This is a genomic window from Pantoea sp. Lij88, assembly GCF_030062155.1.
GTDB lineage: Bacteria > Pseudomonadota > Gammaproteobacteria > Enterobacterales > Enterobacteriaceae > Pantoea.
This window is the reverse complement of record NZ_CP118267.1, coordinates 223671-338001: the sequence shown is the minus strand read 5'-3', so window position 1 is coordinate 338001 and position 114331 is coordinate 223671. Positions and strand designations below refer to the sequence as shown.

Genomic DNA, 114331 nt, shown 5'->3' with positions numbered 1-114331 from the left:
CATCGCCCCGAGCAGCCAGGCGCAGAGCGACACGCTGACGGTGACAGCGGCGGCGTTAAGCAACACGCCACCCCAGCCCTCATCCCCGAAACCCAGTATCTGCAAGTCAATGTTCATCAGCATCAGCGGTTACGCTTTTGGCGCAACATCTTCGCCAAACCATTTCATCGACAGTTTGCTCAGCGTGCCGTCTTTGATCATGGAGTCCAGCGCCTGGTTCAGCACCTGCTGCAGTTCGCTATTACCTTTGCGCAGACCAATCGCCGATCCTGCGCCCAGCACGCCACCCGAGAAGCCGTAGCCGCTGCTGCTGATCGCATCGCTATGTTTTTTCACAAAAGCGTTGAGGTTGGTGCGTGACGCCATGACGGCATCAACGCGGCCATTCATCAGGTCAGCGAAGGTTTCAGGACCGGCCTGATAGGTACGGATGGTGGCGACATCGCCCAGGTATTTCTGCAGGAAGTCAGCCTGGATAGTGGCGACCTGCACCGCAATGGTTTTGCCTTTGAAGGTGGTTTTCAGATCGTCGATCGCTTTTTTCATGCCGGCGTCGTCATCCGCTGTCACCACCGTGCCGCTGCCTGGCAGCGTGGCCAGCGGGCTTTTCTTGGCGGTCACGAAGCTGGAGACGCTGACGGTGTACTGACGGGTAAAGTCGATCGCTTCCGCACGTTTTGGCGTCACGGTCACCGCATCAACCACCGCATCATATTTCCCGTCGATCAGCCCTGGGATCATGCCTGACCATTTCTGCGCGATGATTTCATATTTAAAACCTGCACGTTTTGCCAGTTCCGCCACCATATCCGGTTCATAGCCGACGATTTTGCCGCTCGGCGTGGTCTGGTTAAACGGAGGATAAGCGGCTTCGGTGGCAAACTTCAGGGTGCCGAAATCTTTCGCCTGGCTGAATGCGGAAGTGGCGAGCAGCGCCACGGTCAGAGAAGCCGTGAACAGGCGGTTGCGCATCATCATATAAACCTCATTTATTTATTATTAAGAGAGTAAGTCAATTGCAAGGCGGGTCAGCGCCTGCGTCCCGGCGGCAATGCTGCGTTCATCCGGCTGATAGTCGGAGTTATGCAGATGATCGTCACGGCCCGGCGTCCCCGATCCAATATGGATCTGGCAGCCCGGTACCCGTTCCGTAAACAGTGAAAAATCTTCGGCACCAAAGCTGGCGCTGGGCTGCGCGATGATGGGCTGATCAAACTGGTGCGACAGAATCTCTTCCAGCGAATCAATCAGGCGATCGTCATTCATTAAAGGCGGCACACCACGCTGGAAGTTAACCTCCACGCGTACGTTCTGCGCCAGCGCCACGCCGTCACACATCCGTTTGAACGATGCTTCCATGGCGGCGCGTACTTCCGGCGATTTCGTCCGGATGGTGCCCTGAAACAGGCAGCTGTCGGGAATAATATTGTGTGTGGTGCCGCCCTGAATGTGACCGATGGTCAACACGGCAGAATGCGCGGGATCGCGTTCACGCGAGATGATGGTCTGCAGCTGGCTGATGAGATGGACGGTGGCGAGTATCGGATCGGTGCCCATGTGCGGACGCGCCGCGTGGGTCGATACACCGTGCACCGTCACATCGAATTCATCGCTGGACGCCGTACTGGCGCCGCGCGTCAGGGCGACTTCGCCCGCCGCCAGTTCAGGCTTGTTGTGCAGGGTGACAGCCCAGTCGATGCCCTCTGCCACGCCGTCGGCGATCATCGCCTCCGCGCCACTTTCTGGCGTCTCTTCCGCAGGCTGGAAGATCAGCCGGACGCGGCCTTTGAGCTGCTGACGGTAGTGCGGCAGGATGCTTGCCACACCCAGCATTGTCGCCGTGTGAATATCGTGACCACAGGCGTGCATTTTTCCGGGATAGCGGCTGGCAAAGGGTAAACCGGTCTGCTCATGGATCGGCAGCGCGTCCATGTCAGCGCGTAACAGCAGCGTTTTGCCCGGCTCTGCGCCATCGATATCGACCACAACACCGCTGCGGCCAACGCCAGTGCGCGGCTGAAGTCCCAGCGCCCGCAGGTAGTCAGTGACCAGACTGGCGGTGCGCAGCGTATCAAAACCTAATTCCGGATGCGCATGGATATCACGTCGAATCGCCACTAACTGCGATTCAAGTTCATTAACTCTGGCTTTTATTTCCCCGGCCAGTCGTGCTTTTTCCTGATTCATAGCAGCCCCGGCAATATGCGATCGGCAGTCTGTTGCCGACCATTATTTTTAGCGCATCCTGATACTGGATGGTGATGACCGTTTATTTATTCACAGCACGTCACAGAAAGCAACGCGTAAGAATTCAGATATTATTAATAAAAATCAGAAGGATAGAGTTATTTATTGGAAAGCCGTATGAGATAGCAGCGGATCAGCAATAATATTAATAATCCGCTGCCTGATATTAATTTGCCTGATTTACAGAGGGCGTTATTCCGCTTTTATTGAGTGGCCGGGTAAAGAATTCTGCGAGTATTTCCGCTAATTTCTCCGGTTGTTCATCGGGAATAAAATGGCCGCAGTCTGGAATAGTTTCGCTGATTACCTGCCGCGCTACGGCGCGTAACGGGGTGGCCATATCGGGAATGGATCCCTGGTCGGCGCTGACGGCCAGCAGCGGTAAGGCCAGTTTGCCTTTCAGCGCACACTGGCGATTCTGCTCTGCCGACTGCGCGAAAGCGCGGTAAAAAGCCAGTCCGGCGCGCAGGGCGCCAGGCTGCTGAAAAACGCGCAGATATTCACGACGTGCCGCCGCATCAATGCAATGGGGATTGGCTGCCTTACGGTTAAAAAACCAGTCGAGGTAGATTGACTCTCTGCCGGTGACCAGTGCTTCCGGTAAATCATCCACACAGTGAAAGCCGAAGTGCCAGGTTTTCCAGGCGTTATTTCCCACCATCGGCAGCATTTCAGGCAGCGTGATACCGGGGATACCGCCATCCAGCAAGGCGAGTCTGATGACCTTTTCGGGATGACGCGCTGCCAGTGACCAGGCGACCCATGCCCCGATGTCATGCCCGACCAGATGAAAGCGTTCGATACCCAGCGAGTGCAGCAGCGCTACAATGCTTGCTGCCACGTTCCCTGTATCGTAACCACTGGCTGGAAAGTCTGAGTCGCCCTGCCCCGGCAGGTCAGGTGCGATGACATGAAAGCGGCTGGCCAGGCGGGGAATAACGTCCCGCCATGCGTAACTGCTCTGGGGGAAACCCGCGAGCAGCACCACGACCTCTGCGTGTTCATTGCCTGCGCTAAGGTAGTGCAGTCGCTGTGAGCCAATATGCGTAAAGTGGTGCTGGTAGCGTAAATGTGGCTGCATAAAACCTCCGGATAATAAGGAAACGATTACTTCCTTAATGGATAAAAAATTTAGTCGAGCACTTTCAGGGCCAGGGGGATGATGCTGGCATCGGGCCGGGTAGCCGCAACCTTACCGGCCACACGCATTCCCAGCACGATGCAGAGCAGCAGTGAGGCAGTGGCGTCACAATCCAGCTCCGGATTGACCGAACCATCCTGCTGGCCCAGCCTGATAATCTGCTGCAGATTCTGCAGATTTCGCATGAGCGCAGCGCTGACCGCCCCGGCCAGCTCTTCATCCAGCGTCTGCAACTCCACGGCGCTGACTGCGACCAGGCAGCCGCGTTCTCCTTCAACATCGCGCACTGAATCCACATAAAAATTCAGCAGCGCCTCCAGTTGCTCGCGGCCATTTTCACATTGCGCCAGCCGTGAAGCCAAGCTGCCGTTACGCTGTGAGAGATAGCGGGCAAAGACCGTCGCAAACAGCGTTTGCTTGTCGGTAAAGGCTTTATAGATGCTGCCGGTTGTGAGTTGCATAGCCTGGCCCAGATCGCCGATCGAGGTGGCGTGATAGCCTTTTTGACGGAAAACCAGCATCGCGCTATCCAGGACCGCATCGGTATCAAAGGCCCGTGGTCGTCCTCGCTCTTTAAAGTGGCTGTCTTTCAATGATGGCACCATTAGGAAATGATTATTTCCTTAATAATAGACTGATTCGTCGGTTAGTTAAAGGCGCTTTTCTGCGGCTAAGACCAGATCGCCACGCTTATGGCAGGCTGCGCATCAGAGCATTAAACACCGACTGAGCGCCATTGATCATCGCGTCAAAAGCGCCTCTTACCACTCCCACCCTCTGACCTGACGCAAGGCACTGACCTTGTGGCCTCATCTATACTGCAGCTTATCTTTGCTGAAGGAGCCCGATTATGGGACTGAGCTGGTTTACTCTCTGGCCGCCACTGGCACGGGTGCTGTTTATCCTCGCCTGCCTGACCATTATTCTCACCGGCCTTTATCTGGCGGCACCGCTGATTAATCAGGTCCTGCTGGCGACGCTGCTGGCTATCATGCTTGACCCACTGATCACCCGGCTGGATAAAAAGCGGATACCGCGCATCGTCTCCTCCCTGCTGGTGATCATGCTGATGTTGCTGATCATGGTGGTCACAACCATCAAGTTAACCGTGCTGACACCTGATTTAATGCAGCTCAGCCGCCAGACGCCTGTGCTGCTGGCGGCACGGCTTGAACAGCTGACGCTGGCTTTTGCCCGGCTCGATATCGGTATGACGCCCGACCAGTTGCTCACCTTTGTCGATGCGGGCGCGATCGTGCGCATCGTCACGGCATTTCTGACGCAGATCCCTGGCGTCATCTCCTGGTGGATCATGGTGTTCCTGATGCTGCTGTTTATGCTCTATGAGATGCCGCTGCTGAAAGCGGCGCTGCAGCAGCGGGTCACGGGTAAACATCAGGCTTTTTATCTGGCGCTGCAGGAGGGCATTCAGAGCGTCATTGTTTATGCCAGAGTGAAAACGCTGACCAGTATTCTGGGGGGATTAATTGTGGGCGTGGGTGCTCATCTGATCGGACTGAAGTTTGCCTTTTTCTGGGGCGTGCTGATGTTCATCTTTAATTATGTGCCGGTGCTGGGCTCGTTTCTGGCCGCCATTCCGCCGGTTATTCAGAGTTACATCATGTTCGATTTGCAGGTCGCGCTGGCGGTAGCCGGATTCTTTGTGGTGCTGAACCTCTGCCTGAGTTCGGTAATCGAACCGCTGCTGATTGGTAAGCGACTGAACCTGGCGCTAACCACGCAGCTGCTGGCGTTTTTGTTCTGGCAGGCATTGCTGGGGATTACGGGCGGGATACTGGCCATTCCATTGACCTATCTGATTAAGAAGGTCCTGCTGGCGAGCTATCCGCAGCAGGACCCGGAGGCTGAATTAACGCAGTGAGGTCGTCTTCACCCGCCATCCGCGGGTGAGGCGTTTTTCGATCTCAACCACCATGAAAATGGCAACACTGACAATCAGCGCAATCAGCCAGTACTTCGCTGGCAGAGGACGGGTGCCAAACAGCGTGTTCATTAATGGGACATAGATAATGATCGCCTGAAGGGCCACCAGCACCAGCGTCACCAGCCAGATTCCACGATTTTTCAGCAGACCGCGATCCAGCGAGAAGCCCTCAGCGTTACGGCAGTTCAGCATGTAAGCCCACTGTGCGGTGACCAGCATCTGCAGCAGCACGGTGCGGATAAACTCGATGCTGTAGCCACGCGGTTGCAGCCAGGCTTCCATCACAAATGCGCTGATTGAAATCAGCAGACCGACGAACACCACGCGCCAGATGGCGTAAGCATCCATGACGTGCGCTTTCACATTGCGCGGTGGCCGGCGCATCGCATTCGCTTCAGCAGGCTCAAACGCCAGACCAAACGACAGCGTGGCCGAGGTTGCCATGTTCATCCACAGAATCTGGACCGGGGTCAACGGCAGCATATTGCCCATCAGAATCGCGATAATAATCAACAGACCCTGCGCCAGGTTCGTCGGCATGATAAACAGAATGGTTTTCTTAAGGTTGTCGTAGACGCGACGCCCCTCTTTCACTGCCGCAGCAATGGTGGCGAAGTTATCATCGGCCAGAATCATATCGGCCGCCTCTTTGGTCACCTCAGTGCCTTTAATCCCCATCGCAATGCCGACGTTAGCCTGTTTCAGGGCCGGTGCGTCGTTAACGCCGTCGCCAGTCATGCCGACGATCTCACCGCTCGCTTCCAGCGCTTTCACCAGACGCAATTTATGTTCCGGGCTGGTGCGCGCAAAAATGTCATAGGTTTTGGCGGCCTCGGCAAGTTCGGCGTCGCTCATGTGTTCAAGCTGGTAGCCGGTAATAGCGGCCTGGCTGTTACCAATACCCAGCATCTGACCAATCGCCATCGCAGTTTCCTGATGGTCGCCGGTGATCATTTTGACGCGGATGCCCGCTTTCTGGCACTCGTCGATGGCGGCGATCGCCTCCGGACGCGGCGGATCCATCATGCAGGCCAGGCCCAGCAGCACCATGTCACTTTTCAGATCGCTGTGGTCCAGGACGGTAACGGGTGCAGACGTTCGCTTCCAGGCGGCGGCCACGGTGCGCAGCCCTTCGCTGGCATAGGTGCTGATGGCAGCATCCCAGTAGGCACGGTCGATAGGCTCGACACCGTCCGGCGTTTGCTGCTGCTGACAGAGTGTCAGCAGGACGTCTGGCGCTCCGGTGAGCAGCACATAGGATTCGCCATTAGCCACACAGCTGACCGACATATATTTGTAGAGAGAATCGAACGGCAGCTTGCTCACGACGTCGACCGGCTGAGGGGCGGTCATCCCTTTTGCCGCCAGCACTTTCAGCGCACCTTCCGTCGGGCCGCCAACAATCGTCCAGAACCCCTGACTTTCCTGACGCAGCTGGCTTTCATTACAGGTGTCTACCGCGTGGAGGAACTGCTGGAACAGCGGATCCTGGGCAGCCGTCACGCCCGGATTTTCGCCCTGCTCCGCAACAATCTCTCCTTTAGGTTCGTAGCTGTTTCCGCTGACGCGCCAGCGGCTTTTCGCCAGTACCACCGCTTTCACCGTCATCTCATTCATGGTGAGCGTGCCGGTTTTATCGGAGCAGATCACGGACATCGCGCCCAGGGTTTCGACCGTCGGCAGTTTGCGGATAATCGCTTTAGTGCGCGCCATCGACTGGACGCCCAGCGACAGGATGATCGAGATAATGGCGGGCAGACCTTCCGGCACAGCCGCAACCGCCAGGCTGATGACCGACAGCGACAGCTCACCCAGGGGAATGTCGCGCAGCAGATAGCCGAAGATAAATAACGCAACCATCATCAGCAGGATGATGACAAAGATCGCTTTACCGAGTTTGTCTATCTGCACCAGCAGCGGGGTTTTGGCCTCTTTTATACCGCTGATCATTTCATTGATATGACCCAGTTCAGTATCACCGCCGCTGGCGATGACGACGCCTGCGGCAGTGCCGGAGCTGACGGTCGTGCCGGAGAAAGCGAGATTCAGACGGTCGCCCAGCGATTTTTCACCGCTCAGGGTGTCGATATTCTTGGACACCACCGTCGATTCACCGGTGAGAATCGCCTCTTCCACCCGCAGGTTGTTGACTTCAAACAGTCGCAGGTCAGCCGGAATTTTGTCGCCTGGCCGTAACATCACGACGTCGCCGACCACGATATCGCGCGTTGCGACCGTGACCTGCCTGCCATCCCGCACCAGCATCGCTTCGCTGGCGAGCATGTTCTGGATGCTTTTCAGCGATTTCTCGGCGTTATTCTCCTGAATAAAGCCGATCAGGGCATTGATGACAGCCACGCCGATAATGACAAAGGTATCCACCCAGTGGCCCATGATCGCGGTGATCACCGCTGCCGCCAGCAGAATATAGATGAGCACATCTTTAAAATGCGCGATGAATTTGAGGAGTGCTGATTTTTCCGCTTTTTGCGGAAGCGCGTTGGGACCCTGTTTCTGCAGACGTTCCTGTGCGGTGGCAGTCGATAATCCTGCGGGTGAACTCTGCAGGTCGGAAAATATTTCGTCCACACTACGCTGATACCAGGGGCGGTCAGATAAAGCTAACGCTTTATCCTGCTTATCATTATTTAGCATATATAAACCTCGTGCCATTTAGCGATGAATTAAAGGCGCAATTAAAAGGCAGGCATTTTGCGGCATGCCTCTCCCGCCGGTAATGACCGATATCATATTTAGGTAAGAAACGTCTGATGGATAACATTAAATGGCTAAATTAAATCTAACCTATATTATGAGAATGACAACGTTGTTTTTGTTTAGCTATTGTTTAAGCAGGCTGATGCAGTGTGCAACGGTTTTTACTCTGGCTCGCAAAAGGAAACTCTGATGAAAAAACAGAGCATTATCATGCTTTGCGGTTTCGTTATTCTCGCGGTCGTCGCTACCACGCTGGTAGGCTTACTCACCTGGCTGGTGGTTTCGCACATGGCGGCATAATCCGATTCAGACGAAGCGGCGTTGCCGTCTCGTTAAAATAAGATGACGAATATTCAAATTAATTTTATCCCGGTCGCGATAAGCATCAGGGCTAATGACGCCTTAACGCTTATTAAACTGCTGTGAAATAGCTGATGTTAAGGCGAAGAAAATGATTAAACGCAAGATTATCCCCGTTTTTCTCTGTTGTTTATTTATGACAGCCTGCGATCAAAAAAAAGAACCGGATGCACCGCCACCGCGTGTAATTAAAGTTTTCACCCTTGAATCAGATATCGCGCAGAATATCCGGGTTTTCCCTGCCCGTATTCAGGCAGGTGATAATACTGACCTCGCATTTAAACGCGCGGGCCAGCTGGTCCAGCTCGATATACATGACGGAACGCCTGTGAAATCAGGGCAATTGCTTGCCACCCTGAATGATGCGGATGCAAAACTGCGGGTGCGTGACCGTCAGACAGCGCTGCAGCTGGCGGAGCGGCAATTTCAGCGCTTTAACACGCTGGCGCAGCGCAGCGCGGTTTCAAAGTCTGAGATGGATATTCAGCGCGCTAACCGTGATGCCGCCGCGACTGCACTGAAAATCGCGCAGGAGGAGTTACAGTTTCTGACCCTCCGCGCGCCGTTCGATGGCGTTATTGCACGGGTGCAGGCGCGTAATCATCAGGTGGTCGCCGCCGGACAGCCGATTGCGCTGCTGACCCGCGCCGATCTGCTCGACGTGATCTTCACGCTACCGGAAACCCTCTTTACCAGTCTCGATATCCAGAATATTCACTATCAGCCTGAGGTGCAGTTTAACGCCCTGCCAGGCCGCTTTTTTGCCGCGCAATACAAAGAGCATACCAGCCAGACCGACGCCGCGACGCTGACGTATCAGGTGGTGCTGACCATGCCGCGTCCGGCGGATCTGCCTGGCGTTGCCGGTCTCAGTGGCTCGGTGCGCGTCAGGCTGCATAACCTGCCAAATGCTCCTGCCCAGCCGCGGCTGGTGGTGCCGGCAGCTGCGGTATTTAATCCCGATCGCAGCCCCACCAATCAGCCGCATGTCTGGCTGGTTGAGCAGGATGGCGAGGCGCTGCGTGTTAAAGATCAGCCGGTGGAAGTGGGTCGTCTCACCGCGCAGGGCATTGAAATCATCAGCGGGCTGAAGCCGGGCGACCGCATTGTCGCTGCCGGCGTCGGTGAGCTGCGTGACGGTGAAGCGGTACGCATCTGGCAGCGTGAGCGGGGGTTATAATGCGTATTCAGGAGCATTTCATTGATAAACCGATTCGCATCTGGATGGTCATTCTGCTGCTGGGCGTGGGGGGTATCTATGCCCTGCTGAACATTGGCCGCCTTGAAGATCCGCTGTTCACCATTAAGTCGGCGGTAATCGTCACTCAGTATCCCGGCGCGTCGGCCCAGCAGGTTGAAGAGGAGGTCACGCTGCCGCTGGAGAATGCGCTGCAACGCCTGCCGTCACTGGATAATGTGACGTCTATTTCAGGCAATGGCCTGTCGCAGATTACCGTCAATATTCATACCCGCTATCTGGCCGATCAGCTGCCGCAAATCTGGGATGAGTTACGCCGCCGGGTCGACGACGCGGCCCGGCAGTTTCCGCCTGGCGTGCAGGCTCCGCTGGTAAACGATGACTTCGGCGACGTTTATGGCTACTTCTTCGTTATCCACGGCAAAGACTATACGAACAGCGAACTGCGCAACTATGCCGATCAGCTGCGCCGTGATCTGGTGCTGGTGCCCGGCGTAGCGAAAGTTGCGGTCGCGGGCGTTGAGCAGGAGGAGATCCGCATCGCGCTTTCCGCCAGCAAAATGACCGCCTATGGCATGACGCCGCAACGCGTCGCCGATCTGCTGAGCCGGAATAACAGCGTCGCCAGTGCCGGAACGCTGAGGGTTGATAGCGAATCGATCCGTTTTCATCCTACCGGCGAGCTGAAGACACTCGACAATCTGGCTAATCTGCCGATTCTGCCTGCGGGCAGCCCGCAGAATGTGCATCTGCGCGATATTGCGACCCTGACGCGTGGCGTGACCGATAATCCGGCCAATATCTACTTTGCTGACGGTGAAGCGGCACTGGCAGTCGGCATTTCGTTTGCGCCCGGCGTCAATGTCATCGATGTTGGCGACGCGCTCTCCGCCCGAATGACGCACTATCAGCAGGATACGCCCGCCGGAATCAGCCTGAAGGTGTTTTACAACCAGGCGCATGAGGTGAAACAGTCGGTTGATGGCTTTATCCTCAACTTCCTGATGGCGCTGGCGATTGTGGTGGGAACGCTGCTGCTGTTTATGGGCCTGCGCAGCGGCATGGTGATTGCCGCCTCACTGGCGCTAAATGTGCTCGGTACGTTATTGATCATGAACCTGTTTAAGCTTGAGCTGCAGCGGGTGTCGCTGGGCGCCCTGATTATTTCGCTCAGCATGCTGGTGGATAATGCCATCGTGGTGGTTGAAGGGGTCAAGATCGACCACCAGCGCGGAAACCCCTTACAGCAGGCGATTGCCCGCATGGTGCGGCGCACCGCCCTGCCGCTGCTGGGCGCCACGGTGATTGCGATCCTCGCCTTTGCACCGATTGGTCTGTCACAGGATTCGACCGGGGAATATTGTAAATCGCTGTTCCAGGTGCTGCTGATTTCACTGATGCTGAGCTGGGTCACGGCGCTGACCTTAACCCCGGTGTTTATCAACTGGAGCGAGAAGCGCCGGGGCGCGGCTAAGCCTGAACAAACTGAACCCACTGCGCCTTATCAGGGCGTGGTCTTCCGGCTTTATCGTCGGGCACTGGGCGGCCTGCTGCGTTTCCGCCTCACCACGCTGACTGTGATGGTGGCGCTGCTGGCGCTGTCGCTGTATGGCTTTACCCTGGTGAAACAGAACTTCTTCCCCTCCTCCAGCACGCCGGTGTTTTTCACCGACCTCTGGCTGCCCTATGGCACCGATATCCATTACACCGCCGATACGGCGGCGGAAATTGCCCGGTTTATTAATCAGGATCCGGCTGTTGCGGCGACGGTCACCACGGTGGGCCAGGGCGCACTGCGCTTTACCCTGACCTATGACGCGACGCGCCAGTACAGCAACTTCGCCCAGATTATGGTGCGGGTTAAGGATGCGCGACAGCTGGATGCGCTGTCGCGGAAGACCGAGCAGTACATTCAGCAGAACTTCCCGCAGGTGAATCAGCGCATCAAGCGAATTCAGTTTGGCAGCGCCAGCGACAGTGTCATTGCCCTGCGAGTGATCGGCCCCGATCCGGAAGTGCTGCGTCACATCGGCAGCCAGCTGGATGCGATTTTCCTGGCGGAGGGATCGACCTTCCCGGTGCGTAACGACTGGCAGGAGCGCAGCAAAGTGATCCGTCCGGTCTTTTCGGCATTGCGTGGTCAGGAACTGGGCATTGAAAAGCGCGATATCGATCAGGCGCTGAGAATGAATTTCAGCGGCGACGCGGTGGGTATTTTCCGGGACGGATCGCGCCTGATGCCGGTCATGCTCTACCCGGCGGACGAAGAGCGGCAGAGTGTCGATCACATTGAGAACATCCAGCTCTGGAGCGCGGCCCTGCAGCACTTTGTGCCGCTGAACAACGTGGTTTCTGACTTCCGTCTGGAGTGGGAGAATCCGCTGATTATGCGTCGTGATCGCACGCGCGTACTGACCGTGCAGACCGATCCCGATCCTGCCTCAGGATTCACCTCCGCCCAGGTTATCGCGCGGGTTCAGCCGCAGATCGATCAACTGAAACTTCCGTCTGGCTACCGGCTTGAATGGGGTGGCGAGCTGGAGAGTTCACGTGAAGCGCAAAGCGGGCTGCTCAGTTCGCTGCCGGTGGGCTTCCTGGCGATGTTTATCATTACCGTGCTGATGTTTAACTCTCTGCGCGATGCTATCGCTATCTGGATCACCGTGCCGCTGGCGCTGATTGGCGTGACCTGTGGCTTTTTAATCACCGGGATTCCGTTTGGCTTCATGGCGCTGATTGGGCTGCTGAGCCTGTCGGGGATGTTGATCCGTAACGGGATCGTGCTGATTGAGGAGATTCGGCTGTTCCAGCAGGAGAAGTCGCTGCAGCTGGCGATTATTGATGCGGCGACCTCGCGTCTCCGCCCTATCCTGCTGACGGCGTTTACCACGGTGCTGGGCCTGTTGCCGCTGCTGCGTGACGTCTTCTTCCAGAGCATGGCCGTAGTGATTATTTTTGGTCTGGGATTTGCGACCGTGCTGACCCTGCTGGTGCTGCCGGTGATCTATCGCTGCTTCCACGGCCGGGAGGTGCGTGGTGAATAAGACCGGGCTGGCAATGCTGAAGACGCTGGCCTGCATGACCGCCGTGTCGTTTTTTACGCTTTACCAGAGCTACGACAGCTATCATTACGACATTAATCTGACGCTGAACGTGCTGAGTTTTGTCTCGACGATTGCCACGCCACTCTATTTTCTGCTGAGTGGCTATATCGACGCCGGTGAGCTGCACACGCCCGCATGGCAGCTGGGGAAAATCCGCCGCATTTTGCTGATTTTTATCTTCTGGTTCAGCTTTTTCTGGTTTGCCGGGATGCACCATAAGGGCTACCTGATTCAGCCGTGGTTCGTGATTGCGCTGATTGTGATTTACGTCTCGCATCCCCTGATCGACCGGCTGATTCAGCGGCCAGGGCTGATGGCAGCCGGAATTTTGCTGCTGCTGGTGTCGGCGTTTGCCTATGACCTGCTCGCCAGCCTCTATCCTGACCAGCGCGCCTTCTCGCTGCTGCCGCAATACCGTATCTGGACGTGGGTGCTCTACTACCTTACAGGCCGGCTGATGGCCGCCCCGCGCGTGATGCAGTTGCTGACTTCACCCAGAGTGATAAGGATCAGCCTGCTGCTGCTGCCTGCGGTTTATCTCTTCACCTGGCTTTATGAACGCCATTACTTTATTGCGCGCTTTCTGGCGACCCACAACGATGTGGAGCTGACGGGCTCGCAGGTTTATCTGCTGGTTCTGCTGATCGTGATCAGCATTAACGCGGTTCGCCTGCCGGAAAAAGGTCAGTGGCTGACGTCGTTTCTGACCATTCTCGGGAAGACCATGACCGGCGTTTATATCCTGCACTATCTGGTTTTTGGCCTGCTGGCCGCCGCAATCCACATTCAGACGCTGGGCGATAAACTGCTGGTTATCGCCCTGACGCTGATTTTTTCGATGGCGCTGTCACTTCTGCTGTTGCGTATCCCCGGCATCCGTAAGCTGATCAGCCTGTAGCCTCTGCGCGGCACGTTCGGTTGCCTCACGGCGTGTGGCGAGAAACGCCGCCATTTTCGCCCTTGCCTGCTCCACTTCCTGTGGCGGTGCGGTTTGCGGCGACCCGCTGGTGAACGGCGGTTCGGGATCATATTCCATCTGCAGCTGAACCGCTTTTGCGACCGCATCACCGGCGATTTCTGCCACCAGCGTCAGGGCGAAATCGATACCTGATGTCACGCCCGCGCCACTGATACGATTGCGGTCACGCACCACCCGCTGACTGACCGGCTCCGCGCCCAGCAAGGCCAGCTGATCGATGGAACTCCAGTGCGAGGTCGCACGGTATCCCTTCAGCAATCCGGCGGCCCCCAGCACCAGCGACCCGGTGCAGACCGACGTTATCCACTGCGCCTGAGCGGCCTGCTGACGAAGAAAATTCAGCGTGACGTCGTCTGACATCAGGGCGATCTGCCCCGGCCCGCCAGGCACACAGATCACATCCAGCGGCGGGCACGTATCAAACGTGGTGGTGGGCACTATCGACAGGCCGCGATCGGAGCGTACCGGCTGACGATCTTTCCAGATCAGATGACATTCAACGCCGGGCGTGCGCGCAAACACTTCCCACGGACCGGTTAAATCGAGCTGGGTGACATCAGGGAAAAGCAGAAGACCAATCTGAAGCGGACGATTCATGGAAAAACTCCGGGCGGGTAATGAGTCGTCATCATGCCGTGATGCCCGGTCAGATAGCAATCCCGGACGCGTCAGGGTACAACAGCGTCAGGGTACAACAGCGTCAGGGCACGCCGAGGAAACGCAGCAGCGCCGTCATCGCCGCCGCTCCCAGAATAATGACAATCAGCGGCGCCCGACGCCATGCCAGCAACAGGGCAAAGCCCACGCCAGCCACCCGAGCCACACCGGCAAAATGCTGGCCCTCAAACAGCGTCGTCGTGGCCGCAACCGCCAGCAGCAATACCGTGGCAGCGTCTGAGAGCATCTGCTGGGTGCGTTCGCTGATCGGCAGACGGTTTCCCAGCCTGACGCCGGCAAAGCGCATCAGATACGTTCCGGCAGCCAGCATGGCGATCCCGGCAATGATCATTCCCTGATGCGTCATTTGCGCGATCTCCATGTCAGCAGGCCCAGCAGTGAGAAAAGCACCGGCATGCCTGCCGGGACCAGCGGCGTCGCCAGCAGGGAGAGCAGCGCGCCGACGGTGGCAGGGATTCGCGTGCGTCGCTGGCGCAGCGCCGGGAAGATCAGGGCGATCAGGATGGCCGGGAATACCGCATCCAGGCCGATTACCGAGACGTCAGGAATAAACTTCCCAATCGCCGCCCCGGTCATCACACTCACCGGCCAGATAAAGCCAATACCGATGCCGCACAGCCAGTAGGCGCTGCGACGCTGAGCCAGCTGCGGCTGAGAGATACCAAACACCACGCTTTCATCGTTCATGATGTGACAGCCAAACCAGCCGGACGGACCCTTTCCCACCAGATCCTTGACTGCAATGCCAAACGGCAGGTGACGCGCGTTAACCAGCAGACCCGCCGCGGCGGCGGTAAAAGGGCTGCCTCCTCCGGCCACGATGCCGATAAACAGAAACTCCGACGCGCCCGCCAGCACCAGCGTTGACAGCGCCAGCGGCACCCAGAGCGGAAACCCGTCGGCGGAAGCCAGCGAGCCATAGGATAATCCGACAATTCCATCAGCCAGGCAGACCAGAAAAATCGCCTTGACCACCCCTTTGTCCAGCAACTGCATTTGCGGAAAAAGCATCACTCTGTCTCATAATGAACGTATATCCGATATAATGAACACCGCGACAGCGTTTTACAAGACGAACATTATGTTCGATATAAAAAACATTCAGGTTATCAGGAGTGCGTTTGAATACCCCTATCAGCATTATTGCCAATGCCTTAGTGCGTGAACGTCAGCGAGCCGGCCTGTCACTGGCTGAAGTGGCGCGCCGCGCAGGGATCGCCAAATCCACATTGTCACAGCTGGAAGCGGGTAATGGTAATCCGGGGATTGAGACGTTGTGGTCGCTGTGCGTGACGCTGAATATCCCCTTTTCACGTCTGCTGGAGCCGGATGCGCGTCGTCTGCAGGTGATCCGTCGTGGAGAAGGCCTTACAGTGACCGCCGATCTGGCTGATTATCAGGCCGTTTTGCTGGCATCCTGCCCGCCCGGCGTCCGGCGTGATATCTATCTGCTGGAGGTTCAGCCCGGCAGCGAACGCATATCCCAGCCTCATATTCCCAATACCATCGAGCATATTATTATGGCTAAAGGGCGTGCGCTGGTTGGCCCGGTCGACAGTGCGGTGGAGCTGGATGTGGGTGATTACATTACCTATCCGGGCGATGAGCTGCATATCTTCCGGGCGCTGGAAGCCGATACACTGGCGCTGCTGGTGATTGAGCACAGCTGATCACCGTTCAGTGAGCTTCTGCTGCGTTTCGGCGGGCGTGAGGTGAGTGATCAGCTGCACCTCACTGCTCAGCCGGATTGCCGGATAGTGCTCGCGCATCCCTGCCAGCAGCTCCGCATCCGGCCATTCCGCCTCTTTCCCCAGCCGCGCGGCCACCTCGCTTAAGCACAGTGTTTCGATTTTCGTCACCCAGACGATGACCGTGTCCCCGGCATCCTGCTCATTCACCAGTTTCAGCGGGCCGGTGACGATATCGGCTTCCTGCCAGCGTATCGTTGATGTTTTCGCGCCGCTTCTGACATCAGGCACAAGACGCGGCACCAGTGTGAGTTGTTGCATCTCTTCTCCTTTTTTCTTATCAATCTTCATTATCCAACACCCAGGTGGAAATCCCGATTGAAAATGAGGTCATAAATGTTATGTTATAACATATTAATCACTGCTCACAGGTAATAGTATGCCACTCTCCCTTCTCACATCCGGGGATCCCCGTCTGCCGGTTGCGGTCCTCTCCGGCTTTCTCGGTGCCGGTAAAACCACCCTGCTCAATCACATTCTCAACAACCGCGAAGGACGGCGGATCGCGGTCATCGTTAATGATATGTCTGAAATTAATATTGACGCTGCGCTGGTGCGTGATGGCGGCGCACAGCTGTCACGCACGGATGAAAAGCTGGTCGAAATGAGTAACGGCTGCATCTGCTGCACGTTGCGGGAAGACCTGCTGCTGGAGGTGAAACGTCTGGCGCAGGCCGGTCGCTTCGATCATCTGGTCATTGAGTCTACCGGCATCTCTGAACCGCTGCCGGTTGCTGAAACCTTTACGTTTGAAGATGAAGAAGGTGAAAGCCTGTCGGCATATGCCCGTCTGGATAGCATGATTACCGTAGTGGATGGCTTCAACTTCCTGCGCGATTACCGTTCAGTCGATGATCTTCAGTCTCGCGGCGAGTCGCTGGGCGAGGAGGATGAGCGGTCAGTGGTTGATTTGCTGGTGGATCAGATTGAGTTCTGTGATTTGCTGGTTCTGAACAAAACGGATTTGCTCAGCCAGACGCAATTGCATGAACTGCAGGGCATGCTGCGTGCGCTTAACCCGCACGCACTCATTGTGAACAGCGAATTTGGCCAGGTGCCGCTGGACTGCCTGCTGAATACCAATCGGTTCGATTTCGACCGGGCAGCACAGGCTCCCGGCTGGTTGCAGACACTTCGCGGTGAGCATCAGCCTGAATCAGAGGAGTATGGCATTCGCAGTTTTGTCTATCGCGCCCGCCGTCCGTTCCATCCGCAGCGTTTCTGGGAAGTAGTTAATCACCAGCTTGACGGGGTTATTCGTTCTAAAGGCTACTTCTGGCTCGCCAGCCGGCCTGACTATGCCGCGATGTGGTCGCAGGCGGGCGCAGTGGCGCGTCAGGGTTATGCCGGGCGCTGGTGGGTCAGCGTGCCACGAACGGAGTGGCCACAGGATGCAGACTCACTCAATTTCATCGCAGAACAATGGCAGGAAGGCACCGGCGATGCACGTCAGGAGCTGGTATTCATCGGCATTGAAATGGATGAAAAACAGATACTTGCCGCTCTGGACCACGCACTGCTGACACCCGATGAGATGGCTGCAGGCCCTGAGCACTGGATCAATCTGGCCGATCCGGTACCTGCCTGGTTCGATGAGACAACCGCCTGAAGCGATGGTTGACGGCCTTCTTTGAGTTCGCAATAGTGAAGCGACACGGCGGGTAGCCGTTACCCGCTGATCTCTGTTCAGGAGAGACCAGATATGCCACAACGTATTGCCGTAATCGGTGCAGGCGTGCTGGGTTTAGCCGTCGCGCAGTCATTGTCGCGACGGGGCGCACAGGTCACCGTCTTCGATAAAAACTACCCTGGCAGCGGAACCAGTCAGATCAGCTATGCCTGGGTCAATGCCAACGGCAAAGAACCCACCCGCTACCATGATCTTAATGCCCATGCGATAGACGAGCATAAGCGCTGGCAGGCCAGTCATCCTGCATCGCCCCGTTGGCTGCTGGAAACCGGCACGCTGGAGTGGGCAGCCGATGAATCCTCCCTGCGACAGCTGGTGCAGCGCGCAGCAAAGCTCACTACGCTGGATTACCCCGTTGAGAAACGTAGCCGCGCCGCGCTACTGTGTGCCGTGCCCGAGCTGCGGCTCGATCCCCGCGTTCAGCACGCGTGGTTTTTCCCGTCAGAGTGTCTGCTTTATCCGAGCCTGTTTATCGCCTCACTGCTGGCTGACCTGCGCGTCAGTGGGGGTCAGCTGGTCTGCAATAGTGAGGTGACGACGCTGACGGAATCGGCTGGGGATGTGCATCTTACGCTGGCCAGTGGTGATGAATGGCGCGGCGATCGGCTGGTGCTGGCGACCGGCCGCTGGGCACCAGAGCTGCTGAGCCAGTGCGGACTTGAACTGGCGATGACCGATGCAAACCGTGCCGATCCGGCTGCCTGCAGTTTTCTTGCGCAGACGCAGCCTCTGCCGATATCACTTAAAGCCAATCTGATTACCCCGGAGCTGAATGTGCGGCCGGATGGTGGTGGTCGTCTGATGCTGCAGGCGCTGGATCTGGATCAGCATGCCGATCCGGCGCGTCCGGTCTCACCGGATGGACTGATTGGCAAAGAGATGCTGCGTCGATTGCGGCGGCTGTTCAAAAACACGGAAGGGGCGAGAATTGAGCGGATTGAAACAGGACAGCGATCGCGTCCGGCAGATGGATTGCCTGCCCTGGGCTACATCAATGAGTCAGCACGCGTCTATCTGATGGTCAGCCATAGCGGCATGACCCTTGCCCCGTTACTGGGCAGGCTGGTGGCTGAGGAGATGCTGAGCGGCACAGGCTCACCCATGCTGAGTGCGTTTGCACCGCATCGGTTGCTGCGTCCGCTCAGTGCGGGCACTAAAAAAGCGCCCGCTTATCTTCCGGCTGCGCAGTAATAACTAGCGGCGGTTCTTCCACACGGTCTGCACATTACAGAATTCGTGCACACCGAAGTGCGACAGCTCACGGCCGTAGCCACTTTTTTTCACGCCACCGATGGTAACGCGAGGATCGGACGCACCGTTGCCATTAATAAACACCGCGCCAACTTCCAGTTGTAGCGCCAGACGATCGGCTATCTCTTCGTTACCGCTCCAGACAGTGGCGCTGAGGCCAAATTCGCTGTCGTTGGCGATCTCCAGCGCATGCTGTGGATCCCGCGCTACGGCAATGGCGGCAACCGGCCCGAACAACTCCTGTCTGAACGCAGTCATGTTGCTGGTGACATCCGCGAGGATGGTCGGCGCATAGTAGTTCCCCTGCCCTGCCACTTTCTCGCCACCCAGTACCAGACGCGCACCTTCACTCAAGGTTGCTTTTACCTGTCCATCCAGTTCGTCACGCAGATCGGCACGAGCCATCGGCCCCAGGAAGGTGTTTTCATCCAGCGGATCGCCCATGGTGAGTGCCTGAACGGCTGCCGTGAAGCGCTTCTCAAACTCTTCCGCGATGGATGCTTCGACAATAAAGCGTTTAGCTGCCATGCAGACCTGCCCGGTATTCTGGAAACGACCGATGACGGCAGATTTAACCGCTTCATCAAGATCGGCATCCGCCAGCACGATAAAGGGATCGGATCCGCCCAGCTCGAGCACGGTTTTCTTCAACGCGGCACCCGCCTGTGCGGCGATTGCCGCGCCAGCCCGCACGCTGCCAGTAACCGCGACGGCGGCAATACGATCATCTTTGATCGCGACGGAGACACCGTCGTTGTCGACGTTGATCAGGTTAAAGCCACCCGCCGGGAGATCGGTTGCACTGAAGAGCTCAGCCATCAGTGTGGCGCTTCCCATGACGTTAGGCGCGTGTTTCAGCAGATAGGTGTTACCTGCCAGCAACATGCTCACTGCGCCCCGCAGAACCTGCCACAGGGGGAAATTCCATGGCATTACTGCCAGGATCACGCCAACAGGACGGAATCGTTGCCACGCATCAGCAATCTGAGTCGGCTGATCGGCCAGCATTGCAGGGCCATGTTCCGCATACCAGTCGCATAAGTTCGCGCATTTCAGAACTTCAGCCCGCGCCTGAGCAATGGGTTTACCCATTTCCAGCGTGATCATACGGGAGAGATCAGGTTCACGCAGACGCAGCTGCTCGCCGAGCTGACGCAGAACGCGGACCCGGTCCGCCATGCTGCTCTGTTTCCATGCCGCAAAAGCAGATGCGCTGGTCGCCAGCGTCTGTTCCAGCTCTGCCGCGTTCTGCAGTGGATAGCGTGCCAGAATTTCACCTGTTGCGGGATTACGTGATAGGACATGTTCAGTCATGGTGCCGTTTTCCTCATTCGGTCAGTGATGGAGAGACGATACGCGCTGTAGTTGATGATGAAAAATGAATAATAGTGAGGAAGTTGTTTATTAAACGAGAATCTGCTTTGTCAGGACCCGATCAGGCTGATAAATAACATGCAGATTGCCGGAGATATTTCTCGGGCGGCTAAGGTATATGAAGATGACGTTTGAAGGAGTTTTCCACTTATACAGTGACCAGATCCTAAAAAACGATCCTTAATAGATCATAGAGAGATCCTAAGAGATCCCCGATCGTCGCAGGCCACGCCCCACAAGGGCTGAAAGGGTGATCGTGTTCACTATAATCAGTAAAGTGTTCACTGTAATCAGTACTTTATTCACTGTACCAGGTAGAATGTTCACTGTAAACAGTGCTAATGTTCACTGTAGTCAGAAAACGATCCCTTTCATCCACAGAATGAAGATCTTACGCCATGGCAGATAAAGACAACGAAAACAAAGCGTTACTAGAACCTTTTCTGTCAGTGACCAAAAACAGTGGTGAAGTTATTCAGCTTCATCCCAACAAGAATAATACCGTTCAGCCCGTCGCATTAATGCGTCTCGGACTCTTTGTGCCGACCCTGAAATCGACTGCACGGGGTAAATCCGGTGCGATGGCCTCAACAGATGCCACTAAAGAGCTGAAGAACCTGACGCTGGTGAAAGCGGAAGGCTACGAAAAGATTACCATTACCGGCGCGCGGCTGGATATGGATAACGATTTCAAAACCTGGGCGGGCATTATTCAGTCTTTTTCCCGTTATCCGACTAAAGGCGATACGGTCACTCTGCCGTTTATCGACTTTGTGAAGATGTGTGGCATTCCGTCTGCCAACTCTTCTGCCGCACTACGTAAGCGCCTGGATGCCTCACTGCGCCGCATTGCAACCAACACGCTCTCCTTTGAAGGCAACGGCAAGGCGTATCATACCCACCTTGTTCAGTCTGCGTATTACGACCGTGAAAAAGATATTGTCCGCATTCAGGCCGATCCCAAGCTGTTCGAACTCTACAACTTCGACCACAAGGTGTTGCTTCAGCTCCGTGCCATCTCCCGCCTCAAGCGTAAAGAGTCTGCACAGGCGCTCTACACCTTCCTGGAGAGTCTGCCGACCAATCCCGCACCTATCTCGCTGGCACGCCTGCGTATGCGCTTAAATCTCGGCTCCAAGACCACCACGCAGAACCATGTGGTGCGGCGTGCGATGGAGCAGCTGAAAGAGATTGGTTATCTGGATTACTCAGAAGTGAAACGTGGGCGCTCTGTCTTTTTCATCATCCACAGTCGTACGCCTAAACTCGATGGTATCGGTAATCTGGAGAGCATCGATTCGCTGGATGAAATCGAGTTCGAGGATTAACTTCCCGCGTTCACTGTAGTCAGCAATTCTGCGTGGCAGTGTCACTTTCTCCGCTGAGAGTGACAGCGCGATCTCCCTATCCCTTCACTGTAATCAGTATCTGTCAGCTATTCACTGTAATCAGTAACGTTCACTGTAATCAGTAATCGCTATGCTTTGTCAGAGCCTGCGTCACTCCGCAATAAAACTGGCCTGCCATCCAATAAGGCTTTACAGGTGAGTGTGTGCTTACATACATATACGTTAGCACTTACTTATACCCGGTCTGCTGATTACAGTGAACGTCCTGATTCCCTCTCACGACAGCTCCGTCTGCTGATTACAGTGAACGCTACTGACTACAGTGAATGTCAGCACTCTGCCCTGTTCCCGACAACCACACCTGTCATGCGCGCTCTTCTGGGGTTGATATTGTTAGCCGCGTGGAGTGACTGGCGTGACACTCTTACTGTTTACAGTGAATGTTTGCCGACTGACATTGCCACGCATCTTCATTCAGCCTCACTGATGGCCTTACCACCCGATTACTGATTACAGTGAACGTTACTCTATAAAGCTCTGTTTCAGGCAGCCTGTATGGTGTGGTTAAAGCGAGAAGTCGTACTGACTACAGTGAACGGTTTGCTGACTACAGTGAATGTTGGGTGATAAGTGACGCAATGTTTTGCTTCATCTACTGACTACAGTGAACGTTGTAGTCAAGCCGGTGAACAGATGGCTGTAGTGCAGGGACTGATGCTGAATAGTCATTGTTGAGCGGAAGGAGGCTTGCCGGAATGAGCTATGACGGTTGTTGTCTGATAGCGTCAACACGGGCTCGCTACAGGGGCGAACCGCCAGCACGCTTTCTACTGACTACAGTGAATGTTTGAGGTATCCCCCTTCTATTACTGACTATAGTGAATGTTCGCGCCTGTCGGGATTTACTGATTACAGTGAACGTTTGTGGACGATCCCTTCAGCACTGCCGATCACAATCAGTCCTGCACTGACAATTGCCTATTCTCTGATCTGATCCCGATGCTTTAATGAGCCGCTAAAGGTTCGTCAGCAGATTAATGCTGACTACAGTGAACGTTTTGTCTCCCCCACTCCTCTGGTTGAACCGCTGAACACACGGTTACTGATTACAGTGAACGTTATCTCTGCCTGTGCTGTTCTTTTAAAGGCTACCGACTACAGTGAATGTCAGGGTCATATGAAGGTAAAAATCAGCGCAGTAGCCTGTCCGCCCTGCCACATTACCCGTTAATCCCACTCCCAACATGCTCCCTATCTGGGTATAAATCACCGGATAGCACTCTCGCTTTGCTGATTACAGTGAACGTTTAGCGCCCTCAGCGCAGCGTCATGCGTCCGGCTCACCTGCTCAGATGGTGCATCCAATTCGGTTGATCATTTTTAAACCTGCTTGCTCACTACAGTGAATGAACTGCTGATTACAGTGAATGTTGAGCGCGTTCTGACCGCAGAATTAGTCCGGACGGAAATTATAATGTGATGAAGCTCACCAAAACGCGAGGGATTACATAGAAACGCAGATCATGTTGAGAGGATAAATTATTGCCTCACGTGCAGGATTTCTGTATAAAGTCATAAATCCTACATGTTTGGAGCAACTATGGCTAACGATGACAAGCAGGTGATGAAAGTTGCACAGCGTTCAGAACGCATGCTGCTGAGCCTCACCGACCAGATTCAGGCGCAAAAGCAGGAACTGCATGAAAATACGTATTATCAGGTCTATGCCAAAGCGGCGTTAGCTAAGTTGCCCAAACTGACCCGAGCCAGTGTGGATTATGCCGTTAATGAGATGGAAGAGAGCGGTTATCAGTTTGATAAACGTGCCGCCGGTTCTTCTGTCAAATATGCTATGTCGATTCAGAACATTATCGATATTTATCATCATCGTGGCGTACCGAAATATCGCGATCGCCACAGCGATGCGTACACTATTTTTGTCGGTAATCTTAAGGGCGGTGTTTCCAAAACGGTTTCTACCGTGTCATTGGCCCATGCACTGCGTGCGCATCCTCATCTGCTGTTTGAAGATCTGCGCATTCTGGTCATTGACCTCGATCCGCAGTCGTCGGCAACCATGTTTTTGAATCACGAGCGCTCAGTAGGGCTTGTTGAAGCGACCGCGGCGCAAGCGATGCTGCAGAATGTCTCCCGTGATGAGCTGGTAAACGAATTTATTGTTCCATCAATTATTCCGGGTGTGGATGTACTGCCTGCCTCAATTGATGATGCCTTTATTGCCTCAAGCTGGGACCAGCTTTGCGCTGAGCATCTGCCGCAACAGAATGTCCATGCCGTGTTGTACGACAACGTCATTGCCAAACTGAAAAAAGATTATGACTTTATCTTTATCGACAGCGGCCCGCATCTGGATGCCTTTCTCAAGAATGCGATTGCCGCTTCAGACCTGCTGATGACCCCGGTGCCTCCGGCTCAGGTCGATTTCCACTCGACGCTGAAGTACCTGACGCGCCTGCCGGAACTGATTGCGATTATCGAAGACTCCGGCGCAACCTGTCGCCTGCAGGGCAACATCGGTTTCATGTCCAAACTCTCCAATAAAGCTGACCACAAACTCTGCCATAGCCTGGCGAAAGAGATTTTTGGCGGTGACATGCTGGATGCTGCCCTTCCCCGCCTTGATGGTTTCGAACGTTGCGGCGAATCCTTTGATACGGTTATCTCCGCTAATCCTGCGACTTACGTCGGCAGCAGCGAAGCGCTGAAAAATGCGCGATCCGCCGCAGAGGATTTTGCAAAAGCCGTCTTCGACCGTATCGAATTTATTCGCCTGAACTGAGGTTTGTATGAGCGCAAAAAGAATCACGATTGGCAGAACCTTCAGCCAGACTCCACTCGAAAATGGTACGACTGACAGCCAGCACAATCAGACCTTTGTTCTGGCAACGGGCAAGCGCGCCCTGTTTCGATTTGAACGTATTGCCGCCAGTGAGGTTGAGAGCAAAACGTTTGTCACGATGGAAACCAACGGACGCGACCAGGCAGGCCTGACGCCTGATTCACTGCGCGACATTATCCGCACCATCAAGCTGCAACAGTTCTTCCCGGCCATTGGCGTGATGCGCGATGACCGCATTGAGATCCTCGACGGCTCGCGCCGCCGGGCTGCCGCGCTCTATTGCAAAACCGGCCTGGACGTGCTGATCACTGACGCAGCAATTACTCCTGATGAAGCCCGCCGACTGGCGCAGGATATTCAGACGGCACGCGAGCACAATCTGCGTGAAGTGGGTATGCGGCTGCTGACGCTGAAAGAGGGTGGTTTGTCGCAGAAAGAGATCGCTGAAAACCAGGGTTTATCTCAGGCAAAAGTTACGCGTGCCCTGCAGGCCGCCAGTGTTCCGGCAGAATTAATCTCACTCTTTCCAAACCACGCTGAGCTAACTTATCCCGACTATAAGGCGCTGTTGCAGGCTGCTGACAAGTTGAGTGAGTCCGGGCAAAGTGTTGAAGCCCTGATTAAGTCGATTTCCAGAGAGATTGATGTAGTCTGCGCCCGCGAAGGACTGGCCGAGGATGAGCTTAAGAATCATATTCTGCGACTGGTTCGACAGGGCAGCCAGACACTGATGAAGGAGCCGGAGAAAGATAAAACGCAGGCGACTGTACTCTGGTCGTTTGCAGATAAAGATCGCTTTGCCCGTAAAAAGGTACGCGGTCGTATGTTCAGCTATGAATTCAACCGGCAGTCAAAAGAACTGCAGGAAGAACTGGATAAAGTTATTGCTGAGACGCTGAAAAAGTATCTCAACCATTAACCTCTCCGTATTCAAATCAGCCAGCCATTAAGGCTGGCTTTTTTTTGTCTATTTGCTGGCCGGTATCAGTTAAGCGGTAGCTGGAGGCGGAATTTCAGGCTGAAATCGCCAGGGTTTCGCCGCTCATGATTTTGTTAATGCGTTGATATATAATGATTTAATTCTTATGCCTTCGACGAAATCCCCATGAAATCGCCATTCTGCGATAGCTTTTTTTCCGATGCTGAAAGCGTGCTCATACCGCTCATTCGCGGATGACAATAAATCGCTGATGTCACATGATGCCATCGCTAACATGTCAGTTCGCGGCCAGTCATCTTTGAGTCGTCGCCATAATGCAAGGAAAGATTTTTTGTTGCTGGTTCATTAGTGACCAGTCTTCTTTCAGAAAACCCCCGTCATTGCATGCCGGGTTAAGATAGCTCATTTCTCCACTGCATACCATTCCGGGCCAAATTCTTACGCCATCATAATATTCAAACTAAGCTACTGATTTACAATCTAAAGTGTCATTAATTTCAGCCTGAAATCGCCAACATTTAAGACAAAAAATCCCCTTCTTGCCTTTGATGATTGAATAAATGCGATCAGAAAAGAAGCGTAACCCACCGACAACCCCGTGATGATAAGAGTGCGCAAAAAGATACTCAGAAAATATCCCTCACTTATCCACAGAAAAAGTGGATAACTTTTTCTCAGGATAAAATTTATTTTCTGAAGATAGCTATGAAAAGGGGCAGCTTTGACGGATCACGCAATAAAGACCTGATTCACTGTATTGAGCAAAGGGGATGACAGCATCAACTTACTGAGAGAAAACACCTGCAGGCTCATCAGGGTAAAGAGGAGAACTGCCTGAATTGCTGTTTACAGTGAATCGACCTGATCCGTTCGTACGGCAACAAATCTCGTCAACCGTAGCAGTGTTAGCGGCATGGAAAGAGTCTGCCGAGACGCAGAGAGTGCTGACCACTGCAATCAGTAAACCGACGTACAGGGAGCAAAAAAGACGGGAATGAAGGAGGATTTTACAGGGCAGATAATGATGCACAAAGAAGAAAACCGGGCATGACCCGGTTTTTAGAGGAATCAGGCCTCAAGCCAGTTGACGATTTGCTTAACCATAGCATCGGTTGAGATGCCATAACGGTCATGCAGCGTCGGCAATGCGCCCGCGGCAAGAAATGCATCCGGCAGGGCAATCTGTTTGAAGCGTGGAGTGACCTGGTTTCGCATTAACAGCGCCGCAATAGCTTCGCCTAACCCGCCGGTAATGGAATGATTCTCTGCTGTGATAACATGCTGATTACCCTGCACTGCCACCCCCGCTTCCCTCAGGATAGTCTCTTCATCGAGAGGTTTAATCATAGGAGAGTGAACCACCCCGATCTCAATGCCCTGCTTCTCCAGCGCTTCAGCAGCTTCAAGTGCCCGCATGGTCATCAATCCGCTACTGATAATTACGGCATGCTTACCGCTTCGCAGACGCTGAGCCTTACCGTGCTGATAGTGATAGTCATATTTATCCAGCACCAGCGGAACCTTACCGCGTAGCAGACGTAAATAGACAGGCCCCGGATGCTCTGCGATAGCCGGAATGACCTGGCTAATCTCCAGAGCATCACAGGGATCGATGATTGTCAGGTTCGGCATGCCCCGGAAAATAGCCAGGTCGTCAGTCGCCTGATGACTCGGACCATAACCGGTCGTCAGCCCAGGCAGTGCACAGGCAATTTTGACGTTCAGATTTTCTTCGGCGATAGCCATACAGATAAAATCATAGGCGCGACGGGAAGCAAACACGGCATACGTGGTGACAAACGGCATAAAGCCTTCCCGCGCCATTCCCGCTGCGGCACTCATGAGTAACTGTTCCGCCATCCCCATCTGATAAAAGCGTTGCGGAAAAGCCTCTGCGAACAGGTGCAGATCGGTGTATTTACTTAAATCTGCTGTCAGGCCCACCACATCTGAGCGCTGCTCTGCCAGAGCGACCAGAGCATGCCCGAAAGGAGCAGAAACCGTAGGCTGACCCTCAGCAGCAATTGAGGCGATCATGGCGGATGTGGTCAGACGTTTTTTTTGCGGTTGTGAACTCATCTCAGACTCCTTGCTCAAGTGCGGTCAGGGCTTTGTCCCACTCATCGGCGTCAACACGAATGAAGTGAGTTTTCTCACGGCTCTCCAGGAACGGCACACCTTTGCCCATTCGGGTATCACAAATGATGACGCGCGGCTGGGGTTCAGGCCAGCTGCGTGCAGCGTCAAAGGCGTCCTGCAGAGCAGCAATATCGTTGCCATCGACCCGCTGGGTATACCAGCCAAAAGCCTGCCAGCGATCCACGATCGGTTCAAAAGCGAGAATCTCACTGCTGTGGCCGTCAGCCTGCTGATTGTTGACGTCGATAATGGCGATCAGGTTATCAAGCTGCCAGTGTGAAGCTGACATTGCCGCTTCCCAGGTGGAGCCTTCATTAAGCTCTCCGTCTGAAAGCAGGTTATAGATTCGCGCCTGTGAGCCTTTCTGCTTCAGCCCCAGGCAGGCACCGACGGCAATACCCAGGCCATGACCCAGTGAACCGCCGGTAATTTCCATGCCGGGGGTATAGGCGGCCATGCCAGACATCGGTAGCCGGCTTTCATCGGCACCATAGGTTTCTCTTTCCTCCTCAGGTATCACGCCCGCTTCAAGCAGCGCGGCGTAAAGGGCGATAGCGTAATGACCAATCGACAGATAGAAACGGTCGCGACCTTCCCACTCGGGCTGATCCGCCCGGTAATTCAATGCGTGAAAATAACTGACGGCGAGCAAATCGGCGGCACCCAGTGCCTGACCGATATAGCCCTGTCCCTGAACCTGGCCCATTAACAGGGCATGACGGCGAATATGGCTTGCGCGTTGCTGCAGTGAAAGCGCGTGTGAACGGTGACGAGAGTCAGTCATGTAACCTCCTGATTAACGATTAACATCCGCTGCCCGGATGCGCAGCACGCATAACGCGCCACCCAGCAGGACGGCAGCAATAAAATACATTCCTGAAGCCGGTGACCCGGTTGCGGTAGTGATAGAACCAATCAGCCACGGTGAGAAGAACCCGGCCAGATTAGCAATACAGTTCACCGCAGCGATGCCTGCGGCAGCAGAGACGCCACCCAACAGGTTGGTCGGTAACATCCAGAACAGTGATGAGGCGGAAAGAATGCCCGCAGCGGCAATACAGAGAGAAAACAGTGACAGGGAGACGCTATGGCTGAGCAGGGTCGCCAGCGTCAGTCCGGTGAGTCCGACCAGCATCGGAACAATCAGGTGCCAGCGACGTTCACGATGGCGATCGCCGCTGCGCCCGGCCAGCAGCATAAAGATAATGGCACACAGGTAAGGCAGACTGGTCAGCAGACCGATATGCAGCGGTTCACTGACGCCCGAGTTTCTCACCAGAGTGGGTAACCAGAAGGTCAGTGCATACTGGCCCATGACCACACAAAAATAGATCACTGCCAGTAGCCAGAGACGACGATCGGCAACAAAGGCCTTTACTGTTCCGTGACAGGCCTTCTGCTGGTTGTCCTCGTCAAGATCGGCACGCACGCGACGTTTCTCGTCGTCATCCAGCCAGTCCGCCTGCTCCACCCGATCCTTCAGAACCCTCAGTACCACAAAACCCATAACAAGAGTGGGGATAGCTTCCAGCATAAACATCCACTGCCAGCCCGCCCAGCCGTGGAAACCTGCAAACGTCCCCATAATCCAGCCAGAGAGCGGGCCACCTATCATCCCGGAGAGTGGAATAGCGATAAACCAGAGCACCGTCATGCGTGCGCGACGATAAGACGGAAACCAGTAGGTGAGATAGAGCAGCAGACCTGGCGCCAGACCCGCCTCGGCGACGCCAAGCAGAAAGCGCAGCAGGTAAAACTGCCAGGCTGTTTCAACAAAGGCGAACAGCGCTGAGATAATGCCCCAGGTAATCATAATGCGGGCAATCCAGCGACGTGCGCCGACCCGATGCAGGATCAGGTTGCTCGGCACCTCAAAGAAGAAGTAGCCGATGAAAAAGATCCCGGCACCCAGCCCATAAACGGTTTCGCTGAGTGATAAATCATCCATCATCTGTAATTTAGCGAAGCCAACATTGACGCGATCGAGATAGGCACAGAGGTAACAGAGCATCAGCCAGGGCATCAGGCGCCAGGCAATTTTGCGATAGGTGATATCGCGCGCAGCAGAGGCTGCGCTCAGATTAAGCGTGGTCATGGTGTTCACTCCCGAAGTTAGCCCGCAGGGCGTGCGGGCAGGGCAGGGCGCTGATTAATGGATGAGCATGCCGCCGTTCACATCCAGCGTGATGCCGGTGAGATAACCGGAGAGATCGCTGGCGAGGAAGAGCGCCGCGTTAGCGACATCGCTGGCGGTACCGAGGCGTCCGAGCGGAATACCGTCGAGAATGGCGTGGCGGCGTTCATCCTGTAACAGACCACCGGTGATGTCCGTCTGAATCAGACCGGGCGTGAGGGCATTAATGCGTATCTGGTCGGGGCCAAACTCGCGCGCCATCGCTTTAGTCAGGCCCAGAACGCCCGCTTTGGCTGCACTGTAGTGTGGACCGCCAAAAATACCGCCGCCGCGCTGTGCCGATACCGATGAAAGACAGATGATGCTGCCGCCTTTCTGCTGCTGCATGGAAGGGATCACCGCCTGAGACATCAGCAGCGTGCCGCGCAGATTGACATCAAGAATACGGTTGTAATCCTCCATGCCAATCTCCAGTGTCTTAACCGGCTGAGTAATCCCCGCATTATTGACCAGCACATCAATACGCCCGAAGTGCTCAAGGACCTGGTCGATGGCGCGACGAACGGAGAGGGGATCGGTGACATCGGCTGCCAGACCGAGATGCCCGTCACCACACGACAGTGCGCTGGCCTGGGCGGCCTGCAGATCCAAATCGAGCACCACGACGCGCGCACCCTGCTGAGCAAAGCAGGTGGCTGTGGCCCGGCCAATGCCGCGCTGAGAGGCGGCACCTGTAATAATCGCAACTTTGTTTTCGAGTAACATTGTCCACTCCAGAAGAATAATTATTAGTGGTTCGGTATCGCTACCGGCAGGGTCACGATCAGAATTGATAATGCGGTTAATATTGGCAATGCAAAAAAATTCATTTGATGCTGAATGAATTTGTTGGTTTGATGGAGTTAACAATTCTGTGATTTAAAAATGGGCATACATCACAAAAATCCTGAGTGGAGGCGCGGATGGATAAGCAGTCTGATCACTTACCTTCGATTAAATCACTGCGGGTTTTTGAGCAGGTGGCCCATTTTGGTAATGTCGCGCGTGCGGCCGAAGAGTTGAGTATTACCCCCTCGGCGGCCAGTCATCAGCTGGCAAAACTGGAACGGGAGCTGGGCTGCATTCTGTTCAATCGCTCGGCAAAAGGGGTTGTGCTGACGCTGTCGGGAGAACATTACCTCAGGGAGATTGGGCCGATACTGATGGGCCTGGCGCAGGCGACGGCGCGCATCAGTAACGAGAAAGCGCGCAGCAACCTCAGGATCCATTGCGCACCCAGTTTCGGTCTGCTGTGGCTGTTGCCACGCATTCATAGATTTCGTGACAGCTATCCTGAGTTCCAGCTCACGCTCTCCTGCTCCTACGAAAACCTGTCCTTCAGTCGCGACAATATTGATATAGCCATACGTCACGGATTCCCGGAATGGAATGCCTTTGAAATTAAAACCATCCGCCATGAAAAAATGTCGGTGCTGGCTTCTCCCGCCTATCTGGAACACCATCCTGTTCAGAAGCCCGCTGATTTAATTCATCATGCGCTGATATTATCCGAGTCACCGCTTATTCAATGGCCGCAGTGGTTTGCGTCTCAGCAATTACCTCAGCCGGATAAAGAGTGGTTATTTCGTTTTGATCGCTCATATATGAGTCTTGAAGCGGCGATGTTAGGTCACGGTCTGATATTTGAGAGTGAGTTGCTGGCTCAGGACTACCTGCGCAGCGGAAAACTGGTCAGGGTCCTGTCAGAGCAGGAGAGTCTGCCTGTTAGCGCCCATCATCTGGTCTTCCCTCGCGGGTTCGCCCAGTTTCCCCGCATCGCCCATTTTCTGAGCTGGATCCAGGAGGAACTCAACGCGTAATGCTGATGGCTGAATAACTTTCAGAGAGTCACTATTACGCTGGTTTATTTCTTCGGTTAATTATCCCCGCCATAAAAATCGCATTGCTAAAGCTAACTTTTAAATACCGTCTACACTTCTCTTCCCAATCGGTAACTATGTTCCATTTCTATTCCGTATGAAATTTAATCAAACGGATGTTTAACTTATTAATGGCAGGAATATTATGAGTACGAATACACCAGACTCTGGTGAAGCGGGCGATCACGCGCCTGCGGATACGGTACGCCAGCGCATCTTTTTAGTGGTGCTCGTTGCCACCATGGGCGCGCTGGCTTTTGGCTATGACACCGGGATTATCTCGGGTGCGTTACCTTATATGACCTCACCCCCCGATCAGGGTGGTCTGGGACTGAACTCCTTCACAGAAGGGCTGGTCGCCTCTTCGCTGGTGTTCGGCGCCGCTATTGGTTCCTTCCTGAGTGGTTTCTTCTCCGACCGTTTTGGCCGCCGTATTACACTGCGCAGCCTGGCGGTCATTTTTGTGCTGGGTTCTCTGGGAACCGCGCTGGCGCCCTCCGTCAACGTTATGGTGGCTATGCGCTTCCTGCTGGGGATTGCTGTCGGCGGTGGCTCTTCCACTGTACCGGTGTTTATCGCCGAGATTGCCGGCCCACGCCTGCGTGCGCCGCTGGTCAGCCGCAATGAGCTGATGATTGTCACCGGACAGCTCATCGCCTACGTTGCCAGTACGCTGCTGAGCTATCTGCTGCATGATCAGCACCTGTGGCGCTACATGCTGGCAATTGCTATGGTGCCGGGCTTCCTGCTGTTCATCGGTACGTTCTTCGTTCCCGCGTCGCCTCACTGGCTGGTGGCGGAAGGGCGACTGAAAGAGGCGAAAAAGATTCTGAAATATCTGCGCGAAACGCCCCGCGAGGTACGTCATGAGATGGCGCAGATGAAGAAACAGGCGAGGGCCGCAGAGCGCGGGCCGGATGCGAAAACCCTGATCCGCGAGAAGTGGGTTATCCGCCTGATGGTCATCGGTGTCGGACTGGGCTTTGTTGCACAGTTTACCGGCGTCAACGGCTTCATGTACTACACGCCGATCATCCTGAAGTCGACAGGCCTGGGGACCAGCGCTTCAATTGCGGCCACCATCGGGAATGGTGTGGTTTCTGTTCTGGCGACTTTTGTCGGCATCTGGGCCATCAGCCGCTTCCCGCGCCGTACGATGCTGATCACCGGTTTGTGTCTGGTGATTACTGCACAGATCATGCTGGGCAGCGTGCTGACCTTTATGAGCTCCAGCGTGATGCAGAGCTATCTCGCCCTGGCCTGCATTCTGCTGTTCCTGTTCTGCATGCAGATGTGCATCTCGCCGGTCTACTGGCTGATGATGTCAGAGCTGTTCCCGATGCAGTTGCGTGGTGTGTTAACCGGCGGCGCCGTCTCACTACAGTGGATATTTAACGCTGTGGTGGCGTTTGGCTTCCCGCCGGTCATGGAATATGCCGGCAGCACGACCTTCTTCATCTTTGCTGCGATTAACGTCGGGTCGCTGATCTTCGTGATGGCGATGGTGCCAGAGACGCGTGGCAAGAGCCTGGAAGAGATTGAGTCACACATGAAAGAGAAGTTTGGCGAAAAGCAGAAAGAGGCTGAAGCCTTATAACTCATCCCCGGATTCAGCCCTGCGGCTGAATCCGGTTTTACCGCCTGATCAATTCTTCCAGACCACACCTTCCCGGCCTGATCCATTGCTCCCTTAGAAAAGCATTCACTGTAATCAGTGCTGTCTGATGCTCAAATTCTGTACAGTTCTGGCGATTTCAGCCTGAAATCGCCAGAGCCCCGCATCAAAATCCTTTGTTCAATGTCTTCTGAAACCCCCGTCTAAGCGAAGCATGACCGCTGACAAAGATTGCTTCTGCCTCTGCGCTATACTCAATTTCCATCTGCTCTGCACGCTGATCGGGATGCTCAATGAAAATTTCAACTACAACGGCAGTTGTTGCTGCACTGCTGACCGCTGCGCCACTGCATGCTGAAACCACACCCGTCTCTTCGTGGTGGAATGGATTCACTGACACTGTGGCGCAGACATGGAACGATCCCCAACACACCGATCTCTATCTGCCGTTTATCAGCTGGCACGCCCGCTTCATGTACGACAAAGAAAAAACCGATCACTATAACGAGAATCCCTGGGGCGGCGGTCTGGGTATTTCCCGCTACAACGACAGCGGCGACTGGAGCGCGCTCTATGCGATGGCCTTTAAAGATTCGCACAACGAGTGGCAGCCGATTGTCGGTTATGGCTGGGAAAAGGGCTGGTATCCGGGTTCGAGTCAGGACTTTCGACTGGGTGCCGGATTAACAGCCGGGATCACCGCACGGGAAGACTTTGGTAACTACATTCCGCTCCCCATTATTTTGCCGCTGTTCTCTGCCGGTTATAAGGCGGTGAATGTGCAGTTCACTTATATTCCGGGCACCTACAATAATGGCAACGTTTTATTCGCGTGGTTTCGCTATGCATTTTAATTTTTCAGGACAGGATGTATGACCCGGAAATGGAAAACAATTAAACGCAGACTCTGGCGGCTGGTGATAGTGGTCGGGGTGCTTTTACTGCTGATACTGATCATCCGAATCTATGAAGCAGAGCGCGGACCGGATCTACATCGCTGGCACACCTGGATCCCCCATGAACTGACCGTGGCACAACTCGATAAAGCCAGTTATGCCGATTACCTCACTGCCGAAAATCAGCTGTTTGACGAGATGAAGCAGCAGGTCAGCAACCAACTTGAAGCCGAAGATAAAACCCCGCTCAACCGATATTACGCTGGCAGCATGATCTATCCGGGCCATTTTGATCAGGACTGGAACCGCTCCTACATTCTGCGCCCGACAGGCACGCCGCGCGGTGCGGTCGTGCTGTTGCATGGGCTGACGGACAGCCCTTACAGTCTGCGTCATGTAGCAGAGACTTATCGTCAGCGGGGCTTTGTGGCGGTGGCGATAAGGTTACCGGGTCACGGCACGGTGCCCGCAGGTTTAACGGATGTTGAATGGCAGGACTGGATGGCTGCTACGCGTCTGGCGGTGCGGGAAGCAACCCGTCTGGCAGGCACGCAGACGCCGCTGCATCTGGTCGGTTTCTCGAACGGCGGGGCGCTGGCAGTAAAATATGCGCTCGACAGCCTGGGCGATGACTCGCTGCGTCGTCCACAACAGCTGATTCTGTTATCTCCGATGATCGGTGTGACGAGATTTGCCCGCTTCGCTGGCATCGCCGGTCTGCCCTCTGTTTTTCCGGCCTTCTCAAAAACCGCGTGGCTGAACATCGTGCCGGAGTTTAATCCGTTTAAATATAACTCTTTTCCGGTTCACGCTGCCCGCCAGACCTATTTACTGACACAGGCGCTGCAGAAAGAGATCCAGCACTACGCGCGTAATCAGCAGCTATCTGGCTTTCCGCCGGTACTGACTTTTCAGTCGGTGATGGATTCTACCGTCAGCACGCCTTCGGTAATCCGCTCGTTGTACAATTTTTTGCCGGAGAATGGCAGTGAGCTGGTACTGTTCGATATCAATCAGGCCGTCACCGTCAGTCCGCTATTCCGGCACTCCTCATACACGGCGGTAAATCAGCTGCTGCCTGCAACCCGTCGCAATTATGCCTCGACGGTCATCACCAATGCTTCCGCCACCTCGCTGCAAATGGTGACCAAAAGCGTGCCCGCCGGAGAGACTCAGGAACGGATTCAGCCGCTGGCCATTAACTATCCGGCGGGGCTCTACTCGCTGTCACACGTTGCCATACCGTTTCCGGCGGAGGATGGTCTCTATGGCAGTGCACCCGCGAAGAAGAATGAGTTTGGGATCAGTTTTGGTACGTTGTCACTGCGTGGTGAGAGTGCGGTGCTGATTGTCGGGCTGGACTCGATTATGCGCGCCACCTCCAACCCGTTTTACCCGTACATGATTAGCCGAATCGATCACCACATCGGTTGCAGTGACAGGCCAAAGCTGGCGGCCTGCCTCAACAGCTTCTGAAACGTGAAAGAGTCAGGCCCGCTTTATGCGGGCCTGATGTTAAAGGGTATTCAGCTTTTCCATCACCTCATCCGACAGGTGCAGCTTAGCGCTGGCAAGATTCTCTTTGAGGTGTTCCGGCGAAGAGGTGCCGGGAATCAACAGAATATTAGGCGAGCGCCGCAGCAGCCACGCCAGTGCAACCTGCATCGGCGTGGCATTCAGCGCCGCAGCCACTTCATTAAGTCGATCCGATTGCAGCGGAGAGAAACCGCCCAGCGGGAAAAACGGCACGTAAGCGATACCCTGCTGCGCAAGCTGATCCACCAGTTCATCATCCTGCCGATGCGCGAGGTTATACATATTCTGCACGCAGACGATCGGCGTCATCGCCTGCGCTTCTGCGATTTGCGTGGCAGTAACGTTGCTCAGGCCAATATGCCGAATCAGCCCGCGCGCCTGTAATTCCAGTAGTGCTTCCAGCTGTGGCGCCAGAGAGCCTTCTTTAGGTTTAGCCGGATGCAGCATGCTGCGAAGGTTCACCACTTCAATCACGTCCAGCCCCAGGTTGCGCAGGTTATCTTCCACCGCCTGCGTCAGCGCCTCCGGTTCCATCGCCGCGAGCCAGCCGCCTTTGACGTCGCGGCGGGCACCCACTTTGGTCACAATGCAGAGATCCTGCGGATAAGGATGGAGCGCTTTTTTTATTAACTGATTGGTTTCATGCGGCCCATAAAAGTCGCTGGTGTCGATATGATTGACGCCTGCCGCGATGGCGTCGCGTAAAACCTGTATAGCCCGCGCTTCATCTTTCACCGGGCCGAACACGCTAGGGCCGGCCAGCTGCATAGCGCCATAGCCGAGACGGTTTACTTCACGATCGCCTAACGTAAAAGTCATGGTGGTGTCTGACATGAAAACCTCCTGCGTGAATGTAGATCAATTGTAACGGTGATTTAGCTGCGCAACTATCCGGCGTTCTCCGGTCCCTGGCTCTGCTACAACGATCGGCGTCTGATAACGGCGCCGCTTCAGGCCGTTATCGACGCTGGACGCGAAAAAAAATCAGCTGTACCAGCTAAATCCCTGCGGAACCCGGGAAAAACCGGCGTGTCGCAGGACGTTGAGCAGCGGTGACTGCGTCACTGATTCTCCATCCACCGTTTCCAGTGTAAAACTCGCCGACTTCTCCCGTTTCAGCGCCACGCCCAGCGCCGCCACCGCTGCCTCAAGCTGTGCGGAATCGTCGCTGAATGTCAGCAACTCTTTGCCTGCTGGCGTCAGATAAAGCATCAGCGCGCCGCCAGCGATCACGACCCGCGCACCCTGACGACGGGTCGGGCGAATCCCGCTGGCATGCACCGGCCAGCTCAGCATTGCACCAAACGGATTCGCCGGGTCAGGCGCCGCCAGTGCCACCGCCTCTGTTGCGGCTTCCGGGTTATCTGCCAGCACCCGCAGCCGTTCAATGGTCAGATGGTCGGCAAACTGCGCACCGCCTGCACCGGCCACAAAACGGCCGCGCAGCAGCCGACCGGCATCTTCCATGCCACGTAACACCGGCTGCAACGCCGGAAATCCGCCGGGGATTTGTTCCGATATCGCGCAACCTCGCGTGATCACGCCATAACGGTCGAGCAGATTTTCAACCAGTGAAAGGGCCAGCCGGGCAGGCGCAATATCCGGTCGCTCAACCCGTGACCAGCGGCCAGCCAGCGTGTTGACCGCCGGTCGGCGTGCGGGCAGAGCGCCAGGCGAGAAACGCTGACCAAAGCGGGTGCGCAGCGTGCGTGCCGGACGTGAACGGGTCACGCCTGGCGTGGTCAGCAAGCCACGCACCGCAATCCAGCTGTCGGCGCTGACATAGCCCTGCCAGACCAGCTGCCACAGGGCGTCATAGATTTCAGTGGGCTGCGTCTCAGCGGCTTCAATCTGCGCCGTGATCTCATGTACGAACCACGAGCCACCGCGGCTCAGTGCATCGATAACTGCCTGCTGTATGGACGTAAGAGGCTGGGGGGTGTCTATGACCGGCAGCGTTTCCGCGGCAAATTCAGTGAGGTGAAGCGAGATTAAACCATCATTCTGGCCCAGCGCTTTATGCCCGCACCAGATCACCTCGCCACGGGCCAACAGTTCGTCGAGCATCGCAGGCTGATAGTCGGCTATCCTGGCGCGCAGGATTTGTGACTCCCACAGCGAAGCCGGTAACGGCACGCCCGCCAGTTGCTCGATGACCCGCAGAAGTCCGTCTGTACCCGCCAGTTCTTCACGCTGCGTGTTAAGCAGACCGTGGCGCTCCAGCATCAGGCTGACCCAGGCGGCGGGTGGCACTGGACGGGTTGCCTCGCGTGCTGATTGCAGTGAACGTAAGCGCAGCCTTTTGAAGATCTCTGCTGAAACCCACGGCGTCTCCGATTCGCCCGCTCCCGTGCCCATATTCAGCAGGCTGCCCTGCTGATGCAGGGAAAGCAGCACCTCATTCACCACGGCCACACCCAGTCCAAAATGCATGGCCAGCTGTCGGGCGGTGAACAGGGTATGGGTCCGGGCGAAGCGGTTAACCAGATCGCGCAGTGGATCGGCCTGCGACGCCAGAAACGTTGCGGGCAGATCGTCAGGTAACACGATAGCCAGCGCATCGCGCAGACGGGCCGCATCTTCTATCACCGCCCAGCGCTCTTCACCCGCGAGGGTGAGCGGAATGATTCGCCGGGCGGCAGAGAACTGTGCCACGGCTTCTGCGATCTGCGGGTCGTTGCCGCTAAAGCGTGCTGCAATGTCAGTAATGGAGAGCGGGCCGAGGTCGCGCAGAAGATCGATAATGCCTTCCGCATGCTGTGCCTGATAGCGGGCATCAATGCGCTGAAGTTCCTGTCCGACCTGCTCAACGACGTCAGGTGCCAGTAAATCCCGCTTGCTGGTCTGGCCGAGCAGTTCACCCAGCAGATTGCTGTCGAGCGCCAGCAGTGAGGCACGCCGTTCTGCCTGAGGCGCATCGCTGGCGTAAATAAACTCGGCGACATAGCCGAACAGTAGCGGCGCAGCGAAAGGGGAGGGCTGGTCGGTCGTCACCTCAACCATTTTTACGTTACCCTGAGCCAGTTGTTCCATCAGCTGGTGCAGCGCGGGCAAATCGTAGACATCCTGCAGACATTCGCGGGCGGTTTCGATCAGGACAGGGAAATCGTCAAACTGACGGGCGACTTCCAGCAACTGACCGGCCCGCAACCGCTGCTGCCAGAGCGGCGAACGCTTGCCGGGATTCCGCCTCGGCAGCAGCAGAGCGCGAGAGGCACATTCCCGAAAGCGGGCGGCAAACAGTGCCGACTGGCCGACGCTCGCGGTCACTTCCTGGGTCAGTTGGTCGGCGTCAAACATGAACAGCTCAGCGCCGGGTAACAGCCCCTCGCTGGCAGGAAAGCGGGCCACGATGCCGTCATCGCTGGCCGCCACAGAAGCATCAATGCCCATGCGTTGCTGAATACGGGCGGCAATCGCCAGCGCCCAGGGCGCATTGATCCGCTTTCCCCATGGCGAGTGCAGGATCACCCGCCAGTCGCCGATTTCGTCACGGCAGCGTTCTATCAGCAACGTGCGATCGTCCGGCAATACGCCGGTGGCGGCACGCTGTTCAGCCAGCAAAGCCAGCAGATTGGTGACCGCCCGGCTATCCAGTCCCAGCGCGCGCAGCTGTTGCTGCGCATCGTCCGGTGAAGCTGCATTCAGCTGGCGCAGAAACAATCCGAGGCTGGCACCGGAATCCGCCGAACGGCCAACGCCTTCTCCACGCCAGAAGGGCAGACGAGCCGGACGGCCCGGCGCAGGCACCACCAGCACCTGATCGTGAGTGATCTGCTGAATCCGCCACGACGTTGCGCCCAGCGTAATGATGTCGTTGACCCGCGACTCATAAACCATCTCTTCATCCAGTTCGCCGACCCGACGTGAACCTGCCTGCTCTTCGCCTTCCGGCAGTATGACGCTGAACATGCCACGATCCAAAATGGTGCCGCCGCTGGTGACGGCCAGATGCTGCGCGCCAGGTCGCGCCGTAAGCAGTCCGCTTTCTCTGTCCCACACCAGCTGTGGCCGCAGCTGAGCAAAGCCGTCTGACGGAAACTTACCCGCCAGCATATCGAGCGTGGCTTCAAACAGACGACGCGACAGACTGCGGAACGGATCGGCCCGGCAGACCTGCGCGTACCACGCATCGACCTGCAGGGGATCCATTGCCACGGCGGCCAGCGTCTGCTGTGCCAGAATATCGAGCGGGTTGCGTGGCGGCGCCAGCGCATCGAGCTGACCTGCCCGCATCGACTGTACGATCACGGCTGAATCCAGCAAATCGCGCCGGGTGCGGGGAAACAGGATGCCGGTGGAGATGCCGCCGACCTGATGTCCGGCACGTCCCACCCGCTGCAGGGCGCTGGCGACTGACAGTGGTGCGCCTACCTGGATCACCAGATCCACCGGCCCCATATCAATGCCCAGTTCCAGACTGGAGGTCGCCACCACACAGCGCAGCCTGCCCTGTTTCAGGGCGGCTTCAATCTCGCCTCGCTGCTCCTTCGAGACAGAACCGTGGTGCGAGCGGGCAATAAGATCGTCGTCTTCAGCCTGCTCTTCATCCCCAGCGGTTGTCTGCTGCGCCAGATATCGGGCATTAAGCCGCGCAGTCAGTTTCTCCGCCAGGCCACGCGAGTTCACAAATACCAGCGTGGCGCGATGCGCCATAACCTGCTGCAGAATGCGCGCTTCAATATGCGGCCAGATCGATCCGCTGGCAGAGGTGGCTTCACCGGTCAGATCATCGGCGCTGGCAATATCGGTCATATCCTCAACCGGCACCTCAATTGTCAGGTGCAGCGTGCGATTAGCAGCGGGATTAACCACCTGTACCGGCTGACAGCCGCCGAGGAAGGCCGCTACCCGCTCAACCGGCCGCACCGTGGCGGACAGCCCGATACGCTGGGCAGGTTGTGGCAGCAGTGCATCCAGCCGCTCCAGGCTCAGCGCCAGCTGGGAACTACGCTTCGATCCCGCCACCGCATGCACCTCATCGACAATCACCGTGGTCACGCCCTGCAGTGTCGTGCGCGCTTTTGAGGTCAGCATCAGAAACAGCGATTCAGGTGTGGTGATCAGGATATCGGGCGGACGACGCAATAATCTGGCGCGCTCCGCGCTGGGGGTATCGCCGGAACGCATTCCGATGTTCAGGGTGATTTCTGGCTCATTCAGCATCTGCCGTTCGGCGTAAACGCCTGCCAGCGGCAGATTCAGGTTGCGCTGCACGTCGGCAGCCAGCGCCTTAACCGGGGATATGTAGAGAATACGGGTGGTGGTTTCACGCGTGGGAGCAGGCTGGTCGGTTCTGACCTGAAACAGCGTGTCGATGGCGGTGAGAAAAGCCGCCAGCGTTTTCCCGGAGCCGGTAGGGGCGATCACCAGCGCATGCTCTCCGCTGGCGATGGCGTTCCAGGCCGCGCTTTGCACCGGCGTCGGCTCAGCAAAGGCGGCAGAAAACCAGCGTCGGGTAGCGGGTGAAAAACGGGCTAAAACCGCATCAGATTGGGATTTTGACATCATACTCACGGCAACGCGCAGCAACTGCGCCTGAAATTTATCCGTTGAGTGTATGTGAAAATCACTGTTTGTGGATGACGCGGCCGAAATCTGACCGCGTCCCGGATTCAGGTACTGGCCGCTCCGGCTAAAGCACGACCCCGGACCGCCAGCAGCGACACCAGCGCCAGCACGATAATCGTCATCCCATAATACCAGGCAGTCTGGTTCAGACCGAGATGGGGTGCGGCAATGCCAGCCGCAATCGCAGGCAGGGCAAAAGCGAGATAGCTTTTGATCAGAAAGGCCGAAAACAGCCCGGCGCGCTCATGACTTTCGGCTAACTGCATAATGATTTTCAGCACGCTGGAGAAAATCGAACCAAACCCCTGACCCGCAATGGCGGTGCCCAGATAGAGCAAGGCCACACTGTGCAGAGAAAGACCTGTCAGGGTGACACTGACGCCCGCCATCAGCATCAGCGTACCGATAACCAATGCCCGCGCGGGGTGTAAAGGGCGAAAGAGGAAGACCGCTGCCGTGGCGCTTAGCATCAGCGTTGCCACAATCGAACCGCCGATAAACGGTGATGTCAGGCCGGTTGCGTTTGCCACCATCATCGGCATCAGTGACAGGTAAAACCCGCCCAGCATCCAGGTTGCGATGTTCACCGGCGTGACCTTAAGCAACGGACCCAGCGCGCGTCGCGGGATGCAGACCTGAGGTCGCAGCGCGGCAAGGACACCGGGCTGAGGCGCAATGGTTTCAGGTATCAGCGGTAACAGCGCCATTGCCACCAGCATCAGTAACAGCAGCAGTGCGTAGATCGTCACCGTAGGAAACGGTGCAAAGCTGACCAGAATACCGCCCGTGAGCGTGCCCAGCGTCATTCCCAGAAACGCGGTGAAGGAGTTCAGCAGTGGCCCGCGGGTTTTACTGGCATCAATCAGGCTGGCACCAAAGGTCGGCAAGGCAATGCCGGTAGCGAAACCCTGAACCAATCGGGCGGCGATTAAGGTGGTGGCAGAACTGGCAGTCATGAAAATCACCAGCGCGATCGCATTGATCGCCAGCGCCAGCAGCATCAGCGGGCGGCGGCCGGTATAGTCAGACACTTTACCCACCGTCAGCAGCGCAGCCAGCAACGCGAAAGCATAGGCGCCAAAAATCAGCGTCAGCATGGTCGGCGTCAGATGAAACAGATTGCGATAAAGTGGGTACAGCGGAGTCGGCGCACTGCTGGTGGCGGAGATCAGCGCTGCACCGGTGAAGCTGAAAAGCGTCGTGCGGCTCGCGGCCTGAGGCGTCAGTATGGGGTTCATGGAAATCACCTTAATGCAAAGAATTAGCTTTTAATAAGGTATACGGCGGATAGCATGTTAATGCAACTTCTTTGCTTTAACGTTTATTGCGGTGGAGACTGGGGGGTTAATACGAGGTGATATCGGTAATCGCTGTGCCGTAAGAATTATGGTAAATGCCGTATTGCCATGTGCCCTGCGGGTTGTCTGTCAACACTGTTTCGGCCAGTCTCTCCGTTATTAAGAGTCAGGAGGTCAGATGATGAAAATAGCTGAGATCGATCATATCCATCTCTATGTTGAAAATATTGAGCAGGCAGAAAAGTGGTATAACGAGGTTTTGGGCTTTTCCCGGGACAACGCGCTGTACTTCTGGTTTGAACAGGGTGGGCCGCTGGTCATCAGAAATAACCGGGCATCACTTTCTCTTTTTCTTAGAAAATCCCAGCCTCCAGGTCACACGGTAGCTTTCGGGGTAGCAGCATCATCTTTTAACGAACTTATTCCGATCCTCAGTAAGCATGAAATCCCTTTCAGCGTCAGTGACCACGACGTGTCGATGTCCGTCTATTTCAACGACCTTAGTAACAATAAAATTGAAGTGACCTCTTACGACTATCTTCAGGCAAAGCAGATACTGGAGAGCATTGCCTAACGCCAGGACAGTGCCTGCAGGTGCAGGATGATCCGCGACCTGCAGGTCCCGAATGGCGATCAGTAGAGCGAGTTCTTTAATCGCTCAGGCAGCGCTTTGTCGTAGGCCTCGCCATCAATCTCCGCAATCTGTTTGAGAATCGAGCCGGTGCTGGGCAGAGACTGCCGCGCGATTTGCGTTTCAACATTCCACAATCCCGAACGGATAATCGCCCGGCTGCACTGAAAGAAAACACTTTGCACGCTGATACGCAGCACGGTTTTGGGCAGCTGATTGTTGATGGCGAAGCGTTCAAGCAGCGCCGGGTCGGTGCTGATCGCCGCCGTGCCGTTGATGCGTAACGTTTCTCCAATGCCAGGAATGAGAAAAAGCAGCGCGACCCGATTGTCATGCAGAATATTACGCAGGCTGTCGATGCGATTATTGCCGCGTCTGTCGGGCAATAGCAGGGTTTTATCATCTTCGATTTCGATAAATCCGGCCGGATCGCCGCGCGGTGAAACATCCAGTCCCTCCGGCCCCGACGTTGCCAGCGCGACAAAAGGCGAGGCGGCGATAAACGGACGATAGGCGGGATGGATATGATCGGTCACTTTAGCGATAGAGGGGCGGGCAACCGTGCCATAAAGACCCTCAAGTTCAGTCAGTTCAGTGATTATGCTGCTTTGTTCAGCCATGTTTGCACTTTCCCTTCATTAGCAGATCCCAGGGCGTGGGGACGCCACATCCGCCACGCCAGTTTTAGCAAAACTCTACCATCATAAACTTCAGATTCAGATCCGGAACGTGGCCCTTTGTGATAATGACCTCGCATGGACGGCTTTGTATGACTGTCGAAACAGTTTCTTACCGGACGTGACTACATCTTTTCCCGTTTATGCCGATAGCAGGAGCACATTACAACCTGATTACAACCAATGAGACTCGCCAGTGAAAATTTCAACCCGACTGTATGCTGGCTTTGGCCTGCTCATTCTGCTGTTTGTTCTTTGCAGTGGTATTGCCTTTCACGCGCTGAATAGTGCCCGTGATGGCATGAACGATGTGGTTAATGTGAAGATGAAACGCTATCAGCTGGTGCTCGATATGCGTGGCAGCCTGCGTGATATGGCTATTGCCGTGCGCAATATGGCCCTGCTGACTGATGCCAAAGCGATGGAGCCGGAGTGGAAACGCTTGCAGACCCAGAAGGCGCTTTTTATCACTACCCGTGAGAAGCTGGCCCGCATGATGGATGATGCCACACCTGCCGCTCGTGAGGCTTTCAGCAAAGGGTTGTCGGTGGAAAAAGCCACGCTCGATTCGCTGGAACAGGCTGGCCGTCTGGCTCTCGATCACCGCCCGCAGGAAGCGACTACCTATCTGCTGACCGTGACGCGTCCGGCTCAGCGTAGTCTGCTGGAGGCGATCAACGCCCTTGCCGCTGTTCAGAGTGCGGAAAGCCAGAAAGCCGTGACGATGAATAGTGAATCATCGACGCGAACCCGCTTCACGCTGATGACCCTGGTATGTATTTCTATACTCATGGCTCTGGCGACCTGCCTGTTTACCGTGCGCACGCTGATGCGTCAGCTGGGAGGCGAACCGTCTCAGGCTCAGGCACTGGCTGCGGCTATCGCTTCTGGCGACCTGACAACGACCATCGCATTAAGAAAGGGTGATACCCGCAGCCTGTTGGCTTCACTGGAAGGTATGCAGGCCAGCCTGCGTGTACTGGTTTCCGGCATTAAAGAGGCAGCGGGTTCCGTGGCGCTGGCGGCGGATGAAATTTCGCGAGGTAACACCGAGTTGTCGTCGCGCACTGAAGAGCAGGCGTCTGCGCTGCAGGAAACGGCAGCCAGCATGGAGCAGCTTACCGCCACTGTGAAGAGCAACACCCTGGGCGCGAAGCAGACGGCGGGTTCAGCCCGTGAAACCGCCTCGCTGGCGCGCAGCGGCGAAAATGATGTCCACCGCATGTCCGAGACCATGAATGGCATCTCACTCAGCGCCGCAAAAATCCGCGACATCACCAGCGTGATCGAGGGGATCGCCTTCCAGACCAATATCCTGGCGCTTAACGCGGCGGTTGAAGCCGCAAGGGCCGGAGAAGAGGGACGTGGATTTGCCGTTGTTGCGGGTGAAGTTCGCTCGCTGGCGCAGCGAAGCGCAACCGCAGCCCGGGATATCAAATCGCTGATTGAGCAGACTGTCGGACAGGTAGAGCAGGGCGTCTCGGTAGCGGCCGGAACCGGCCACAGCATTCTGAAAATTGTCGGTATGGTCAGTGAGCTGGCCGTCGCGATGGACAATCTTTCTCTCTCTTCATCCGAACAGATGCAGGGCATTTCGCAGGTCAGCATCGCTGTCAGTCAGATGGATGGGGTAACGCAAAACAACGCCGCGCTGGTGGAAGAGTCTTCATCGGCTTCTCAGTCGCTGTCTGAGCAGGCACACGCGCTGCGTGGCATGGTTGATTCGTTTAAGGTGCACAGCGCAGCTTAACCGGCAGATGCAACAGACGTGAACGGACGCGAGCCACAGGCGCGTCCGTTTTTTTGCGGCTAAGTTAGCCTCAGCGAATCAGCGGTTAGCCGAAAAGCCAGTGTTGGAGTCATGAGAGGCTGCTGCTATAAAGGGGTATCGGATCAGTACCCTACAGGAGCACAGGATGATTTGGGAATCAGAGCGGTTGCTCTACAGATATACCGTTCGTGAGGATCTTGATGACCTCTTCAGAATCTACAGCGACCCCGAAACGCATAAATTCAACCCGCGAGGCCCATGGCCTGACAGGGAACATGCTGTTCAGTCGATGGAACGCACGCTGCATCTCTACAAAGATCAGGGCTTTGGCGACTGGACCGTATTTGAGAAAGCCCATCCGGATAAAATCATCGGCTTTGGGGGCGTATTCCGAAGCCAGTTCGATGGCCGTCAGACCAACAATCTCGGATACCGTTTTGAACCCGCGGCGTGGGGCAAAGGGTATGCGACCGAGCTTTCCCGCAGAGCCATCCGCTATGGATTCGAGGAGGCCGGACTGAGTGTCATCACGGGTGTGACGCGCGAAAACCACCTTGCTTCGCGGCGCGTACTGGAAAAAGCGGGCTTAACCTTTTTGAAGAAGGTCGAGGATGCCGAAGGTGGACCGCCTCACCTGATGTTTACCCTTAGCCGGCGCGATTGGCTTGCGGCTGGCAACACCGTAAACGCCTGCTTCTGATCTTTTCACTGATAACTCAGGCGTGGCGAAATCTGCGCCACTTTTTCGCGTTTAACCCCGTTAAAGCGTCTCTTATCCCGCGATTAACTTCCCGCTGTATGAATTACTTTATCCACCTTATTCCGGGGAGGATTTATGGATATTCGTACAATTTTTATTTCAGCAGTCATGGCAGTCAGTCTTTTATGGATCGGCGCATCAGATAACCGTTCGTCTCATCTCACCGCAGAGCCGGTTAAGTCGGTTCTGAGCAAACTGCAGCCTTAATGTCATTTGCCGGATAGCACACTTTAGCGCCTGTTCAGCGAGAGATGCGGTACACTGCCGCAATCTGTTAAAGCAACGAATTTGCATTAACTATGACGCGAATAATAGCAGGAGTGAGAGATGGCAAAGGAGATGATTCGTCAGGGTGGGCGCAGCGCACGGATTCAGGCGGAAGTGCATACCACCGTTAACCGGTTGCTGGAGACGCTCGACCGTTCCGCCATTACTGTCCCGATGATCGCCGAACAGGCAGGTGTCACGCCCTCCACGATCTATCGACGCTGGGGCGATCTGGCCCAGTTACTGGCAGATGTGGCCGTCGCGCGGATGCGGCCGATTGCGGACCCGGAAGATACCGGATCGATGACTGGCGATCTGACGTTGTTTATCCAGCAGTATGCTGAAGAGATGTCCTCGAAAGTGGGTCGCGAAATGCTGGCCGATGTGATTGGCAGTCATGCTGAAGAAGCCAGCCAGAAATGCTGCAGGTTCACTTATCAGCATCTTGAGACTATCAACAACCGGGCCATCGCACGCGGTGAATCGGGCTTTGATGTTGATCGCATTGTCGATGGCGTCGTGGCGCCCGTCATGTTCCATATTCTGTTCAGTGACCGCGACGTCTCAGCGCAATACTGTTCTTCGCTGATTCAGCGGGAATTTTAAATCAGCGCTGAACAAAGGGCAGGGCAGCTTCGGTGATCAGATGCTGCAACAGCGCACGCGCCGGATCGTCGCCCTGATCTGAGCGGGCCAGCGCGATACCCAGATAGCCGGGTTGTGGCAGTCGCTGTGATTCAGTGACCAGCGTCTCCGGCAACCCCGCGCGGGTGCGCAGCGTAATCCCCAGTCCGGCCTGTAATGCCGCCCAGATTCCGCTAAGACTGTGGCTGGTAAAGACAATACGCCACGGAATGCCTGCCCGATCCAGCGCCTCAGTGGCGCGCGATCGCATCACACAGGGCGCATCAAACGCCACCAGCGGCAGCGGTTCGCCGCGCTGCAGAACCCCCGCCAGATCAAACGCCGGATGCTGAATCCAGGCTAACGGACACTGACCAATTAATTGTGTTCCCGCCTGCTGTTCTGCCTGCCACAGCAGCGCCAAATCCAGTTCATGACGGGCCAGCGCCGTCAGCAGTGGCAGGTTTCTGTCGACGCGCGCGGTGAGCATCACATCCGGATGCTGACGGTTAAACGCGCCGAGAATGGCAGGCATTAACGCTTCGCCAAAATCCTCCTGCATCCCGATGCGTATTTCACCCTGCAACGCCTCGCCTTTCACTGCCCGCAATGTTTCATCGTTCAGCGACAACAGACGTCTGGCGTAGCTCATCAGCTGTTCACCGCTGCGGGTCAGCTGCAGATGCCGCCCTTTTTTCATCACCAGCGCCGTTCCACACTGCTGCTCAAGTTTTTTGAGCTGCGCACTGACGGCCGAGGTTGACCGGCACAGATGCTGTGCGGCCAGAGCAAAGCTGCCCGCGTCAATGCCCGCCACGAAACTGCGCAGCGCATCCATATCGAGTGACTCCGGTAGCCTGTTCATAAGCGTCCTGTAAAAGCGGATGGTAAGTGCTGATTAATTTGATTTTCAGGACTGATGTCCTGAGTGACACTCTCTCTGACGACTGAGGAGTGTGCAATGAAAAAATCACTGGATCGGGAAACACTGGCGCAGCGCGCGCCAAAACTGGCTGAACTGACACAGCAGGTGCTGTTTGACGATATCTGGCAGCGCGATGGACTGTCACCCCGCGAACGCAGCCTGCTGACGCTGGCAACCTTAACAGCGCTGGGGCGCGTCCAGCAGTTGCCGTGGCACATCGAATTCGCCCGCCAGAATGGGCTGACGCAGGATGAGCTGGCAGAGAGCTTCACCCATCTGGCGTTTTACGCAGGCTGGCCCGCCGCCGTTACCGCGCTGAGCTATCTGGAGGAGAACCACTGATGCCGTTCACCCGAATTACGTTGCGTCAGGGGTATAGCGAGGCGGCCCTGCATCAGCTCTCGGCGCTGCTTCAGCAGGCGTTGGTGGCGGAGTTTGACGTGCCTGAGCATGATTGCTTTCAGGTGATTGAGATGCTTCCTGCCGGTCAGCGGGTGTTTGATCGTCACTATCTCAGCGGCGGGCGCAGCGATAATTTCGTGCTGTTTCAGGTGCTGGCCGGCCGACCGCGATCCCGGCATCAGAAGCAACGGTTTTATCATTCACTCTGCGCGGCGCTTCAGACGGAGATGGCGATCGATCCTGACGATGTAATGATCATTATTCAGTTCAACAGCACGGAAGAGTGGAGTTTTAGCGGCGGCCGGATGCTGGCACAGGAGGCGTTATGATCATCATGCACTATCGTTTTACTCTGCCCGCTGACTACGACATGGGCATCATTGAACAGCGTATCAGGCTGAACGGTGCGCGGCTTGATGGCTTTCCGGGGCTGGTGGCCAAGGCATATCTCTTCGCCTGCCGTGAAGATGGCGGACCGAATGAAAATCGTTATGCCCCAATTTATTTCTGGCGGGACGCGAGTGGCCTGCAGCGATTCCTGCAAAGTCCTGGCTTCGCGACGCTGGTCAGGGATTTTGGCTGGCCGATCATCGAAAGCTGGCTGGCGCTGGAAGGGCAGACCCACCTCCCGGACCTGGCCGAAGCCCGCTTTTTGACCCTGAGCCGCTGGACGATTGCACCGCATTCTGACCTTGCAGCCCTGCCAACAACAGCAGGCTTAAGCGCCTGGGATCTGACCCGCTGGCAGGGCGTAAACATTGACGCATTGCAGCAGCGACCCTCCGGCGAGCCTGAGGTCTATCGCATCGGTTATCTGGCGCGCGGTTCAGCGGCTTCAGATCTCCGGCTGTAGTCGCGGGGAGATCGCGGTCTGCTAATCAAAGGGCAAAAATTGCCTCGATCTCAATGCGCAGGTCAGCGGAGAAAAGTCCGCTGATTTGAACCAGCGAGCTGGCGGGCAGATGTTCGCCATAATGGCGATAAAGTACTTCCCGCAGCGCGGTGATCTCTGTGAAAGAGGTAATAAATATCGTGACCTTCAGCAGCGCTGCGAGTGACGTATTTTCAGCTGCGGCAACAGACTTGAGTTGTTAAAAGATGGCTTCTGCCTGTTCAGCGATATCGCCCTGCTGAGCTGCTGTCCCGAAGGCCGTCAGCCCGGAGACATACAGCGTCGCGCCATGTTTAACGGCATGGACATACGGCGCTTTGACTTCGCCCAGTTGCGGATAATTTTTGCGTTCTGGCAGGGTCATATTTTCTCCTTCACTATTTGAATGAACAAGTTCCGCCATCGCTTAGTGCTTCAGCAATTGCTGGCAGGCATTGTCATCCTGCGCGGCGCGCTGCTGCTCATCGGGCGTCAGTTGCTGCCAGCGGCTAATCACGCTGCGGCCCAGTCCCGCTTTATACGCTATTTTTTGCAGCGCATAGTCAGAATTACCGCCTTCAATGACATTTTGCATCTGCTGGTCGAGCGGCTGCGGAAACTGCGCATACTTACGGCTGAGAATGTTCAGCGCCGTGTCTTTCGCGAACTCTGTATCCCTCCTTTCGGGATGATGCGACGGCGTTCCGAATCTTCTCCAGCGCGGAGCTGAAATCATTATGAGCTTTCATAGATTCTAACGTAACTATCCTCTGGAGAATTCATAGCGTCCTTACATAAAGGCTGAATTACTTAATGTAAGTAAAAATTGATGAAAGCTAATAGGAGCGTGATTATTTTACCTCTGGTTACCCAATAGGCTGCTTATATAACCTACTCGCAATTATCGGACGCCCTTACCGGCATGATCCGACTTCTTACCGATACGGCAGTAACCGGAAGCACAGCACGGCGGCGGGGCGGGTCAAAGCCCGCTTTGTCAGAGCCCCTCCGCAGCCAGAACCCTACATCTGGTAGCCAGAACAACTGACATAGTCACTACAGATAGTGACCTGCGCAGAAAAGCGCCGCCAGTACCCTGAGATTCGGTTCTGGTACTTTCCGGAACTCTGAGAATTAACAAACAAAATGTTGCTTAACGCAGTGGATAAGACAAAAAGTCAGCCTGCAGGCAGAAAAGGTGTATGACGGCAATAAAATAGCTTAGAAGATCCAGAGGTGTGTTTCTGTGATAAAACCGTGCAAGTCCCGATAACTGCGCGCAGGCAGAAAATTGGCTTACGCAAACCCGGCAACTAACAATCAGATATATAGGGCGTCTGAAAAAATTGCCAATGTAAGCGAGTAGCGGGCACACTGCGCTGACACATCACAGGTATTAGTAGCTGATATAATTTAAGATGACTTAAGCGATTGCTCATCTGCTACTTGAAATTCTGAACTTAAAGTGACGTAAAAAGTGCCACTGAATCACTACCAGTACTAAAGAGCGTAACCCTGACACTTTGTTCAGTACCAGGGTTACACAGCGAACCGGGCTTACTGATTCCTGGCTGAAGTTTTGCTCAGTAAATATACGAGACAGAGAACAGATATACAGCATAGCCATGTTAATGACAGAATTTCCTCCCCCATAAACAGACCTGAAAGAAGGAGTGTCAGAGGAAGCCTGATATAACTAACTGAGCTAACTTCAAGCCTGAATGATGTTGAGAGGGAAATAATATTGAGAATGCTCGCGGCCATTGCCAGCGCCCCACTGACAGCCATCCAGTTAAATTTAATCGCGTCCGGAGCCGGGATTTGATTATACAAAATATAAATAAAAGTCAGAATAAATCCGCAAAAATTATAAACTGCAAGATAACTAATGAGACTATCTTTTTCACGGCTTAATCCAGCGAAAACAAATGCCTGTAAGGCCACGCTAAGGATGTAAATGTAATTTGCGTAGAGGCCAATGTTATTATCCATACTGAATATCAAAAAACTGATTGACATTATCAAAAGGAATAATAGCCAGGACTTTGAACTGTAACTCACTTTAAAAATAATTGCGCTAAATAAAATCAGGAAAACGGGCCTTAATTGTCCCGCCAGTGCAAAGCCCGACAGACTGCCTGCTACAATGGCATAAACTCCGCATACGGAATTGATTACGTTAGCGCCTGCGAAAGTTAAAGCTTTACAGCTTTTAAAAGCATCTCGTTTGCAAAAAAACAAAAGAGGCAACCCGTAGCTAAAACGGAAAAGTGCTATCCATGCAATAGAAACGTTGCTTAGAAGCAATTTTGATAGAAAGTCAGACCCCATGTACAGAAATAACGAAAGCAAAGCGATGAATAAGGTCGAATTTTTTGATGTAAAACGGGCCGAAGCCCGTATCAATAAATCGTCAGAATGCGATTCAGACTGATCCATTTTAACATTTCCTTTCCAGATAATATCGCAGATAGTGTAAATACTCATCATCCATGGTATCCGGGAGGTTATTCAGACTGAAAAATTCAAGCGCTTGGCCCTCTTCCGGATCGTTGATTATTTCTCCGGACCAGTCTGCTGAATAATAAAGAGAGGTAATGACATTAATCACATCTTTATTTTTCAGAGTAAAGGTATATTCAGGGCCAGAAAACACATTCAGGTGATGCAACTCATGAATATCGATGTTGGTTTCTTCTTTTACCTCACGGATTGCCGTCTGTTCCAGTGATTCTCCTGGTTCAAGCAGTCCGCCAGGAAGTCCCCAGCTTCCGTCTGTGCGAAGTTGCAGCAGCACATGTTGATGCTTGTCCAGGATAATAACGTTAGCTCCTGCCAAAAGCAGAAGCTGATGGCCTATCATGCTTCTGATATGTTTTACGTATGACATGCTGTACCCGTAGTTATGAATGATGTTCCTGAACCGTACGTATTGCTCGGGCCACCTTTTCGGCATCCTCTGTTGAAAGATCAGGATATAAAGGAAGACAAAGGATACTCCTCGCTATACTTTCCGTGACGGGGAGAGGCGTGTGGGAGTACTTACGGAAAGCTTTCATTTCATGCAGCGCCGGATAGAAGTATTTTCGCGTGGGAATTCCCATGTCCAGCAGTACTTCAGCCAGTTTGTCCCTGTTGCAGCCGAAGCGATTTGCATCGACAGCGATCGACAGGTCTTTATAAGTGGTTTTCACATTGTCAGGAACGGTTCCTCACCAGAAATTTTACTCTCTGCGTAATAGTCTACTGGGTTAAGTTCGGACTCTTCTGTAAAAAGATTATCCCCATAACCGTAAACACTGCAGCTTGATGCAAATACAAACCTGCTGATGCCGGCTTCTGCTGATGCACCGGCAAGGCGTTCTGTGGCTGTCACATTGACATCCTGGCAGGTTAATTTGTCGAAGCTACACGCAGGATTACCAACAATCCCTCCGAGATGAATCACACCCTCAACATTTTTAAGTGATTTTTTAAGATCAGACATATTTCTCAGGTCACCCTTTATTAAATCAAAATGAGTATTTTCATAAAAGGGATAAAGCGACCCGAGTCCAAACATGCCATTGTCCAGCACCCGGACTTGTTTGTTATTCTGAAGTAAAATTTCTACAACATGACTTCCTATATAACCTGCACCACCTGTAACCAGTATCTTTTCCATTGTTTTCCCTGTGTTCTTTTAATTTAGGTAGGGTGATTTTTGATGTCTGGAGACATAAAGGTCAATATTAATTTATGCCTTCATAAAATTTTATTAAACATTCATATTTATGTCGCAATGCTGTGATAACTTTTTGCGATTATGGGTAATTTTTTTGACATATTTTTATTAAATATTTTGTGTGTTTTTTTCTGTACGTTTTATAACGGCGCCTCGGTTAGATACTGAATAAATCATGTTATTTTGTCAGAGAAAAATTATATAATTTATCTTTTAAAACTGTTTATCATCGCTTTTTTGCATTGAGGCTCCGTATCGCGAGATCCTGCTAGAATCCTGACATCATTAACAGACGGAATTACTTTCTAAAATTACTTTTTTCGGATCTTCGATAAAAAGAGATAAATCAGGATATATTATGCAGATACATATGTCCTGCATCTGCATATACTTAACAGATGCATATGCTTTAAATCTGCATATATAATGGATATGCTTTATCTATGCAGCACTGTTCTGCCACAAAAAATAGCCGGTATCGGCACAGTGTCGGAAATCCGACCGGAAGGAGTAACCATGAGAACCGTATACATTTTTAAAAACGGCAACAATCGCGCCATTCGTCTTCCTCGTGACATGGATTTTGAAGGAGTGAGCGAACTCGAAATCATCCGAGTACAGATACAGGGACCTGCCGGATTAACCGGGGGCCGGGGACATGACAGATATTTCTGTGGCGTAATTCCGTTATCCTGAGTATGGCAGCGGTCAGACGGATTACAGGGTTCGCATGGCAGACTGCGCTTACTGTCGATTACCCTGAACGCCTTATCGATGCCGGCCAGCGGCAGGGTGCTATATAGCAGCAGCGGTGTTATTATTGCCTTTATGAACTGCAAAACTCCAAAGGTAAAATGTGAATCAGGCCACAACAATTTTAGACATTATTCGCGTAGTGATACCTATTATAATAGCCTTGATGTTCTGGGGTTATCTGTTTTTTATTACGCGTATTATAAAGGACCTGCAGTCACAGCTCAAAGACAGACTATGGTTTGACGACCCATCCCAGACTGAACAATCCCAGCTGGATAGAGACCTTAAGAAATATATATCCGTCAAAGAGACACAGGCAAACAGGACAAAGATATTTGCAATCCTGTTTACCGGGCTGGCAATAATTTTTATTTCTATAACGAATCGTTAAATAACTACCGGTCAGAAGGTGCAATCTTGCGGACCGTGTGGAGAGTGTGTAAAACCGGCTGGTAGCTGTCAGATGATTAGTTGCCAGGTTTTCTGCAGGTTGTTGTAAAGCGGTACTTAATGCAGATTGAAACTGGCGAGAATGCAGACCTGAAATGGCTGACAATGTTTCATAGTGCTTTTGATATTTTTATGTCACACTGCAACTTCGATTAATCAGCAGTATATCTTTAAACCTCGTTGTAAAGCGTGGTGAAAGCATTATTATTTTTAAGTATATCAAGCTCAGTTTTACAAGACTCCAACAGGCTTGGCATACAACATTCGAAAGAATAAAAAATTTCTATGGAAGAGTAATTTATGAATGATGATAACGATAAAGCCATCAGGGAAGCTGATGAAAGAGAGCGATCTAATAACTGGCTTGCACGAATGAATTCCAATAGAATCATTTTTATCTTAGAGGTTATTGCTATAAGTGTAATGTTATACTGCCTATATAGAAACTAAACCTTCAATATTCTCAGCTTTTCATTTCACGGTTTATCTGCAAGACACTATTGTTTTCTCCCTTAACCACAAAACACTTTACCCTTCCCCGAGCGATTAATGGTGTCCAGCGCGGCCATTAATGCGTCTGCGTTCGCACGCTGCTGTTGCTCGCTGGACTTATCAGTCATAGCACCATCGTCTGGCACGTACTGACTCGATCAGCATCCCGATAGTGAGAGGGATGGCATCGCGCGGGTTTTTCGGATAGTAGAGGCTGAATGTCACCTGGTCAGAATCCATTCCAAACGCATCGAAGACGTTCTGAAGGCATTCCGCAGCGTCCTCCGGGTCCAGCTCCATGTCCAGATTGAGCGACATCTCTGGCGTGAGAGTTTTTTTCCGGAACGTCAGCAGGGAGCGGCCGTTCCACGGCTCGATGAGTGCCATTACGCGTGACTGGGTGTCGTCTACCATATCTTATCCTCCCCGCGGGCGATGGCATTGTACAGTCTGACCGAATTGAAACTGATATCGGCAACGTCTCTGGCCAGAATCACCCAGCCCACGAAGGGTATCGCTCGTCCGACAAAGGTGCTGAGCTTATGCGTAAAGAGAATACGCGCGGTCCGGGGCGGGTATCCCCCTACGATGGTGGGGAGCTTTATGCCGAAGGGAAATTTGGCTTTCGGAAATACTCTGCGCGCTGCCCGTGAGGCATAGGAGGTTCCCTTTAGAGCATCGCGCGGTTTGGTGCGGGTAGTCAGGACATTACGTCCGGACAGGATGGCCACGATCGCGCCGAAGTCATCAACCCCCAGCTGTTCAGCAACTTCTTCACAGAAAATTATGAAAAAGAGCTCACCAGCGGTAAGGTTGGGTCTGCCTGCGTAGAAATAAGTGTTATTGAGTTCTTCAGTCGTGTCCACTGCCAGCTCCTGCAGGTTCAGCTTCATTTATCGTCCTGACGCTTCTTAAACAATACCTCCCGCGTTCAGGCCTGACAACCTGACGGTCAGTGACAGGATAACAAGATACGGTAATTCAGCCGTATCTCCCTGCGGGTAAACAATATCCGTTTCAGACGGAAGGAAATGCCGGCATATCTGACTTCTCTACAGCGTTCCAGGACCACCAATGGCCGACCCCATATTCCGCCTCATAATAAGAGGTTTTTTCCTGCATACGCAGCAGGTACTCAGGCGTGTTCATGCCAAAAACTTCCATCGGCAGCGCATCCACGCCAGGAACGTCCTTGAGCACAAAATTCGGAAACACATCTTCTTCACCGTCGTAGCGCAGAGGCTTGACAAAGGCGCTTTTTTCCTGCCACAGTTTTTCTTCCACAGCCCCCCCATAGCCTGAATCCAGCGGAATAAAGCGTGGGCTGACCATCATCAGCGCTACATCGATCACTGTGCTGCAGCAGGACGGCCGGCTACGCTCGTCTATTTGCCTGAACGATGTTTCCGGCGGCTCTGTTTCAGCGATAATCACGACTTTCATTCCCCTGCGCCAGTCGCCGAGCTCGCGGCTGAAGCTTCACTCCAGCCAGCACCGCCGCAGTCGGCTTATTGGTGAAACGGTATACCGTCATAATGAGACTGCTTTCAGCACCATCAATATCTTCTGACACTATTTTTAATGCATCTCTTTCAGCCGTAAACGGTAAACCCACGCTGATTTCAGGTGCTGAGGAATAAGGTAAGACGGGCGCAGCAATAATAACGGCCAGCGCGAAATCAATAGAATAATAAGATAAACACGCTCACCAGAAATCAGCGCTTCAGCAATTGCTGGCAGGCATGGTCATCCTGTGCGGCGCGCTGCTGCTCATCGAGGGTCAGTTGCTGCCAGCGGCTAATCACGCTGCGGCCCAGTCCCGCTTTATACGCTATTTTTTGCAGCGCATAGTCAGAATTACCGCCTTCAATGACATTTTGCATCTGCTGGTCGAGCGGCTGCGCACTGTTTTGATCAATCGCGCAGAATACCGCGACGTAATACGCCTTATCTTCATCACTGTCGTTCGGGATCAACCACCAGCCAGCCAGAATAAGTAGCAGCAGCAGAGGGAGGATATATTTTACTTTCGCCATGAGAATCACCGGTTGTATGCAGTTAAGTCAGCCGGGAATGGCCAGACGCAGGGCGCGTATCCTGCCACAGATAACGCTCATCGTTAACCCCGATCACCCGCTGTTGAGGCCATGTTCAGACTCCGGGCGCTTCAATGAGCGTCGTCGTAATCTGCGCGCCTGGCATCATCTGCTGTAATCCTGAGACAAGATCGTCGCTGGCCTGTTGCAGTGCGGTGAGCGGCATCGCTGGCAGGCTTTCCAGGATGAACCACATCTGACGCGCACTGGCATCCAGTCGGGTCCGCACGCCCTGACGCCAGTTCCAGCGGCGGCAGGTCACGCCCTCATCGTCACGCCAGATCACCTCGCCCGGTTCCGGTGACTCGTAAACCACCTCGCCCTCTTTGACGGTATCGAAACGTTCACTGCCGTCAGCAATCACCAGACGCGGCTCGCCCGCATATGCCGCGATATTCTCACCACCGACCGGCAGGGCGTATCGAATGCTGATGGCGTTATAGAGATCGACAACCGGATCGATAGCAGGCAATTCGCCATCCCGCAGCACGCGCTTGCGTAATGCTTCAGCCGAACAGGGCGTGCGTTTCGCTTTGGCACCAAAAGCTTTAAACACCTCAGCCCAGGCGACAAGATGCGCGTCAGCCCAGGGCACATCATCATTTATCACCTGCTGGCACGCGCTTTTCAGAGCGTCGCTGGCGATCTCAGATCGGGTAATCGGTGTCGCCTCCACCACAATACTCATGGCACGAAAGCCAGGCGCAAGCGCGAAAACGGCGGGATCGATTGACGGATCAACAGATAACATTGGATACTCTCTCAGTGACTAATTTATTTTATAGTAATGACCGATGACCAATAAAGTCAATATAACGACCGATGCAGGTGCCGATGTCGCCAGCGTCAATCAGGCTGTTTCAGACAGTATTAAAAGCTGGCGTAAACGTCAGAAACTCTCGCTGGACGAGTTGTCCCGCCGCGCCGGTGTCAGTAAAGGGATGCTGGTCGAGATCGAAAAGGGCGCGGCTAATCCCAGTATTGCCATCCTCTGTAAAGTGGCGGCCGCGCTGGGCGTTTCGGTGGCGGATATCGTTAACGTTTCACATGCGCCAGACGCCTGGCTGATCGAAAACAGCGAAATGCCGGTGTTGTGGCAGGGCGAACAGGGCGGAAGTGCGCAGATGCTCGCCGGTACGCGCGGGCCGGATATGATCGAGCTATGGCGCTGGCAGATGTTTCCGGGCGAACTATTCAGTTCCACCGGCCACTCGTCCGGTACGCTGGAACTGCTGCACGTCGAGCAGGGCACGCTGGCATTAACCGTGGGTGAGCAGACTCTGGTGGTGCATCAGGCCTGTGCGGCGGTGGCACGAACCGATATGCCCCATGCCTATGCCAGTGCCGACGATCAGCCGGTTATCTTCACCATGACGGTGGCCGAACTGCAGCGCTGACGGCGCTAGTCTGCAGCTTCGCCGGGAAATTCCAGCAGCAGAGTCTTCAGCAGCCTCTCCAGATCAGCTCGCTCTGACGCAGCCAGCGGGGCCAGCACCGCCTCCTGCGTGGCAGTATGAACGCGGAGTGCATTCTCAATCTGTTGCTGCCCGTGCGGCGTCAGCCCCACCAGAATGCTCCGCTTATCATCCGGCGCGGCAACACGTTCAATCAGCTGCTGCTGCTCCAGCCGGTTGAGACGATTTGTCATCGCGCCGGAGGTCACCAGCAGCGCCTGGTAGAGCTGCGTAGGCGACAGGCGATAAGGCGAACCCGCCCGTCGCAGTGTCGCCAGCACATCAAATTCCCCCTCCTGAAAACCAAACGGTTCCAGCGCCTGACTGCGCGCTTTCGCCAGATGTTTCATCAGACGCAGCACTCTGCCAAAGATACGCATGGATGAGGCATCAAGATCGGGCATCGCGCTGTCCCACTGGCTGACAACGAAATCAATATGGTCGTGCATAAATCACCTGTAGATGCTGGGGTTATGTTGTCGGGTTGTGCTCACCCTCTTAACAGCGGGCATAATTTATCTTAACGTTAAGATAAATAGTGGCAGCCCGGTGCTGTCATCGTCAATCTTCTGACAGGGCGTCGATGATGAAAGAAAAAGTGTTGTTCCCCATTCTGTTTGCCGTGATCGCTTTTTTTATCGGGCTGAACCTGCGCCCGATGCTGGCTATTATCGGGCCGCTGTTTCCGGTGTTGCAACAGCAGGCCGGGCTGTCAGCCACCTCGTTCAGCCTGCTGACCACGCTGCCGGTGGCGATGATGGGCCTGGCGGCACTCTCCGGCCCGTGGCTCATCGCCCGCATCGGATCGGTGAGGGGCATCGCCGCTGGGTTGCTTTGTCTGACGGCGGCCTGCCTGTGGCGCGGTGTTAGCCTGACCTCCGCTCAGCTGATGCTCACCGCGCTGGCGGGAGGTGCAGGGATTGGTGTGATACAGGCGCTGATGCCCGCCCTGATTCGGCAACGTTTCGCTGAAGCTGCGGCGACGCTGATGGCGCTGTTCAGCACCGGCATTATGGCGGGCGCGGCACTGACCGCTGCCAGTGCCGAACCGCTGTTCTCATGGCTGGGCCTGCAACCCGCGCTGGCGATCTCCGGCGCACTGGCCCTGGTGACGCTGCTGATCTGGCTGACCTCAGTCAGGCGATCAACGCAGGTGAGTGCGGCACCGAATGCGGCGACGTTACCTGTGCAGCGGACCCTGCTGCTGATGATCTTTTTCGGCATTGGCACCGGCGCCTACACGCTGGTGCTGGCCTGGCTGCCGCCATTCTATATTCAGCTGGGCTGGAGTGCGCGCCACAGCGGCTATCTGCTCGCTGCGCTGACCTTAACCGAAGTGGCGGCGGGATTCATCGTCTCGGCGACATTACATCGCTTTCCCGATCGCCGACCGCTGCTGCTCGGCGTGCTGGTCCTGCTGCTGACGGGGCTGCTGAGCCTGGTGTTTTATCCGGACACGATGCCGGTGCTTTCCGCGCTGTTACTGGGTACCGGCATCGGCGCACTCTTTCCGCTGTCGCTGATCGTCACGCTGGACCATGCGCGCAGCGCCAGAGAGGCGGGGATTCTGCTGTCCAGAGTGCAGGGTGGCGGATATCTGATTGCGGCATTGATGCCGCTGGTGGCGGGCTGGGTGCGTGACAGCGGCGCGTCTCTGAATCAGGCCTGGCTGATCATGAGCGCTGGCGTGGTGGTGCTGATGATGATTGCCTGGCGCTTCAGACCGCAGAACAGCGCAGCCTGAATAAAGCCGTTGCCGATCAATGGCGATCTGGCATGCTGAAGGTAAATCCTTTAACCCGGAGTGCAATGTGAAAGTCATTGGTCTGTTAGGCGGCATGTCGTGGGAGTCTACCGCGCTCTACTACCGCATTCTCAATCAGCAGGTTAAGCAGCAGCTGGGTGGCCTGCACTCGGCGGAGCTGGTGCTTTATAGCGTCGATTTTCAGCGCATCGAACAGCTTCAGGCGGCGGGCGAGTGGCAGGAGGCGAGCGAAATCCTGGCTGAAGCGGCACGTAATCTGGAGCGGGCTGGCGCGCAGTTCATCGTGCTTTGTACTAACACCATGCATAAAGTGGCCGCGCAAATCAGCGCCGCTACAGACATCCCGCTGCTGCATATCGCCGACGCCACCGGACGTCGCATTCAGCAGGCTGGCGTGCGTAAGGTCGGATTACTGGCGACGCGGTTCACCATGGAACAGGATTTTTACCGCGGGCGACTTCAGCAGCAGTTCGGTCTGGAGGTGATCACACCTGATGAAGCGGATCGGCTGTTTGTGCATGAGGTGATTTACCACGAGCTTTGCCTGGGCGAGATCAATCCCGCCTCGCGCCATCGTTACAGGGAGATCATGCAGACGCTGGTGACGCAGGGGGCCGAGGCCATTATTCTCGGCTGCACCGAAATCACCCTGCTGGTTGATGCCACCGATGCCAGCGTGCCGCTGTTTGATACCACGCTGATCCACGCGGAAGAGGCGGTTATTCAGGCCCTGTCTTAACGCTCATCTTCAATAAGGGAATTGCATGAAAATAGACAATCTGCCGTTTGGTCTGACGCAGTGGGATCAGGTTGAAGAGACGATTCATCCCGGTGACCAGGGACAGGCGACGTGGCGAACCGTGAAATTTAACGATATCCGGGTTCGGATGGTTGACTACTCACCGGGCTATGTGGCCGATCACCGGTGTACCAAAGGCCATATTTTACTCTGCATGGCGGGTGAGTTACATACGGAACTGGCGGATGGCCGCCGTTTCGTACTCACGCCCGGTGTCAGCTATCAGGTGGCAGACGATGCGGAACCGCATCGTTCATTTACTCCCACCGGCGCGCAGCTCTTTATTGTTGACTGATTTCACTCTCCACCTGGATTGTGGTCATCCACTGGTGAATCATCGCGTCGTTGACACTTTTAAAAGTAAACTGAATCTGCTTTATAAAAATCAGCAAAATTAATGGCTTATTTCATCAGAGTTATCTGGTTCTGACAGGAATAATTTCCATCAGGTTGTATGCTTGAAGCCTTATAAGATCGTTTTGCATTCACCTGATGTGGGGAAGCCTGTGCTGATAAAAAAGAAGAAAGTTCGTTCGCATACCGAAGACCGACTGCTGGCGCTGGTGCTGGCCACCACGGCCGGCATCCTTAATGCCATGGCGCTGGGCGCGTTTGGATTTTTCCCGTCGCATATGACAGGGAATACCTCGCAGATCTCCCAGGAAGTGACGACCAGCGACCTTCACACCATGCTGTTTTTAATGGCACTGATTATTGCCTTTGTGCTGGGCTGTACCGTTGCCCGACTGGCGGTGGTGGTGGGGATCAGACATAAGTTACGCACCATATTCTGTCTGATCATTCTGGCCGAAGGCGCGGCGCTCACGGCGGCCTCGATCTTTGAGCTCGTGTTCTACCGGCCGAGTTTCAACGGGGAAGTGCTGGTGATGCTGGGCTTTTTAATGGGCATTCACAATGCAACCTCGACGCAGCTCTCCAATGGCCGTGTCAGATCGACGCACATCACCGGCACGCTGACCGATGCGGGCATTGCGCTGGGTTCCTGGATCTTTGCTCACACGTCGCACGCTGTGCATCTTGAAACCGATGACCGTCGCTTCTTCCAGAAGGTCCTTCATACCCATCTGACGACAGTATTCTCCTTCCTGAGCGGCTGTATTGCCGGTCTGCTGCTGTTTAAAGCCTATGGCTTTAACGCGATGGTGGGTCTGGGTGTGTTTCTGATGCTGGTGGCACTGACGGCTATTGCCGTCACCGTCCAGCGCACCCGCCGAAGCCTCTACTGATCGAACGGCCCGATGCAGCGCGCATCGGGCCTTCACTTACTGCTGCGTGCGGGTTGGCCGCACCACGATTTCATTCACATCCACCTCTTCAGGCTGCTCTATGGCGTAGCGGACGGCGCGACCGATGGCGTCCGGCTGCAGCGCAATGGCGCGATAATGCTGCATTGCCTCGGCAGCTGTCGGATCGGTAATCGTGGACGCCAGCTCGCTCTCGACCACACCGGGATGAACACAGGTCACCCGCAGCTGGCTGTTCTCCTGCCGCAGGCCGTCGGAAATTGCCCGTACCGCAAACTTGGTGGCGCAGTAAACGGCCGCAGTGGGCGAGACCGCCAGCGCCCCGATGGAAGCGATATTGATGATGTGACCGCGCTGGTGGGCCAGCATGGCCGGCAGCACTGCCGCGATGCCATAGAGCACCCCTTTGATGTTCACATCGATCATCTGATCCCACTCTTCCACCCGCAGCGACGCCATCGGTGACAGGGGCATAATGCCTGCGTTGTTGATCATCACATCCACCCGGCCCCATTTCTCCAGCGCATAATCCACGAACAGCGCCACATCGTCGCGTCGCGTGACATCCAGCGCTTTAATTGCCACTTCCGAGCCACTGAAACGCAGCTCTTCAGCCAGCGCGGCCAGACGGTTTTCGCGCCGCGCGCCCAGCAGCAGAATGGCATCCGTTTTGGCCAGTTCACGTGCGATGCCAGCACCAATACCGCTTGATGCGCCGGTAATTAAAATCACTTTCTGAGTCATTTTGTTTCTCCAGTCAGGTTGTCACTGGCGATCATACGGCGGCTGGATTATAAAGATAATCCACCAAACGCTTCACGGACTAGTAACTGAATCTGACCAATGAATACCGATAAAAATGCTCTCGAAGTTTTTGTGATTGTGGCGCAGACCCGAAATTTCCGGCTGGCAGCAGAACAGCTGGGCGTCACGCGTCCGGCGATCAGTCAGAGTCTGCGGCGGCTGGAAGACCGGCTGAACATCACGCTGATGCAGCGCACCACGCGCTCGGTGCAGCTGACCGAAGCCGGACAGCAGCTCTATGCCGAGGTGGCGCCAGCTATCAGCCAGCTCAACCGCGCCGTCACCGATATCGCGGAACTGGCGGCTGAGCCGCGCGGCCAGCTGCGGCTGGCGATCTCCTCAATTGCGGAGCGGATGCTGGGGGGAGAGCTGCTGGCGAGCTTTATTACCGCTTATCCGCAGGTGGAGCTGGATATCACCGTCACCGATGAGGAATTTGATATTGTCGGGCAGGGCTATGACGCGGGCGTGCGGCTGGGCGAAGTGATTGCGCAGGATATGATTGCGGTGCCGGTTTCCACCGCGCAGCGTCAGGTCGCGGTGGCGTCCCCTGCCTATCTGGCGCGGGCAGGCACGCCGCACCATCCCGAAGAGCTGGTGAATCATCGCTGCATCGGCTGGCGAAAAGGTCCGGGCCTGGCGCCTTATCGCTGGGAGTTCGCGGAGCGAGGACGTGAGTTTGATGTCGCCGTCAATCCGCAGCTCACCACCAATGACATGGGGGTGATGATTCGCACCGCCTGCGCGGGAGGCGGCATCAGTTTTGGCATGGAAGAAACTTTCCAGCCGTATATTGCGCGTGGCGAACTGGTGACTTTACTGGATGAGTGGCTGCCCGCCTTCGCCGGGTTCTATCTCTATTTCCCCAGCCGTAAAAACCTGGCCCCAAAGCTAAGGGCGCTGATCGATCACGTCAGGCTGTGAAGAGGGCAGAATGCTCTGCTAATCAGCGCTGATATTGCTGATCGGTGACGTGCTCCAGCCAGTCAACCGGCGAGCCATTCAGTGACTCAGCGATAGCAATGTGCGTCATGGCGTTATCCGGCGTTGCGCCATGCCAGTGCTTCACATTCTCCGGGATCCAGACGATGTCTCCGGTATTCATCACCTGAATGGCCTCACCCTCACACTGGATCCAGCCCTGACCCTGCGTGATGATCAGGGTCTGCCCCAGCGGATGAGTATGCCAGGCGGTTCGGGCGCCCGGTTCAAAGGTCACCGTCGCCCCACCCACGCGGGCAGGCTCTGTTGCCTGGAAGGGTGCATCAATCCTGACCGTGCCGGTAAAATAGTCTGCTGGCCCTTTACGGGAAGGTTGCGAACCGCTGGCGATAATTTTCATAACTGACTCCTGCTGCTAAGGATGAGTTGAAGTGTAGCCTGCGGGCCGGAGAGGGATTAACCCGGTTTAGTGATCTGTGCGCGTTTCAGGCCGTCATGTTGTATCGGGTGATGATGTTGATTTTGGAGTAGGGCGCAGGCGGTTCTGATGCAGGCAGAAAGCCATGAAACTCCAGCAGCGTTCTGAAGGCGTGCAGCGCATCGAGCTGTAAATTATGCTCGATGAGCGCATCAATTTTACCGGACTGCAGCAGGGCACAATTCTCCTGATCGAGATCGTGACCGATGCAGGCATGCACCTGGCGCTTTTGTTCAGCAAACGCGCGCAGTATGCCGGGATTGCCGCCGCCGACCGTATAGACCGCATCCACATCCGGATGGCTCTGCAGAAACTGCGATACCGACTGATGCATCCGCTCATCAATGCCATACCCGCCTGCTACCACACTCACCTGATGCTGGGGGGCAAACTGCTTCATCGCTCGCTGAAAACCCTCAATCCTCTCCTGTTCGCCAATGAAATCGCGACTGCCGGTTACTGCCACGATATGCGACCGGCTCACCCGCAGCCATTTAGACATCAGAAATGCCGCCACCTTACCGGCATCAAAATTATCCATGCCGATATAGCGCAGGCGTGCGCTGTCGGGTAAATCGCTCATCATGGTGACCACCGGAACACGTTGTTTCAGCAGTGACTCAATCGTGGGGTTAAGCTCGCCGCAACAGGCCGCTTTCAGAATGACGCCGTGACTGTGAAACGCTTTTTTGTTCAGCAGCGCATTGATCGCTTCCGCGGTGAGATGCGCGCCGAAGTGGAAACGCAGCTGAAGTCTGAAGGCCGCAAAGCTGGCAATCTGACTGCTGAGCGCCTCACGTATCAGTGGCTGAAAGCGGTCCGGGGTATGCATGATGACGTCGAAGTAAAGCGTTCTTCCCCTGGCCAGCCCCGCTTTTTGCATCAGTTCCAGGTCCGCTATCGCCTGCTGGATGCGGTGCTGCGTGCGGGCATGCACGTTGCCTCGCTGATGCAGGGCACGATCGATGGTGGCCAGGCTGAGGCCCGACTGGGCAGCGATCTGTTTCAGGGTGAATTTAGCCATGCGCGACTCGCGACATCAGAGGATAACGACAGTTTTATCATACTGCTGGCGGTGCTGTCTGGCGTGCGGATCAGGAATGCAGAAGGGTTTAAAACGTGGGTTTTAAATCTGCCCTGAAGGGGGAATTAATCACACTATTAAACGGTCCGGTTTACCTTTCACAACAAAAAAAATGGCAGCGGTTATTCCACTATTTTTGTTATTTATCGGGCAGGTGATAATCCGGGCTGAAATAAATCCGGATAATATTCCGGGCCAGTACAATTAATAACCTCTTTGCCGCTTCGCTTATATTTACGCGGCAACGGCTTTTTTGTTTTTTAGTTCCCGCTAATGATAGACTGTATATGCATACACCATCGGGAGGTCGTGTGAAGTACGACAACGATAACGAGATCCGTGCGCTGGTTGGTGCGGTGGTCAGTGATTTGATCAAGGCAGGAGAGCCGGTTCATTTTCACGACATTACGGACGCCCTGTTTCGCCTGAGCGAAGAGACGCGTGATAGCAGACTGAAAGCATTGTGTCAGGAAGCGATAGGCTTTTTCATCCGCAAAATGCATTAAGGTTGATGGCGCCGATGGCGGGCGCCATCCTGAACCTCAACCCCGGAACATCCCCCCTCAATCCCTGACTCTGTCTGAGAATAAGACGCATTGAATAATACTGACGCGCATTAACTTCTGCTTATTTTAAGCATGCTGAATTTTATTTTCGGGACAGGAGATGATGTGCCTGACAGGTCATGATGAAATATTGATAACGAACATTTCAGGCAGAGTAGTTAATTTTAGTCTCTCACCTTATTGCATCCACACTATTCTTAATGTCAGCAATATCAGTCGCCTGTGGCAGAGTTTTATAAAGAGCTCATCTCTGTGCTAATTAACGCGGAAATTTAAGACGCTTTAAAAGCGGGAGAGTATCCTGCGCTATCGCGGATAGCGCAGGATGAGGGATCAGATGCCGGTATCGTCCGGGGTACGACCCACGACGATTTCCAGCGTCCTGCGCAACAGGTCCAGTCTGACCTCATCGGAAGTGCATTCCAGTTCTGCGATCAGATAGAGGATGATCGCTTTGTTGGTTACACGTCCCTGGTCAGCCACAATGTCACGAATCACTGCGCCCAGCAGTTCGGTTTCCGGAGCAAGCTGATCACCTGCGCTGCGAAAATAATCAATGATTGAAGAATCTGATGAAGAATGTTGCATGATTTTTCTTTCTCTGAGGAAAAGGGGTCAGACGCAATGGTTAATGGTTGAAGTCAAAAACGAGTGTAGACGCTGTTTTCGTTTTGCCCAGCCAGCCTAAAAAAATTCTGTTCAGTTCTGCCGCTTCGCTTATAGTCAGCCGCGCTTAACAGGCATGCAGCCCGCTCAGTCAGTGCTTCTTGGAACCCTCTGGCGGTCCATCACTGTTCATACGATGAGTCTGCTTATCACGTTCAGCGCCGTCACCCTGCACGCGCTTCCGCGCGGCGACCATGCCGTTTCGGACTTCAGTGATGGCTTTGCGTATGACGGAGACTTTACTGTCATCATCCGCCTCCGCTGCCATCAGTTCGAGCTGTGTGATTAAGGCATCGCTGGATACCGGCTTGTCTGACTTGAGCAATGTCAGAACGGCTTCGCCGATCATGACATCTGTCAGTTTCTCATCTTCACTTCTGTACATACTGGCTTCTCTGATTGCGAATCAATGGCCATGCTGCGGGTCCGTATACGTCAGCGGGTGCGACTTCGCGCACCGGATACGGGAAAGCAGTACTGGGCTTTTATTACGGTAAGGCCTGGGTAGAACTTAGGTCGATCTTCCTGGGTGAAAGCGTAAAGCAGGCGTCCTGAAAACACTTACGGCCGTGGGGGATATCACTCTTCGCGACGGAACAGCATCGCGATTAAATCCTGCAGGTGGCTCTCTTCTTCTGGCGTTTCTGCCAGTTCGAGGCGGCGCAACAGCTTGCTGCAAATCGTTTTACGACTGAGGCTGTGACCTGCGCGCAGAATTTCAACAACAACCGTGCCCAGCGTCTCCTGTTGCAAAGGGGAGCTGGCCTGATTGAAGTAACGGGCAATATCGCTGATCGTTTCCGGGGCTTGTCCGTTCTGACGCATCTTGTTGTCCTCAGGAGGTTAAAATGTATAGCGCTCTGGTAGCGCAAGTTATACATCTTTTCAAAACTTGTACAGGATTTTGGATTTTTGGGATAATTTTTTTGGTGCAAAAAATGCTATTGCTTTTAAAACAGGGTGTTACGAGGGGGTTAGTGCGAGGTGAAAATTGTACCAGATTTTTGAATCTTTAACAGCTCCCCGGACGCTCCGACCTGAATATTCAGGCCGGCAGGGGATTAAACACTCGGATCAGTGTTTAAAAAAGATGTCATCAGCAGAGACAGGCGCAACCGGCTCTGTGCCAAAAGTACTGGAAAGCCAGTTTGCCGGGGCGGTGCTACGCGAACCGATGGTTTTGAACCCCATCAGCCATTGACGCGCATGCTGCATTAGCTCAAGACGATGCTCATTTACTTCAGACTCTGCCATAACCTGTAGCTCTTTAATCAGCAGTTCAACATTAACTTCCTGACCGGCATTAAACAGGTTCATTGCGGCTTCGCCAATGATGACATTCGCTTTTTCGTCGCTGGAAAAATACAAATTATCCTCCTGGGTGATTGCGGTAAGTAACATTAACTGTAGCAAAAAAATTCACGAAGCTTAATCAATTCAGCCTATCAATAAGATTATTTTAATTGTCGAACTTCTGTACACCAGACGCAGGTGTAAACCGGCAACAGATTCTCTTCCCCTGAACGGCAGCCGTGGCCAGGCTCCTTTTAATCCTGTTCCCGCTTCTGCAACCGACCTCGCCGGAGTCTTAAGGGCTGTGAAATGGGGGTGAAGCCGTGCCCATCCCTTTGCTGCTGTTATTTATCAGTAAATTAAAATCGTTACACATCAATAATTAACCACCACGATTTACAAAACTTCACACCCGGCTCATCACGCTGAATAAACTTCACAACCCTGCTCTGTCGCAAAGGTATAGCCTGTGCTATAAAAAATAGCCTGTGCTATTTATGTTCTCTTTTTAATCGCCTCTGGAGATCGCCCGATGGTGCCGATAAAAAAAATCACCACCCTGTTACTCAGTGCGCTGCTGACAACCCTGATGACAGCCAGCAGTTATGCAGCAGAAAAATTTAAGGTAGTGACGACCTTTACCGTGATTGCTGATATGGCAAAGAACGTGGCGGGCGATGCCGCAGAGGTCACCTCCATCACCAAACCGGGGGCTGAAATACACGAATATCAGCCGACACCCGGCGATATCAAGCGGGCGCAGGGCGCGCAGTTGATCATGGCGAACGGGCTCAATCTGGAACTCTGGTTTCAGCGCTTTTATCAGCATCTGGACGGGGTGCCGGAAGTGATTGTCTCGGCGGGAATCAAACCCATGGGCATAGGTGAGGGACCGTACAACGGTAAACCGAACCCGCACGCCTGGATGTCACCCGACAATGCGCTGATCTACGTCGATAACATTCGCGATGCGCTGGTGAAATATGACCCGGCTCATGCAGACACCTATCGTCAGAACGCCGCCGCCTATAAACAAAAAATTACCGCCGCGCTGGACCCGTTACGTCAGCAGATTGCAGACATCCCGGAGGATAAACGCTGGATGGTGACCAGCGAAGGCGCCTTCTCCTATCTGGCACGTGACCTGGGGATGAAAGAGCTTTATCTGTGGCCGATCAATGCGGACCAGCAGGGCACGCCGCAGCAGGTGAGAAAAGTGATCGATCAGGTGAAGAAAAATGCTATTCCGGCTGTGTTCAGTGAGAGCACGGTGTCGGATAAACCCGCCCGTCAGGTCGCACGGGAAACCGGTGCGCACTACGGTGGCGTGCTTTATGTCGATTCCTTAAGCAACGCTCAGGGACCGGTGCCGACCTACCTTGATCTGCTCCGCGTCACCACTGAAACGCTGGTGCAGGGCATCAAAACGGGAGAGAAAGCACAATGACAGACACTATCGTGGTTTCCGACGTCACCGTCACCTATCGCAACGGGCATACCGCGCTGCACGACGCCAGTTTCAGCGTGCCGGGCGGATCGATTGCTGCCCTGGTGGGCGTGAATGGATCAGGCAAGTCAACGCTGTTCAAAGCGCTGATGGGTTTTGTCCGTCTCGCCAGCGGCAGTATCTCGGTGCTGGGCATGCCAACGCGCCAGGCGCTGCGTAAAAGCCTTGTCGCTTATGTGCCGCAATCGGAAGAGGTGGACTGGTCATTTCCGGTGCTGGTAGAAGATGTGGTGATGATGGGGCGCTACGGTCACATGGGCCTGCTGCGCCGGCCTGAACCGCACGACCAGCAGATTGTCAGTAAGGCGCTCACGCGGGTCGATATGCTGGATTATCGCCATCGCCAGATCGGCGAACTCTCTGGCGGACAGAAGAAAAGGGTGTTTCTGGCGCGTGCGATTGCCCAGCAGGGTAGCGTCATCCTGCTGGACGAGCCGTTTACTGGCGTGGATGTACAGACCGAGGCCAGAATCATCAGCCTGCTGGGTGAGCTACGCGATGAAGGCAAGACCATGCTGGTCTCAACGCATAATCTGGGGTCAGTCACAACGTTCTGCGATTACACCGTGATGGTTAAAGGCACCGTTCTGGCCAGCGGCCCGACCCGGAGCACCTTTACCGCTGCCAATCTTGAGCGCGCGTTCAGCGGCGTGCTGCGTCATGTGATGGTTAAAGGGCTTGACGATCAGATCATCACCGATGATGAAATTGCGCCACGGGCCGCACGGGAAGAGGGCTGTTAACCATGGAACTGTTACTGGAACCCTTCGGTTATCACTATATGCTCAACGCGATGTGGGTTTCCGCGATGGTGGGTGGACTCTGCGCGTTTCTCTCCTGTTACCTGATGCTCAAAGGCTGGTCGCTGATTGGTGATGCACTTTCACACTCCATCGTGCCGGGCGTAGCGGGTGCCTACATGCTGGGTCTGCCCTTTGCGCTGGGGGCTTTTCTCTCCGGTGGTCTGGCGGCGGGCAGTATGCTGTTGCTGAATCAGCGAACGCGCTTAAAGGAAGACGCGATCATCGGCCTGATTTTCTCCTCTTTCTTTGGTCTCGGTCTGTTTATGGTGTCGCTTAACCCGACTGCAGTGAACATTCAGACCATTGTGCTGGGCAATATTCTGGCGATAGCACCCGCTGATATCCTCCAGCTGGCGCTGATTGGCGGGCTGTCGATCATCATTCTGCTGTTTAAGTGGAAAGATCTGATGGTCACTTTCTTTGACGAGAACCACGCGCGTGCCATCGGTCTGCGACCCGAACGCCTGAAAGTGCTGTTCTTTACTCTGCTGGCGGTTTCAACCGTGGCGGCGCTGCAAACCGTCGGCGCATTTCTGGTGATCTGTCTGGTGGTGACGCCCGGCGCGACGGCCTGGCTGCTCACCGATCGCTTTCCGCGTCTGCTGATGATTGCGGTCGCCATTGGCAGCATCACCAGTTTTTTCGGTGCCTGGGCGAGTTACTACCTGGATGGTGCAACGGGCGGCATCATCGTGGTGGCGCAGACGTTGCTGTTCCTGCTGGCGTTTGTCTTTGCACCGAAACATGGCCTGCTGGCTAACCGGCGTCGTGGCCGTCAGCACCCCGAGAAGGAGCCTGGCTGATGTGGATCCTTGAACCTTTCCATTTCGCGTTTATGAACAGTGCCCTGCTTATCGCGCTGGTGGTGGCAATCCCCTGTGCGCTGCTTTCGGTGTTTCTGGTGCTAAAAGGCTGGGCGCTGATGGGCGATGCCATGAGCCATGCGGTGTTCCCTGGCATCGTGCTCGCCTGGATGGTGGGATTGCCGCTTGCGGTGGGCGCATTCGTTGCGGGTCTGTTCTGCGCCATCGCCAGTGGTTTTCTGCAGGACAACAGCCGTATTAAACAGGATACGGTGCTGGGCATTGTCTTCTCTGGCATGTTCGCGGTGGGGCTGATCCTCTACATCGCCGTGAAACCGGAAGTTCATCTGGATCATATTCTGTTCGGCGATATGCTGGGCATTACTGGTGCGGATATTATTCAGACAGCGATTATCGCCGCCGTGATCGTCCTGGTGATTGCAGTGAAGTGGCGTGATTTTATGCTGTTCAGCTTCGATCCGCAGCAGGCACAAGTCTCCGGCTTACCGGCTCGTTTGCTGCACTACGGGCTGCTCTGTATGGTCTCGCTGACCATTGTGGCGACGCTGAAAGCGGTGGGAATCATCCTGTCCATTTCCCTGCTGATCGCGCCTGGCGCTATCGCAGTGCTTCTCACCCGACGCTTTTCACATGCGCTGCTGGTGGCGGTTGTGGTGTCAGTGCTGGTATCGCTGAGCGGCGTTTATCTCTCATTCTTTATCGACAGCGCGCCTGCGCCGACTATCGTCGTGTTGTTTGCGCTGGTGTTTGTTGTGGCGATGGTGATCGCAGGGCGCAAAACCCGGCGGCTGGAGCGGCTTAAACTTCGCGAAGGCGGCAGGGCGGGGTGAGGGGGTGATCAGTTTGGCTAAGATGGCTCGTTTGGGGGGGGTATTGATCAGCTGTAATCAGGTAAATTAACCCGCATACAAAATATGCGGGTTTGTAATTTATCTATTTACGGGTTGGGTAATAGTAAGATTGTTACCTCGTTGTACAACCTGGAAGGTGGAGACAAAGGCTTTTCTTGTTGCCTTGTTATTCTCACTTTCTGCTCTCTTGTTCACTTCAATAAAAACGAGGTATGTTTGCCCATCTTCAAACTTTATTTCTTCTGGCTGAATGCAAAAAAGACCCGCTTTGGGTTGCTTGTCAGCAGGATAAACAATCTGTTTTGAAGGTTCTTTCACATTGTAAGTTAACGCGGATACAATCTTTTCATCATTTTGTATTGGTATAGAAACACATACATCGCTGTTCTGGACGTGGGCAGTAACGGGTATTTCTTTAGTATATCGATTGTCGAGGTTTTCGCCCAGCGTGCAACCATTCAAAAGAAAAAACACAGGGATTAAAGTTTTAGTTAAAATATTCATTTGACTGGGAAACCCTCAAGAACTTTTTGATATTTTGCATAAATCTGCTCGTCTACAGATCCAACATAAGAAACTTCACCGTCTTTTCCGCGCCTTGCCAGCCACATCTTAATGCCAAATTTAGAAAGCAAAAAATAATCAGCAATGATTTGTGCTTGTTGTTCTAATCTGTAATCAAGTAACTTTTTGTTTTCTTCAAATGAGTATTCATAACTAACAAAACCACTAACAAGACCTCTCATTCGTACCCATATGCCCCGTTGATACTGCCAGACATGTGACATCTCATGGATGAAAAGATGTTGGAATTGAAATGACTGAGTTGAAAAATCCTGGCAATACCAGTCCCGAAAATATAACTCGCCATTGGGGCTCATTGCGGTATTCCTTCCCTGAAGCTTGAAGGGAAAGTAACTCGCATGATGAATCCAGACGCGAGAATAGACAATAGAGCTTCCGAATATCGATTTTGCTAACGCTATTTCTCCTAGTGTCAGGAGCCTCTGACTCCCTTCATTATCACTCATGCAATCCTCCTTAATTTCAATAAATAGATCGTTCAGTAATGCCCTAAAGCTATGCTATCTGATACACCTTACAGGCTATAGATTTTAACAAAAAATTTTGGCGTTGTCTTAAATAGGGGGGCGGATAATCGGGTGTTTAGCTGGAAGAGTATTTTCGGCGGTAAACTATAGGCAGTCCTTCCAGCTTCATTAAGAAGGTCATCATTAAGTAGCCCTTTCTTAACATTCATAATCTCTATCAACTGATAGAGACAATCATTTAGCTCAGTATTTGGCGAAGTGATAGCGGAAAACACAGTAAAAGCTTAGTCCAAATGACAATACAAGTGGTCTTTCAGGACATTAAGATCGGTTAAGTGATGATTCAGTCATATCTGAACTCGCATCGCGCTCAACACCCAAAGCGTTCTGCCTCAACCCGGCAAGACAGCCTGCCCGATCCGGGGCAGGCTGATTGTGTTTTTAAACCTGATTCACCAGGGCGCACGCTTCCTATCGAAATAGAAGCCTGCCGTCATTGTCTGGGATGCTTCCGCCGCAAGCCAGACGATCCCCCTGGCCGCCTCGGATACCGTTCTGTGACCGGTATGTCCGTTAAAATCAGTGGCCGTATATCCCGGATCAACCGCGTTTACGCTGATGCCATACTCAGACAGCGCGTTGGCAAATGCCACCGTAACGCCATTTAACGCCGTTTTGGAACTTGTATAGCCCAGTGCCGCTACCTGAGAGTAGGGATGCGACCGATCAGAAACCCACTCCAGCGATCCCAGTCCGCTGCTGACCATGATGATCCGGGGTTCTTCGCCTGATTTGAGCAGCGGCAGAAAAGTCTGCGTTACCCTGATGACGCCAAAAACGTTGGTGTTATAAATCGTCATGATATCGCTGATGCTCTGCGCCTCTGGCGCGATAGGCCAGGTGCCGGGAATACCCGCATTGTTAATCAGCACATCAAGTTTTCCATCTTCTGACTTAATTTGCCCGACGGCCGCGTCAATACTTTCCTGGTCTGTCACGTCAATAATAGCCAGCCGCACTTCAATACCTTCCGACAGCAACAGGCTGACAGCATCCTGACCGCGCGCCGCGTCGCGGCATCCCAGCCAGATCTTATATCCGAATTTCCCCATCTCCCTGGCCGTTTCAAAGCCAATACTCTTGTTTGCGCCGGTAATTAATACTGTTCTCTTCTTCATGACGTTGCCTCAGTGATTTATGCAGGTGTCTCTGAGTTATAAATCTCACCGGGCTGTTTGATAAGAGGTCGCAATACGAATACGCTGTTCGGAAAAGCGAACAGTGAGGGAAGTTGAGATGGATGATGTCGCGATATTTCTTGCTGTGTTCAGAGGCCAGGGTTTCCGGGCCGCAGCTAAGACGTTAGGCCTGGCGCCCTCAACGGTGAGTGAGAGGGTCACCGCGCTGGAGGAGAGTCTGGGGGTTCCGCTGTTTATCCGCACAACCCGGAGCGTAACGCCCACTGAGGCTGGCCGGATGCTGGCCGAGCGCATGGCACCTCTGCTGAGTGAAATGAGATCGGTGATGAATGACGTAGCAAGTTCGCAGCGGGAGGTGCGCGGGCTGCTCAGGCTGAACGTGACGGGCGCGGTGATGGTCGATATTCTGCCGCCTCTGCTGGAGCAATTTCTCGATCAACATCCGTTACTTCGGGTAGAGATTATGGTGGACGATCGCCTGATTGATGCCACGGCAGAAGGCTGCGATGCAGGCATTCGCTATGGCGAACATCTGGCCCAGGACAGTGTAGCCGTTCCTGTCGGCCCGCGGCGGCAGCGTCTGGCGCTGGCAGCGGCTCCCGGCTACCTTGCTGACCACGGTCTTCCTTTTCATCCGACCGCCCTGGCCGAACATCGCTGCATCCGCCTTAAGTATTCCAGCGGCGCGCTGATACCCTGGGAATTTGAACGCAACGGGGAAATCGTCAGCGTCAATCCTGCTGGTCGTCTGACTATCGGCGTCAATGGCGCATCAGGCGCAATTGAGCTGGCAAAAAAAGGTCAGGGCATTATTGCCGTCTTTGAAAACTGGTTGCAGCCCTGTTTTACGACGGGTGAACTGCAGCCGGTGCTTCCGGACTGGTGGCCCGAATTTGAAGGTCCCTGGCTCTACTTCCCCAGCCGCTTTATGTCAGCGCCTTTGCGCGCTTTTGTGGATTTTCTTAAAGAAGTTCAGGAACCGCCTGAGCCGCTCGATTGACAACTGCATACCAGGTCATCGCTCACAGGAGACAGGAGTTTTGCCGTCTCTGATTCATACGAGCGATAGAACGGCCGGTTAACTTCCCGGCGCAGTACGTCGTGCTCTTTCTCTCTCCCTCTGCCCCTGTCAGGGCATCATCAGGCGGTCAGGGTGTGAATATGCCCCCAGCTGAGCGTCATAACATTTCCGCTGCAGCGTCCCGATCGCCATCCTGGCGGACCTGACCAGCCACTTTCTGCTTTGTGCCAGAAGCTGACATGCATCAGGTGCGATTGTGCTGTTTTATCAGTCAGGATAATGTTGCCTGGGTAATACAGATGCGACTTAACCCTCTCATATTGTGAGAGCCGGCTTTTATCATAAAAAAGTGAGTCAGCGACATGGAACATCAATATACATCGCGCATATTCTGGACCGGAAATCTGGGCACGGGCACATCGGGATATAAAGACTATGCGAGGACATGGGACATCGCTATAAGCGGCAAACAAATCATCCATTGCTCCAATGATCCGCTACTGGGGGGCGACTCCAGTAAAATGAATCCTGAAGACCTCCTGATATCCTCGCTTTCTGCATGCCACATGCTCTGGTATCTGCATCTTGCCTCAGACGCCGGGATTACCGTTCTGGAATATGAAGATTCACCGATAGCGACGGGGGAGGTTTTAAAAGGCGGCGCGGGTCGATTTCTGTCGGCTGTACTGAGACCTAAAATCACAATACCAGAAGATACTAACCTGGAGTCAGCAATGGCTATTCATCATGAAATACATAAAGTCTGCTTTATAGCGAGATCGGTAAACTTCCCGGTCCATTATGAGCCTGAGTTTGTAATTAGTAATCTATAAGAAATCAATCCGGGTTTATTGCAACTCTTGATTTACCGGGGTTGTCTGCGGCAATTCCCTTTTTGCTCAGAGGGGACTTGAGCCTGCGTTAAAGACTGCTTTGATCCTGCAGCGGGCCTCACCCGCATTTTGCTTAGCACAGGTACAGTGACGACCTGCAACAAAAACACGCTAAGCGATCATTCATATAGTTGAAACTTTATTTAATCAGGATGATCTTTTCGGCGTGTTGGACACATTTTAAGGGAGCCTTGAGTGCGTCTTTTCCATTTCAGCGATAGTCCTGATATCTCACTATTCAAACCCCGCCCGATAAGGATTCATGTCGAGAGGCCAGCGGGGCTGGAGTGGCTAAACGGGTCACTCGTATGGGCTACGGATGAAGCGCACGAATTACTTTATCTTTTCCCCCGTGAGTGCCCTCGTATCGTGTCCTGGTCTCTGCCGGACACGAACCTTTCAGACCTGGAACGATGGATGGGCAGCCACTCCCATGCCACTGCCATTGCCTGTATTGAGCACGCATGGCTTTCACGCTTTCAAAGTGGAAAAGTTTACAGATATGAAATGCCAGTACAGGACTTTGAACCAACCGGTGAGGTCGGTATGTGGGTATCGCGAAAAAATGTTGTCCCGACTGACGTCAGGGTGATTTCCAGCCTAGATGCAGAGCTGGCATTACGAAATATCACGCTTCGTGTAATGGACAGGCTTACGCCACTCAAAAGTATCTGGCAGTCATCACTTCACGCCAGCGGCATCAGATTGAGAAATGCACAGGACTGGGGCAAACCGGGGTGGACGCATTCGAAGCCGGGCCGCCCAGTGATCGTATAAACTTATGACTGATGAGCAGGATAGCGTGACAATAAAAAGCCAGATCCCCTATGTGAATCTGGCTTACAGCGGCAAAGCGGGGTTAACGCATCTGAACCTGCACCGGTTTGCCGTGCTGATCGACGGTGCCTTCCAAAATCACCAGGTAGCGGCGTTCATCTGCATGATGGCTATCCACCACCTGACGAATCGGACCGACAGCATTGACGATGGCTGCACCGGCCGGGTTGGTCATAAATTGCGCCAGTGGCTCCAGCTCACCTTTTCCTTCAGCATTTGACGACAGCGCCAGTAGATAAGCCTGCTTCGGTTCCAGGCCGGTGGCAGACGCCTGCAACACCTGGGTCAGCCCCTGATCGAACAGGGTCAGCGTGGTTGCAGGCTGCGCCCCTTTCGCGGCATTAACCGCTTTCAGCGTCAGGTGGGCGGCAAAACCTGCCAGGCCCAACGGCACCAGGTTCTGCTTACCGTCGCCCTGCGGCACGGCATTGGGGACATAGACCACCGCCTGCGGCGCCTGACCAATGGGAATGGTTGCGATCACTTTATTGCTCAGGGTATCAATCGCCGTTAAGGCGTCGGCGTTTTCAAGACCGACATAGACACGACTGCCGTCACCTGACGGCCAGACGCCGTGTGGCAGATTGCCCACCGGAATGGTCGCGACCTGACTGAAATCATCGGTGCGGTAAACGTTCACTTTGTTCAGGCCACCGATGGTGACGTAAGCAAAGGTGCCTTTGGCGTTATGCACGATATTGACGTGGTTAGTGATCGGACCGCTATCAATGGTTTTCAGCAGCGTAAAGGGTGGACGTGCGTCGAACACCTGCACTTTACCGACATCTTTAAGCGTGAACCATACCTGCCTGCCATCAGGCGTGGCGGCTATGTTGGGACAGAACGGGCTGGCCTGTTTGATGCTGCCGATAATTTTATGCTCTTTAACATCCACCACCACCGTTTCAGGGTTGAAGGAGGAGCAGACGTAACCGTATTGGCCGTCCGGTGAGAAAATCTGCATACCCGGACCGCCTGGCACTTTAATCCGCGTTTTCTCTTCGCCGCTGGTGCCATCAAGCACCGCGACATAATCTTCACCGCGCACGGTAACCCAGATTTCTTTGCCGTCCGGGGTGTAAAACGCCTCATGCGGTGAACGGCCTACATAGGTCACATGTTTCACCGCGTTGGTCGCGGTATCAATCAGGCTGACAGAGTTGGAGCCAATCGAAACAACGGCCAGGGTTTTACCATCGGGGGAAAAGCCCATGCCATGCACCAGCACCTGGCCCTTATAGAGCGGGCTAAGGTTGGCAGGCTGCGCATCACCCAGTTTAATTACGCCGAGCAGCGTATTGCTGGCGGGATCGGTAACAGAAACGGTATTGGAGAACTGCTCTGCCGCGTATACGCGATCGCGATGACTCACGCTGATGTCCGCCGCAGACGCGGCATAAGGCGCTTGTCCCGCCAAGGCAAATGACGACGCCAGCGCCACTGTTACCGCAAGTGCCGGGCATAAGAATGGTCTTGTCATGATGTATCCCTTTTAATGTCAGTGGTTATAACGGCCACAGGGTGTGGCTTATTTTCCCTGCGGAGTCGCAGGCGCAGATTCTGACTGGACCTGATCGGGGGCCGGCGCGGCTGGAGGCAGAGGTTTACCCAGCGCCTGATACATCGCGACGATCTCCTGCTGCTGGGTCACAATGATTTCCTGTGCAATGCGCTTAAGCTGTTCGTTTTTGCCGTAGCGCAACTCAGCGACGGCCATATCTATGGCGCCCTGATGGTGTGGCGTCATCATGGCAACAAAGTCTTCATCGACATTGCCGGAGGGATCGATCGCCATGCGGGACATCATGGTGTCCATAGCCTGTTCATTTTCTTTCCAGAAGCCCTGTTCCCGGACAACGGCAGGTGCATTCGCGCTGGGGTGATCGTGCGCACCTGCACTCTGGCTCACTGCCAGCAGGCTATTAGCAATCAGGAAACAGCGAAGAGTACGGTTCATAGCAAGCCCTTACCGGATAACAAAGGCCGGACTGGCCTTTCATGGGCTTATAAAAGCAAAACCAAGTATCGGGACTGTTTTCGGGTGTGGGAGATTTGTATTGTTATGTAGCAGGATGACGGAACGTTTCTGGCAGAGTTCCCTGCCAGTCCTGGTGGTGGCGCATCATCGGCTGGGAAGGGAGATACACTCCGGTACAAAGCCCGCAACTTTAAAGAAACAACTGCGATAAGCTGACAGCGGTTAGCCCCCTTTAAAAGAAGGATTGCGCTGTGGAACATGTCGATCACATTTTGATCGTGGATGACGATCGTGAAATTCGTAGCCTGATTGCGGAATACCTGAAAAAGAACGGTCTGCGTACGACAGAAGTCGCCGATGGGCGGCAAATGCGTAGCTTTCTCGATAGCATGCCTGTCGATTTGATCGTGCTGGATGTGATGATGCCCGGTGATGATGGCCTCACGCTATGCCGCGAACTGCGCAGCGGTAAGCATAAAGGCACGCCGGTGCTGATGTTAACGGCACGGAGTGAAGACACTGACCGCATCATCGGTCTTGAAATGGGGGCAGATGATTATCTGGTGAAACCCTTTGTGCCGCGTGAACTGCTTGCCCGGATCAAAGCGGTGTTACGCCGCACGCGAATGATGCCGCCCAATCTGGTTATTTCAGAAGCGGCGCGGATTGTGGCGTTTGGCGAATGGGCCCTGGATACCACCTCGCGTAACCTGGTGGATAAAGAGGGCGTGATGGTGGCACTCAGTGGCGCGGAGTATCGCCTGCTGCGGGTGTTTGTTGATCATCCTCAACGCGTACTTAATCGCGACCAGTTGCTTAATCTGACGCAGGGGCGGGACGCCGAGTTATTCGAGCGCTCAATCGATCTGCTGGTCAGCCGTTTACGTCAGCGCTTAAACGACGATGCCCGTGAACCTTTCTATATCAAAACGGTGCGCAGCGAAGGCTACGTGTTTGCGATGCCGGTGGAACTGCGTGAGGCTGACGCGTGAAACGTCTGATGCAGTGGTGGCCTAAACGGCTGGCCTCGCGGCTGATGCTGATCCTGCTGCTTGGGTTGCTGCTGGCGAATGGCTTAACCCTGGGATTGCTGCTGCTGGAGCGGGCGCAAAGTGCCAAAGCCATGATGATGGGCAATCTGGAATATGACGTGGCCACCAGCGTGGCGATTCTCGATCGCCTCCCCGCCAATGAACGCGCTGCTTGGGCGACACGTCTCGATCGCAGTAATCATCACTATCTGTTGCACGCTACGCCATCGGGTCAGCCTCCGCAGACTAAACGCCTGCAGGATACGGCCAGTGCTCTGACGCGGGCGCTTGGCCCGCGCTATCCCCTGAGCTTCAGCGTCAACCCGGATAACAGTGCACAGATGATGGCGCACCTGCGCTTAAGCGATGGCAGCCCGCTCAGTATTGATCTGGCGCCTCGCAATATGCCGTTTGCCCGCTGGCTGCCGATTGTCCTGGTAGCCCAGTTTGTGCTGTTGCTGGGCTCCGCCTGGCTTGCGGTGCGCAGTGCGGTCCGGCCTCTGACGGATTTGACCCGGGCAGCAGAAATGCTCCATCCCGATTCAAATAATACGGTCCGCCTGTCGGAAGAGGGGCCGGTTGAAGTGCGCAATGCGGCGCGCGCCTTTAATGCCATGCAGGAGCGGATTAGCGCGTATCTGAAAGAGCGTATGCAAATTCTGGCGGCGATTTCCCACGATCTGCAAACGCCGATTACGCGTATCCGGCTGCGTTCGGAAATGATGAGCGAGACCGAAATCAGGAGCAAACTGTTGCAGGATCTTGAGGAGATGACGCGGCTGATTCGGGAGGGCGTGGCGTATGCGCGCACCCGTGAAAGCAGCGATGAAAAGCTGTGTCGTATTCAGCCGCACGCCTTTATAGACAGTCTTGTCTGCGATTATCAGGACACGGGGCAGCAGGTTACGCTGCAGGGAAAACTCAGCGGATCGCTAAGTACCAAACCGCACGCGCTGCGCAGAACGCTCAGTAACCTGATCGATAATGCGCTGAAGTTCTCAGGCAGCGCGGAGGTGGTGGTCAGACAGGAGGCGGGTCAGGTCACTATAGCGGTACTGGATCGCGGCCCCGGTATCCCGCCGGAAGAGATGTATGCGGTGATGCAGCCTTTTTACCGGGTCGAAAATTCACGTAATCGGGCCACCGGCGGAACCGGACTGGGTTTAGCCATCGCCCAGCAACTGGTTGCGTCATTAAGCGGTGAGCTGACGCTGGCGAACCGCAGGCAGGGCGGTCTGCGGGTAACCGTGACGTTGCCGGATATCAGTCACTGATTTGTATCGCAGTGTGCAATAGCGGTAAAAAGCGAAAACCCTGGTACACTTTTCCCCCCTGGTCGATATGTTACCGATACATTGCGGTGGTGTAATTCTTACATCGGGCAGCAACGGTTGATGCTTGCTTCCCCCGGCGAATTTCACTCTCTGAGGTGACATATGAAAAACGTGAAAATGATTCTGGCATCAGTCATTCCTGGTTCCGTTTCTGTATCCAGCTTTGCAGCAATGGAAACCACCATGTCACAAGGTAAGACCCTTATCGGTCGCATTTCTGACAGCAGCGGCTCGACTACACTTTGCGAACTTAACGCTAACCTGGCAGCTAAAGCACAGGCGGCGGGGGCCAGCAGTTACCGTATCGTGGCAATGGGTGGCAATAACGTTCTGTCTGGCACTGCTGATATTTATAAATAAGCGTGTTAATACGCGGTAACGCAATGCGGATGGGATTAACTCCGCATTGCGTTTACTGCACCTGTCTCTCGCGTATAAATCCGCAACATCCCTTTTTAATCTCGCCCACGCTATTTTCGGTCATCACCATTTTTCACATTTCTTCACCGTACAGACGTCTGAAAGTGAGATTAAAAGCTCACCAGACCTGCTCCGGTTACGGATCACTTTTACTCTCAGCAGTAACCTCCGCATTTAATTCCCTGCTTTACTGTTTTCCTTATATTGCTCTTCGAACAGGGGCCTTTACCTTACAAGCTGGGGAATTAAACAATTAATTAACATTTGGGTTGCGCGTCATGAGGAATAATCTTATTACTATTTAATGAGTTATGCGCTGACGCAGTCCAGTGCATCCACAGGAACAGAATAAGGATATTTTATGACTACCAGACCTGCCGCTGAGGAGTGTCCGGAATCGGGATTATTCCGGACGCTGAAATCTTTTCCGGCGACAGTCCATGCGCTGCTCTTTTTTACGCTGGTCATACGCTTCAGCTATTTCATGGCCTGGCCATTTATCGCCGTAATCATGACGCAGAATTATCATATGTCGCCGATCGCCATTGGCGTGGCAATGACCAGCAGCGCACTGTTCTCGGTGGTGCTCGGCATGTACGGTGGGCAGATTTCAGACAGACTGGGACGACGCGTCATTCTTATGCTGGGCTGCGGGTTTTCAGCTCTGGGATATAGTCTTCTTGCGCAGGCCGACGGGATGGGGCTGTTTATTACTGGCCTGATGGTTATTGGCGTTTCCTTTGCATGGGTTGATCCGCCGCTGCGCGCACTGATGAGTGATTTGCTGGTGGACCGCCGTCGCCGTGCGCTTGCCCTGCAAATGCGCTATTACCTTATTAACGTCGCGGCGGTATTCGGTCCGCTGGTCGGAATTGCATTTGGCCTGACCTCACAAAAGGGCACCTTTCTGATCACCGGGCTGACCTATATTCCTTTTTTCGTTTATGTGCTGCTGTTTATCCCCGCAGGAAAACTGCTGAATGAGCCGCAGGATGGGAGCGGGGTAACGGTTAAACTGCATCAGGTCATTGGCATCATTGCGAGAGATAAAATTTATATTGCGGCGCTACTGTGCAGCATTTTGTGCAGTGTGATTTTTATCCACTACGAAGCCATTCTGCCGCAATACCTCCTGTTACTTAATGGCAACGCTGCGATTAAGCTGATTACACTGATACTGGTGACAAATGCCTGCACCGTTCTGGTGTTTCAGACGTTTATCATGCGGTTTCTTGCCGCCATTTCCCTGCCGAAACGCATTCTTATCGGTGGATTTATTTTCGCGCTATCGCAGATCTGCTTTTTTTGTACACGTTCAACGGAGATCTGGCTTTGGCTTACCGTGACCAGTGTGTTCAGTGTGGGAGAAGCGATTCTGATGCCAAACCTGAACATTTTGCTCGATCAGCTGGCCCCGGCAGAGCATCGTGGCGCCTACCTGGGTGCCTCTATGCTATCGACACTGGGGATCGCTGTCGGGCCGTTAATCGGTGGAGTGATGCTGGCGATGACCGGGGCAGGAGTCTTTATCTGTACTGCGTTGCTCAGCCTGTTGCTATGCGCAATCATCTACGCTTACAGAAACCGCATGCTCGCGCGTCTGCAGGATGCGTAATGTAAAACGAGCAGGGCATCAGGGATTCATGGCTGTAATGGGCTATCGCGATTTTTCAGTCTGTGGTAATCGTGAAATGAGTGTTGTGAGTTCAGTGAAGCAACATCTTATCGGTGGAAGCTCATCACCATTCAAATATCCCTGTAATTTTGTCACGTTTATCTAATTATGACTAAGCGCCTAATATCGCTGACATCATGATTGGGTGAGGATTTATAAAACCTCCAGCAAAATATGGATAGCCTTTGAAATAATCCTTTTTACGTCTCGTCATTCAAACTGGCAATGACATATTTTGCCTCAGGACAAATACGTTAAGCTTACTGGGGCCTGAAGTGAAACCCGATGAGTGTGGAAGAAATTCAGGCATCCCGATGCTTCTCTAACCGGATAAAATCGCCATCTATCTTTGTCTTATTGCCCCAGCCGAGTTGCATATAGAATTTCGCGGCGCGGCTATTTCCATCCGTTTCCAGCCAGGCAATGTCGTGATGTCTGAACAACTCCTGTTCCGCCAGCAGGGTCAGTCTGCGTCCGATGCCTCTGCCTTCATAGGCAGGCAGAACAAAAAGACCATAAAGACAGCCTTTCTCCGTTAAAATCATCGAAAAACCGACCACTTCTTCATCATTTGTTGCAACCCATGTGCAATAACTCTTTTCGATCATATCCCCCACGCTACTTTCAGTGATGCCCATCTTCCGCATCTCTTCACGGCCCAGGTGATTTTCGTTAACAGATGTTCTGACAGTGAAAATACTCTCAACATCGGATAATTGAGCGGGTCTGATATTTATATTCATTAGTGTTACTTCCTTTATAACAAAAGGTAAATCTGGACGCTTAGGCGGCGATAGTTTTCTAAGAGCATAGATTCTCGACCAAAATTGCAGATAATCATGTCCCTTCTTGCTCGTAGCGCACTAATAGCCCTGAAGTACACGCCTGCTTCGTACCAAAAGGAGACATTGAGCCACATTAGCGCAAATAGCAGACAAAACAGAAAAATAAGGCTGGAAACAAGGACCTTTATCTGTATATTCAGACAGTGATTTGTACGACTAAATAGGATCTTTGAAATGAATAGCAGTGATAGTAAGTTAAATTTCGAAATTTGTGAAAATATGGATACAGAAAAATCATTGGCTATTGAAGAAGGACTTAATGCTTTCAACGATTTAATGACGGGAATTAATGACCGTAAACCATTGTCTGTATTAATAAAATCAACTAAAACGGGTGAAGTACTTGGAGGAATGCAGGGGCGTTCGTCACTGGGTCTCCTTTTCATTGATCTTTTCTTTCTTCCTCCAGAGTTGCGGAAAATGGGGCTTGGTACAGATATCCTTAATCGTTTCGAGAATGAAGGTCGAAGAAGAGGGTGTACTGCAGCTTTTTTATACACAATAAGCTTTCAGGCTCCTGATTTTTACAAAAAGAACGGCTGGGAAGAGTTTGGACGTATTGACTGCGAGCCTGAGGGAACAAGCCGGATATTTATGAGAAAATCATTATAAAATCCAGTAAATTACGAGGTAAATAGCCGCTTCATTGGCGAGTTAAAGCGAGGTGACCAGTTTTAAACAGGGCGATGATCTCCTTATTTATAATTTTGCTGATTTTCAAGCTACTAAAAGATTTCGGCTAATCGCAAGAGGCAACATTTCACCACAACCAGCTTCGTTCAGCCTGTTGCCATGATCCCTGCCATAGGTCAAAATGTTTCAGTTTTTTAATTTTTTTTTAATAACGTCCTCACCCATTAAAGAAATATATTGTTCCGGAATCGAAATACCAATAAAGCCCTTGAACACTGTAAAGTTTACATTCAGATACGAGTGATCCCAACACACTCTATATCTTTTTAAGGTCTTCATTCAGAATTAACTGTAAGGCTATCAGTGTTTGGACTCCATAATGGCCACCTGCTTAAGCGCGCGATTATTCTCAGCCAGTACAACATCAGCGAACGATTGTCCACTGATATCATAGATGACTCTGCACGTTCTAAAGTGAGGTGGAAGCTATGATCGTCCGTAGGATATTCTGGCAAGCATATACTCATTGCTGAATTTTACAGATTGCGTTAATTCCAGACTGTGGCTGGCTATAAGGATAAACTTATTACCTTCTTCATTTATGAATTCTTGGGTAAACATGTTTTCTCCAATTTATTTTATCGCTGTCTTCTTCCGGAAATATCCCGGTTATCAACGATGACTTCTTACATCTAATCAGCCGATGTCGTATACGCTGAATGAGCCTTGAATAATCATCTACTTATTTTTTTTGGATCTGTTTACGACGGATCTCAATCATCCTGATATACATGTCCCGAAACTCCTTATTCTGCTTGATTACCATTTCTCTGGGTAAAGATGCTCGCTCTTTGTTCCAGTCATCAACAGCACCCTTGCACGCTTTGTAAGCATCATTAACAATATTCTCAGCAGGAGACGTTGTATTGATATATGGAATAGTATGTTTGTTAAGGCATAAGGCGATTGGTGGACCAAAATCATTCTCTTCAGCATGTGAAGTAATAGCAAAAAGTAGTATAAATAGTGTTAAAAATCTCAATTTACTTTTCCAATGATTTAAGTGCCGGGATTTATCTGTTTTCAGGATGGTTATCGACATTTTGAGATAGATCTTTATTTGCTCCAGGAGGTTCTCTAAGAGGTTATTGTGCCAATTTTTTACAACGTAAGCATTTGTCCAGTACAGAATGTGCGGAGTATAGCCAACGAAATGTTGGATTACCTGCCGATTCGCTGTCCGGCGTGGCATCAAACCTGATATTCACTATGAACGCTGTGCTTTTCACCGCATGCCTTATGAGACGGGCATTTCAGCCTTTAGGAGGTCACAGTCATAAATACACGGGGTAAACATAATCTAATCAATATCTTAATGTCAAAGCCCGCCCCCATTTTTTGCCATTAATCTCGGTTTCCACCTCAGATAACGCTGACTTTTCCCGACTTCCCCACCAGATCCCCAAAAAGCTGCTAAACCTAAAGGCAGAGATACGCGCGTAAAGATTAGGGTTATCAAAATTTTCCCCGATTTAACTCCCGTCAAAAATACCAATAAAAATTCATCTTTTAGCCCACAACAATGGGAAGCAGACAATGTCGGAAAAAATATCGCTAACAATGCAGGTTAATGGCCAGTCGAAGCAGATGCATGTCGATCCGCGTGTCACGCTGCTCGACGCGCTGCGCGAGCATCTGAACCTGACCGGCACCAAAAAAGGGTGTGATCAGGGGCAGTGTGGTGCCTGTACGGTGCTGATCAATGGTCAGCGGGTACTGAGTTGCCTGACGCTGGCGGCACAGGCGGATGGCGCTGAAGTCACCAGCATTGAAGGGCTGGCCTCCACCGAGGGTGAACTGCATCCGGTGCAGCGCTGCTTTATGGAAAATGATGCCTTCCAGTGTGGCTACTGCACGCCGGGACAGATTATGTCCGCCGTCGCCTGCATCAAAGAAGGTCATGCCGGTTCAGACGATGAGATCCGCGAATACATGAGCGGCAATCTCTGCCGTTGTGGGGCTTATCCCCACATCGTCGATGCGATTAAACAGGCCGCAGCAGAGATGGCGAAGGAGTCCGCATGAATGAATTCAGCTGGAAAGTCGCGCAGTCTCCTCAGCAGGCCGCATCCCTGAAACAGCAGTCAGGCAGCCAGTTGCTGGCAGGCGGCACCACGCAGCTCGACTTGATGAAGTGTGGCGTCTTCACGCCACCGCAGTTAATCGGCATCAGCGGATTAACGGAGCTGAAAAATCTGCAGTTTGACGAGGATAAAATCACGGCCGGCGCGCTGGTCACCATGAGCCAGCTGGCGGATCATCCCGACTGCCAGCAGCGAGCACCAGCCATTTATGGCAGCCTTTGGCAGGCCGCCTCTCCACAGATTCGTAACATGGCGTCGCTGGGCGGTAATTTACGTCAGCGCACCCGTTGTGCCTATTACCGCGATCCGGCGACCTTTAGCGCCTGCAATAAACGCAATCCGGGCTCCGGCTGCGCTGCACTGGATGGCGTTAACAGCAACCATGCCATTCTGGGTGCCAGCGACAGCTGCATCGCAGTCTATCCCGGCGATCTTGCGGTCGCGCTGGTGGCGTTTGATGCCATCGTGGTCCTGCAGAATCAGCAGGGCGAAACGCGCCGCATCGCTATTGATGATTTCTTCCTGCTGCCAGGTGACACGCCCGATCGTGAACACGATCTGCGCGACGACGAAATCATTGTAGCCATTGAAGTGCCGCAAACCGAATCACTCCGTCACTCTCACTATCTCAAAGTCCGCGACCGCAGCTCCTATGAGTTTGCTGCAGCCAGCGCAGCCGCAGGCTTCACGCTGGAAAACGGTGTGATGCGTCAGGTGCATATCGCGCTGGGCGGTGTGGCGACCAAACCCTGGCGGGTCAGGTCAGTGGAGCAGGCGCTCGAAGGCCAGCCGTTCAATGAAGAGACGGTGTTCCAGGCCGCAGAACGGATTACTCAGGAAACGCAGGCGCTGACGCATAACGCCTATAAAGTCAAACTGGCGCCGCGTGTGATTGCCCGCGCGCTGATGGCAGCAGGAGAAACCGCATGAGTGACGTAAACGACAAGGCGCGTCCGGATGTTCAGACGGTGAACTCAGCAGCAGAACAACCCATTGAAGGGCTGGGCGCCGCACGCTCGCGTGGCGACGGCAAAGTGAAAGTCACCGGTGAAGCGCGTTATGCGCTTGAACATCAGCCGGAAAATCCGCTCTATGGCGTGGTGATTCAGTCTACTGTCGCCAGCGGTCGTATCAGCCGGATGTCGACAGAAAAGGCGCAGCAGGCCTCAGGCGTGCTGGCGGTTTATACCCATCTGAACACGCTGAAGATTAACAAACCCACCGCGATTGCCGACGGCGGCGCGGCGCAGACAACCTACACCCCGATTCAGGACGATGTGATAATTCACAACGGTCAGAACATCGGTCTGGTTGTCGCAGAAACGTTTGAGCAGGCGACCTATGCCGCCTCGCTGGTGGAAATTGACTATGAAACCTCACCCGCGCTGATTTTTGCTACCGATGAGGGCGTCGAGCCGAAACCGCTCCCGAAGCAGGATATCGATATGGGCGACGCGCAGGTAGCGATGCAGCAGGCCGAAGTGCGTCTGAGCCAGCGCTACACCACACCGCGTGAATACAACATGCCGATGGAACCGCATGCCTGTGTGGCGCAGTGGCAGAATGGACGCATCACCGTCTGGGAGCCGAGCCAGTGGGTAGCGGGCGCGCAGGTGGAAATCGCCGAGTGGATGGGCATTGACGTTGAAGACGTGCGCATCATCTCGCCTTATGTCGGCGGCGGATTTGGCTCCAAGCCGGTGCCTTACACCCACGTCGCGCTGGCGAGTGTGGCGTCGCGGGCGCTCAACCGCCCGATTAAAGTGTCGCTGACCCGTCCGCAGACCTTTACCGGCCTCGGCGGACGTGCTGCCACCTCGCAGCAGCTGGAGCTGGGCGCATCCCGTGACGGCAAAATCCAGGCGATTATCCAGCGCAGTTTCAGTGAAACGTCACTCATCGACGTGTTCGCCGAGAACTGCAGCAAAGTGACCGCCCGTATGTATGCGGTAGAGAACGTCTCCGCTCAGCATCAGATCAGGCCGATCAACACCGTCACGCCAGGCTGGATGCGCGCGCCAGGTGAAAACCCCAGCGCCTTTGGGCTGGAAGTCGCGATGGATGAGATGGCCTATGCCCTGAACATCGATCCGCTGGAACTGCGCCTGCGCAACTGGGCAGATAAAGATTATCAGCTCGATCTGCCGTGGAGTTCACGACGTCTTAAAGAGGCCTATCAGAAAGGGGCGGAAGCCTTTGGCTGGGACCAGCGGATCATGACGCCACGGTCGATGCGCGAAGGGCGTGAACTGATTGGCTGGGGTATGGCTTCCGGCACCTATCCGGTCAACAAACTGCCCGCCGAGGCGAAGATCATCCTGACGCCGCAGGGAACCTTTGTGGTGCAGTGCGGCGGTGCAGATATCGGCACCGGCACCTATACCATTCTGGCGCAGACCGCCGCCGACATTCTGGGCGTCGCCTCCACCACCATTGAGGTTCAGCTGGGTGATACCGAGCTGCCGCGAGCGGGTGTGGCAGGGGGATCGCAGCTGGCGGGCAACGTAACCGCTGCGGTAGACGACACCGCTAAACGTATGCGGGACCATCTACTGAAGCTGGCCAGTGAGCTGCCACAGTCGCCGCTGCAGGGAACGCCCGTGTCCCAGCTGACGCTGAAAGGCGACGGGGTGCAGCATAATCAGCGCAGCGACCGGGCCGTGTCATTTGCGGCGCTGGCGAGCCTGGCACCGGCGGAGAGTCTCACGGTGAAAGGCGGGACCTTCCCGGAGGATATGTCAGAAAGTGAGCGCGATAAGATGGTGCGCAACCTCAATGACGGCACCCGTCCTGAAAAATTCTCTGCTCACAGCTGGAGCGCGCATTTTGTTGAAGTCCGGGTCGATGAAGATTTCGGCACGATTCGGGTAAAACGGATGGTGGCGGCACTCGACAGCGGTCGTCTCTACAATCCTAAACTGGCGCGCAGCCAGTGGATTGGCGGCATGATCATGGGTGTTGGTCAGGCGCTGATGGAAGAGGGCATTGTCGATCCGCGTAACGGTCGGGTGATTAACAATAACCTGGCGGATTATCTGGTGCCGGTGAATGGCGACATCCCGGACATTATCACCATCAACGTGGGCGAGCCCGATTTTGAGGCGACCACGATGGGCGGTAAACCGGTGGGTGAGCTGGGTATCGTCGGCGTTGCCGCAGCGATCAGTAATGCGGTGTTTCATGCCACCGGCAAGCGCGTGCGCGACCTGCCGATTACGCTCGACAAAATTATCTGAGCCGGTTTCTGACCTGCTGCCAGCAGGTCGGATTGTCGTTTTACGGGCGTGGGCTGAAGCCTGCGCCCGTTTTGCACGCTGAGTGGAGAAAGAGAGTGAAGATAGCGCTGGTCGTTCTGGCCGCCGGGCTGAGCCGCCGTTTTCGTCAGCAGTCCGGCGAGCATAAGCTGCTGGCTGACCTGGACGGTAAACCGGTGCTGCAACGTACGCTGGAGCAGGCCGCTGCCAGCGGGCTTGACCTGTTCGTGGTGACACGGCCCGACGTATCGGCAATCCATCAGCTCTGCACGCAGGCGACGTTAGTGTTGTGTGACAGCGGCGGTCTGGGTGAGTCGATCGCCGCCGGCGTTAACGCCAGCCGGAACTACGATGGCTGGCTGATTGCGCTGGGCGATATGCCGTTTGTCACGCCTGAAAGTTACCGCGCCGTCAGCGGTGCGCTGGCAGAGGCGGTGATTGTCAGACCGTGGATTGACGGCAGGCCAGGCCATCCAGTGGGCTTTCAGCAGCAATGTTATCCGATGCTGAATACGTTACACGGCGATGCCGGGCCGCAGGCGATCGTGAAATCGCAGGCCGTCCGGCTGCCTCTTCACGATCGCGGTTGCCTGTGTGATATCGATTTCCCTGCCGATCTGCAGCTGATTAAGGAATTTTCATGATAACGCTGGATCAACGCGTGATTAATGCGGCACTGAACAGCTGTCAGGCGGGCCAGCAGGTCTGGCTCTGCACGGTGCTGCGTACCTATGGCTCTTCGCCACGCGCGCCAGGCACCCTGATGACGGTGAACGAAACCGGCGCTTACTGCGGATCGCTGTCGGGCGGCTGCATTGAAGAGGATTTTCTGGCGCAGCTGGCGGCGGGGGCTTATCGCGCCAGCAGTCAGCGGGTGCGCTACGGGGAGGGCGGTATCCGTCCTGACGTTAATTTGCCGTGCGGCGGCAGTCTGGAAATCGTGATTGAGTTTCTCCCGCCCGATGAGACCACGCTGGCGCTGCTGACCGCGATGCAGCGCGCGCTGAGCGGACAGCAGCCGATGGTGAAAATGATACGGCCCGGCGAACGCGCGCAGTGGGAAGTGATCGCCGCCGATCGTGTGCTGCCCGCACTCGATGCCAGCGAAGAGCAGATGTTACTGCCGGTCGGCGCGATACCGGAACTGCTGATCGCGGGCTACTCCAGCGTGGCGTATGAGTGCATCCGGCTCGGGCAGATCCTGGGTTTTCACGTGCGGGTCTGTGAGCACCGCCCGGAGATGCTGACGGAACTGGAAAGCCATTTCAGCGGCGCAGACAACGTGACCCTGGTGTCACAGCATCCGGCGCGCTGGCTGGAGCTGAACGGCGCGCACGCTGCGGTGGCGATTGTGGCGCTGACCCACGATCCGCGCATTGATGACCTGACGATGATGGAGGCGATTGCTACTCCCGCCTTTTATATCGGGATCATGGGATCGGTGAAAAACAGCGAGAAACGGCGGGCGCGACTGCAACAGATCGCCGGAATGGATCGGGCCGAACTGGACCGCATCCATGCGCCCATCGGCCTGCCCATCGGCAGCAAAACCCCGGCGGAGATTGCGCTGTCGGTCATGGCCGATATCGTCCGGGTAAAAAATCGCGGACAGTCAGCCGCCTGATCCCGGGGTCGCCTCGGGTGCCAGCCGATAGAGGTAGCTGCCCGAATAGGGAACGGGCAGGAAATCACGGAACAGCTGCCGCAATGTCTGCTCAGGATCGACGTCGCGGAACAGCTGAGGATAAAGTGTGGTCGCGAAGAACTCGGTCGCTACCACGTGCCACGGGCTGAGGTAAAAGTTGTGCCAGATGGCCCCGGCATGACCGTCCCGCAGCGCGTTCAGCTGCTTCAGCGCATTCTGCTGACCCGTGAGTGCCAGCAGGCTCTGCCGGGTTTGCGCCGAGGTGACGGCGGGACCGAGTTTCAGCGCACCCGCTTCATCGGCGCTGCCGGTGCCGGTGGCAAAGTAGTAATCCGGCTGAGCCGCAATCACGCTTTCCTCACTCAGCCGCCCGAACACCCCTTTGATCTGCTGACTGGCAATGTTATTGCCACCGGCAAATTTCAGCAGCTCACCCAGATTGCCATTCACCGAGGTGACGCAGCACTCACTGCGTCGTCCAAGATGCAGCTGCAGCAGCACGGAGGGTTTCGGGCCGTGATACTCCGCCAGACGACTCGCAATGCGCTGCATATGGCTGCGGTAAAAGCGATTAAAGTCAGCAGCCCGCTGGGGCTGATTCAGGACCTCGCCCAGCAGAGTGATGCTGCGCTCGGTGTTTTTCAGCAGCTCAACCCGAAGATCGATCTTCACTACCGGGATCTTTGCCGCAGTCAGCATCTTCTCCAGCACGGCGCCATTTTCACTTCCGCGCGCCAGCTGCGGCAGGATCACCACATCAGGCCTGAGCGCGATCACCTGTTCGGGATTCATGTCATTGACACCATCCAGCCCCACGACCGGAATCGTTTCCATCTGCGGAAACTGACGGGCAAAAACCTGCCAGGTCTGAGGATCATACTTTTTCAGATCCTGCGGCCAGCCGGCGATATGCTGCAGCGGATTGCCTGGCGTCAGCAGCGCAACACTGTAGAGCATCCGGCTTTCGCCCAGCACAATGCGCTGCGGATGATCGGGAATTGTGACCTCACGGCCGGTGATGTCGGTCAGCGTGCGGGCCTGTGCGCCCGCGCTGACCAGCATCACGCTAAGCATCACCAGCGCAGATCGAAGCGATTTAAAATTCAACACGGGCCTGTACCATCAGATTGCGGGTTTCACCTTCACGGACGCGCAGATTGCCGCCGCTTGACGTGTAGTAGTGCTGGTTAAACAGGTTATTGATGTTCAGACGCAGCTCGGTTTGTTCGCCGAAGAGGCGATTTTTCCACGCCACAAAGCTGTCTGCCACCACGTAATCGGGCAGGGTGAAACTGTTATCAGGATCGCCAGCACGGCTGCCGACGTAACGCGCCCCGCCGCCGAGCCGCAGCGAGCCTGGCAGGCCGCTGACCTGCAGCTCATGACTCAGATAGAGCGCACCGGCATGACGCGGGGCATTCTGCAGGCGGTTGCCGTTGTTATCCGGATTCACCCGGTCGCTGACGATTTCTGCCTGATCATAGCTGTAGTTCGCACTCAAATCCCAGCCTGGCGCAATCTCGCCGTTCAGCTCAAATTCAGCGCCGGTCGAACGGGCTTTATCAATGGCCCGCGTGCTGCCATTGATATTCAGCGACATCGCCCGTTCATCTATCCGATACAGTGCCACGGTGGCCAGCAGTTTCGGCGACAGCTGCCATTTACTGCCGACTTCCCAGCTGGTGCCCTGTTCCGGTTTGCCGACGTTGCCGTCATCATCCACATCGGTGGAAGGCGTAAACGATTTGCTGACGCTGGTGTAGAAAGAGAGATCGGGCGTGAGTTTGTAGATCACCCCTGCCTGCGGCAGAAACTTATTACCCTCATCGTTCAGGGTCTCCACCTGCGGATTGAAGCCGCGTGAGGCGCGCTGCTCATAATGCTGATACCGACCGCCCAGCACCACAATCCAGTCCTGGGTGAGTGAAATGCTGTCTTTAGCGTAGAGCGACCGGCTGTGAATACGGTTCAGGTTATTCGCCCCGGCGGTGTTCTCCGTGCTGGCGTCCGTGACCGGTGACAGCATGTCATATTCGGGACTGAAGTAACTGAACTGACGGTTGATCTTGCCCAGATACTGATTCGCGCGATAAGTCTGGTTCATCTCATAATCGGTGCCCACCACCAGCGCATGCTGCATCCCCATGATTTCCGGGTTGCCCAGCAAATCCCAGCTCACATATTTGGTTTTATGGTTAAACCCGCGATTGGCATCAGCACGACGCGTGACTACACCGCTGCTGGCATTTACTGCCGTCACGCGCACTTCATTGTTGTCATAACGTCGCTGGTTCCAGCCCAGTGTAAACCGGGTGCGCCACTCATCATTAAACTGCCAGTCATAGTGGGCGTTCAGGGTTTTGTTGTGGCCCCATGCGTGGTTGGCCTTGTCATCCAGACGATCTTTATAACCGATGTCGATCGGCTTGCCGTCGATAAACGCCGTGCCGCGATCGTAGGGGATGTCATAGCGATAATCGGCATAGCTGATTAAAAAGCTGGCCTGCTCGCCAAACCATTGAAGTGAGGGTGCCAGCAGGGTGTGCTCTTCACTGCCAAAGTTGCGCCAGTAATCCTGATTCTGCTTTTCGGCGATTAGCCGGAAGGCAAAACCGTTGCCCAGCGGGCCGGTGACATCCACCGTGCCTGCGCCGCCGCCTTCGCTGGCGAAACGTCCGGTGACGCTGGAGTGCCAGTCATACTGCGGCTTTTTGCTGACCACGTTGATAATGCCGCCCGGATTCTGAATGCCGTACAGCAGTGAGGCGGAGCCTTTCAGTACCTCAACCCGCTCGGTCGTGGCATCAAAATTGAGACCCTGACTGCTGCGGATGCCATCCCGGTAGACCGACCCATCGGCATTACTGCCAAAACCGCGTCGAACGAAGCCATCTTCGGTGCCCGCCAGCGTGTTCGCCTCGGAGACGCCGCTGACAAAGCGCATCGCATCCGCCAGTGAGCTGGCCTGGAAATCCTCCAGCTGTTGCTGTGTCACCACGCTGACCGATTGCGCCTCGTCGAGTCGCGCCGTCGGCATTTTGCTGGCAACGCTGCTCTCGCTGGCGCTGTAATTTCCCTCTGAGCTGGCATCAGCGGTCACGGTCATATCCGGTGCGCTGTCGGCTGCTGCACTGACCTGTGGCAGCATCATGCTGCCGCAAATCGCCACGACCAGAGCGGGGTGCCGGGCCGGATATCGTGAGTCTTTGTTTTTCATTTTTCTTTTCGTGTCTGTTACTGGCAGTTTCTGAAGTCAATTCGCCCTGATGACTGACTGTCATACAGGGCTTCCCTGGAGGTGGTCTGCAATATGCAGCGCGTTAAGCAGAGGAGAGCAGCATCGGGGTTCAGGCATCACGCTATCACCCGGACGACAATACTTCTCATCTGTAATTGAGAATCATTCAAACATCAGGTAGTGTAGTAGTAAACATAATTTGAACGGGATTTGCTACATTTTTACCGTATCGCTTTTTACTGCGAGGAACTCTTTATGATAATTTTATTTAATTGAAAAAGATGGTTATTTATTAATGATGAGAGTTGAGAATAGGGCAAAACCACATATTTTGCAGGTGAAAGTTAAACCGGATTGAGCCTTTCACTACATTTTCTGATGCTGAAAGGTTCTCCTGTAACCCGACCGGTAATGAGCCGTTCAGCCCTTTAACGCCAGCAGCAGGTACAGCATGAAACAAAACAGGACGGTAAAAAACAGAGTGGATGTGGTGGCAGAGCGTCTTCGTGCCCGCGAGAAGCAGCTCTCTCCCCGTCTGCTGGCCGTAGCGCGCTATATCGATCAACAGCGTGAAACCGTGCTGGAGAGCACCGCGATGGAGATCGCCGTAGCGAATCACACCTCAGACGCGACCGTGATCCGCGCTATTCAGGCGCTGGGCTTTAGCGGGCTGCGCGACCTCAAACAGACGCTTAAGGTCTGGTTTGGTCCATCGCTGACCTCTGAAGATAAGATGATTACCACGGTCAGTGAGGTGACCAGCGACGTGAATAGCGCTATCGACTTTGTGCTGAATGGTCACCGGCACGCCTGTGAGGTGCTGTCGCAACCGCAGAATCGGGTGGCGGTTGCGGATGCCGTAGCGCTGCTGGGCGAAGCGCGGGAAGTGGCTATTTTTGGCATTAACGCGTCAGGTATCCTGGCGGATTACAGCGTGCGGCTGCTGAACCGTATCGGTCTGCCCGCCTTTTCTCTTAACCGCGCCGGTATTGCGCTGGCAGAACAGATGCTGGCGCTGCAGCGTGGCGATGTGCTGGTCATGATGGCGCAGCAGTCCGCGCACCGGGAAGGGACTACCGTGGTGCGTGAAGCGAAACGGCTGGATATTCCGATCATTCTGCTGACCAACGCCACCGACTCCTTTTTCGCGCGGGAGGCGAATGTGGTGATCAATGTGCCTCGCGGGGGCGAGAAGGGACGGATTCCGCTGCACGGCACAATTATGGTGTGTCTGGAGATGTTGATCCTGTCGGTCGCCTCAACGCTGCCGCAGCGCACGGTTAAAACGATGAAACGCTTACAGGATCTTTATCGCGGACTGAAACCGGCCAGCAAAAAGTAGCCTGCATTACTGAGCCGTGACCGGGATAACCCGAAAACCTGATTGTCATTGCTCTTCCTTAAGTCAAATTTCTCCGCTTTGCGACCGCGATCGCGTCTTTTCTGCCGCCACTTTTCTCAGACGTCTACGCTTACAGCTTGCCGCGCCACCGGGTGCGGCTGTGACTTTTCATTTTAATTTTGTTTTGTGCGGAGCTGCTGATGAAACCCCTTCACGCGCAATACCTTTTTTGCTGTGCGGCCCTGAGCCTGCTGTCCCCTTTGCCTGCGGTGGCATGGAGCGAACTCACCGTGTTTGGCGACAGCCTGAGTGATGGCGGCAACGTAGGCCGTTTTACCTATGATGGCGCGACCCATCCACTTTATGACGAGATCCTGGCACAGTCGCTGGGCGATACCCTGCGTCCCTCATCCCAGGGCGGGAGCAACTATGCCGAGGGTGGCGCCGTTGCGGTACCGGCGATCAATCCCCTGTTTAATACGCAGGATCAGCTCGATAGCTACCTTGCGGCGCGTGGCGGACGGGCCGACCCGAACGGCCTCTATATCCACTGGATTGGTGGCAATGATTTAGCGGCAGCGGCGCTTGCGCCTCTTGCAGCGCAGCAGATCGTGGATAACAGTGCCAGCGCGGCGGCCTCACAGGTCAGCCGGTTGCTGAATGCCGGGGCCGGAACGGTGATTGTGCCGACGGTGCCGAATGTGGGCGCGACGCCTGCTCTGTTGCAGGCGATACTGCAGGTGCTTGGCCCGGCCGCGCAACCCGCGACGGCGGCGCTGTTTCAGTCGCTGAGCACCACCACCACGCCCGATCGTGCCGCAAGAGAGCAGGCAATTGAAACCGCGCTTAACGCGGCGGGCGGACAGGTTTCTTCGATTCCACTGATCCGTGATGCCCTTGCGCAACAGCTGATTGCTGCCTGGCAATTGCTGAGTCAGGAGGCGGCGACACTCACCGATCGTTACAACCAGGCTGAGGAGCAGGGACTGGTGGCGGCACGCGGCAACATCGCGCGGGTCGATATCAATGGCCTGTTTAATGAGGTGATTGATAATCCGCGTCTGTATGGACTGAGCAATACGGCTGGCATGGCCTGCCCGCCGGGTGTCTCATCAATGGACTGCACCTCTTCAACGCCAGGATTTTCGCAGTCGCAGCAATATCTGTTCGCTGACCGGCTGCATCCCAGCCCGGCAGTGCATGCACTGATCGCCGATTATATTGAGTCGGTACTGAACGCCCCGCTGCAGGTGGCCGCGCTGAGTCAGGCGCCGTCGATGCTGGTGGGCGATGCGCATAATACGCTGGATGGACATCTGCAGCAGCAGCGTCAGCAGCCCGCCAGCGCCGGCGAATTTACTGTTTTCGGCGGTTATGCCGGGCAGCAGCGCGATTTTCGCGGCGACAGCCTGCTGGATGGCGATGCCACCAGCGCCACCGGCACCGTGGGTGTGGGCTATCAGCTGACCGATCACTGGCAGGCCGGGGCCTTGCTCTCCACCACCTCGCAACGGCAGGATCCCTCATCGCGCTTTGATTACCGTTTACGCGGCAATCTGGTGGCGCTCTGGAGTCAGTTCAATTATCTGGATGGCGGATGGATTAATGCGGATGCCCATTATGCCGATCTCAACTTTGATGATATCGAGCGTCAGATCCGGCTGGGACCGGCGACCCGCACGGAGAAAGGCAGCAGCGACGGAAAAGTGCTGGGAATGCGGGTGCAGACCGGCTGGGATTTACCGCTGGGCCGCTATGTGTCGACTGGCCCGATGGCCAGCTATGCACTCGACTACACCCAGGTCGATGGCTATCAGGAAGAGGGTAACAGCAGCACCTCAATGCGTTTTGGCGACCAGACTCAGCACTCCCAAATCGGTTCAGTCGGCTGGCGCATCGACAGCAAAGATCTGCTGATCAATCCCTGGGCGCAGGTCAGTTACAACCACCAGTTTGGTGACAGCGACACTGCCGTCACTGCCGGACTGAAATCGACCCGAACCGCCTTCACCCGCAGCAGCGGCTCCCGGGATGATAACTGGATCGATATGGCGGTCGGCGCGAGCGTGCCGATTGGTGCATCGGTCAATGCGTTCGCTGGCGTCTCGGCGGTGGCAGGCAACAGCGACACGCATCAGGTGACCTGGAACGTCGGGCTTAACGCGCGCTTTTAAGCGTTCAGCTGTGTGAAATCGTCCGTCGCTATCCGCACTGGGTGCGACGGACGAGGCAACAACAGGTCGCGCGTTCATCATTTCACCGGTGCGAGAATGCGCCGGTATGCCGCTTCAGGCTTCGGCCACCGCCGCCTGCGCCTCCAGTTCACGGACCCGCGGTATCACTTCACGGCCAAAAAACTCCACTTCTTCATGGAAGTGCAGAAACGCCAGCAGCATCAGATCGACCCCCGCCTGCTTCAGTTCGATAATCCGTTCAGCAATCTGCTGGGGCGTGCCGATAAGATTGGTTTTAAAGCCGTCGTTGTACTGCACCAAATCTTCAAATGACGATTTCGCCCAGTTTCCTTCACCTTCCGGAGAAGCACTGCCTGCATTTTTGACCTCATGCTGAAAGCCTTTTACCGCATCCGGATTGGCTTTGCTGATGATCTCCTGAAGCACCGCCTGCGCCTCCTGCTCGCTGTTGCGTGCAATCACAAAACCGTTGAGTCCGATTCTGACCTGATGCCTGTTACGGCCCGCTTTTTCATGGATATCTGCGATCTGCAGACGGACGCCCTGTGGCGTATTGCCGTTGGTGAAATACCAGTCTGAGACCCGGGCGGCCATGTCACGCGCCGCACGGGAGCTGCCACCCTGAAAAATTTCCGGCAGCGGTGACAGCGGTTTGGGTTTCATGGTGTAGTCGCGGAGGCGATAAAAATCGCCGGAGAAGGTAAAACTCTCTTCGCTCCAGATGCCGCGCAGGCAGCGAATAAACTCTTCGGAACGCAGGTAGCGTTCATCGTGATCGAGCCAGGATTCTCCAATCGCCTTAAATTCGCCCCGGAACCAGCCGCTGACAATGTTGACGGCAATGCGCGGTCCATAGAGATGGCTGATGGTGGCGATCTGCTTTGCCGCTAATACCGGATTCCACGGACCGGGCAGCAGGGCGGCGATCACTTTTAGCGTCGAGGTCTGGCTGAGTAAATCCTGCGAAAAGGTGACCGACTCATGCTGGTTATCCGCGCCATACCCGGCAGTAAACCGAATCTGTGTCAGCGCATAATCGAAACCCGCCTGTTCAGCAATCTTCGCCAGTTTACGGTTATAGTCGGCATCCCAGTGGGTACGCTGCTCTATCTGACTGATAACCAGACCGCCCGAGACATTCGGCACCCAGTAAGCAAACTGTATGGGTTGATTCAGTGACATGGTTTTCTCCTGATATATAGCTTAATTTATGGAAAAAGTGTTTCTTCCGAACTTTCAGATATAAAAGAGAAGCCAAAGCAGTAACCGTGCCAGAGTGTAAATCACTGATATCAGGGAGCCGGATGCGATTGTGCCTGTCTGCGCTGTTGCAAATGCAGCAATGTGCAGACAGCCAGGTTGCCGATGCAGCAGCAATCCATCCAGCAGATGAGGCGTACGCAGAGATCGCCTGTACCGGCACGGTTCTCAGATACCGGCGCTGCAGTGTGTTAACGTAACGGCTCTGTTCAGGAGCCGGAGGGCATCATGATTGTCAGACAGGCATCGCCCGAAGAGGCGCACACGTTATGGAACATCCGTAATCTGGCTATCCGTCACGGTTGCCAGCACACCTATCCACCCGATGTTCTTGCCGCCTGGACGCCGGACCGCATGCCCGCCAGCTTTCCTGCGATGATTCGCGTCAATCCCTTCTTCGTGATTGATGGCCCGGACGGCGTGCCGGTGGCGACAGGATCGCTCGATCTCGCTGCCGCCAGCGTTGAAGCCATTTTTACGCTGCCTGATTTCGCCGGACAGGGAATGGCGGGCCGGATCATCGACACCATCAAAGTGGAGGCGCTGCAGCGTGGCTATCGCCGGTTGACGCTCGAGTCGACGCCGAACGCCGTGAGCTTTTATCAACAGCATGGCTTCCGGTCGCTGGGAGAAAGTCTTTATCCGTCAAAGCTGGCGGGCTGTGCGTTGCGCTGTATGGCGATGGAGATTGACCTGTAATTGCGGACAATCATCGGGCCGATAAAAAGGGGCAAAAGTTTCCCGCGCAAAGACTTCGCAAGCCCCCGCCGGTAAGGTATAGTCCGCGTTTTTTGGAGGAATTATGCTGACTGGCTCATCAACTCGTCTTAATAAATACATCAGCGAGAGCGGTATCTGCTCCCGTCGTGACGCCGATCGTTACATCGAGCAGGGCAACGTTTTCATTAACGGCAAACGCGCCGCTGTTGGCGCGCAGGTATTTGCAGGCGATGTGGTGAAGGTCAATGGTCAGCTGATCGAGCCGCGTGACGAAGACGACCTGGTGCTGATTGCCCTGAACAAGCCAGTCGGGATTATCACCACGATGGAAGAGGGCGAGCGCGATAACATCAGCGACTTCGTCAATCACAGCAAGCGCGTCTTCCCGATTGGCCGACTCGATAAAGATTCTCAGGGCCTGATTTTCCTCACCAACCACGGCGATCTGGTCAACAAGATCCTGCGGGCCGGTAACAACCACGAAAAAGAGTATGTCGTTACCGTTGATAAGCCGATCACGGATGAGTTTATTGCCGGGATGAGCGCGGGCGTGCCGATGCTGGGCACGGTGACCAAAAAGTGCAAAGTGAAAAAGGAAGCGCCGTTTGTCTTCCGTATCACGCTGGTTCAGGGCCTGAATCGCCAGATCCGCCGCATGTGTAAGCATTTTGGCTTTGAAGTGACGAAGCTTGAGCGCACCCGCATCATGAACGTCAATCTCAAGGGATTGCCGCTGGGGGAATGGCGCGATCTCACCGACGACGAACTCGTTGAGCTGTTTAAACTACTGGAGAACTCCTCCTCAGAAGATAAACCCGCGAAGAAGGCAAAGGCGCCGGCAAAAGCCGCCCCCGCTAAAAAACCGCAGAAGAGTGCCGCGAAACCCGCTGAAAAAGCCGATGCCAACGGTGGCTCGCGCAAGCGCTTTGTTCAGCCGGGACGTAAGAAGAAAGGGCGTTAAGGCTACCGGATGCAGAGAGCGACATCCTCGCTCTCTGCGTGGATCATCACGGAATAACCCTTGCCGCCCTGAAGCGGGCAAACAGATCGCAGAACATCTCTTCCGTGGCGCGATAACCGTGAAAGCCTGCCCGCCGCAGCTTGCTTCCGTCGCCAAACATGTCGTAGTTCCAGCCAAAAACAAAATCAGCGAAAGCGCCGTCACTCAGCCTGAGAATATCGGCTTCGGCCAGCGCGTTCTCAGCGGCGATTTGCCGCCACAGCGCACGATAATCCTGAAACATCTGCCGGAATGACAACGAAACCGGCGGCGCGACGTCCAGTTCAAACCACGCTGCAATCACCGGCCACAACTCACTCCAGCGCCAGAGATCGCCATTGTTAATATTGAACGCCTGGTTGCGAGCGTCAGCGCTGCGCGCGGCCCAGATTGTCGCGTCGGCCAGCAGGGAAGCCTCGGTAAAATCGACCATGCTGTGCCAGGTTTCCGGTGAACCGGGAAAGCGAAAAGGCAGCCGTGCCGCGCGACAGATCGAGGCATAGATCGCCAGAGTCAGTGCCAGGTTCATGCTGTTTCCAGGCCGGTCACTGCCGACGACGCCGGGCCGCAGAGCGCTCCAGCTCCACGCTTTACCCTGCTGCTGTGCACTTAGCCAGTTCAGCTGTGCGGCGTTGAACTCGGCACCGGGCACGCCGGGATCGCTTTCCCGCGCCGGGGTTTTAAACCGACCGAGATGCGCGCCATAGACTTTGTATCCCTGCATCAGGCTGACATGCTCAAGCGGGGAGATATCTTCAATCACCTGAACCAGATTTTGCAGCATGCCCAGATTGGGGCCGACCATCGACGCCCAGTCAGGGGCGTTCAGCCAGGCGCTGTAAAAGATATGCGTGACGTCAGTGAGTGGTGCCAGCCGTTCATGGCTCTGTTGTTCATCGCGCAGATCCACTGCGATAACCCCGGTTCCGCTTACGGTAACGTCTGAGCGATGGGTCAGCGCGGTCACCTGCCACTGGTCTGCGAGCAGCGCCTGACTGAGTTGCTGGCCGACAATCCCGCTGGCGCCTGCCACCAGCGCGACTTTTTTACCCTGCGTCGTTTTCATGATTATTGCCCTGTTAAGAGAGAAGCCGCATTCTCACCTGCTGCTTATTCTGATTAAATCCCCTGAACCGGATATCACTTATCAGGAAAACCAATAAATGCAGAACAAACTGACGGCGATTCAGACCTTCGTCCGGGTGGCCGATGCGGGATCTTTCTCTGCGGCGGCACGTCAAAACGGCATGAAGCAGTCAGCGGTGAGCCAGCAGATCGCAGCACTCGAAGAGGCGCTGGGTGTCGTGCTGTTGCACCGCACCACGAGAAAAATGGCGCTGACGGAGCAGGGTCAGCATTATCTGCAGCAGGTGAGGCAATTGCTCAGTGCGATGGAGGAGCTGGAGCAGCAACTGCTACCCGGCTCGCAGCCGCTTCAGGGCAGGCTGCATATTCAGCTGCCGAGCGGCATAGGGCAGCGATTGATGCCGCACCTGATCGCCTTCCAGCAGACGCATCCCGGGCTGCGTCTGAATATTGCGCTGGAGGATCGCCTGTCGGATCTCATCGCTGAGGGGGTTGATGTGGCGATAAGACTCAGCGAATCACCGCCTGCCACGCTGGCTGCCCGATCGCTGACCACGGTTGAAACCGTGCTGGTGGCTTCTCCGGAGTGGATAACGCGAAACGGTACGCCGCAGACACCCGATGACCTGCGGCATCACCCACACATACGTTTCAGCGGCGTGTCGCCCGATGTGCCGCTGCAGCTGGTTTCGGCGACGGAGAGCGTGTCTGTGCCGGTGGAGAACGTATTCCGTTCTAATAACAGTGATGCACTGATGCAGGCTCTTGAAGCGGGGCTGGGCATTGGCGGATTACAGACGCTGATTGGCGCAGATGCGCTGGCCTCCGGCCGGCTGGTGCGGGTTTTACCCGACTGGCGGCTTCCCGACCGCTATCTTTATGCTGTGTTTCCGGATGCCCGTTTTATTTCTGACAAGGTCCGTAAGCTGGTGGCGGGGGTGAGTGAGGTACTGGGGGGAACAGTTCAGAGGTTCAATTAACAAGACAGAGAAAAGAGAATGCAGTCAGGTTGAACTGTCCCCAACTTAAGGATATCCTATCCCCTGGTTGGGGATGGGATAAGACATGGACGCATTATTCATCGAGCTTTCCAGCTTTCAGAAATACCGAGCTGACTATCTGAGTGATGATCAGTTTCGGCTATTTCAGAACATGTTGCTGGCGGACCCTGAGAAGGGCGATTTGATACCCGATACAGGCGGACTGCGGAAAGTTCGTTTCAGGGATGAGCGCCGACACAAGGGTGCAAGAGGCGGAATCAGGGTTATCTATTACTGGACGAATGCACAATGCCAATTCATCCTGTTTACTATCTATGATAAAAATCTACGCGACGATCTGACTAAGCAACAGCGTGATGCCCTGGCGACCGCGCTGAATGTGATCAAAAAAGGGTTAAGACATGACTGAACGCGATATTTTCAGTGAACTGATGACGGGTATGCAGGAGCTTAAGGATCATCAGGAAGGGAAAATCACACTCAAGAGTCATAAGGTTACTAAGCGCGCCCCTGTTACCATCGCGCCGCAGGAGTTGCGCGACGTACGTGAAAAACTGAACCTTTCTCAGGCTGTTTTTGCCCACTATCTTCACACCGGCGAGACAACCTATCAGAACTGGGAACAGGGTAGAGCCAGGCCTAATGCCCAGGCGGTATTATTAATTCGCATGGTGCAGCAAAACCCCGAAACGCTGAAAACTCTCGAAAAGTTCTGACAAACCTGCCCGGATGGCTGGCATCGCATTTCTTCAGACATGCTCCCAGCCTCTGATTCCTGGCGGACTATAACTGCATCCTCTTTCCCCAAATCAAACAGTGAGTATCTCCCCCTCCCGCCAGACATTAATGGGGTCACATTCAGAACAACGACACTTTTCACCCTGATCAGGGCGTGGCAGGATAAGCGCAATCTATCAAGGAGTGTGCCTGATGTTACTGAAAGGTATGAACGATCCGCTGCTGAAAGCGTATCAGCATCCCAAATCACGGATGATGATCAGCCGTTTCAGGGGGCTGGCGGGGGATCGAAGACTCAGTGACTGGCAGGCGTTCTGTATTCTGGTCACCGGCTTTACCAATTACTGGTATGTGCAGGCTGGCCACTACGCCATCAATGTCACGCTGACCAAAACCCGCCAGTTCGACTTCCTGCAGGACTTTCTGCATTTCACGGTCACACTCGATGGATTGATTGGGGATGAGCATTTCCGCAGTCCGGACTTTGTGCTGCCCCATTACGATGTGCCCTATGAATTCTGCCGCTGGCGTAACAAGCGCGGCTATGACGCCTTAACGACTTATGTCAGCAAACAGGGCGTGAAATCCCATAAAGGGATGTTCGTCGCCTCTGAGGGTGCGTCCCCGGAAGAGCAGGTGATGACATGGGAAGGGGTGGTCAACGTCTATGATAAAACCTTTTTCAGCGTCGCTAACTTCAACACCACCCAGGAATTCCTGATCAAAGACATCAGTAAAGCTATCCAGGAAGGATTACTGAAGCACCTGAGTTTTTACCGCGATCTGTTTCACTATATCTTCCCGACACCGGCCGAGGCGCGGTTACAGGCGCGAGATGACAGGCGCTATCTGGCTAAAAAATAGCGCCTGAACAGTTCTGCTTCAGTTAAGGGATGTCATTATTGGCTGTCCACTGCGCGTCTGACAGGCCTCACGGCGGGCTTTACCACTTCATCTCGCCGGTGTTGACTTTGGCGCTCAGTTCAAGCGAAGCCGGCTCAGCCAGCTTCGGCCAGGCCGCATTCATGTTGGCAATCACCTTTGCTGAGGTTTTTTCCTGTGACAGTGCCGCTTCAAAAATCTTCAGATAATTAAGAGTAAAATCCACCGCCTGCGACCCGGCAGGACGCGCACCGAGATAGTGGCCCGGAATCACAGTTTGTGCATTCAGCGTCTGCATTTCGGTCAGGATATGACGCCACGCCGCGCGGCTCTGAACGGTCTGGGTATCAGCCGTCCAGACGTGAATGCCAGAGGAAATGGCGGTACCACCCAGGATGGTGCGCGAAGAGGGGATCCAGATGTACGCGGCATATTGTTCTGGATGACGCAGTTCCAGTACTTCACCGTCGACGCTGAAGCGGGTCTGATGCGTGACTTCAGGCACGTACACCTTATCCGGCGCGCCCTGCTTCATCTGTGGACCCCAGTATTTCAGCTTGGCGTCATGCGTCTGCTGGATATGTTTCACCACCGCAGGCGTGGCAACCACTTTCACATCCGGCCAGGCTTTAACAATCGGCTCCAGACCAAAATAGAAATCGGGATCGCCAGAGGTGATCACAATTTCCTTCAGCTTTTTACCGCTCTTCTTAATCATCTCTGCCAGTTTCTCACCGTCCAGGGTGCTGAACTGCGCATCAAACAGAATCGCCTCGGTTGGCCCGGAAACCAGCGTTGAGGAGACCGGGAAGATGCCCTTTTCCTGCGGGTTGTAAGTTTCAAATTGCAGGCTGGCCGCACTGGCGGAGGCCGAAGCCAGAATCAGCATCACAGGTAAAAGTGTGGTTTTCATTGCGAGTCCTCAGAGTTAAATGCCCGTTTCAGGCAGGTGCATCGGGCGATGTCAGTGGCGCTATTCTACGCATCTGGCGATCTGTTAGAATTCCCGCAATCAGAGATGCTGAGTTTCATAATCCGAACAGGTGGTCAGGATGGACAGAGTGACGGCGGCGGCTGTTTTCAACCGGATATGTGAGCTGGGCAGCCTGAGTGCTGCCTCACGTGCGCTGGGGATTTCGCGCCCGATGGTCAGCCGGTATCTGGAGGAGATGGAAAAGTGGGCGGGAACGCGCCTGCTGCATCGCTCTTCCCGGCGGCTGACCCTGACGCCTGCCGGTGAAGCGATCCTGCAAAAGACCCGTCAGCTGGCTCTGCTTTCAGAGGCGATCCAGCAGGAGACCACCCAGAGCGTTCCGGCTGGCACGTTACGCATCGCCTGTGCCCACTTTACGGCGCTTCATCTTGTCGGTCCGGTGATCCCCGATTTTCTGGCGCGTTATCCTGCACTGCGCATCGAGCTGGAAATTAACAATCAGCCGGTGAGCCTGATTGGTGAGCGCATCGACCTCGCCATCCGTATCACCGATGCGCCAGAGCCGGGGGCGATTGCGCGCCGCCTGGGCGAATGTCGATCTGTGCTCTGCGCCTCCCCTGGGTATCTGAAGAAACGGGGTACACCGGCAACGCCGGACGATCTGGCACAGCACAACTGCCTCTATTACAGTCGCTTTGCCGGACAGAGCTGGCATTTCACGATGGCTGAGGGAGAGAAAATCTCCGTTGCCGTTAAGGGGAATTTCAGTGCTGGCATATCCTCGTTGTTGTGTGACGTGGCAGTTGCGGATTGCGGGATAGCGATGGTGCCCTGGCAGGAGGCGCGCCACGCGATTGAAACCGGTAAGCTGGTGACGTTACTGCCTGATTATGAGCCGCAGCGCATTGGTATCTGGGGGCTTTATCTGTCGCGTGAGCATCAGTCTGCCGCACTGCGCCTGATGCTGGATGAGCTGCAAAGCAGCATGCAGACCAGAGACCGGAACTGACAAAAATGGACGCTTTTATGAATGAGAATCAAAACCTTTACTGGAACCGGATGGTGCCAGAACTGACGGTCACTGACTTTGCCGCTTCGCTCCATTTTTACACCGTGGTGCTGGGCTTTGCGGTGAGGATCCAGCGCCAGCAGCCTGACTTCGCTTACCTCTGCTATGGTGAGGCGCAATTAATGATTGAGCAGTTTCATCCGCAGGGCTGGAACACAGCGGATCTACGCTGGCCGCTGGGGCGGGGCATCAATTTCCAGATTGAAGTGGATGACATTGAGGTTGTACTGGCGCGTTTGCAACAGCACGCCGTTCCGCTCTATCGGCCGCTTCGCGATAACCATTATGACACCGGCGAGACTCTCGCCTGCCAGCGCGAGTTTCTGGTACAGGATCCGGATGGTTACCTGCTGCGCTTCAGTCAGTATCTGGAATAAGCTGAAAAGTTGTCTGGAAAGAGTAAGCTCTGAAATAGGGGCGTGAGTTAATTAACTCATAGAGCGTTTTTTATTTTGTCTGTTCGATAAAAATATATTTGCACAAAATAAGCAGTGAGGCCGCTTTATTAAAAGGGCCTTCTTATTGTGCTGCATGAGTGATTCCCGTAACGCCAGGTGCTTCGCCAGGATGAATATTAAGCGTAAAAAAGTGAGAGTTTTCATGCCGTTTTCGATAGCGGCTCCTGGATTTTCAGTTAATAAACCCTGATGAATATTGAAATCGAATAAAATGCTTCAATTAATCTATACTCATTTTGACTGGCATGATTAGGATGATTCTTAACAACACCCTTTTAATGGATTTCATTGGGCCAGATGTCTGAAAATTTACATTTAATTTTTCATTCAGCACTTAATCTTTGAGTCTGTGAGCCGATAACAGTTAACACATACTCTGGAGGACAAAAAATGAAATCACGTTTTATGACCTGCGTTACCACACTGCTGATTATCCTGGCAGGCCCGGCAAGTGCAGATTTACGTTCAGGCACGATTACCTTCAGCGGAGCCATGACCAATGGTTCATGTAATATGAATATCGTTCAGAATCCTGTTGTGCTCGAGTGTACTGATCCCACCAGTGGCAGGGCTGTCGTGACCACTGCTGATATGATGAACGCCAGATCGCTGAAGGGCTTACCCGCAATAATCAATATGCACTGGTTAAATTCTCAGAAAAGCAGAGGAATTATTGAAGTCAGCTACCTGTAATTCTCACAATAGATTCTACCCTTAACCTGATAATGCCAGCGCAATACGCGGGTGGTAACGACCAGGCTGAAAGTTAATAATTACATCATTCAACAGGGGTTATTAGCGCCTGTATCGGTCTGCAGACAGAGAAAAGATATGCCCACCTTTATGGCTAAAGGTGGGCATTATTGAGTTTCAGGAAGAGCGTCTGATCATCAGGAAGGATCAGAAGAGCGCTGAGTAAAATACTTCGTGCTCTGACGCTTATCCTTTTTACGGCGCAGAACCAGACTGGTGGTAATTATCAGCAGCGTTAAACCGCCGGTTGCCAGTAATTCAGCCTGATGTTTCGCATCAAACAACATGATCACCAGCACCGTTACGATAAACAAAATAGTGACCCACGTCAGGCCAGGGAATAACCACATGCGGTAGCTCAGGACTTCACCCGCCTTTTCACGCTTCTTACGCAGCACGAGGTGTGACGCGGCAATCACCAGATAGACCAGCAGTGCAATTGCCCCCGACGTCGCCAGTAAAAATTCGAACACCACGCTCGGCGCCAGATAATTGGCGATCACCGCCAGAAACGCCGCCGCAGTCGAAAGCAGTACGGCAACCCATGGCGTGCCGCTGCGATTGGTGCGTGACGCGGCAGCCGGCGCATCTTTACGGCGTGACAGCGAGTAGAGCATGCGCGATGAGGTATAGAGTGCAGAGTTGAGACAGCTACACACCGCCATCAGCACGACCAGGTCAACGATCAGACGAGCGTGCGGGATGTTCATCGCCGTTAATGCCGTCTGCCATGAACCCTGTTCAACCAGTCCTGGCGTATTCCACGGCACCAGCGCGACCACAAAGAAAATCGACAGCAGATAGAACAGCGCAATACGCCAGATAACCGAGTTAGTCGCCTGCGTAATCTGTTTGCCGGGGTTCTTCGACTCTGCAGCGGCAATCGTGACAATTTCTGTGCCCATAAACGAGAACATGGTGGTCAGGATAGCCGCCACGACCGCGCCCATGCCATTCGGCATAAAGCCGTGCGTGTCATAAAGATGCGACAGGCCGCTGGTATTGCTGTCAGGCAGCAGACCAGACACCGCCGCACCGGCCACGCCGAGGAACAGGATGATGGCAACGACCTTAATCAGGGCAAACCAGAACTCAAACTCACCATAATTTTTCACGCTGAGCAGATTCGTGATGGTCAGTAATAACGTGATGGCGAAGGTGAACTGCCAGATGGCAACCTCGGGGAACCAGGCGTGCAGAATGGTGCCCGCCGCATTGGCCTCTAACGGGATCACCAGCACCCAGAACCACCAGTAGAGCCAGCCGATGGTAAAGCCGGCCCAGCGTCCCAGCGCTTTATCCGCATAGGTTGAGAATGAGCCGGAATCGGGCGAGGCGACGGCCATTTCAGCCAGCATCCGCATTATCAGGACTACCAGTATTCCGGCAGCGGCATAGGAGAGCAGTACCGCGGGGCCCGCTTCAGAAATAGCGTGGCCGGAGCCCACAAACAGTCCTGCGCCAATCACACCAGCAATTGACAGCATACGCACGTGGCGCGGTTTCAGGTTCTGAGCCAGCGAATCTTGATTCGCACTCTGAGTCATCGTCATGTAAACGTCTCCAGGCGGCGTCCGGCCTGTATGGCCGGACGAACGGGGATAAACTTGCGTTAACGCGCCAGCAAAATCAGGCTGGGACGACGGGATGTCCGGCAGATGCGACACAGTGATCGATCACCGTAGAGAGAATGGTCAGCGCCTGGCTGAACTGGGCATCAGGAATGGTGAGCGGGTAGAGGAAGCGGATGACGTTGCCTTTGGCGCCGCAGGTCAGCAGCAACAGGCCCTGTTCCATCGCCATCTTCTGCACCGCCTGCGCGGTGCTGGCCTGATAGAACTCCATCGCCACCATGGAACCCAGCGCACGCACTTCGGCAATGTCCGGATGTTTGCGCTGATGCTCCTGCAGTTCAGCTTCAAGCCGGGCACCCAGATCAACCGCGCGCTGGCAGAGCTGCTCCTCTTCAATAACATCCAGCACCGCATGAGCCGAGGCAATAGCCAGCGGGTTGCCCGCATAGGTTCCGCCCAGCCCTCCCGGTGCTGGCGCATCCATCACCTCTGCACGACCGGCAACGGCCGAGAGCGGCATTCCGCCCGCCAGGCTTTTCGCCATCGTGATGATGTCGGCCTTCACCGGATAATGTTCCATGGCGAACAGCTTGCCGGTACGGGCAAACCCGCTCTGAACTTCATCCGCAATCAGCAGAATGCCGTGACGGTCAGCCAGCTCGCGAAGCTGCACCATAAACTCTGCAGGTGCTGCATGGAATCCGCCTTCGCCCTGAACCGGCTCCAGCACGATTGCCGCGACGTCATGCGGCGCAATGTCCTGAGTGAAAATTTCGTCGAGGCTGGTCAGTGCGGCCTCAATGCTGATCCCCTGAACGGCGCTGGGATAGCGGGCATGGAACACCGATGGCGGCATCGGGCCGAAATCCCGCTTATACGGTGCCACTTTGCCGGTCATCGCCATAGTCATGAAGGTACGGCCGTGAAACGCGTTACCAAAGGTGATGATGCCGTGACGGCGGGTATAGGCACGCGCCACTTTCACTGCATTTTCAACCGTTTCCGCGCCTGTCGTGAAGAAGGCCGTTTTCGCGGCACCGGCGATGGGCACCCGCTGATTAATGCGCTCAGCCAGGGCGATGTAGCTTTCGTAAGGGGTGATCTGGAAAGCAGTATGGGTAAACTTTGTTAACTGATCGGCAATGGCCTGTTCAATGCGTGGATGGCGGTGGCCGGTGTTCAGCACCGCAATGCCGCCCGCGAAGTCGATCCAGCTGTTACCGGCCTGATCCCATAAGGTGGCGTTCTCTGCCCGGGCAACGTACCAGTCGCACAGCGTACCGATACCTTTAGGGAGAGCCTGTGCTTTGCGCTGCTGCATCAGGTTATTATTTTCGCTCATTTGTTCCACCTCGTTAATATGCGTATTTACATTTCCCGACAAACACGTTTATTTATGCCTGAGGCGTGGTGAGTTGCCAGAGCCAATTGTGAGAGGAAAGGTGGAGCCAATTGCGACTGTTGTACGCAGATCATCTATTAGCGCGGTTACAGTTTTTAAGAACTGGCTCATTACATCAGCGACTGCTGAACTGCATGCAGGCTGCGATCGCTGAAGAGGTGTTCCCGCGCGGAAGCCGTTTGCCGCCAACCCGCGATCTGGCGCGCGAACTGGGCGTGTCGCGAAACACCGTTATGCACGTCTATGAAAGCCTGATGGCGCAGGGCTATGTCACCGCGCGAACCGGCAGCGGCACCTGGATTGCCGAGACGCTGCCGGAAAACTGTCTGCAGAGCGATGCGATTGCCGATTTACAGGCGGTGAGGGCGCAGCGACCGGCAACGCTGTCGAAGCGCGGGGCCAGTCTGCTGGGACATGCCACCGCATCACCGTATCAGTGGGGCGCGTTTGTTCCCGGCGCGCCCGATGTCACCGAATTCCCCCACAAGCTGTTTAGTCAGATTCAGGCCCGTCTGAACCGTGAGCCTGACGTTCACCGCCTGGTTTACAGCAGTGGCGGAGGTTGCCCCGATCTGCGCCATGCGCTGGTGGACTATCTGCGGGTGGCACGTTCAGTCCGGGCCGATGCCGACCAGATCCTGATTACCGAAGGCGTCCATCAGGCGGTGGATCTGGTGACGCGGGTGTTGTGTGATCCCGGCGATCGGGTCTGGATGGAGGAGCCGGGCTACTGGGGAACGCGTAATCTGCTGCGTATGAATGGCCTGAAGATTCGGGCGATGCCGGTGGATGAACAGGGTCTGGTGCCGGACAGCGGCCCGCCACCGAAAATGGTATTTGTGACGCCGTCTCATCAGTATCCGCTGGGTGTGCATCTGAGCCTGGCCCGCCGTCAGGCATTGCTCTCTCTGGCGCGCCGTCATCAGAGCTGGATTGTGGAAGATGACTACGACAGTGAATTTCGTTTTTCCGGGCAGCCACATCCTTCACTGCAGGGACTGGAAGCGGATGCACCGGTGATATACATGGGTACGTTCAGCAAAACGCTCTATCCCGCGCTGCGGATCGGCTACATGGTGGTGCCAAAACCGCTGGCACAGCCCTTGCGCATCGCGGCGGCGGAACTCTATCGCGGCGGACATCTGCTGATTCAGCGGGCGCTGGCGGAGTTTATCCGGCTGGGCCATTACATGGAGCATATCCGACGGATGCGGCTGCTATATCGTCAGCGGCGGCAGTTTCTCTGCAGGCTGATTGAACGCTATCTGGGACCGGCCTTTTTACCGGCATTCAATCACGAAGCCGGACTGCATCTGGTGATGCCGCTGCCAGCGGGCGCAGACGACGTGGCGATCGCCGCAGACGCGCTGAAGCGTGGAGTCAAAGTTCGGCCGCTTTCGCAATATTATATGCATCCGCAGGAGGAGCGCGGATTGCTGCTGGGTTACGCCTGCGTCAATGAGCGACAGTGCCAGGATGCCTTTGGCACCCTTAAAGCCTGTCTGGCAGCTGCCGGTATTGAATTCACGCCGCAGCGCTAGCGGGTTTGGAAGCCTGAATTTACAGGCGGCGAATTTACGTTCGCCGCGGTGCTAACGCATTGACATTTAATCACAGTCACCCAGAATACTCCTCTTCGCGCACCGACCAGAAAATACTGGAGTTTATCATCGTCTTTCATCCCTTTTCTGCACCGGCCAGAACCGCTATTAAGCGAGGCGTCGCGCTGGCTGCGGCGTTGTTGCTGGTCAGTTGCGCATCTGAGCCGCCGAAATCACTGGTGACGCCTTTTCCGCCCGTGACGAAACAGCCGTTACCCGCGCCGGGTAAGCCAGCGCAGCCTCAGGTTCATGAACCGGTGCGGGGCGTCTGGTTAGCCACGGTGTCGCGTCTCGACTGGCCACCGGTTGCATCAGTGAATGGCACCAGTCCGGCGCAGCGTATTCGCCTGCAGCAACAATCGCTGACCGACAAGCTGGATAAGCTGAAAAGCCTGGGGATTAACACCGTGTTTTTCCAGGTTAAGCCCGATGCTACGGCGCTCTGGCCCTCTAAAATTCTGCCGTGGTCAGATATGCTGACCGGCAAAATCGGCGACGATCCGGGTTATGATCCGTTGCAGTTTATGCTCGATGAGGCGCACAAGCGGGGTATTAAAGTTCATGCCTGGTTCAACCCTTACCGGGTCTCGGTGAATACCAAACCTTCAACCGTCAGCGAACTGAACCGCACGCTGTCACTGCATCCGGCCAGCGTTTTTGTTTTGCATCGCGACTGGATCCGCACCTCTGGCGATCGCTATGTGCTCGATCCCGGTATCCCCGAAGCGCGCGACTGGATCACCAGCATTGTGGCCGAGGTCGTTGCGCGCTATCCCATCGACGGTGTGCAGTTCGATGACTACTTCTATTCCGAATCTGCCGGTTCGCTGCTTAACGATAATCAGACCTTCAGTCGTTATGGTCAGGGTTTTGCCAGCAA

The 114331-nt window shown here is 54.6% G+C and carries 110 protein-coding genes and 2 pseudogenes (2 of these 112 only partly in view); 59 read left to right on the top strand and 53 right to left on the bottom strand.

Annotated elements, in window-relative coordinates:
• From PU624_RS01785 to PU624_RS01765, 5 genes are all read right to left on the bottom strand, one after another.
• Positions 1–123, bottom strand: partial view of an ABC transporter permease gene (locus PU624_RS01785; RefSeq protein WP_283544595.1) — the start only. Its footprint begins 603 nt before the window's first position; only the first 123 of its 726 coding nucleotides appear in the window; its start codon is at positions 121–123; its stop codon lies off the left edge, out of view.
• Positions 124–129: 6 nt separating this feature from the next.
• On the bottom strand, positions 130–978 hold the full coding sequence (locus tag PU624_RS01780) for an ABC transporter substrate-binding protein (protein WP_283544594.1): 849 nt from the start codon (positions 976–978) through the stop codon (positions 130–132).
• A gap of 21 nt (positions 979–999) precedes the next feature.
• A complete protein-coding gene (locus tag PU624_RS01775; RefSeq protein ID WP_283544593.1) occupies positions 1000–2187 on the bottom strand; it encodes a M20 metallopeptidase family protein in 1188 nt (395 codons plus the stop codon).
• 226 nt (positions 2188–2413) lie between these two features.
• Positions 2414–3328, bottom strand: a complete 915-nt coding sequence (locus PU624_RS01770) for an alpha/beta fold hydrolase (protein WP_283544592.1) — start codon at positions 3326–3328, stop codon at positions 2414–2416.
• Positions 3329–3378: 50 nt separating this feature from the next.
• Positions 3379–3993 carry a TetR/AcrR family transcriptional regulator gene (locus tag PU624_RS01765; RefSeq protein WP_283544591.1) on the bottom strand — a complete coding sequence of 205 codons (615 nt, stop codon included), beginning with the start codon at positions 3991–3993 and terminating at the stop codon, positions 3379–3381.
• Positions 3994–4238: 245 nt separating this feature from the next.
• Here PU624_RS01765 and PU624_RS01760 point away from each other — a divergent pair, with 245 nt between their 5' ends.
• Complete coding sequence (locus PU624_RS01760; protein ID WP_283544590.1) at positions 4239–5270, top strand: AI-2E family transporter; 1032 nt, start codon at positions 4239–4241, stop codon at positions 5268–5270.
• Here PU624_RS01760 and PU624_RS01755 read toward each other — a convergent pair.
• A complete protein-coding gene (locus tag PU624_RS01755) occupies positions 5259–7988 on the bottom strand; it encodes a cation-transporting P-type ATPase (RefSeq protein WP_283544589.1) in 2730 nt (909 codons plus the stop codon). The genes PU624_RS01760 and PU624_RS01755 overlap by 12 nt on opposite strands.
• 514 nt (positions 7989–8502) lie before the next feature.
• Between PU624_RS01755 and PU624_RS01750 the strand changes: the two genes are divergently transcribed.
• The 3 genes from PU624_RS01750 to PU624_RS01740 are packed head-to-tail and all read left to right on the top strand — an operon-like array spanning position 8503 to position 13611.
• Positions 8503–9591, top strand: a complete 1089-nt coding sequence (locus PU624_RS01750; protein WP_283544588.1) for an efflux RND transporter periplasmic adaptor subunit — start codon at positions 8503–8505, stop codon at positions 9589–9591.
• Positions 9591–12653, top strand: coding sequence for an efflux RND transporter permease subunit (locus PU624_RS01745; protein WP_283544587.1), 3063 nt, complete (start codon positions 9591–9593; stop codon positions 12651–12653). Before PU624_RS01750 ends, PU624_RS01745 begins: the two co-directional genes overlap by 1 nt.
• Positions 12646–13611, top strand: a complete 966-nt coding sequence (locus PU624_RS01740; RefSeq protein ID WP_283544586.1) for an acyltransferase family protein — start codon at positions 12646–12648, stop codon at positions 13609–13611. The genes PU624_RS01745 and PU624_RS01740 overlap by 8 nt, the downstream gene beginning before the upstream one ends.
• Here the strand turns inward: PU624_RS01740 and PU624_RS01735 are convergent.
• The 3 genes from PU624_RS01735 to PU624_RS01725 form a co-directional block, all read right to left on the bottom strand.
• Entirely contained in the window at positions 13561–14289 is a 729-nt protein-coding gene (locus tag PU624_RS01735; protein ID WP_283544585.1) for a DJ-1/PfpI family protein, read from the bottom strand. The two genes, PU624_RS01740 and PU624_RS01735, sit on opposite strands and share 51 nt — an antisense overlap.
• Positions 14290–14392: 103 nt before the next feature.
• On the bottom strand, positions 14393–14716 hold the full coding sequence (locus tag PU624_RS01730; RefSeq protein ID WP_283544584.1) for an AzlD domain-containing protein: 324 nt from the start codon (positions 14714–14716) through the stop codon (positions 14393–14395).
• Positions 14713–15381 (bottom strand): AzlC family ABC transporter permease, encoded by a 669-nt coding sequence (locus PU624_RS01725; protein WP_283544583.1) that lies wholly within the window; start codon positions 15379–15381, stop codon positions 14713–14715. The genes PU624_RS01730 and PU624_RS01725 overlap by 4 nt, the downstream gene beginning before the upstream one ends.
• Positions 15382–15491: 110 nt before the next feature.
• Between PU624_RS01725 and PU624_RS01720 the strand changes: the two genes are divergently transcribed.
• Positions 15492–16040: a helix-turn-helix domain-containing protein gene (locus PU624_RS01720; protein ID WP_283544582.1), complete on the top strand. Its 549-nt coding sequence runs from the start codon at positions 15492–15494 to the stop codon at positions 16038–16040.
• On the opposite strand, the gene PU624_RS01715 is transcribed toward PU624_RS01720, so the two are convergent.
• Positions 16041–16379, bottom strand: coding sequence for an ASCH domain-containing protein (locus PU624_RS01715; protein ID WP_283544581.1), 339 nt, complete (start codon positions 16377–16379; stop codon positions 16041–16043).
• Between the two features lie 118 nt (positions 16380–16497).
• Here PU624_RS01715 and zigA point away from each other — a divergent pair, with 118 nt between their 5' ends.
• Both zigA and PU624_RS01705 read left to right on the top strand, forming a co-directional pair.
• A complete protein-coding gene (gene zigA / locus PU624_RS01710; RefSeq protein ID WP_283544580.1) occupies positions 16498–17727 on the top strand; it encodes a zinc metallochaperone GTPase ZigA in 1230 nt (409 codons plus the stop codon).
• Between the two features lie 93 nt (positions 17728–17820).
• Positions 17821–18999, top strand: coding sequence for an NAD(P)/FAD-dependent oxidoreductase (locus PU624_RS01705; RefSeq protein ID WP_283544579.1), 1179 nt, complete (start codon positions 17821–17823; stop codon positions 18997–18999).
• A 3-nt stretch (positions 19000–19002) separates the two neighbouring features.
• On the opposite strand, the gene PU624_RS01700 is transcribed toward PU624_RS01705, so the two are convergent.
• Positions 19003–20373: an aldehyde dehydrogenase family protein gene (locus PU624_RS01700; protein WP_283544578.1), complete on the bottom strand. Its 1371-nt coding sequence runs from the start codon at positions 20371–20373 to the stop codon at positions 19003–19005.
• Positions 20374–20831: 458 nt separating this feature from the next.
• Here PU624_RS01700 and PU624_RS01695 point away from each other — a divergent pair, with 458 nt between their 5' ends.
• From PU624_RS01695 to PU624_RS01685, 3 genes are all read left to right on the top strand, one after another.
• Positions 20832–21761 (top strand): RepB family plasmid replication initiator protein, encoded by a 930-nt coding sequence (locus PU624_RS01695; RefSeq protein ID WP_003855845.1) that lies wholly within the window; start codon positions 20832–20834, stop codon positions 21759–21761.
• Positions 21762–23382: 1621 nt separating this feature from the next.
• On the top strand, positions 23383–24582 hold the full coding sequence (locus tag PU624_RS01690; RefSeq protein WP_283545129.1) for an AAA family ATPase: 1200 nt from the start codon (positions 23383–23385) through the stop codon (positions 24580–24582).
• A 7-nt stretch (positions 24583–24589) separates the two neighbouring features.
• Positions 24590–25561, top strand: coding sequence for a ParB family protein (locus PU624_RS01685; protein WP_283545128.1), 972 nt, complete (start codon positions 24590–24592; stop codon positions 25559–25561).
• A gap of 1089 nt (positions 25562–26650) precedes the next feature.
• On the opposite strand, the gene PU624_RS01680 is transcribed toward PU624_RS01685, so the two are convergent.
• From PU624_RS01680 to PU624_RS01665, 4 genes are read right to left on the bottom strand one after another with little or no spacing between them, the layout of a single operon-like run.
• Entirely contained in the window at positions 26651–27661 is a 1011-nt protein-coding gene (locus tag PU624_RS01680) for a transketolase family protein (RefSeq protein ID WP_283545127.1), read from the bottom strand.
• Position 27662: 1 nt separating this feature from the next.
• Complete coding sequence (locus PU624_RS01675) at positions 27663–28505, bottom strand: transketolase (protein ID WP_283545126.1); 843 nt, start codon at positions 28503–28505, stop codon at positions 27663–27665.
• 12 nt (positions 28506–28517) lie between these two features.
• Positions 28518–29816: an MFS transporter gene (locus tag PU624_RS01670; RefSeq protein ID WP_283545125.1), complete on the bottom strand. Its 1299-nt coding sequence runs from the start codon at positions 29814–29816 to the stop codon at positions 28518–28520.
• A 54-nt stretch (positions 29817–29870) separates the two neighbouring features.
• The gene (locus tag PU624_RS01665) at positions 29871–30620 is read right to left on the bottom strand and encodes an SDR family NAD(P)-dependent oxidoreductase (RefSeq protein ID WP_283545124.1); all 750 of its coding nucleotides are present in this window, start codon (positions 30618–30620) and stop codon (positions 29871–29873) included.
• A gap of 197 nt (positions 30621–30817) precedes the next feature.
• Here PU624_RS01665 and PU624_RS01660 point away from each other — a divergent pair, with 197 nt between their 5' ends.
• From PU624_RS01660 to PU624_RS01645, 4 genes are all read left to right on the top strand, one after another.
• On the top strand, positions 30818–31714 hold the full coding sequence (locus PU624_RS01660) for a LysR substrate-binding domain-containing protein (protein WP_283545123.1): 897 nt from the start codon (positions 30818–30820) through the stop codon (positions 31712–31714).
• A gap of 205 nt (positions 31715–31919) precedes the next feature.
• The gene (locus PU624_RS01655; RefSeq protein WP_283545122.1) at positions 31920–33371 is read left to right on the top strand and encodes a sugar porter family MFS transporter; all 1452 of its coding nucleotides are present in this window, start codon (positions 31920–31922) and stop codon (positions 33369–33371) included.
• A 311-nt stretch (positions 33372–33682) separates the two neighbouring features.
• Positions 33683–34243: a lipid IV(A) palmitoyltransferase PagP gene (gene pagP, locus PU624_RS01650; RefSeq protein ID WP_283545121.1), complete on the top strand. Its 561-nt coding sequence runs from the start codon at positions 33683–33685 to the stop codon at positions 34241–34243.
• 18 nt (positions 34244–34261) lie between these two features.
• Positions 34262–35761: an alpha/beta hydrolase gene (locus tag PU624_RS01645; RefSeq protein WP_283545120.1), complete on the top strand. Its 1500-nt coding sequence runs from the start codon at positions 34262–34264 to the stop codon at positions 35759–35761.
• A 39-nt stretch (positions 35762–35800) separates the two neighbouring features.
• Here PU624_RS01645 and PU624_RS01640 read toward each other — a convergent pair whose 3' ends face one another.
• The 3 genes from PU624_RS01640 to PU624_RS01630 form a co-directional block, all read right to left on the bottom strand.
• On the bottom strand, positions 35801–36655 hold the full coding sequence (locus tag PU624_RS01640; RefSeq protein ID WP_283545119.1) for an aldo/keto reductase family oxidoreductase: 855 nt from the start codon (positions 36653–36655) through the stop codon (positions 35801–35803).
• Between the two features lie 150 nt (positions 36656–36805).
• Complete coding sequence (locus PU624_RS01635; protein WP_502921565.1) at positions 36806–41329, bottom strand: ATP-dependent helicase; 4524 nt, start codon at positions 41327–41329, stop codon at positions 36806–36808.
• 107 nt (positions 41330–41436) lie between these two features.
• Positions 41437–42630, bottom strand: coding sequence for an MFS transporter (locus PU624_RS01630; protein ID WP_283545117.1), 1194 nt, complete (start codon positions 42628–42630; stop codon positions 41437–41439).
• A 241-nt stretch (positions 42631–42871) separates the two neighbouring features.
• On the opposite strand from PU624_RS01630, the gene PU624_RS01625 reads away from it, so the two are divergent.
• Positions 42872–43264 carry a VOC family protein gene (locus PU624_RS01625; protein ID WP_283545144.1) on the top strand — a complete coding sequence of 131 codons (393 nt, stop codon included), beginning with the start codon at positions 42872–42874 and terminating at the stop codon, positions 43262–43264.
• Positions 43265–43323: 59 nt separating this feature from the next.
• Here PU624_RS01625 and PU624_RS01620 read toward each other — a convergent pair whose 3' ends face one another.
• On the bottom strand, positions 43324–43941 hold the full coding sequence (locus PU624_RS01620; protein WP_283545116.1) for a pyridoxamine 5'-phosphate oxidase family protein: 618 nt from the start codon (positions 43939–43941) through the stop codon (positions 43324–43326).
• 253 nt (positions 43942–44194) lie between these two features.
• On the opposite strand from PU624_RS01620, the gene PU624_RS01615 reads away from it, so the two are divergent.
• From PU624_RS01615 to PU624_RS01605, 3 genes are all read left to right on the top strand, one after another.
• Positions 44195–45748 carry a methyl-accepting chemotaxis protein gene (locus PU624_RS01615; RefSeq protein WP_283545115.1) on the top strand — a complete coding sequence of 518 codons (1554 nt, stop codon included), beginning with the start codon at positions 44195–44197 and terminating at the stop codon, positions 45746–45748.
• A 166-nt stretch (positions 45749–45914) separates the two neighbouring features.
• The gene (locus PU624_RS01610) at positions 45915–46469 is read left to right on the top strand and encodes a GNAT family N-acetyltransferase (protein WP_283545114.1); all 555 of its coding nucleotides are present in this window, start codon (positions 45915–45917) and stop codon (positions 46467–46469) included.
• 387 nt (positions 46470–46856) lie between these two features.
• Positions 46857–47402, top strand: coding sequence for a TetR/AcrR family transcriptional regulator (locus PU624_RS01605; protein ID WP_283545113.1), 546 nt, complete (start codon positions 46857–46859; stop codon positions 47400–47402).
• A 1-nt stretch (position 47403) separates the two neighbouring features.
• On the opposite strand, the gene PU624_RS01600 is transcribed toward PU624_RS01605, so the two are convergent.
• The gene (locus PU624_RS01600; RefSeq protein ID WP_283545112.1) at positions 47404–48285 is read right to left on the bottom strand and encodes a LysR substrate-binding domain-containing protein; all 882 of its coding nucleotides are present in this window, start codon (positions 48283–48285) and stop codon (positions 47404–47406) included.
• Between the two features lie 96 nt (positions 48286–48381).
• Between PU624_RS01600 and PU624_RS01595 the strand changes: the two genes are divergently transcribed.
• Genes PU624_RS01595 through PU624_RS01585 form a run of 3 tightly spaced genes read left to right on the top strand, consistent with a single transcriptional unit; the run spans position 48382 to position 49600 of the window.
• Positions 48382–48687, top strand: a complete 306-nt coding sequence (locus tag PU624_RS01595; RefSeq protein WP_283545111.1) for a carboxymuconolactone decarboxylase family protein — start codon at positions 48382–48384, stop codon at positions 48685–48687.
• Positions 48687–49076 carry a tautomerase family protein gene (locus PU624_RS01590; protein WP_283545110.1) on the top strand — a complete coding sequence of 130 codons (390 nt, stop codon included), beginning with the start codon at positions 48687–48689 and terminating at the stop codon, positions 49074–49076. Before PU624_RS01595 ends, PU624_RS01590 begins: the two co-directional genes overlap by 1 nt.
• Positions 49073–49600, top strand: a complete 528-nt coding sequence (locus PU624_RS01585) for a DUF4865 family protein (RefSeq protein ID WP_283545109.1) — start codon at positions 49073–49075, stop codon at positions 49598–49600. The genes PU624_RS01590 and PU624_RS01585 overlap by 4 nt, the downstream gene beginning before the upstream one ends.
• A 25-nt stretch (positions 49601–49625) precedes the next feature.
• Here the strand turns inward: PU624_RS01585 and PU624_RS01580 are convergent.
• From PU624_RS01580 to PU624_RS01555, 6 genes and pseudogenes are all read right to left on the bottom strand, one after another.
• Positions 49626–50003: pseudogene (locus PU624_RS01580) on the bottom strand (RidA family protein).
• 42 nt (positions 50004–50045) lie between these two features.
• Positions 50046–50354, bottom strand: a complete 309-nt coding sequence (locus PU624_RS01575; RefSeq protein WP_283545108.1) for a hypothetical protein — start codon at positions 50352–50354, stop codon at positions 50046–50048.
• A gap of 821 nt (positions 50355–51175) precedes the next feature.
• On the bottom strand, positions 51176–52057 hold the full coding sequence (locus PU624_RS01570; RefSeq protein ID WP_283545107.1) for a hypothetical protein: 882 nt from the start codon (positions 52055–52057) through the stop codon (positions 51176–51178).
• Between the two features lies 1 nt (position 52058).
• Positions 52059–52508, bottom strand: a complete 450-nt coding sequence (locus PU624_RS01565) for an NUDIX hydrolase (RefSeq protein WP_283545106.1) — start codon at positions 52506–52508, stop codon at positions 52059–52061.
• Between the two features lie 13 nt (positions 52509–52521).
• A complete protein-coding gene (locus PU624_RS01560) occupies positions 52522–52812 on the bottom strand; it encodes a DegT/DnrJ/EryC1/StrS family aminotransferase (RefSeq protein ID WP_283545105.1) in 291 nt (96 codons plus the stop codon).
• Entirely contained in the window at positions 52809–53282 is a 474-nt protein-coding gene (locus PU624_RS01555; RefSeq protein WP_283545104.1) for an NAD-dependent epimerase/dehydratase family protein, read from the bottom strand. Before PU624_RS01555 ends, PU624_RS01560 begins: the two co-directional genes overlap by 4 nt.
• 576 nt (positions 53283–53858) lie before the next feature.
• On the opposite strand from PU624_RS01555, the pseudogene PU624_RS01550 reads away from it, so the two are divergent.
• Positions 53859–53957, top strand: a pseudogene (locus PU624_RS01550) (AbrB/MazE/SpoVT family DNA-binding domain-containing protein); the annotation flags it as partial.
• A 1203-nt stretch (positions 53958–55160) separates the two neighbouring features.
• Here PU624_RS01550 and PU624_RS01545 read toward each other — a convergent pair.
• The 5 genes from PU624_RS01545 to PU624_RS01525 all read right to left on the bottom strand — a co-directional run bounded on the left by PU624_RS01545 (position 55161) and on the right by PU624_RS01525 (position 57887).
• A complete protein-coding gene (locus PU624_RS01545) occupies positions 55161–55454 on the bottom strand; it encodes a DUF1493 family protein (RefSeq protein WP_283545103.1) in 294 nt (97 codons plus the stop codon).
• Positions 55448–55906 (bottom strand): STM2901 family protein, encoded by a 459-nt coding sequence (locus tag PU624_RS01540; protein WP_283545143.1) that lies wholly within the window; start codon positions 55904–55906, stop codon positions 55448–55450. The genes PU624_RS01545 and PU624_RS01540 overlap by 7 nt, the downstream gene beginning before the upstream one ends.
• Positions 55907–56057: 151 nt before the next feature.
• Positions 56058–56483 carry a DUF1173 family protein gene (locus tag PU624_RS01535; protein WP_283545102.1) on the bottom strand — a complete coding sequence of 142 codons (426 nt, stop codon included), beginning with the start codon at positions 56481–56483 and terminating at the stop codon, positions 56058–56060.
• 272 nt (positions 56484–56755) lie between these two features.
• Positions 56756–57076: a hypothetical protein gene (locus tag PU624_RS01530; protein WP_283545101.1), complete on the bottom strand. Its 321-nt coding sequence runs from the start codon at positions 57074–57076 to the stop codon at positions 56756–56758.
• Between the two features lie 115 nt (positions 57077–57191).
• Positions 57192–57887 (bottom strand): B3/B4 domain-containing protein, encoded by a 696-nt coding sequence (locus PU624_RS01525; protein WP_283545100.1) that lies wholly within the window; start codon positions 57885–57887, stop codon positions 57192–57194.
• A 43-nt stretch (positions 57888–57930) separates the two neighbouring features.
• On the opposite strand from PU624_RS01525, the gene PU624_RS01520 reads away from it, so the two are divergent.
• Positions 57931–58533 (top strand): helix-turn-helix domain-containing protein, encoded by a 603-nt coding sequence (locus PU624_RS01520; RefSeq protein ID WP_283545099.1) that lies wholly within the window; start codon positions 57931–57933, stop codon positions 58531–58533.
• A 5-nt stretch (positions 58534–58538) separates the two neighbouring features.
• Here the strand turns inward: PU624_RS01520 and PU624_RS01515 are convergent, their stop codons facing one another.
• Positions 58539–59039 (bottom strand): MarR family winged helix-turn-helix transcriptional regulator, encoded by a 501-nt coding sequence (locus tag PU624_RS01515; RefSeq protein WP_283545098.1) that lies wholly within the window; start codon positions 59037–59039, stop codon positions 58539–58541.
• A gap of 137 nt (positions 59040–59176) precedes the next feature.
• On the opposite strand from PU624_RS01515, the gene PU624_RS01510 reads away from it, so the two are divergent.
• The 4 genes from PU624_RS01510 (at position 59177) to PU624_RS01495 (ending at position 62401) form a co-directional block, all read left to right on the top strand.
• Positions 59177–60334: an MFS transporter gene (locus PU624_RS01510; protein ID WP_283545142.1), complete on the top strand. Its 1158-nt coding sequence runs from the start codon at positions 59177–59179 to the stop codon at positions 60332–60334.
• Between the two features lie 67 nt (positions 60335–60401).
• Positions 60402–61094 (top strand): aspartate/glutamate racemase family protein, encoded by a 693-nt coding sequence (locus PU624_RS01505; protein ID WP_283545141.1) that lies wholly within the window; start codon positions 60402–60404, stop codon positions 61092–61094.
• A 25-nt stretch (positions 61095–61119) separates the two neighbouring features.
• The gene (locus tag PU624_RS01500) at positions 61120–61449 is read left to right on the top strand and encodes a DHCW motif cupin fold protein (protein WP_283545097.1); all 330 of its coding nucleotides are present in this window, start codon (positions 61120–61122) and stop codon (positions 61447–61449) included.
• Positions 61450–61660: 211 nt separating this feature from the next.
• Positions 61661–62401: a YoaK family protein gene (locus PU624_RS01495; RefSeq protein ID WP_283545096.1), complete on the top strand. Its 741-nt coding sequence runs from the start codon at positions 61661–61663 to the stop codon at positions 62399–62401.
• 36 nt (positions 62402–62437) lie between these two features.
• On the opposite strand, the gene PU624_RS01490 is transcribed toward PU624_RS01495, so the two are convergent.
• Positions 62438–63163 carry an SDR family oxidoreductase gene (locus PU624_RS01490; protein ID WP_283545095.1) on the bottom strand — a complete coding sequence of 242 codons (726 nt, stop codon included), beginning with the start codon at positions 63161–63163 and terminating at the stop codon, positions 62438–62440.
• Positions 63164–63262: 99 nt separating this feature from the next.
• Between PU624_RS01490 and PU624_RS01485 the strand changes: the two genes are divergently transcribed.
• Positions 63263–64147, top strand: a complete 885-nt coding sequence (locus tag PU624_RS01485; RefSeq protein ID WP_283545094.1) for a LysR family transcriptional regulator — start codon at positions 63263–63265, stop codon at positions 64145–64147.
• 22 nt (positions 64148–64169) lie between these two features.
• Here PU624_RS01485 and PU624_RS01480 read toward each other — a convergent pair whose 3' ends face one another.
• Both PU624_RS01480 and PU624_RS01475 read right to left on the bottom strand, forming a co-directional pair.
• Positions 64170–64565, bottom strand: a complete 396-nt coding sequence (locus PU624_RS01480) for a (R)-mandelonitrile lyase (protein WP_283545093.1) — start codon at positions 64563–64565, stop codon at positions 64170–64172.
• Positions 64566–64650: 85 nt separating this feature from the next.
• Positions 64651–65667, bottom strand: coding sequence for a substrate-binding domain-containing protein (locus PU624_RS01475; RefSeq protein WP_283545092.1), 1017 nt, complete (start codon positions 65665–65667; stop codon positions 64651–64653).
• Positions 65668–66038: 371 nt separating this feature from the next.
• On the opposite strand from PU624_RS01475, the gene PU624_RS01470 reads away from it, so the two are divergent.
• The gene (locus PU624_RS01470) at positions 66039–66233 is read left to right on the top strand and encodes a hypothetical protein (RefSeq protein ID WP_283545091.1); all 195 of its coding nucleotides are present in this window, start codon (positions 66039–66041) and stop codon (positions 66231–66233) included.
• A 393-nt stretch (positions 66234–66626) separates the two neighbouring features.
• On the opposite strand, the gene PU624_RS01465 is transcribed toward PU624_RS01470, so the two are convergent.
• The 4 genes from PU624_RS01465 to PU624_RS01450 all read right to left on the bottom strand — a co-directional run bounded on the left by PU624_RS01465 (position 66627) and on the right by PU624_RS01450 (position 68327).
• Positions 66627–66881 carry a biofilm/acid-resistance regulator YmgB/AriR gene (locus PU624_RS01465; RefSeq protein ID WP_283545090.1) on the bottom strand — a complete coding sequence of 85 codons (255 nt, stop codon included), beginning with the start codon at positions 66879–66881 and terminating at the stop codon, positions 66627–66629.
• A 169-nt stretch (positions 66882–67050) separates the two neighbouring features.
• Complete coding sequence (locus PU624_RS01460; protein WP_283545089.1) at positions 67051–67344, bottom strand: hypothetical protein; 294 nt, start codon at positions 67342–67344, stop codon at positions 67051–67053.
• A gap of 194 nt (positions 67345–67538) precedes the next feature.
• On the bottom strand, positions 67539–67784 hold the full coding sequence (ycgZ, locus tag PU624_RS01455) for a regulatory protein YcgZ (protein WP_283545088.1): 246 nt from the start codon (positions 67782–67784) through the stop codon (positions 67539–67541).
• A 249-nt stretch (positions 67785–68033) separates the two neighbouring features.
• Positions 68034–68327 carry a hypothetical protein gene (locus tag PU624_RS01450; protein WP_283545087.1) on the bottom strand — a complete coding sequence of 98 codons (294 nt, stop codon included), beginning with the start codon at positions 68325–68327 and terminating at the stop codon, positions 68034–68036.
• A 457-nt stretch (positions 68328–68784) separates the two neighbouring features.
• Between PU624_RS01450 and PU624_RS01445 the strand changes: the two genes are divergently transcribed.
• From PU624_RS01445 to PU624_RS01430, 4 genes are read left to right on the top strand one after another with little or no spacing between them, the layout of a single operon-like run.
• Positions 68785–69699, top strand: coding sequence for a metal ABC transporter substrate-binding protein (locus PU624_RS01445; protein ID WP_502921559.1), 915 nt, complete (start codon positions 68785–68787; stop codon positions 69697–69699).
• A complete protein-coding gene (locus tag PU624_RS01440; protein WP_283545086.1) occupies positions 69696–70502 on the top strand; it encodes a manganese/iron ABC transporter ATP-binding protein in 807 nt (268 codons plus the stop codon). The genes PU624_RS01445 and PU624_RS01440 overlap by 4 nt, the downstream gene beginning before the upstream one ends.
• Positions 70503–70504: 2 nt before the next feature.
• Positions 70505–71365: an iron/manganese ABC transporter permease subunit SitC gene (gene sitC / locus PU624_RS01435; RefSeq protein WP_283545085.1), complete on the top strand. Its 861-nt coding sequence runs from the start codon at positions 70505–70507 to the stop codon at positions 71363–71365.
• Complete coding sequence (locus PU624_RS01430) at positions 71365–72216, top strand: metal ABC transporter permease (RefSeq protein WP_283545084.1); 852 nt, start codon at positions 71365–71367, stop codon at positions 72214–72216. The genes sitC and PU624_RS01430 overlap by 1 nt, the downstream gene beginning before the upstream one ends.
• 99 nt (positions 72217–72315) lie before the next feature.
• Here PU624_RS01430 and PU624_RS01425 read toward each other — a convergent pair whose 3' ends face one another.
• From PU624_RS01425 to PU624_RS01415, 3 genes are all read right to left on the bottom strand, one after another.
• Positions 72316–72741: a putative T6SS immunity periplasmic lipoprotein gene (locus PU624_RS01425; RefSeq protein WP_283545083.1), complete on the bottom strand. Its 426-nt coding sequence runs from the start codon at positions 72739–72741 to the stop codon at positions 72316–72318.
• Entirely contained in the window at positions 72738–73268 is a 531-nt protein-coding gene (locus tag PU624_RS01420; RefSeq protein WP_283545082.1) for a type IV secretion protein Rhs, read from the bottom strand. Before PU624_RS01420 ends, PU624_RS01425 begins: the two co-directional genes overlap by 4 nt.
• A 473-nt stretch (positions 73269–73741) precedes the next feature.
• Positions 73742–74467: an SDR family oxidoreductase gene (locus PU624_RS01415; protein WP_283545081.1), complete on the bottom strand. Its 726-nt coding sequence runs from the start codon at positions 74465–74467 to the stop codon at positions 73742–73744.
• A gap of 118 nt (positions 74468–74585) precedes the next feature.
• Between PU624_RS01415 and PU624_RS01410 the strand changes: the two genes are divergently transcribed.
• From PU624_RS01410 to PU624_RS01400, 3 genes are all read left to right on the top strand, one after another.
• Complete coding sequence (locus PU624_RS01410; RefSeq protein WP_283545080.1) at positions 74586–75488, top strand: LysR family transcriptional regulator; 903 nt, start codon at positions 74586–74588, stop codon at positions 75486–75488.
• Between the two features lie 383 nt (positions 75489–75871).
• Positions 75872–76342 (top strand): OsmC family protein, encoded by a 471-nt coding sequence (locus tag PU624_RS01405; protein ID WP_283545079.1) that lies wholly within the window; start codon positions 75872–75874, stop codon positions 76340–76342.
• A 255-nt stretch (positions 76343–76597) separates the two neighbouring features.
• The gene (locus tag PU624_RS01400) at positions 76598–77179 is read left to right on the top strand and encodes a DUF6886 family protein (RefSeq protein WP_283545078.1); all 582 of its coding nucleotides are present in this window, start codon (positions 76598–76600) and stop codon (positions 77177–77179) included.
• Positions 77180–77261: 82 nt separating this feature from the next.
• On the opposite strand, the gene PU624_RS01395 is transcribed toward PU624_RS01400, so the two are convergent.
• Both PU624_RS01395 and PU624_RS01390 read right to left on the bottom strand, forming a co-directional pair.
• A complete protein-coding gene (locus PU624_RS01395) occupies positions 77262–78719 on the bottom strand; it encodes a YncE family protein (RefSeq protein WP_283545077.1) in 1458 nt (485 codons plus the stop codon).
• 48 nt (positions 78720–78767) lie between these two features.
• Positions 78768–79196, bottom strand: coding sequence for a DUF305 domain-containing protein (locus PU624_RS01390; RefSeq protein ID WP_283545076.1), 429 nt, complete (start codon positions 79194–79196; stop codon positions 78768–78770).
• 272 nt (positions 79197–79468) lie between these two features.
• Here PU624_RS01390 and PU624_RS01385 point away from each other — a divergent pair, with 272 nt between their 5' ends.
• The 4 genes from PU624_RS01385 (at position 79469) to PU624_RS01370 (ending at position 83617) form a co-directional block, all read left to right on the top strand.
• Entirely contained in the window at positions 79469–80209 is a 741-nt protein-coding gene (locus tag PU624_RS01385) for a response regulator (RefSeq protein WP_283545075.1), read from the top strand.
• Positions 80206–81522, top strand: coding sequence for an ATP-binding protein (locus tag PU624_RS01380; protein ID WP_283545074.1), 1317 nt, complete (start codon positions 80206–80208; stop codon positions 81520–81522). Before PU624_RS01385 ends, PU624_RS01380 begins: the two co-directional genes overlap by 4 nt.
• 162 nt (positions 81523–81684) lie before the next feature.
• Positions 81685–81942: a YdgH/BhsA/McbA-like domain containing protein gene (locus tag PU624_RS01375; protein WP_283545073.1), complete on the top strand. Its 258-nt coding sequence runs from the start codon at positions 81685–81687 to the stop codon at positions 81940–81942.
• A gap of 421 nt (positions 81943–82363) precedes the next feature.
• Positions 82364–83617, top strand: coding sequence for an MFS transporter (locus tag PU624_RS01370; RefSeq protein WP_283545072.1), 1254 nt, complete (start codon positions 82364–82366; stop codon positions 83615–83617).
• A gap of 362 nt (positions 83618–83979) precedes the next feature.
• Here the strand turns inward: PU624_RS01370 and PU624_RS01365 are convergent, their stop codons facing one another.
• Positions 83980–84420 carry a GNAT family N-acetyltransferase gene (locus PU624_RS01365; RefSeq protein ID WP_283545071.1) on the bottom strand — a complete coding sequence of 147 codons (441 nt, stop codon included), beginning with the start codon at positions 84418–84420 and terminating at the stop codon, positions 83980–83982.
• Between the two features lie 321 nt (positions 84421–84741).
• On the opposite strand from PU624_RS01365, the gene PU624_RS01360 reads away from it, so the two are divergent.
• A complete protein-coding gene (locus PU624_RS01360; protein WP_283545139.1) occupies positions 84742–85134 on the top strand; it encodes a GNAT family N-acetyltransferase in 393 nt (130 codons plus the stop codon).
• A gap of 763 nt (positions 85135–85897) precedes the next feature.
• On the opposite strand, the gene PU624_RS01355 is transcribed toward PU624_RS01360, so the two are convergent.
• Entirely contained in the window at positions 85898–86257 is a 360-nt protein-coding gene (locus PU624_RS01355) for a hypothetical protein (RefSeq protein WP_283545070.1), read from the bottom strand.
• A 518-nt stretch (positions 86258–86775) separates the two neighbouring features.
• On the opposite strand from PU624_RS01355, the gene PU624_RS01350 reads away from it, so the two are divergent.
• The 5 genes from PU624_RS01350 (at position 86776) to PU624_RS01330 (ending at position 92177) form a co-directional block, all read left to right on the top strand.
• Complete coding sequence (locus PU624_RS01350) at positions 86776–87240, top strand: (2Fe-2S)-binding protein (RefSeq protein WP_502921564.1); 465 nt, start codon at positions 86776–86778, stop codon at positions 87238–87240.
• Positions 87237–88229: an FAD binding domain-containing protein gene (locus PU624_RS01345; protein WP_283545068.1), complete on the top strand. Its 993-nt coding sequence runs from the start codon at positions 87237–87239 to the stop codon at positions 88227–88229. The genes PU624_RS01350 and PU624_RS01345 overlap by 4 nt, the downstream gene beginning before the upstream one ends.
• The gene (locus tag PU624_RS01340; protein WP_283545067.1) at positions 88226–90535 is read left to right on the top strand and encodes a xanthine dehydrogenase family protein molybdopterin-binding subunit; all 2310 of its coding nucleotides are present in this window, start codon (positions 88226–88228) and stop codon (positions 90533–90535) included. Before PU624_RS01345 ends, PU624_RS01340 begins: the two co-directional genes overlap by 4 nt.
• A 95-nt stretch (positions 90536–90630) precedes the next feature.
• The gene (locus PU624_RS01335) at positions 90631–91197 is read left to right on the top strand and encodes a nucleotidyltransferase family protein (RefSeq protein ID WP_283545066.1); all 567 of its coding nucleotides are present in this window, start codon (positions 90631–90633) and stop codon (positions 91195–91197) included.
• A complete protein-coding gene (locus tag PU624_RS01330) occupies positions 91194–92177 on the top strand; it encodes an XdhC family protein (RefSeq protein ID WP_283545065.1) in 984 nt (327 codons plus the stop codon). The genes PU624_RS01335 and PU624_RS01330 overlap by 4 nt, the downstream gene beginning before the upstream one ends.
• On the opposite strand, the gene PU624_RS01325 is transcribed toward PU624_RS01330, so the two are convergent.
• A complete protein-coding gene (locus tag PU624_RS01325; protein ID WP_283545138.1) occupies positions 92166–93260 on the bottom strand; it encodes an ABC transporter substrate-binding protein in 1095 nt (364 codons plus the stop codon). The two genes, PU624_RS01330 and PU624_RS01325, sit on opposite strands and share 12 nt — an antisense overlap.
• Before the next feature lie 34 nt (positions 93261–93294).
• Positions 93295–95415, bottom strand: coding sequence for a TonB-dependent siderophore receptor (locus PU624_RS01320; RefSeq protein ID WP_283545064.1), 2121 nt, complete (start codon positions 95413–95415; stop codon positions 93295–93297).
• Between the two features lie 472 nt (positions 95416–95887).
• Between PU624_RS01320 and PU624_RS01315 the strand changes: the two genes are divergently transcribed.
• Both PU624_RS01315 and PU624_RS01310 read left to right on the top strand, forming a co-directional pair.
• Entirely contained in the window at positions 95888–96778 is an 891-nt protein-coding gene (locus tag PU624_RS01315; RefSeq protein ID WP_283545063.1) for a MurR/RpiR family transcriptional regulator, read from the top strand.
• Positions 96779–96978: 200 nt separating this feature from the next.
• Positions 96979–98952, top strand: coding sequence for an autotransporter outer membrane beta-barrel domain-containing protein (locus PU624_RS01310; protein ID WP_283545062.1), 1974 nt, complete (start codon positions 96979–96981; stop codon positions 98950–98952).
• A gap of 114 nt (positions 98953–99066) precedes the next feature.
• Here the strand turns inward: PU624_RS01310 and sfnG are convergent, their stop codons facing one another.
• On the bottom strand, positions 99067–100155 hold the full coding sequence (gene sfnG, locus PU624_RS01305) for a dimethylsulfone monooxygenase SfnG (protein ID WP_283545061.1): 1089 nt from the start codon (positions 100153–100155) through the stop codon (positions 99067–99069).
• Positions 100156–100461: 306 nt separating this feature from the next.
• Here sfnG and PU624_RS01300 point away from each other — a divergent pair, with 306 nt between their 5' ends.
• Both PU624_RS01300 and rluF read left to right on the top strand, forming a co-directional pair.
• Positions 100462–100932 (top strand): GNAT family N-acetyltransferase, encoded by a 471-nt coding sequence (locus tag PU624_RS01300; RefSeq protein ID WP_283545060.1) that lies wholly within the window; start codon positions 100462–100464, stop codon positions 100930–100932.
• 103 nt (positions 100933–101035) lie between these two features.
• Positions 101036–101914: a 23S rRNA pseudouridine(2604) synthase RluF gene (rluF, locus tag PU624_RS01295; protein WP_283545059.1), complete on the top strand. Its 879-nt coding sequence runs from the start codon at positions 101036–101038 to the stop codon at positions 101912–101914.
• A 46-nt stretch (positions 101915–101960) separates the two neighbouring features.
• Here rluF and PU624_RS01290 read toward each other — a convergent pair whose 3' ends face one another.
• A complete protein-coding gene (locus PU624_RS01290) occupies positions 101961–103019 on the bottom strand; it encodes an SDR family oxidoreductase (RefSeq protein ID WP_283545058.1) in 1059 nt (352 codons plus the stop codon).
• Positions 103020–103116: 97 nt separating this feature from the next.
• On the opposite strand from PU624_RS01290, the gene PU624_RS01285 reads away from it, so the two are divergent.
• The 4 genes from PU624_RS01285 to PU624_RS01270 all read left to right on the top strand — a co-directional run bounded on the left by PU624_RS01285 (position 103117) and on the right by PU624_RS01270 (position 105642).
• Positions 103117–104019 carry a LysR family transcriptional regulator gene (locus PU624_RS01285; RefSeq protein ID WP_283545057.1) on the top strand — a complete coding sequence of 301 codons (903 nt, stop codon included), beginning with the start codon at positions 103117–103119 and terminating at the stop codon, positions 104017–104019.
• A gap of 85 nt (positions 104020–104104) precedes the next feature.
• Positions 104105–104449 (top strand): toxin, encoded by a 345-nt coding sequence (locus tag PU624_RS01280; protein WP_283545056.1) that lies wholly within the window; start codon positions 104105–104107, stop codon positions 104447–104449.
• Positions 104442–104756: a helix-turn-helix domain-containing protein gene (locus PU624_RS01275; protein WP_283545055.1), complete on the top strand. Its 315-nt coding sequence runs from the start codon at positions 104442–104444 to the stop codon at positions 104754–104756. Before PU624_RS01280 ends, PU624_RS01275 begins: the two co-directional genes overlap by 8 nt.
• Positions 104757–104970: 214 nt before the next feature.
• A complete protein-coding gene (locus PU624_RS01270) occupies positions 104971–105642 on the top strand; it encodes a hypothetical protein (RefSeq protein WP_283545054.1) in 672 nt (223 codons plus the stop codon).
• Between the two features lie 79 nt (positions 105643–105721).
• Here the strand turns inward: PU624_RS01270 and PU624_RS01265 are convergent, their stop codons facing one another.
• Entirely contained in the window at positions 105722–106573 is an 852-nt protein-coding gene (locus PU624_RS01265) for a Vmh family MBL fold metallo-hydrolase (RefSeq protein ID WP_283545053.1), read from the bottom strand.
• Positions 106574–106712: 139 nt separating this feature from the next.
• Here PU624_RS01265 and PU624_RS01260 point away from each other — a divergent pair, with 139 nt between their 5' ends.
• The 3 genes from PU624_RS01260 to PU624_RS01250 all read left to right on the top strand — a co-directional run bounded on the left by PU624_RS01260 (position 106713) and on the right by PU624_RS01250 (position 108814).
• A complete protein-coding gene (locus PU624_RS01260; protein ID WP_283545052.1) occupies positions 106713–107603 on the top strand; it encodes a LysR family transcriptional regulator in 891 nt (296 codons plus the stop codon).
• A 17-nt stretch (positions 107604–107620) separates the two neighbouring features.
• Positions 107621–108040 carry a bleomycin resistance protein gene (locus PU624_RS01255; RefSeq protein WP_283545051.1) on the top strand — a complete coding sequence of 140 codons (420 nt, stop codon included), beginning with the start codon at positions 107621–107623 and terminating at the stop codon, positions 108038–108040.
• A 471-nt stretch (positions 108041–108511) separates the two neighbouring features.
• A complete protein-coding gene (locus PU624_RS01250) occupies positions 108512–108814 on the top strand; it encodes a YmdA family protein (protein ID WP_283545050.1) in 303 nt (100 codons plus the stop codon).
• A gap of 197 nt (positions 108815–109011) precedes the next feature.
• Here the strand turns inward: PU624_RS01250 and gabP are convergent, their stop codons facing one another.
• Both gabP and gabT read right to left on the bottom strand, forming a co-directional pair.
• Complete coding sequence (gene gabP, locus PU624_RS01245; RefSeq protein WP_283545049.1) at positions 109012–110427, bottom strand: GABA permease; 1416 nt, start codon at positions 110425–110427, stop codon at positions 109012–109014.
• A gap of 76 nt (positions 110428–110503) precedes the next feature.
• Positions 110504–111790: a 4-aminobutyrate--2-oxoglutarate transaminase gene (gene gabT, locus PU624_RS01240; protein ID WP_283545048.1), complete on the bottom strand. Its 1287-nt coding sequence runs from the start codon at positions 111788–111790 to the stop codon at positions 110504–110506.
• A gap of 110 nt (positions 111791–111900) precedes the next feature.
• Here gabT and pdxR point away from each other — a divergent pair, with 110 nt between their 5' ends.
• Together pdxR and PU624_RS01230 are read left to right on the top strand one after the other, a co-directional pair.
• Complete coding sequence (gene pdxR, locus PU624_RS01235; RefSeq protein ID WP_283545047.1) at positions 111901–113391, top strand: MocR-like pyridoxine biosynthesis transcription factor PdxR; 1491 nt, start codon at positions 111901–111903, stop codon at positions 113389–113391.
• Positions 113392–113519: 128 nt separating this feature from the next.
• Positions 113520–114331, top strand: partial view of a glycoside hydrolase family 10-like protein gene (locus PU624_RS01230; RefSeq protein ID WP_502921563.1) — the 5' portion only. Its footprint extends 532 nt past the window's final position; 812 of the gene's 1344 nt are visible here — the first part of the coding sequence; it begins with the start codon at positions 113520–113522; the stop codon falls past the right edge of the window.

Excerpts from the sequence above, each read along its gene's own strand:
- PU624_RS01260 (WP_283545052.1), top strand. The coding sequence starts at position 106,713 with ATGGACAGAGTGACGGCGGCGGCTGTTTTCAACCGGATATGTGAGCTG.
- PU624_RS01605 (WP_283545113.1), top strand. The coding sequence starts at position 46,857 with ATGGCAAAGGAGATGATTCGTCAGGGTGGGCGCAGCGCACGGATTCAG.
- PU624_RS01485 (WP_283545094.1), top strand. The coding sequence starts at position 63,263 with ATGAATACCGATAAAAATGCTCTCGAAGTTTTTGTGATTGTGGCGCAG.
- PU624_RS01575 (WP_283545108.1), bottom strand. The coding sequence starts at position 50,354 with ATGATTTCAGCTCCGCGCTGGAGAAGATTCGGAACGCCGTCGCATCAT.
- PU624_RS01665 (WP_283545124.1), bottom strand. The coding sequence starts at position 30,620 with ATGTTACTCGAAAACAAAGTTGCGATTATTACAGGTGCCGCCTCTCAG.
- PU624_RS01265 (WP_283545053.1), bottom strand. The coding sequence starts at position 106,573 with ATGAAAACCACACTTTTACCTGTGATGCTGATTCTGGCTTCGGCCTCC.
- PU624_RS01510 (WP_283545142.1), top strand. The coding sequence starts at position 59,177 with ATGAAAGAAAAAGTGTTGTTCCCCATTCTGTTTGCCGTGATCGCTTTT.
- PU624_RS01355 (WP_283545070.1), bottom strand. The coding sequence starts at position 86,257 with ATGTCGATAACCATCCTGAAAACAGATAAATCCCGGCACTTAAATCAT.
- PU624_RS01360 (WP_283545139.1), top strand. The coding sequence starts at position 84,742 with ATGGATACAGAAAAATCATTGGCTATTGAAGAAGGACTTAATGCTTTC.
- PU624_RS01285 (WP_283545057.1), top strand. The coding sequence starts at position 103,117 with ATGCAGAACAAACTGACGGCGATTCAGACCTTCGTCCGGGTGGCCGAT.
- PU624_RS01595 (WP_283545111.1), top strand. The coding sequence starts at position 48,382 with ATGAAAAAATCACTGGATCGGGAAACACTGGCGCAGCGCGCGCCAAAA.
- PU624_RS01280 (WP_283545056.1), top strand. The coding sequence starts at position 104,105 with ATGGACGCATTATTCATCGAGCTTTCCAGCTTTCAGAAATACCGAGCT.
- PU624_RS01625 (WP_283545144.1), top strand. The coding sequence starts at position 42,872 with ATGAAAATAGCTGAGATCGATCATATCCATCTCTATGTTGAAAATATT.
- PU624_RS01320 (WP_283545064.1), bottom strand. The coding sequence starts at position 95,415 with ATGAAAAACAAAGACTCACGATATCCGGCCCGGCACCCCGCTCTGGTC.
- PU624_RS01705 (WP_283544579.1), top strand. The coding sequence starts at position 17,821 with ATGCCACAACGTATTGCCGTAATCGGTGCAGGCGTGCTGGGTTTAGCC.
- PU624_RS01745 (WP_283544587.1), top strand. The coding sequence starts at position 9,591 with ATGCGTATTCAGGAGCATTTCATTGATAAACCGATTCGCATCTGGATG.
- PU624_RS01390 (WP_283545076.1), bottom strand. The coding sequence starts at position 79,196 with ATGAACCGTACTCTTCGCTGTTTCCTGATTGCTAATAGCCTGCTGGCA.
- PU624_RS01440 (WP_283545086.1), top strand. The coding sequence starts at position 69,696 with ATGACAGACACTATCGTGGTTTCCGACGTCACCGTCACCTATCGCAAC.
- PU624_RS01680 (WP_283545127.1), bottom strand. The coding sequence starts at position 27,661 with ATGAGTTCACAACCGCAAAAAAAACGTCTGACCACATCCGCCATGATC.
- PU624_RS01300 (WP_283545060.1), top strand. The coding sequence starts at position 100,462 with ATGATTGTCAGACAGGCATCGCCCGAAGAGGCGCACACGTTATGGAAC.
- PU624_RS01490 (WP_283545095.1), bottom strand. The coding sequence starts at position 63,163 with ATGACTCAGAAAGTGATTTTAATTACCGGCGCATCAAGCGGTATTGGT.
- PU624_RS01270 (WP_283545054.1), top strand. The coding sequence starts at position 104,971 with ATGTTACTGAAAGGTATGAACGATCCGCTGCTGAAAGCGTATCAGCAT.
- PU624_RS01340 (WP_283545067.1), top strand. The coding sequence starts at position 88,226 with ATGAGTGACGTAAACGACAAGGCGCGTCCGGATGTTCAGACGGTGAAC.
- PU624_RS01255 (WP_283545051.1), top strand. The coding sequence starts at position 107,621 with ATGAATGAGAATCAAAACCTTTACTGGAACCGGATGGTGCCAGAACTG.
- PU624_RS01500 (WP_283545097.1), top strand. The coding sequence starts at position 61,120 with ATGAAAATAGACAATCTGCCGTTTGGTCTGACGCAGTGGGATCAGGTT.
- PU624_RS01695 (WP_003855845.1), top strand. The coding sequence starts at position 20,832 with ATGGCAGATAAAGACAACGAAAACAAAGCGTTACTAGAACCTTTTCTG.
- PU624_RS01545 (WP_283545103.1), bottom strand. The coding sequence starts at position 55,454 with ATGGTAGACGACACCCAGTCACGCGTAATGGCACTCATCGAGCCGTGG.
- PU624_RS01525 (WP_283545100.1), bottom strand. The coding sequence starts at position 57,887 with ATGTTATCTGTTGATCCGTCAATCGATCCCGCCGTTTTCGCGCTTGCG.
- PU624_RS01310 (WP_283545062.1), top strand. The coding sequence starts at position 96,979 with ATGAAACCCCTTCACGCGCAATACCTTTTTTGCTGTGCGGCCCTGAGC.
- PU624_RS01410 (WP_283545080.1), top strand. The coding sequence starts at position 74,586 with ATGGATGATGTCGCGATATTTCTTGCTGTGTTCAGAGGCCAGGGTTTC.
- PU624_RS01590 (WP_283545110.1), top strand. The coding sequence starts at position 48,687 with ATGCCGTTCACCCGAATTACGTTGCGTCAGGGGTATAGCGAGGCGGCC.
- PU624_RS01690 (WP_283545129.1), top strand. The coding sequence starts at position 23,383 with ATGGCTAACGATGACAAGCAGGTGATGAAAGTTGCACAGCGTTCAGAA.
- PU624_RS01330 (WP_283545065.1), top strand. The coding sequence starts at position 91,194 with ATGATAACGCTGGATCAACGCGTGATTAATGCGGCACTGAACAGCTGT.
- PU624_RS01750 (WP_283544588.1), top strand. The coding sequence starts at position 8,503 with ATGATTAAACGCAAGATTATCCCCGTTTTTCTCTGTTGTTTATTTATG.
- PU624_RS01780 (WP_283544594.1), bottom strand. The coding sequence starts at position 978 with ATGATGATGCGCAACCGCCTGTTCACGGCTTCTCTGACCGTGGCGCTG.
- zigA (WP_283544580.1), top strand. The coding sequence starts at position 16,498 with ATGCCACTCTCCCTTCTCACATCCGGGGATCCCCGTCTGCCGGTTGCG.
- PU624_RS01735 (WP_283544585.1), bottom strand. The coding sequence starts at position 14,289 with ATGAATCGTCCGCTTCAGATTGGTCTTCTGCTTTTCCCTGATGTCACC.
- PU624_RS01370 (WP_283545072.1), top strand. The coding sequence starts at position 82,364 with ATGACTACCAGACCTGCCGCTGAGGAGTGTCCGGAATCGGGATTATTC.
- PU624_RS01555 (WP_283545104.1), bottom strand. The coding sequence starts at position 53,282 with ATGGAAAAGATACTGGTTACAGGTGGTGCAGGTTATATAGGAAGTCAT.
- PU624_RS01670 (WP_283545125.1), bottom strand. The coding sequence starts at position 29,816 with ATGACCACGCTTAATCTGAGCGCAGCCTCTGCTGCGCGCGATATCACC.
- PU624_RS01675 (WP_283545126.1), bottom strand. The coding sequence starts at position 28,505 with ATGACTGACTCTCGTCACCGTTCACACGCGCTTTCACTGCAGCAACGC.
- PU624_RS01635 (WP_502921565.1), bottom strand. The coding sequence starts at position 41,329 with ATGTCAAAATCCCAATCTGATGCGGTTTTAGCCCGTTTTTCACCCGCT.
- PU624_RS01520 (WP_283545099.1), top strand. The coding sequence starts at position 57,931 with ATGACCAATAAAGTCAATATAACGACCGATGCAGGTGCCGATGTCGCC.
- PU624_RS01325 (WP_283545138.1), bottom strand. The coding sequence starts at position 93,260 with ATGCTGGTCAGCGCGGGCGCACAGGCCCGCACGCTGACCGACATCACC.
- PU624_RS01630 (WP_283545117.1), bottom strand. The coding sequence starts at position 42,630 with ATGAACCCCATACTGACGCCTCAGGCCGCGAGCCGCACGACGCTTTTC.
- PU624_RS01645 (WP_283545120.1), top strand. The coding sequence starts at position 34,262 with ATGACCCGGAAATGGAAAACAATTAAACGCAGACTCTGGCGGCTGGTG.
- PU624_RS01290 (WP_283545058.1), bottom strand. The coding sequence starts at position 103,019 with ATGAAAACGACGCAGGGTAAAAAAGTCGCGCTGGTGGCAGGCGCCAGC.
- sitC (WP_283545085.1), top strand. The coding sequence starts at position 70,505 with ATGGAACTGTTACTGGAACCCTTCGGTTATCACTATATGCTCAACGCG.
- PU624_RS01660 (WP_283545123.1), top strand. The coding sequence starts at position 30,818 with ATGGATAAGCAGTCTGATCACTTACCTTCGATTAAATCACTGCGGGTT.
- gabP (WP_283545049.1), bottom strand. The coding sequence starts at position 110,427 with ATGACGATGACTCAGAGTGCGAATCAAGATTCGCTGGCTCAGAACCTG.
- PU624_RS01755 (WP_283544589.1), bottom strand. The coding sequence starts at position 7,988 with ATGCTAAATAATGATAAGCAGGATAAAGCGTTAGCTTTATCTGACCGC.
- PU624_RS01250 (WP_283545050.1), top strand. The coding sequence starts at position 108,512 with ATGAAATCACGTTTTATGACCTGCGTTACCACACTGCTGATTATCCTG.
- PU624_RS01775 (WP_283544593.1), bottom strand. The coding sequence starts at position 2,187 with ATGAATCAGGAAAAAGCACGACTGGCCGGGGAAATAAAAGCCAGAGTT.
- PU624_RS01760 (WP_283544590.1), top strand. The coding sequence starts at position 4,239 with ATGGGACTGAGCTGGTTTACTCTCTGGCCGCCACTGGCACGGGTGCTG.
- PU624_RS01770 (WP_283544592.1), bottom strand. The coding sequence starts at position 3,328 with ATGCAGCCACATTTACGCTACCAGCACCACTTTACGCATATTGGCTCA.
- PU624_RS01345 (WP_283545068.1), top strand. The coding sequence starts at position 87,237 with ATGAATGAATTCAGCTGGAAAGTCGCGCAGTCTCCTCAGCAGGCCGCA.
- PU624_RS01570 (WP_283545107.1), bottom strand. The coding sequence starts at position 52,057 with ATGGATCAGTCTGAATCGCATTCTGACGATTTATTGATACGGGCTTCG.
- PU624_RS01600 (WP_283545112.1), bottom strand. The coding sequence starts at position 48,285 with ATGAACAGGCTACCGGAGTCACTCGATATGGATGCGCTGCGCAGTTTC.
- sfnG (WP_283545061.1), bottom strand. The coding sequence starts at position 100,155 with ATGTCACTGAATCAACCCATACAGTTTGCTTACTGGGTGCCGAATGTC.
- PU624_RS01610 (WP_283545114.1), top strand. The coding sequence starts at position 45,915 with ATGATTTGGGAATCAGAGCGGTTGCTCTACAGATATACCGTTCGTGAG.
- rluF (WP_283545059.1), top strand. The coding sequence starts at position 101,036 with ATGCTGACTGGCTCATCAACTCGTCTTAATAAATACATCAGCGAGAGC.
- PU624_RS01715 (WP_283544581.1), bottom strand. The coding sequence starts at position 16,379 with ATGCAACAACTCACACTGGTGCCGCGTCTTGTGCCTGATGTCAGAAGC.
- PU624_RS01375 (WP_283545073.1), top strand. The coding sequence starts at position 81,685 with ATGAAAAACGTGAAAATGATTCTGGCATCAGTCATTCCTGGTTCCGTT.
- PU624_RS01655 (WP_283545122.1), top strand. The coding sequence starts at position 31,920 with ATGAGTACGAATACACCAGACTCTGGTGAAGCGGGCGATCACGCGCCT.
- PU624_RS01585 (WP_283545109.1), top strand. The coding sequence starts at position 49,073 with ATGATCATCATGCACTATCGTTTTACTCTGCCCGCTGACTACGACATG.
- PU624_RS01350 (WP_502921564.1), top strand. The coding sequence starts at position 86,776 with ATGCAGGTTAATGGCCAGTCGAAGCAGATGCATGTCGATCCGCGTGTC.
- pagP (WP_283545121.1), top strand. The coding sequence starts at position 33,683 with ATGAAAATTTCAACTACAACGGCAGTTGTTGCTGCACTGCTGACCGCT.
- PU624_RS01565 (WP_283545106.1), bottom strand. The coding sequence starts at position 52,508 with ATGTCATACGTAAAACATATCAGAAGCATGATAGGCCATCAGCTTCTG.
- PU624_RS01365 (WP_283545071.1), bottom strand. The coding sequence starts at position 84,420 with ATGAATATAAATATCAGACCCGCTCAATTATCCGATGTTGAGAGTATT.
- PU624_RS01765 (WP_283544591.1), bottom strand. The coding sequence starts at position 3,993 with ATGGTGCCATCATTGAAAGACAGCCACTTTAAAGAGCGAGGACGACCA.
- PU624_RS01620 (WP_283545116.1), bottom strand. The coding sequence starts at position 43,941 with ATGGCTGAACAAAGCAGCATAATCACTGAACTGACTGAACTTGAGGGT.
- PU624_RS01685 (WP_283545128.1), top strand. The coding sequence starts at position 24,590 with ATGAGCGCAAAAAGAATCACGATTGGCAGAACCTTCAGCCAGACTCCA.
- PU624_RS01515 (WP_283545098.1), bottom strand. The coding sequence starts at position 59,039 with ATGCACGACCATATTGATTTCGTTGTCAGCCAGTGGGACAGCGCGATG.
- PU624_RS01480 (WP_283545093.1), bottom strand. The coding sequence starts at position 64,565 with ATGAAAATTATCGCCAGCGGTTCGCAACCTTCCCGTAAAGGGCCAGCA.
- PU624_RS01405 (WP_283545079.1), top strand. The coding sequence starts at position 75,872 with ATGGAACATCAATATACATCGCGCATATTCTGGACCGGAAATCTGGGC.
- PU624_RS01700 (WP_283544578.1), bottom strand. The coding sequence starts at position 20,373 with ATGACTGAACATGTCCTATCACGTAATCCCGCAACAGGTGAAATTCTG.
- PU624_RS01315 (WP_283545063.1), top strand. The coding sequence starts at position 95,888 with ATGAAACAAAACAGGACGGTAAAAAACAGAGTGGATGTGGTGGCAGAG.
- ycgZ (WP_283545088.1), bottom strand. The coding sequence starts at position 67,784 with ATGCGTCAGAACGGACAAGCCCCGGAAACGATCAGCGATATTGCCCGT.
- PU624_RS01530 (WP_283545101.1), bottom strand. The coding sequence starts at position 57,076 with ATGGCGAAAGTAAAATATATCCTCCCTCTGCTGCTGCTACTTATTCTG.
- PU624_RS01445 (WP_502921559.1), top strand. The coding sequence starts at position 68,785 with ATGGTGCCGATAAAAAAAATCACCACCCTGTTACTCAGTGCGCTGCTG.
- PU624_RS01725 (WP_283544583.1), bottom strand. The coding sequence starts at position 15,381 with ATGCTTTTTCCGCAAATGCAGTTGCTGGACAAAGGGGTGGTCAAGGCG.
- PU624_RS01465 (WP_283545090.1), bottom strand. The coding sequence starts at position 66,881 with ATGCAACATTCTTCATCAGATTCTTCAATCATTGATTATTTTCGCAGC.
- PU624_RS01395 (WP_283545077.1), bottom strand. The coding sequence starts at position 78,719 with ATGACAAGACCATTCTTATGCCCGGCACTTGCGGTAACAGTGGCGCTG.
- PU624_RS01730 (WP_283544584.1), bottom strand. The coding sequence starts at position 14,716 with ATGACGCATCAGGGAATGATCATTGCCGGGATCGCCATGCTGGCTGCC.
- PU624_RS01420 (WP_283545082.1), bottom strand. The coding sequence starts at position 73,268 with ATGAGTGATAATGAAGGGAGTCAGAGGCTCCTGACACTAGGAGAAATA.
- PU624_RS01640 (WP_283545119.1), bottom strand. The coding sequence starts at position 36,655 with ATGTCAGACACCACCATGACTTTTACGTTAGGCGATCGTGAAGTAAAC.
- PU624_RS01475 (WP_283545092.1), bottom strand. The coding sequence starts at position 65,667 with ATGGCTAAATTCACCCTGAAACAGATCGCTGCCCAGTCGGGCCTCAGC.
- PU624_RS01275 (WP_283545055.1), top strand. The coding sequence starts at position 104,442 with ATGACTGAACGCGATATTTTCAGTGAACTGATGACGGGTATGCAGGAG.
- PU624_RS01425 (WP_283545083.1), bottom strand. The coding sequence starts at position 72,741 with ATGAATATTTTAACTAAAACTTTAATCCCTGTGTTTTTTCTTTTGAAT.
- gabT (WP_283545048.1), bottom strand. The coding sequence starts at position 111,790 with ATGAGCGAAAATAATAACCTGATGCAGCAGCGCAAAGCACAGGCTCTC.
- PU624_RS01535 (WP_283545102.1), bottom strand. The coding sequence starts at position 56,483 with ATGAAAGTCGTGATTATCGCTGAAACAGAGCCGCCGGAAACATCGTTC.
- PU624_RS01460 (WP_283545089.1), bottom strand. The coding sequence starts at position 67,344 with ATGTACAGAAGTGAAGATGAGAAACTGACAGATGTCATGATCGGCGAA.
- PU624_RS01415 (WP_283545081.1), bottom strand. The coding sequence starts at position 74,467 with ATGAAGAAGAGAACAGTATTAATTACCGGCGCAAACAAGAGTATTGGC.
- PU624_RS01430 (WP_283545084.1), top strand. The coding sequence starts at position 71,365 with ATGTGGATCCTTGAACCTTTCCATTTCGCGTTTATGAACAGTGCCCTG.